The 115343-nt window shown below is 44.8% G+C and carries 101 protein-coding genes and 2 tRNA genes (2 of these 103 only partly in view); 71 read left to right on the top strand and 32 right to left on the bottom strand.

Annotation, left to right across the window (positions count from 1 at the left end; all coding sequences use genetic code 11):
* Positions 1-967, top strand: the 3' portion of a protein-coding gene (locus tag E5260_RS12245) for a peptide ABC transporter substrate-binding protein (RefSeq protein WP_003641039.1). Its footprint begins 686 nt before the window's first position; only the last 967 of its 1653 coding nucleotides appear in the window; its start codon lies beyond the left edge, outside the window; the stop codon is at positions 965-967.
* A 211-nt stretch (positions 968-1178) separates the two neighbouring features.
* Here E5260_RS12245 and E5260_RS12240 read toward each other — a convergent pair whose 3' ends face one another.
* The 3 genes from E5260_RS12240 to E5260_RS12230 all read right to left on the bottom strand — a co-directional run bounded on the left by E5260_RS12240 (position 1179) and on the right by E5260_RS12230 (position 3792).
* Positions 1179-2153, bottom strand: coding sequence for a 2-hydroxyacid dehydrogenase family protein (locus E5260_RS12240; protein ID WP_003641040.1), 975 nt, complete (start codon positions 2151-2153; stop codon positions 1179-1181).
* Between the two features lie 158 nt (positions 2154-2311).
* Positions 2312-2902 (bottom strand): ATP-dependent Clp endopeptidase proteolytic subunit ClpP, encoded by a 591-nt coding sequence (clpP, locus tag E5260_RS12235; protein WP_003641041.1) that lies wholly within the window; start codon positions 2900-2902, stop codon positions 2312-2314.
* Positions 2903-3720: 818 nt separating this feature from the next.
* A tRNA-Arg gene (locus E5260_RS12230) sits at positions 3721-3792 on the bottom strand.
* Between the two features lie 82 nt (positions 3793-3874).
* On the opposite strand from E5260_RS12230, the gene rpoN reads away from it, so the two are divergent.
* The 15 genes from rpoN to E5260_RS12155 all read left to right on the top strand — a co-directional run bounded on the left by rpoN (position 3875) and on the right by E5260_RS12155 (position 28685).
* A complete protein-coding gene (rpoN, locus tag E5260_RS12225) occupies positions 3875-5212 on the top strand; it encodes an RNA polymerase factor sigma-54 (protein WP_003641042.1) in 1338 nt (445 codons plus the stop codon).
* 216 nt (positions 5213-5428) lie between these two features.
* Positions 5429-6460, top strand: coding sequence for a sugar-binding transcriptional regulator (locus E5260_RS12220; protein ID WP_003641043.1), 1032 nt, complete (start codon positions 5429-5431; stop codon positions 6458-6460).
* A 66-nt stretch (positions 6461-6526) separates the two neighbouring features.
* Positions 6527-7549 carry a type I glyceraldehyde-3-phosphate dehydrogenase gene (gap, locus tag E5260_RS12215; RefSeq protein ID WP_003643974.1) on the top strand — a complete coding sequence of 341 codons (1023 nt, stop codon included), beginning with the start codon at positions 6527-6529 and terminating at the stop codon, positions 7547-7549.
* Between the two features lie 120 nt (positions 7550-7669).
* Positions 7670-8872 (top strand): phosphoglycerate kinase, encoded by a 1203-nt coding sequence (locus E5260_RS12210; RefSeq protein ID WP_003641045.1) that lies wholly within the window; start codon positions 7670-7672, stop codon positions 8870-8872.
* Positions 8873-8898: 26 nt separating this feature from the next.
* Positions 8899-9657: a triose-phosphate isomerase gene (tpiA, locus tag E5260_RS12205; protein WP_003643975.1), complete on the top strand. Its 759-nt coding sequence runs from the start codon at positions 8899-8901 to the stop codon at positions 9655-9657.
* A gap of 81 nt (positions 9658-9738) precedes the next feature.
* Entirely contained in the window at positions 9739-11067 is a 1329-nt protein-coding gene (gene eno / locus E5260_RS12200) for a phosphopyruvate hydratase (protein WP_003641047.1), read from the top strand.
* A gap of 147 nt (positions 11068-11214) precedes the next feature.
* Positions 11215-12090: a phosphotransferase family protein gene (locus tag E5260_RS12195; RefSeq protein WP_003641048.1), complete on the top strand. Its 876-nt coding sequence runs from the start codon at positions 11215-11217 to the stop codon at positions 12088-12090.
* A gap of 16 nt (positions 12091-12106) precedes the next feature.
* On the top strand, positions 12107-13660 hold the full coding sequence (locus E5260_RS12190; RefSeq protein ID WP_003641049.1) for a ClC family H(+)/Cl(-) exchange transporter: 1554 nt from the start codon (positions 12107-12109) through the stop codon (positions 13658-13660).
* Positions 13661-13759: 99 nt separating this feature from the next.
* The gene (gene secG, locus E5260_RS12185; RefSeq protein WP_003641050.1) at positions 13760-13996 is read left to right on the top strand and encodes a preprotein translocase subunit SecG; all 237 of its coding nucleotides are present in this window, start codon (positions 13760-13762) and stop codon (positions 13994-13996) included.
* Positions 13997-14044: 48 nt separating this feature from the next.
* Positions 14045-14794, top strand: a complete 750-nt coding sequence (locus E5260_RS12180; protein ID WP_003641051.1) for an alpha/beta hydrolase — start codon at positions 14045-14047, stop codon at positions 14792-14794.
* 8 nt (positions 14795-14802) lie between these two features.
* Positions 14803-17217, top strand: coding sequence for a ribonuclease R (gene rnr, locus E5260_RS12175; protein ID WP_003641052.1), 2415 nt, complete (start codon positions 14803-14805; stop codon positions 17215-17217).
* 25 nt (positions 17218-17242) lie between these two features.
* Positions 17243-17713, top strand: a complete 471-nt coding sequence (gene smpB / locus E5260_RS12170) for an SsrA-binding protein SmpB (protein ID WP_003641053.1) — start codon at positions 17243-17245, stop codon at positions 17711-17713.
* Positions 17714-18172: 459 nt separating this feature from the next.
* Positions 18173-26119, top strand: coding sequence for a bacterial Ig-like domain-containing protein (locus E5260_RS12165; protein ID WP_003641054.1), 7947 nt, complete (start codon positions 18173-18175; stop codon positions 26117-26119).
* A 392-nt stretch (positions 26120-26511) separates the two neighbouring features.
* Positions 26512-27948 (top strand): amino acid ABC transporter substrate-binding protein/permease, encoded by a 1437-nt coding sequence (locus tag E5260_RS12160; RefSeq protein WP_003643977.1) that lies wholly within the window; start codon positions 26512-26514, stop codon positions 27946-27948.
* Between the two features lie 2 nt (positions 27949-27950).
* Positions 27951-28685 (top strand): amino acid ABC transporter ATP-binding protein, encoded by a 735-nt coding sequence (locus tag E5260_RS12155; protein WP_003641056.1) that lies wholly within the window; start codon positions 27951-27953, stop codon positions 28683-28685.
* A 273-nt stretch (positions 28686-28958) separates the two neighbouring features.
* Here the strand turns inward: E5260_RS12155 and E5260_RS12150 are convergent, their stop codons facing one another.
* Both E5260_RS12150 and E5260_RS12145 read right to left on the bottom strand, forming a co-directional pair.
* Positions 28959-29522, bottom strand: a complete 564-nt coding sequence (locus tag E5260_RS12150; RefSeq protein WP_003641057.1) for an LURP-one-related/scramblase family protein — start codon at positions 29520-29522, stop codon at positions 28959-28961.
* 23 nt (positions 29523-29545) lie between these two features.
* On the bottom strand, positions 29546-30415 hold the full coding sequence (locus E5260_RS12145) for a Cof-type HAD-IIB family hydrolase (RefSeq protein WP_003641058.1): 870 nt from the start codon (positions 30413-30415) through the stop codon (positions 29546-29548).
* A 115-nt stretch (positions 30416-30530) separates the two neighbouring features.
* Between E5260_RS12145 and E5260_RS12140 the strand changes: the two genes are divergently transcribed.
* The 4 genes from E5260_RS12140 to E5260_RS12125 all read left to right on the top strand — a co-directional run bounded on the left by E5260_RS12140 (position 30531) and on the right by E5260_RS12125 (position 33316).
* Positions 30531-31223 carry a uracil-DNA glycosylase gene (locus tag E5260_RS12140; RefSeq protein ID WP_015825217.1) on the top strand — a complete coding sequence of 231 codons (693 nt, stop codon included), beginning with the start codon at positions 30531-30533 and terminating at the stop codon, positions 31221-31223.
* Positions 31224-31246: 23 nt separating this feature from the next.
* Positions 31247-32224, top strand: a complete 978-nt coding sequence (gene pta / locus E5260_RS12135) for a phosphate acetyltransferase (RefSeq protein ID WP_003641060.1) — start codon at positions 31247-31249, stop codon at positions 32222-32224.
* Positions 32225-32333: 109 nt separating this feature from the next.
* Entirely contained in the window at positions 32334-32795 is a 462-nt protein-coding gene (gene tsaE, locus E5260_RS12130) for a tRNA (adenosine(37)-N6)-threonylcarbamoyltransferase complex ATPase subunit type 1 TsaE (protein WP_003643982.1), read from the top strand.
* 5 nt (positions 32796-32800) lie between these two features.
* The gene (locus tag E5260_RS12125; RefSeq protein ID WP_003641062.1) at positions 32801-33316 is read left to right on the top strand and encodes a GNAT family N-acetyltransferase; all 516 of its coding nucleotides are present in this window, start codon (positions 32801-32803) and stop codon (positions 33314-33316) included.
* 223 nt (positions 33317-33539) lie between these two features.
* On the opposite strand, the gene E5260_RS12120 is transcribed toward E5260_RS12125, so the two are convergent.
* Both E5260_RS12120 and E5260_RS12115 read right to left on the bottom strand, forming a co-directional pair.
* On the bottom strand, positions 33540-34076 hold the full coding sequence (locus E5260_RS12120; RefSeq protein WP_003645814.1) for a 3'-5' exonuclease: 537 nt from the start codon (positions 34074-34076) through the stop codon (positions 33540-33542).
* Between the two features lie 62 nt (positions 34077-34138).
* A complete protein-coding gene (locus E5260_RS12115) occupies positions 34139-34903 on the bottom strand; it encodes an exodeoxyribonuclease III (protein WP_024971412.1) in 765 nt (254 codons plus the stop codon).
* Between the two features lie 321 nt (positions 34904-35224).
* Between E5260_RS12115 and E5260_RS12110 the strand changes: the two genes are divergently transcribed.
* From E5260_RS12110 to E5260_RS12095, 4 genes are all read left to right on the top strand, one after another.
* Positions 35225-36127, top strand: coding sequence for a Gfo/Idh/MocA family protein (locus tag E5260_RS12110; RefSeq protein WP_003641066.1), 903 nt, complete (start codon positions 35225-35227; stop codon positions 36125-36127).
* Positions 36128-36298: 171 nt separating this feature from the next.
* Positions 36299-37207, top strand: coding sequence for a UDP-N-acetylmuramate dehydrogenase (gene murB, locus E5260_RS12105; RefSeq protein WP_003641067.1), 909 nt, complete (start codon positions 36299-36301; stop codon positions 37205-37207).
* Positions 37208-37240: 33 nt separating this feature from the next.
* Entirely contained in the window at positions 37241-39370 is a 2130-nt protein-coding gene (locus E5260_RS12100) for a cation:proton antiporter (RefSeq protein ID WP_003641068.1), read from the top strand.
* 138 nt (positions 39371-39508) lie between these two features.
* Positions 39509-40021, top strand: coding sequence for a MarR family transcriptional regulator (locus tag E5260_RS12095; protein WP_003641069.1), 513 nt, complete (start codon positions 39509-39511; stop codon positions 40019-40021).
* Positions 40022-40096: 75 nt separating this feature from the next.
* Here the strand turns inward: E5260_RS12095 and E5260_RS12090 are convergent, their stop codons facing one another.
* Positions 40097-40762: a DUF1361 domain-containing protein gene (locus E5260_RS12090; RefSeq protein WP_003641070.1), complete on the bottom strand. Its 666-nt coding sequence runs from the start codon at positions 40760-40762 to the stop codon at positions 40097-40099.
* Between the two features lie 184 nt (positions 40763-40946).
* On the opposite strand from E5260_RS12090, the gene cdaA reads away from it, so the two are divergent.
* The 6 genes from cdaA to E5260_RS12060 all read left to right on the top strand — a co-directional run bounded on the left by cdaA (position 40947) and on the right by E5260_RS12060 (position 48316).
* Entirely contained in the window at positions 40947-41789 is an 843-nt protein-coding gene (gene cdaA, locus E5260_RS12085) for a diadenylate cyclase CdaA (protein WP_003643987.1), read from the top strand.
* Positions 41786-42763 carry a CdaR family protein gene (locus E5260_RS12080; RefSeq protein WP_003641072.1) on the top strand — a complete coding sequence of 326 codons (978 nt, stop codon included), beginning with the start codon at positions 41786-41788 and terminating at the stop codon, positions 42761-42763. Before cdaA ends, E5260_RS12080 begins: the two co-directional genes overlap by 4 nt.
* Positions 42764-42794: 31 nt before the next feature.
* Positions 42795-44150, top strand: a complete 1356-nt coding sequence (glmM, locus tag E5260_RS12075; RefSeq protein WP_003641073.1) for a phosphoglucosamine mutase — start codon at positions 42795-42797, stop codon at positions 44148-44150.
* A gap of 537 nt (positions 44151-44687) precedes the next feature.
* On the top strand, positions 44688-46505 hold the full coding sequence (gene glmS / locus E5260_RS12070; RefSeq protein ID WP_003641075.1) for a glutamine--fructose-6-phosphate transaminase (isomerizing): 1818 nt from the start codon (positions 44688-44690) through the stop codon (positions 46503-46505).
* Positions 46506-46704: 199 nt separating this feature from the next.
* Complete coding sequence (locus tag E5260_RS12065; protein WP_022637901.1) at positions 46705-47370, top strand: EAL domain-containing protein; 666 nt, start codon at positions 46705-46707, stop codon at positions 47368-47370.
* Positions 47371-47500: 130 nt separating this feature from the next.
* The gene (locus tag E5260_RS12060; RefSeq protein WP_003645808.1) at positions 47501-48316 is read left to right on the top strand and encodes a Cof-type HAD-IIB family hydrolase; all 816 of its coding nucleotides are present in this window, start codon (positions 47501-47503) and stop codon (positions 48314-48316) included.
* A 77-nt stretch (positions 48317-48393) separates the two neighbouring features.
* Here E5260_RS12060 and E5260_RS12055 read toward each other — a convergent pair whose 3' ends face one another.
* Both E5260_RS12055 and E5260_RS12050 read right to left on the bottom strand, forming a co-directional pair.
* Complete coding sequence (locus E5260_RS12055; RefSeq protein ID WP_024971449.1) at positions 48394-48981, bottom strand: TetR/AcrR family transcriptional regulator; 588 nt, start codon at positions 48979-48981, stop codon at positions 48394-48396.
* Positions 48982-49315: 334 nt separating this feature from the next.
* The gene (locus E5260_RS12050; protein ID WP_003641079.1) at positions 49316-50365 is read right to left on the bottom strand and encodes an aldose epimerase family protein; all 1050 of its coding nucleotides are present in this window, start codon (positions 50363-50365) and stop codon (positions 49316-49318) included.
* Positions 50366-51070: 705 nt separating this feature from the next.
* Here E5260_RS12050 and E5260_RS12045 point away from each other — a divergent pair.
* The 5 genes from E5260_RS12045 to E5260_RS12025 all read left to right on the top strand — a co-directional run bounded on the left by E5260_RS12045 (position 51071) and on the right by E5260_RS12025 (position 54296).
* A complete protein-coding gene (locus E5260_RS12045) occupies positions 51071-51379 on the top strand; it encodes a hypothetical protein (RefSeq protein ID WP_011101169.1) in 309 nt (102 codons plus the stop codon).
* 245 nt (positions 51380-51624) lie between these two features.
* Positions 51625-52050: a hypothetical protein gene (locus E5260_RS12040; RefSeq protein ID WP_003641081.1), complete on the top strand. Its 426-nt coding sequence runs from the start codon at positions 51625-51627 to the stop codon at positions 52048-52050.
* The gene (locus E5260_RS12035) at positions 52051-52803 is read left to right on the top strand and encodes a nitroreductase family protein (RefSeq protein WP_003641082.1); all 753 of its coding nucleotides are present in this window, start codon (positions 52051-52053) and stop codon (positions 52801-52803) included.
* Between the two features lie 251 nt (positions 52804-53054).
* Positions 53055-53903, top strand: a complete 849-nt coding sequence (locus E5260_RS12030) for an MFS transporter (protein WP_225867866.1) — start codon at positions 53055-53057, stop codon at positions 53901-53903.
* 12 nt (positions 53904-53915) lie between these two features.
* Complete coding sequence (locus tag E5260_RS12025; RefSeq protein ID WP_011101173.1) at positions 53916-54296, top strand: MFS transporter; 381 nt, start codon at positions 53916-53918, stop codon at positions 54294-54296.
* A gap of 1037 nt (positions 54297-55333) precedes the next feature.
* On the opposite strand, the gene glpK is transcribed toward E5260_RS12025, so the two are convergent.
* Positions 55334-56860, bottom strand: coding sequence for a glycerol kinase GlpK (gene glpK, locus E5260_RS12020; RefSeq protein WP_003641088.1), 1527 nt, complete (start codon positions 56858-56860; stop codon positions 55334-55336).
* A 304-nt stretch (positions 56861-57164) separates the two neighbouring features.
* On the opposite strand from glpK, the gene E5260_RS12015 reads away from it, so the two are divergent.
* The 4 genes from E5260_RS12015 to E5260_RS12000 all read left to right on the top strand — a co-directional run bounded on the left by E5260_RS12015 (position 57165) and on the right by E5260_RS12000 (position 59261).
* Positions 57165-57947, top strand: a complete 783-nt coding sequence (locus tag E5260_RS12015) for a hypothetical protein (protein ID WP_021355846.1) — start codon at positions 57165-57167, stop codon at positions 57945-57947.
* Positions 57948-58044: 97 nt separating this feature from the next.
* Positions 58045-58116, top strand: a tRNA-Asn gene (locus E5260_RS12010).
* Between the two features lie 224 nt (positions 58117-58340).
* Positions 58341-58763: a Spx/MgsR family RNA polymerase-binding regulatory protein gene (locus E5260_RS12005; RefSeq protein WP_003641090.1), complete on the top strand. Its 423-nt coding sequence runs from the start codon at positions 58341-58343 to the stop codon at positions 58761-58763.
* Positions 58764-59030: 267 nt separating this feature from the next.
* Positions 59031-59261 carry a hypothetical protein gene (locus E5260_RS12000; RefSeq protein WP_003643998.1) on the top strand — a complete coding sequence of 77 codons (231 nt, stop codon included), beginning with the start codon at positions 59031-59033 and terminating at the stop codon, positions 59259-59261.
* A 167-nt stretch (positions 59262-59428) separates the two neighbouring features.
* On the opposite strand, the gene E5260_RS11995 is transcribed toward E5260_RS12000, so the two are convergent.
* The 6 genes from E5260_RS11995 to E5260_RS11970 form a co-directional block, all read right to left on the bottom strand.
* Positions 59429-59941, bottom strand: coding sequence for a VanZ family protein (locus E5260_RS11995; protein WP_003641092.1), 513 nt, complete (start codon positions 59939-59941; stop codon positions 59429-59431).
* A gap of 115 nt (positions 59942-60056) precedes the next feature.
* Positions 60057-61490, bottom strand: coding sequence for a DHA2 family efflux MFS transporter permease subunit (locus E5260_RS11990; protein WP_003641093.1), 1434 nt, complete (start codon positions 61488-61490; stop codon positions 60057-60059).
* A gap of 169 nt (positions 61491-61659) precedes the next feature.
* Positions 61660-62613 (bottom strand): exopolyphosphatase, encoded by a 954-nt coding sequence (ppx, locus tag E5260_RS11985; protein ID WP_003641094.1) that lies wholly within the window; start codon positions 62611-62613, stop codon positions 61660-61662.
* Positions 62614-62615: 2 nt separating this feature from the next.
* Positions 62616-64772 carry an RNA degradosome polyphosphate kinase gene (locus tag E5260_RS11980; protein ID WP_003641095.1) on the bottom strand — a complete coding sequence of 719 codons (2157 nt, stop codon included), beginning with the start codon at positions 64770-64772 and terminating at the stop codon, positions 62616-62618.
* Positions 64773-66302 carry a Ppx/GppA phosphatase family protein gene (locus tag E5260_RS11975; protein ID WP_003641096.1) on the bottom strand — a complete coding sequence of 510 codons (1530 nt, stop codon included), beginning with the start codon at positions 66300-66302 and terminating at the stop codon, positions 64773-64775.
* A gap of 324 nt (positions 66303-66626) precedes the next feature.
* Positions 66627-67436 carry a LicD family protein gene (locus E5260_RS11970; RefSeq protein ID WP_003641097.1) on the bottom strand — a complete coding sequence of 270 codons (810 nt, stop codon included), beginning with the start codon at positions 67434-67436 and terminating at the stop codon, positions 66627-66629.
* A 168-nt stretch (positions 67437-67604) separates the two neighbouring features.
* Here E5260_RS11970 and E5260_RS11965 point away from each other — a divergent pair, with 168 nt between their 5' ends.
* On the top strand, positions 67605-68078 hold the full coding sequence (locus E5260_RS11965; protein WP_003644000.1) for a MarR family winged helix-turn-helix transcriptional regulator: 474 nt from the start codon (positions 67605-67607) through the stop codon (positions 68076-68078).
* 214 nt (positions 68079-68292) lie between these two features.
* Here the strand turns inward: E5260_RS11965 and E5260_RS11960 are convergent, their stop codons facing one another.
* Complete coding sequence (locus tag E5260_RS11960; RefSeq protein WP_003641099.1) at positions 68293-68454, bottom strand: hypothetical protein; 162 nt, start codon at positions 68452-68454, stop codon at positions 68293-68295.
* A 279-nt stretch (positions 68455-68733) separates the two neighbouring features.
* Here E5260_RS11960 and E5260_RS11955 point away from each other — a divergent pair, with 279 nt between their 5' ends.
* The 4 genes from E5260_RS11955 to E5260_RS11940 all read left to right on the top strand — a co-directional run bounded on the left by E5260_RS11955 (position 68734) and on the right by E5260_RS11940 (position 75481).
* Positions 68734-70041 carry an NCS2 family permease gene (locus tag E5260_RS11955; RefSeq protein WP_003644001.1) on the top strand — a complete coding sequence of 436 codons (1308 nt, stop codon included), beginning with the start codon at positions 68734-68736 and terminating at the stop codon, positions 70039-70041.
* Between the two features lie 619 nt (positions 70042-70660).
* A complete protein-coding gene (gene spxB, locus E5260_RS11950) occupies positions 70661-72400 on the top strand; it encodes a pyruvate oxidase (RefSeq protein ID WP_003641101.1) in 1740 nt (579 codons plus the stop codon).
* A 140-nt stretch (positions 72401-72540) separates the two neighbouring features.
* A complete protein-coding gene (locus E5260_RS11945; protein ID WP_003644002.1) occupies positions 72541-73389 on the top strand; it encodes an FAD synthetase family protein in 849 nt (282 codons plus the stop codon).
* 331 nt (positions 73390-73720) lie between these two features.
* Positions 73721-75481: a thiamine pyrophosphate-binding protein gene (locus E5260_RS11940; RefSeq protein ID WP_003641103.1), complete on the top strand. Its 1761-nt coding sequence runs from the start codon at positions 73721-73723 to the stop codon at positions 75479-75481.
* A gap of 121 nt (positions 75482-75602) precedes the next feature.
* Here the strand turns inward: E5260_RS11940 and E5260_RS11935 are convergent, their stop codons facing one another.
* Positions 75603-76511: a proline-specific peptidase family protein gene (locus E5260_RS11935; protein ID WP_003644004.1), complete on the bottom strand. Its 909-nt coding sequence runs from the start codon at positions 76509-76511 to the stop codon at positions 75603-75605.
* Between the two features lie 454 nt (positions 76512-76965).
* Here E5260_RS11935 and E5260_RS11930 point away from each other — a divergent pair, with 454 nt between their 5' ends.
* Together E5260_RS11930 and E5260_RS11925 are read left to right on the top strand one after the other, a co-directional pair.
* On the top strand, positions 76966-77955 hold the full coding sequence (locus tag E5260_RS11930; RefSeq protein WP_003644005.1) for a biotin--[acetyl-CoA-carboxylase] ligase: 990 nt from the start codon (positions 76966-76968) through the stop codon (positions 77953-77955).
* Positions 77956-78376: 421 nt separating this feature from the next.
* Positions 78377-80359, top strand: coding sequence for an acyltransferase family protein (locus tag E5260_RS11925; RefSeq protein WP_024002947.1), 1983 nt, complete (start codon positions 78377-78379; stop codon positions 80357-80359).
* A 164-nt stretch (positions 80360-80523) separates the two neighbouring features.
* Here E5260_RS11925 and E5260_RS11920 read toward each other — a convergent pair whose 3' ends face one another.
* Positions 80524-82965: a Xaa-Pro dipeptidyl-peptidase gene (locus tag E5260_RS11920; RefSeq protein WP_022637908.1), complete on the bottom strand. Its 2442-nt coding sequence runs from the start codon at positions 82963-82965 to the stop codon at positions 80524-80526.
* A 119-nt stretch (positions 82966-83084) separates the two neighbouring features.
* Between E5260_RS11920 and E5260_RS11915 the strand changes: the two genes are divergently transcribed.
* A complete protein-coding gene (locus E5260_RS11915) occupies positions 83085-83504 on the top strand; it encodes an OsmC family protein (RefSeq protein WP_003641108.1) in 420 nt (139 codons plus the stop codon).
* A 117-nt stretch (positions 83505-83621) separates the two neighbouring features.
* On the opposite strand, the gene E5260_RS11910 is transcribed toward E5260_RS11915, so the two are convergent.
* Both E5260_RS11910 and E5260_RS11905 read right to left on the bottom strand, forming a co-directional pair.
* The gene (locus E5260_RS11910) at positions 83622-83924 is read right to left on the bottom strand and encodes a hypothetical protein (protein WP_003641109.1); all 303 of its coding nucleotides are present in this window, start codon (positions 83922-83924) and stop codon (positions 83622-83624) included.
* Positions 83925-84074: 150 nt separating this feature from the next.
* Positions 84075-85472, bottom strand: coding sequence for an amino acid permease (locus E5260_RS11905; RefSeq protein ID WP_003641110.1), 1398 nt, complete (start codon positions 85470-85472; stop codon positions 84075-84077).
* Between the two features lie 505 nt (positions 85473-85977).
* On the opposite strand from E5260_RS11905, the gene E5260_RS11900 reads away from it, so the two are divergent.
* From E5260_RS11900 to E5260_RS11890, 3 genes are all read left to right on the top strand, one after another.
* On the top strand, positions 85978-86451 hold the full coding sequence (locus tag E5260_RS11900; RefSeq protein WP_003641111.1) for an AP2 domain-containing protein: 474 nt from the start codon (positions 85978-85980) through the stop codon (positions 86449-86451).
* A gap of 363 nt (positions 86452-86814) precedes the next feature.
* Entirely contained in the window at positions 86815-87633 is an 819-nt protein-coding gene (locus E5260_RS11895; protein ID WP_003641112.1) for a PfkB family carbohydrate kinase, read from the top strand.
* A 53-nt stretch (positions 87634-87686) separates the two neighbouring features.
* On the top strand, positions 87687-88106 hold the full coding sequence (locus E5260_RS11890; protein ID WP_003641113.1) for a bis(5'-nucleosyl)-tetraphosphatase: 420 nt from the start codon (positions 87687-87689) through the stop codon (positions 88104-88106).
* A 76-nt stretch (positions 88107-88182) separates the two neighbouring features.
* On the opposite strand, the gene E5260_RS11885 is transcribed toward E5260_RS11890, so the two are convergent.
* A complete protein-coding gene (locus E5260_RS11885; protein WP_003641114.1) occupies positions 88183-88332 on the bottom strand; it encodes a hypothetical protein in 150 nt (49 codons plus the stop codon).
* 150 nt (positions 88333-88482) lie between these two features.
* Here E5260_RS11885 and E5260_RS11880 point away from each other — a divergent pair, with 150 nt between their 5' ends.
* The 4 genes from E5260_RS11880 to E5260_RS11865 all read left to right on the top strand — a co-directional run bounded on the left by E5260_RS11880 (position 88483) and on the right by E5260_RS11865 (position 91091).
* A complete protein-coding gene (locus tag E5260_RS11880) occupies positions 88483-89064 on the top strand; it encodes a guanylate kinase (protein ID WP_003641115.1) in 582 nt (193 codons plus the stop codon).
* 110 nt (positions 89065-89174) lie between these two features.
* The gene (locus E5260_RS11875; protein ID WP_003641116.1) at positions 89175-89618 is read left to right on the top strand and encodes a Fur family transcriptional regulator; all 444 of its coding nucleotides are present in this window, start codon (positions 89175-89177) and stop codon (positions 89616-89618) included.
* Positions 89619-89759: 141 nt separating this feature from the next.
* Positions 89760-90269, top strand: a complete 510-nt coding sequence (locus tag E5260_RS11870; RefSeq protein WP_003641117.1) for a hypothetical protein — start codon at positions 89760-89762, stop codon at positions 90267-90269.
* 3 nt (positions 90270-90272) lie between these two features.
* Positions 90273-91091, top strand: coding sequence for a DUF6681 family protein (locus E5260_RS11865; protein ID WP_003641118.1), 819 nt, complete (start codon positions 90273-90275; stop codon positions 91089-91091).
* 295 nt (positions 91092-91386) lie between these two features.
* On the opposite strand, the gene E5260_RS11860 is transcribed toward E5260_RS11865, so the two are convergent.
* The gene (locus tag E5260_RS11860; RefSeq protein ID WP_003641119.1) at positions 91387-92013 is read right to left on the bottom strand and encodes an HAD family hydrolase; all 627 of its coding nucleotides are present in this window, start codon (positions 92011-92013) and stop codon (positions 91387-91389) included.
* Positions 92014-92418: 405 nt separating this feature from the next.
* Between E5260_RS11860 and E5260_RS11855 the strand changes: the two genes are divergently transcribed.
* Complete coding sequence (locus E5260_RS11855; protein WP_025015639.1) at positions 92419-93609, top strand: aminotransferase class I/II-fold pyridoxal phosphate-dependent enzyme; 1191 nt, start codon at positions 92419-92421, stop codon at positions 93607-93609.
* Positions 93610-93611: 2 nt separating this feature from the next.
* On the top strand, positions 93612-94604 hold the full coding sequence (locus E5260_RS11850) for a D-2-hydroxyacid dehydrogenase (protein ID WP_003641121.1): 993 nt from the start codon (positions 93612-93614) through the stop codon (positions 94602-94604).
* A gap of 233 nt (positions 94605-94837) precedes the next feature.
* Here E5260_RS11850 and E5260_RS11845 read toward each other — a convergent pair whose 3' ends face one another.
* Positions 94838-95089, bottom strand: a complete 252-nt coding sequence (locus E5260_RS11845) for a hypothetical protein (RefSeq protein ID WP_003641122.1) — start codon at positions 95087-95089, stop codon at positions 94838-94840.
* Positions 95090-95621: 532 nt separating this feature from the next.
* On the opposite strand from E5260_RS11845, the gene E5260_RS11840 reads away from it, so the two are divergent.
* The 8 genes from E5260_RS11840 (at position 95622) to E5260_RS11805 (ending at position 102398) form a co-directional block, all read left to right on the top strand.
* Positions 95622-96362, top strand: coding sequence for an amino acid ABC transporter ATP-binding protein (locus E5260_RS11840; RefSeq protein ID WP_003641125.1), 741 nt, complete (start codon positions 95622-95624; stop codon positions 96360-96362).
* Between the two features lie 20 nt (positions 96363-96382).
* Entirely contained in the window at positions 96383-97219 is an 837-nt protein-coding gene (locus E5260_RS11835; RefSeq protein WP_003641126.1) for a transporter substrate-binding domain-containing protein, read from the top strand.
* Positions 97219-97860: an amino acid ABC transporter permease gene (locus tag E5260_RS11830; RefSeq protein WP_003641127.1), complete on the top strand. Its 642-nt coding sequence runs from the start codon at positions 97219-97221 to the stop codon at positions 97858-97860. The genes E5260_RS11835 and E5260_RS11830 overlap by 1 nt, the downstream gene beginning before the upstream one ends.
* Before the next feature lie 16 nt (positions 97861-97876).
* Complete coding sequence (locus tag E5260_RS11825; RefSeq protein ID WP_003641128.1) at positions 97877-98530, top strand: amino acid ABC transporter permease; 654 nt, start codon at positions 97877-97879, stop codon at positions 98528-98530.
* A gap of 264 nt (positions 98531-98794) precedes the next feature.
* Positions 98795-99286: a PTS sugar transporter subunit IIA gene (locus E5260_RS11820; protein WP_003641129.1), complete on the top strand. Its 492-nt coding sequence runs from the start codon at positions 98795-98797 to the stop codon at positions 99284-99286.
* A gap of 25 nt (positions 99287-99311) precedes the next feature.
* Entirely contained in the window at positions 99312-100154 is an 843-nt protein-coding gene (locus E5260_RS11815) for a PRD domain-containing protein (protein ID WP_003641130.1), read from the top strand.
* A gap of 27 nt (positions 100155-100181) precedes the next feature.
* Positions 100182-101633 (top strand): PTS transporter subunit EIIC, encoded by a 1452-nt coding sequence (locus E5260_RS11810; RefSeq protein ID WP_003641131.1) that lies wholly within the window; start codon positions 100182-100184, stop codon positions 101631-101633.
* 6 nt (positions 101634-101639) lie between these two features.
* Complete coding sequence (locus E5260_RS11805; RefSeq protein ID WP_003641132.1) at positions 101640-102398, top strand: ChbG/HpnK family deacetylase; 759 nt, start codon at positions 101640-101642, stop codon at positions 102396-102398.
* Positions 102399-102532: 134 nt separating this feature from the next.
* Here E5260_RS11805 and E5260_RS11800 read toward each other — a convergent pair whose 3' ends face one another.
* Both E5260_RS11800 and E5260_RS11795 read right to left on the bottom strand, forming a co-directional pair.
* Positions 102533-103864, bottom strand: a complete 1332-nt coding sequence (locus E5260_RS11800) for an APC family permease (RefSeq protein ID WP_003641133.1) — start codon at positions 103862-103864, stop codon at positions 102533-102535.
* 270 nt (positions 103865-104134) lie between these two features.
* Positions 104135-104575 carry a MarR family winged helix-turn-helix transcriptional regulator gene (locus E5260_RS11795; protein WP_003641135.1) on the bottom strand — a complete coding sequence of 147 codons (441 nt, stop codon included), beginning with the start codon at positions 104573-104575 and terminating at the stop codon, positions 104135-104137.
* Between the two features lie 280 nt (positions 104576-104855).
* Here E5260_RS11795 and E5260_RS11790 point away from each other — a divergent pair, with 280 nt between their 5' ends.
* From E5260_RS11790 to E5260_RS11780, 3 genes are all read left to right on the top strand, one after another.
* Positions 104856-105734, top strand: a complete 879-nt coding sequence (locus tag E5260_RS11790; protein WP_003641136.1) for a TSUP family transporter — start codon at positions 104856-104858, stop codon at positions 105732-105734.
* Between the two features lie 135 nt (positions 105735-105869).
* The gene (locus E5260_RS11785; protein ID WP_011101190.1) at positions 105870-106310 is read left to right on the top strand and encodes a MarR family winged helix-turn-helix transcriptional regulator; all 441 of its coding nucleotides are present in this window, start codon (positions 105870-105872) and stop codon (positions 106308-106310) included.
* Positions 106310-107464 (top strand): MFS transporter, encoded by a 1155-nt coding sequence (locus E5260_RS11780; RefSeq protein WP_003641138.1) that lies wholly within the window; start codon positions 106310-106312, stop codon positions 107462-107464. The genes E5260_RS11785 and E5260_RS11780 overlap by 1 nt, the downstream gene beginning before the upstream one ends.
* Before the next feature lie 119 nt (positions 107465-107583).
* On the opposite strand, the gene E5260_RS11775 is transcribed toward E5260_RS11780, so the two are convergent.
* Positions 107584-108270, bottom strand: a complete 687-nt coding sequence (locus E5260_RS11775) for a sulfite exporter TauE/SafE family protein (protein WP_232351346.1) — start codon at positions 108268-108270, stop codon at positions 107584-107586.
* Between the two features lie 159 nt (positions 108271-108429).
* On the opposite strand from E5260_RS11775, the gene E5260_RS11770 reads away from it, so the two are divergent.
* Positions 108430-108990 carry a TetR/AcrR family transcriptional regulator gene (locus E5260_RS11770; protein WP_003641140.1) on the top strand — a complete coding sequence of 187 codons (561 nt, stop codon included), beginning with the start codon at positions 108430-108432 and terminating at the stop codon, positions 108988-108990.
* A gap of 111 nt (positions 108991-109101) precedes the next feature.
* Here E5260_RS11770 and hflX read toward each other — a convergent pair whose 3' ends face one another.
* A complete protein-coding gene (gene hflX / locus E5260_RS11765) occupies positions 109102-110397 on the bottom strand; it encodes a GTPase HflX (RefSeq protein WP_003641141.1) in 1296 nt (431 codons plus the stop codon).
* Between the two features lie 88 nt (positions 110398-110485).
* Here hflX and E5260_RS11760 point away from each other — a divergent pair, with 88 nt between their 5' ends.
* The 3 genes from E5260_RS11760 (at position 110486) to E5260_RS11750 (ending at position 111884) form a co-directional block, all read left to right on the top strand.
* Positions 110486-110923: an NUDIX hydrolase gene (locus E5260_RS11760; RefSeq protein WP_022637915.1), complete on the top strand. Its 438-nt coding sequence runs from the start codon at positions 110486-110488 to the stop codon at positions 110921-110923.
* Between the two features lie 141 nt (positions 110924-111064).
* Positions 111065-111379: a DMT family transporter gene (locus E5260_RS11755; RefSeq protein WP_003641143.1), complete on the top strand. Its 315-nt coding sequence runs from the start codon at positions 111065-111067 to the stop codon at positions 111377-111379.
* Between the two features lie 304 nt (positions 111380-111683).
* Positions 111684-111884, top strand: coding sequence for a hypothetical protein (locus tag E5260_RS11750; RefSeq protein WP_003641144.1), 201 nt, complete (start codon positions 111684-111686; stop codon positions 111882-111884).
* Positions 111885-112200: 316 nt separating this feature from the next.
* Here E5260_RS11750 and E5260_RS11745 read toward each other — a convergent pair whose 3' ends face one another.
* The 3 genes from E5260_RS11745 to E5260_RS11735 all read right to left on the bottom strand — a co-directional run.
* Positions 112201-112878 carry a histidine phosphatase family protein gene (locus E5260_RS11745; RefSeq protein WP_003641145.1) on the bottom strand — a complete coding sequence of 226 codons (678 nt, stop codon included), beginning with the start codon at positions 112876-112878 and terminating at the stop codon, positions 112201-112203.
* Positions 112879-112892: 14 nt separating this feature from the next.
* On the bottom strand, positions 112893-113549 hold the full coding sequence (locus E5260_RS11740) for a histidine phosphatase family protein (protein ID WP_003641146.1): 657 nt from the start codon (positions 113547-113549) through the stop codon (positions 112893-112895).
* Between the two features lie 70 nt (positions 113550-113619).
* A protein-coding gene (locus tag E5260_RS11735) for a cation:proton antiporter family protein (RefSeq protein WP_003641147.1) crosses the window boundary here: on the bottom strand, positions 113620-115343 show its 3' portion. 133 nt of this gene lie beyond the right edge of the window; 1724 of the gene's 1857 nt are visible here — the last part of the coding sequence; its start codon lies beyond the right edge, outside the window; the stop codon is at positions 113620-113622.

The raw sequence follows: 115343 nt of genomic DNA, 5'->3' as shown, positions 1-115343 counted from the left end.
AAATAATCAGTACTGGGATAAGAAAGCTGTCCACCTACAAAAGATCAACTACACGGTCAATGAGAGTACTACGACAACATTGAACTTGTTCCAAGAAAAGAAACTTGATCTAACGCAATTAGCGAGTGAACAAGTTAAGAATATGAAGAGCAGTTCTGACTATACCACGTACCCTTATTCTATCACCGCGTTTCTGGTTTATAATTTCCAAGACAGTAATGCGACAATCAAAAAGGCGCTCAATAACGCTAAGATTCGTCAAGCAATTTCATTGTCGATCAATCGCAAGACGTTAGTAAAGAATGTGATTGGTGACGCATCAACGGTCTCAAAGACGTTTGTTCCTCAGGATTTAGTTAAAGACGCTAAAACTGGTAAGGATTTTGCAGATGAATCAACGGTTAAGAATTCAACGTCATATAACAAAGCGCTGGCACAAAAGTTATGGAAACAAGGCCTTAAGGAAACGGGAATTAAGAAATTGTCCATTCAGTTATTAGCTTCTAATGACGAACCTAATAAGCCGATTTCACAATACTTGAAATCAGCATTAGAAAAGAATCTCGATGGTTTGACGGTCAACTTATCCAACATTCCATCAAAGGTAGCTTCAAGTCGTGCTCAAAGTGGTGATTTTGACCTTTATCTCAGTGGTTGGGGTGCTGATTTCAACGACCCAATCTCGCACTTGCAAATTATGACTAATAATAGTGGTTATAATTACGGAAAATATAACAGCAGCACGTACAATGCGTTGGTTAACAAGGCCCAAAACCAGGATGCTAATGATACTAGTGCTCGTTGGCAAGATATGATCAACGCTGAGAAGACGATCATGAAGGACCAAGGAATTACGCCATTGTATCAGACGGTATACTCTTATTTACAAAATCCAAAGGTAAAGGGTATTATTCATAATACTGCTGGGACACAGTGGAATTATAAGTATGCTTATATTGCCAAATAATTAACTGATTGAGGGACGTTCATGGTAACTGGTCGTTTAGCTGTTACCTTAGTAGGAGCGCCAGGTCCATACGTTGCCTTGATCAAAACAAAATAGCGGTCCATTTCGACTTGTCAGAGTGTCTTGACGAATCGAAGTGGACCGCTTATTTATTTCGACGAATGGTTCTACAGTGCTTGAGTTGTCACGCAAGACAACTACACTGATTGGTCTATGCTGGTGTTACGTCGTTAACCACGTACTTGATTGGCTGATGTTGGGCCATCGCAATCACATTCTCCGCGACAATGGTAGCCATGCCATCGCGAGCTTCGACCGTTGCGTTGCCAAGATGAGGTGTCAAAATGACGTTGTTCATCGTGGCCAAACCAGGTGTGACTTGCGGTTCATGTTCGTAGACGTCGAGTGCAGCGCCAGCAATTTGATGTTGTTGCAGCGCCGTCACAAGTGCTTGCTCGTCGACAATTGGCCCCCGTGCGGCGTTGATGAGGAGCGCCGTGGACTTCATTTTGCTAAAAGCAGCGTTATCGATTAGATGGGTTGTTTGTGTGGTAAGCGGCAGGTGTAAAGTGACGATGTCGGCATGCTGTAAAAGTTCATCCTGGGAGACAAAGGTTGCGCCAAGTTGCGTTTCACGGCTAATCGGTAGGCGGTGGTGTTGGCTGTATAAGATGGGCATGTCAAAGGCGTGTAATCGTTTGGCAACGGCTTGACCAATTTGGCCAAGGCCTAAGATGCCGAGTGTCTTGCCTTGTAAGTTGTGGCCGAGAAAGAACAGTGGCGCCCAACCGTTAAAGCCGCTAGTTCGCATTAAGTGATCGCCTTCCACGATACGATGCGCTAGGCTGATAATCAAACCGACCGTTGATTCAGCGGTTGCGACCGCCGAAACGTTTGGCGTGTTCGTGACTGGAATCTGGCGCTTAGCTGCTGCCGCGATATCGATGTTATTAGTGCCAGCACCAAAATTAGCAATCAGTTTAAGGTGTGGGGCGTGGTCTAAGACATCTTGATCTACTTGAGTTGAGAGTGGGGTAATCAAAAAGTCGGCATCAGCGACTCGACGGATGAGTTCCGCGTGACTGATCAGGTTATCGCCGGTATAAGTATCAATGACTAACTGACTTTGTAAAAGTAACGTATTAGCTTGGGCTGGAAGCTGACCAGCAATAAAGACTTTTGTCATTATAGAGACTCCTTTTTACTTTTAAGTTCAAGGACAAGTAATATTGTCCGGGTAGTAATCCCTGCTTATGTGCAGTATGGGCTATTGCAAAACGAATGACAAGAAAACGAGCAAAAAAACTGGGCCAACGTCTAGTTAGCCCAGTCAAAGATATTAGCTTATTTTAATTTGTTGTTTTCCATAATATCATCGATCAAACCGTAGTCTTTAGCCTCTTGTGCGCTTAAGTAGTTATCACGTTCAGTATCATGGTTCAACTTTTCAACGGATTGTCCCGAGTTGTCAGCTAAAATCTGGTTGATCTTTTTACGAGTCTTCAAGATTTCTTCCGCAACAATTTCAATTTCCGTTTGTTGACCTTGAGCACCACCAGATGGTTGGTGAATCAAGATTTCAGAGTTAGGTAAAGCAAAACGCTTGCCCTTAGTACCAGATGAAGCTAAGACGCTAGCCATGGAAGCAGCCATCCCCATAACGATGGTTTGAACATCAGATTTGATGAAGTTCATCGTATCGTAGATTGCTAAGCCGGCAGTAACGACACCACCTGGTGAGTTGATATAGAGATAGATGTCCTTACCTGAATCTTGGGCATCCAAGAAGAGTAGTTGGGCAATAATGGCGTTTGCCATGTTATCTTCAATGGGACCGGATAACATAATGATACGGTCCTTTAATAGTCGTGAATAGATGTCATAAGCACGTTCGCCACGTGATGACTGTTCAATAACTGTAGGAACTGGATACATGATTTGTTAGCCTCCTAAGGTTGCATTATTTGATTAGCTGATTGCTAATATAAATGTAGTTTACCGCTAAGGTCAGTGAAGGTCAAAAGAAAAACCTCAAAAACAGAATTCCGTTTATGCAGTTAACGTGGTATACTTAGGTTTCTATCATAATACGGCTTGAGATTGGGTGAACCCAATCTCTTTTTTTCGACGATTTTAGTTAGTAGGCCTTGGATTAAGTGTTGCGTCTACCTTGGCTTGAAAACGATGTTCTCTTATAATAATGATTCAAGATTAAGCAGTAATGAACTTGCATATTCAGCACTAATGTGGTGATTTAAAAGTAGTCGACCCGCATAATTTTATTATCGCGATAGTAGGTGAATCAATTTACTGATAGTGACCCACAACGATGAGTCTAATAGAAGTTGGAAATTCGCACGTGAGCCGACATATTAAACGACTTGACCTTGTTGCTGGACTCAAGTTGCTCGCAACGAATTAATCAGTATCGGATGCATGAATGAAATTTACCATGATTAAAACGATTCTATAATATAATAACAATTGTAGTAATTATTATTTGAATAGTGTAAGTTTAGCTGTTATTAAATCTACTAAACGACTACACTGGTATATGGTTTACTTGAACTGATTACTTTTTGATTATTTTTACTTGGACGAGCGGGTATAGGTACTATTACTGACCCCGAAAGGATATTACTTGTTGTTTGGTTTAAATTAAGTTACCATATGGAGATGTGACTGGTATAGTCCAGTAGTTGTCACTTAAATAAATGCACAAAAAAAGCTGAGAATCATTTCTCAGCTACTGATGCGCCCGGAGGGAATCGAACCCCCATCTCAAGAACCGGAATCTTACGTGCTATCCATTACACCACGGGCGCCTAAACAACATATTATATTCTAGCGAATAATGGATAAAAACACAAGGGTTTTACATAAAAATTTATTCAGGGAGGTATTTTTATGGCACTGGGACCAGGATTTCGCCAGCAACAGCGGCAATCACAGAAGTTAGCGATGACCCAGCGACTACAACAATCCATTCAGATGTTGCAGTTTAATGTGGAAGAACTAAGAGATTTTCTAACGCAAAAAGCATTAGAAAACCCATTGATCGATGTGGATACAAATTGGAATAATAATCACGCCAGTTTGAACGCAGCCAAAAATGTAACCACTAAGGCGGATTTCATTGAGCGTGTGTCGACCTCTAATCAGCATTCGTTATTTGAATACTTGTTGGATCAGATTCACCTAACGATGCGTGATACCCATTTGCGTCAGATTGTCCTTTATTTAATTGAGTACGTTGACGTGAATGGTTATTTGCGGATTGATGAGAGGCAGGTTCGGCAAGAAACTAAGGCAACGCCAATTGAGTTGTTGGATGCAATTACCTTATTACAACAACTTGATCCGCCGGGTGTTGGGGCCCGGAGCTTGCAAGAAGCGCTGATGTTGCAGACAGAAAATGATGACCATGCACCGAACTTAGCCTATATTGTCTTAGAAGAAAGTTTTGACGAGCTGGTTAATCGACAATGGGACTTGTTGGCTAAGAAGTATCAGGTGACGCTTGCGGACATTTCAAGTATTTATGATTATGTGCGAACACTAACACCCGTACCCGGTGCGGCAATCGGGCAGGAGACGACCGGGTACATCTTTCCCGATTTAGTGGTGACGAATCAGGGAGGCCAGCTGGCATTGCGAACCGCATCCATGGCTCAACCGGTGGTTAAATTCCGCAGTCGGTATTATCAGCAGATGGGGCAGCATGATGATCAGGAAGTTACGGAATATTTGAAAGAAAAGAAAAGTGAGTATGACTGGATTGCTAACAGTTTGCAGCAACGCGAGGCAACCATTTTTCGAGTGGGAACGGCCATTATCGAGCGTCAAGCAGACTTCTTCTTGGAAAAAACGACGGATTTACGGCCACTATTGTTACGAGATGTTGCCCAACAGTTAAAAGTGCATGAATCAACAATCAGTCGAAGTATTAATGGAAAGTACATTCAAACGGACTTCGGTATGTTTGAACTTAAACGTTTCTTTACCAAAGCGGTCAGTAAACGTCCCACTGGTGGCAAAATCGTTTCGGCCGACAGTGTTCAACACCGAATTGTGACCTTGATCGAACAGGAAAATAAAGAAAAACCGCTTTCAGACCAAAAAATTGTTCAGATTCTTAATGCGGAAAATGTCGAACTTTCTCGGCGGACAGTGGCGAAATATCGCGAAAATCTTAATATTCCGTCGTCATCAAGGCGAAAACAATACTTGAGAACCGAACGATAATTTAACGCGCCATTTGGACCAGTCGGTTATAAGTTTAATTGGGGTTTCATTTGCAACCACCTTATGAACCTGTTATAATTCATGTTGTGGTAAGAGAGGTATGCAACATTGATTTCTTAGTGAATTTGCGTTGTGTGCTTTGTTTTTTGAAGTCTTTGGGTCGCTTTTCGACATAGCTGGACCAGACCCGTCCCACTAGAGAGCAGGTTGGATGCCATGCATTCAGATATTCAATGGATTGAGGCAATTGCCCCAGATATGGTTGACATGCTGAGTCGTCGTTACTTAGTATTAAGAACCATTAATTGGATGGCCCCAGTTGGACGTCGGCTATTAGCTCAGACGTTAGGTGTTAGCGAACGGACGTTACGGACCGAAACGGATACATTGCGGAAGCTAGATTTGATCATGACAAACAAATCGGGCATGCAAGTTACCCAGCAAGGTCAAGACGTGTTAGTAGGCCTAAGTCATTTTATGGATGAGCTAATGGGCATTCGCCAGAAAGAACGACAGTTGGCGCAATACTTTAATATTAAGCGTTGCATCATCGTTTCTGGTGATTCCGATCGACAGTTGAAAGTTATTGGGACCATGGGCGAAGAAGTGAACCAGCTATTACAGCAATTATTGCCGGAAGGGCGTAATATTATTGCTGTTATGGGTGGGCATACCATGGAACATGTGGCAAGTCACTTAACTAATAAATTAGGTGATAAACGTGATTTGTTATTTGTTCCGGCGCGTGGTGGTGTTGGTGAATCGGTTGCGATTCAAGCAAATACCATCGCGTCACAAATGGCACAACATACTGGCGGTAAGTTCCGCTCGTTGTTTGTACCAGAACAGGTCAGTGAACGAACGTATGAACCACTCCTCAAAGAACCAAGTATTCAAGAGGTGCTGGCGATTATCGGGCAAGCTAACGTGGTCGTGCATAGTATCGGTGAAGCCATTTCAATGGCCCATCGCCGGAATATGTCTGAGGATCAGATCAAGGTGTTACGCAGTCGTGAAGCGATTGGTGAAGCCTTTGGTTACTTCTTTGATAAGAAGGGTAACGTGGTCTACCGAATTCCACGGATTGGTTTGCAAATCGGAGAACTGGCCCATCGGGAGATTATACTCGCCATTGCGGGTGGGGCTTCAAAAGCCACCGCAATTGCCGCGTATATGAAGAACATTGCACCTAAACAGACGTGTTTGATCACGGATGAGGGTGCGGCTAACTTGATTTTAAAAAAGTAATCTTCTATAGTGAAGTTGCTTTTTAAAATAAAACTATTTTTATTTCCACAAGGAGGAAATTCTAGTATGTCTGTAAAAATTGGTATTAATGGTTTCGGACGTATCGGTCGTTTAGCATTCCGTCGTATCTTAGAACTTGGTGAAAAGTCAAGTGATATCGAAGTTGTTGCTATTAACGATTTAACTTCACCTGCATTGTTGGCTCATCTTTTGAAGTATGACTCAACTCATGGTACTTTGAACGCTGACGTTTCAGCAACCGACGATTCAATCGTTGTTAACGGTAAGAACTACCGTGTTTATGCTGAACCACAAGCACAAAATATTCCTTGGGTTAAGAACGACGGTGTTGACTTCGTTCTCGAATGTACTGGTTTCTACACTTCAAAGGCTAAGTCACAAGCTCACTTGGACGCTGGTGCAAAGCGTGTCTTGATTTCTGCTCCTGCTGGCTCAGACTTGAAGACCATCGTTTACAACGTTAACGATGACATCTTGACTGCAGATGACCGTATCGTTTCTGCTGGTTCATGTACTACTAACTGCCTTGCACCATTAGCATTCTTTGAAAACAAAGAATTCGGTATCAAGGTTGGTACTATGACTACTATCCATGCTTACACTTCAACTCAAATGTTACTTGACGGCCCTGTACGTGGTGGTAACTTCCGTGCTGCCCGTGCTGCCGGTGTAAACACTATTCCTCATTCAACTGGTGCTGCTAAGGCTCTTGGCTTAGTTATCCCAGAATTGAACGGTAAATTACAAGGCCATGCACAACGTGTTGGTGTTGTTGATGGTTCATTAACTGAATTAGTTGCTATCTTAGACAAGAAAGTTACTGCTGACGAAGTTAACGCCGCAATCAAGAAGCATACTGAAGGTAACGAATCATTTGGTTACAACGATGACGAAATCGTTTCATCTGATGTTATCGGTACTACTTTCGGTTCAATCTTCGATCCTACTCAAACAGAAGTTACTTCTGATGGTGACAACCAATTAGTTAAGACTGTTGCTTGGTACGATAACGAATACGGCTTCACTTGCCAAATGGTACGTACTTTATTGAAGTTCGCCACTCTCTAATATTTGATTAGATAGTTAAGAACTTTAAAACCGCATATGGTTTTGACGGCGGGGGGAGGCAAAACTCCTCTTGCCGTTTTTTTAATTTCAGCAGTCACGAATTCTAGGAGGATTTTAACATTGGCTAAATTAATCGTTTCAGATTTAGATGTTAAAGATAAAAAAGTTTTAATTCGTGTCGACTTTAATGTTCCAATTAAAGACGGCAAAATTGGTGACGACAACCGGATCGTCGCTGCCTTACCAACGATCAAATACGTGATTGAACATGATGGCAAAGCCATCTTATTCTCACATTTAGGTCGGATTAAGAGCGAAGACGACAAGAAGGGCTTAAGCTTACGTCCTGTTGCAGAACGTCTTTCAAACTTATTAAACAAGCCTGTTACCTTCGTACCTGTTACTGAAGGCGAACAACTTGAAACTGCCATCAACAACATGAACGACGGTGACGTCTTAGTTGTTGAAAACACTCGTTTTGAAGACGTTGTTAACGGCGAACAAGTTAAACGCGAATCTGGTAACGATCCTGAATTAGGCAAGTACTGGGCTTCACTTGGTGATGTCTACGTCAACGATGCTTTCGGGACTGCTCACCGGAGCCATGCTTCTAACGTTGGGATTGCTTCAAACATGGATCAAGTTGCCGCTGGTTTCTTAATGGAAAAGGAAATCAAGTTCTTAGGTGACGCGGTTGACAATCCTAAGCACCCATTCGTTGCTATCTTAGGTGGTGCCAAGGTTTCTGATAAGATCGGTGTTATCGATCACTTAATCAGCAAAGCTGACAAGATCATCATCGGTGGTGGGATGACTTATACGTTCTATGCTGCTAAAGGCATGGGCATTGGTAACTCACTTGTTGAAAAAGACAAGATTGAATTGGCTAAGTCAATCATCGAAAAAGCTGGCGACAAGTTAGTCTTACCTAGCGACTCAATCGTTGCTGAAAAGTTTGATAACGATGTTCCTAGCAAGGTTGTTGAAGGTTCAATTCCTGATGGCTACATGGCCTTAGATATTGGTCCTAAGTCAATCGAAGAATTCGAAGATGTTTTACGCGACGCTAAGACCGTTGTTTGGAACGGACCAATGGGTGTCTTCGAAATGAGCAACTACGCCAAGGGTACGCTTGAAATTGGTAAGTTCTTAGGAACCTTATCAGACGCAACGACCATCGTTGGTGGTGGGGACTCAACTGCCGCTGTTAAGCAACTTGGCGTTGGCGACAAGTTAACCCACATTTCTACTGGTGGCGGTGCTTCACTTGAATACCTTGAAGGTAAGGAATTACCTGGTATTGCTGCTATTTCTGAAAAATAATCTGTTCTCCGAAAGGAAGGTTTATCGTGCGTACACCTATTATTGCCGGTAACTGGAAAATGAACAAAACAGCTAGCGAAGCTTTAGCTTTCGTTAATGCTGTTAAGGATCAATTACCAGATCCATCAAAAGTTGAATCAGTCGTTGCTGCCCCAGCCCTTTTCTTACAGGAAATGGTTGAAGCTGCCAAGGGTTCTGATTTAAAGATTGCTGCTGAAAATGCTTATTTTGAAGATGCTGGGGCATTTACTGGTGAAACTTCACCAGCTGCCTTAGCTGACTTAGGCGTTGATTACGTTGTTATTGGTCATTCAGAACGTCGCGGTTATTTCCACGAAACTGACGAAGACATTAACAAAAAGGCACACGCTATCTTCAAGAACGGCATGAAGCCAATCATTTGCTGTGGCGAATCATTAGAACAACGTGAAGCCGGCGAAGCAGAATCATGGGTTTCAGGCCAAATCAAGGCTGCTTTGAAAGACTTATCAGCTGACCAAGTAAGTTCATTGGTTATTGCCTACGAACCAATCTGGGCCATCGGTACTGGTAAGACTGCTACGAGTGACCAAGCTGAAGAAATTTGTGCGGTTGTTCGTAAGACTGTTGCTGACCTTTACTCACAAGAAGTTGCTGATAAAGTTCGGATTCAATACGGTGGTAGTGTTAAACCAGCCAACGTTAACGAATTAATGGGCAAAGATGATATCGACGGTGGTTTAGTCGGTGGTGCTTCATTACAACCTGATTCATTCTTGGAACTTGTTAATTATCAAAATAACTAATAATAGTTATTGCAAGTTGATTGACAAACTTCTACAATAAGTGTGAAACAAATAACAAGCCAATTTTAAGGAGAGAAATTAATGTCTATTATTACAGATATTTATGCTCGCGAAGTCTTAGACTCACGTGGTAACCCAACTGTTGAAGTTGAACTTTATACTGAAAGTGGCGCATTTGGCCGCGGTATCGTTCCTTCAGGTGCCTCAACTGGTGAACATGAAGCCGTTGAATTACGTGACGGTGACAAGAGCCGTTTCATGGGCAAGGGTGTTACTAAAGCCGTTGACAATGTTAACAAGTTAATTGCTAAGGAAATTGTTGGTTACGATGTAACTGACCAACGTGCCATTGACCAAGCTATGATCAAGTTAGATGGTACTCCTAACAAAGCTAAGTTAGGCGCTAACGCTATCTTAGGTGTTTCCATTGCCGCTGCACGTGCTGCTGCTGACGAACTTGAAATGCCTTTATACAACTACCTTGGCGGATTCAACGCTCACGTTTTACCAACACCAATGATGAACGTTATCAATGGTGGGGCCCACGCCAACAACGACGTTGACTTCCAAGAATTCATGATCATGCCTGTTGGCGCTTCTTCAGTTAAAGAAGCTATCCGGATGGGTTCAGAAACTTTCCACAACTTGAAAGCGATCTTGAACGAACGCGGTTACTCAACTGCCGTTGGTGACGAAGGTGGTTTTGCGCCTGACTTGAAGAACAACGAAGAACCATTCGAAATCTTAGTTGAAGCTATCGAACGTGCCGGTTACAAGCCTGGTAAGGATATTGCCATTGCCTTTGACTGTGCCGCTTCAGAATTCTACAACGAAGAAACTGGCAAGTACGACTTAAAGGGTGAAGGCGAAAATGGTCAATCATTTACTGCCGAAGAATTCGTTGACTTACTTGACAGCATTGTTGACAAGTACCCAATCGTTTCTATCGAAGATCCTTTGGATGAAAACAACTGGGAAGACTGGCAAATGGCAACTACCAAGCTTGGTAAGAAAGTTCAAATCGTTGGTGACGACTTATTCGTTACGAACACGGACTACCTTGCAAAGGGTATCAAGATGGGCGTTGCTAACTCAATCTTAATCAAGGTTAACCAAATTGGTACTTTAACTGAAACTGTTGAAGCTATCGAAATGGCTAAAGAAGCTGGCTACACTGCCATCGTTTCTCACCGTTCTGGTGAAACTGAAGACACGACCATTGCTGACTTAGTTGTCGCAATGAACGCTGGCCAAATCAAGACTGGTTCAATGAGCCGTACTGAACGGATTGCTAAATACAATCAATTAATGCGGATCGAAGACCAACTTGAAAGCACTTCAGAATACAAAGGTATCCACGGTTTCTACAACTTAGACGAAGCTGCACGGAACACCATTACTAGCAAGTAATTTGAAGTTCTAATGAAAACGTCGTTCCGATGGGACGGCGTTTTTATTATACATAATTTAAGGAACATCTGTTTGAGTTTAGGGTCTAGGGACGGACGAGTCGTGGTAGAATAGAAACATGCGTATTTTGAGTAAGGAGCGAGCAGAATGGATGACTTTCAGCAACAAATTAATGAGTGGTCTGATTGGCAAGGACTGCAACTGAATGCCGGTGCTTTTGAACCGGTGATTCAAAAAATTTATGCCAGTGAAAATGAGCCTTATAAAACGCCAGAACCCGTTGCGGATAAGTTGGCCGCCCGCTTTACGGTCGGACCCACCCAAATCGCGATTTTTCCACCCAGTGAGGTTATCCCCCAAACTCGGGCCTATTATCAGGCGGAACGTTTTGGACTGACCCGGATGGCTCGATTGAGCTTGGGTGCTCCGCGTCTATTGCATGCGGGCTTCATTTTTGATAAGTACCAGTTCTACTACGTGATTTATCAGCCACTACAAGGTCTGACGCTAACTGAATTTTGCGCAACGGCTAAGCCCCTTGCTAAGTCAACACTGGGGCGCCAGATTGGGACGATGTTGACGCGACTTAATACTGAAGTTCCTGCATTTGGGCCAACCGCTGCCCAATCAACCGAGTGGGATACACTGGGCCCCGACTTTGTTGCCGAGCGTACGGCCTGGCTACAAGTACACACCGTAACGCCTAATCAATTTGTTCATGGCAATCTAGTGGGTGGGAATTTAATTGTGACTAGTGGTGAATTAGGTTTACAGCGATTCAGTGCCGCCCATCAAGCTGCAAAACAAACGGAATTAGTCCCGCTAATTTTGCAAGCATTTAATGATGATACTGACTTATTGGCTGGATTTAAGGAAACTTATCAAACTGACGACTTAGAAAAGGATCTGTTATTAGGTTTGTTATTACGCGTAGATGGACCACAGCAGATTCAGGCATTACATCCTGGAGCGCCCGTGACGTTAGCGGCCGTCCAGCAAGTGATTGCACAACGATTATCATGATTAAGAGGGGGAACTCATGGTGGCACAGCGGCCGCACATTGCAAAACAACATTTTGACTTTACACGGTTCAGCTCGATTGGCCGGGCATTAATTGTCGGTGTGATTGCTGGGATCGTGGTTAGTATTTTTCGTTTCAGCATCGAGCAGGGACTGAGGTTCGTTCAATGGGTGTACGCACAAATTCATACAAATTGGCTACTGCTCTTTCCATGGATAGGCTTGTCTGTGGCTGTGGCGTTCTTTGTGGGTTGGTTAGTTAAGAATGAACCGAATATTAAAGGGTCTGGCATTCCACAAGTTGAGGGTCAATTAGCTGGCGAGCTTGATTATAGTTGGTGGTCAGTGCTCTGGCGCAAGTTTGTCGGTGGTATTCTGGGCATTGGTTCTGGACTGTTTCTCGGCCGCGAAGGCCCCTCGATTCAATTGGGAGCTACGATTGGTCAGGGTGTCGCGTCGAAACTCAAACAGACGGGATCAGATCGACGCTCCTTGATTGCCGGTGGTGCAGCAGCTGGCCTTTCAGCGGCCTTCAACGCACCGATTGCCAGTACGTTATTTGTTCTGGAAGAGGTTTATCATAATTTTTCACCAATCATTTGGACCACCGCATTAGTTAGTGCGATGGCCAGTAATTTTATTTCGCTCAATTTTTTTGGCCTTGTACCAGTATTACACATTCCGTACGGCCATAACCTTCCGTTGAGTCAATATGGCAATCTGATTGGGCTCGGGATTTTTCTCGGTATTTTCGGTTATCTATATCAAAACGTGACGCTGACGATGCCAAATTGGTATGCCAAGTTGCGGTTGCCCAGTTGGTTGGATGGCTTGGTGCCATTTTTACTGGTGATTCCGATTGGATTAATTTGGCCGCAGCTATTAGGAGGCGGCAATGCTGTTATTTTGAATTTGGCCGCAGTAACGCCAGCGTTACTCGCCTTGTTAGGAATTTTCGTGTTACGGTTTACCTTTTCTACCATTTCATATGGATCTGGTTTGCCGGGGGGCATCTTCTTGCCAATCTTGTCACTGGGCGCCATCTTAGGTGCAATCTATGCCCAGTTCATGGTTGCCGTTGGTTGGATGCCGACGAACTTGATTCCGAACTTTATTATTTTTGCAATGGCTGGATACTTTGCCGGCATTGGTAAAGCACCGTTTACCGCAATTTTATTGATTACTGAAATGGTCGGGACACTACACCACTTGATGCCATTAGCAGTCGTTTCGATGACGGCCTACTTAGTCGTGGATCTCTTAGGCGGCGCTCCGATTTATGAGGCTTTGCTAGAGAAGTTAATTCAGCCGCGGTTACCGGAACATAGCGGTATCCAGGATCGGTTAGAATTGCCGATCTTTGAAGGCTCTAAGTTAGAGGGCCATCAAGTTCGTGATTTTAAATGGCCAGCAGAGTCATTATTGATTGCTATTCGCCGCGGGGAGCGTCAAGTGATCCCGCATGGCGACACCTTGATGCGGGCTGGTGATACCTTAATTATCTTGACTGACCGGGATAACCGTGCGTGGGTGCGCCATCAAATCGCACATTTAACGGTCGCGACGCCCTGAGCACTAAACAAAGCAACGAATTGTTCAGGATACTGGAAAAATAAGGCAAAATATGTTAAATTGTTATAGACATAGCGGAGGCTTTAGGAGGCACATTTCTTGTATAATTTATTGTTAACGTTAATACTGGTTGTTTCCGTTTTGATTATCATTGCGGTGATGATGCAACCATCCAAAACTAATGATGCCATGTCTTCATTAACCGGTGGTGCTGATGACTTGTTTGCCAAGCAGAAGCCCCGCGGTTTTGAAGCGTTCATGCAGAAGGTAACCGTGGTATTAGGAATCGCATTCTTTATCCTGGCGTTAGCTCTAGCATGGTACTCATCGAAGTAATTGACCGTCCTCCTGTGATTTCAGGAGGCTTTTTTTTAAGGTGGTGTAATGATGCTGAAACAACCGGAACCGTTTTTCTTTGAACATGGCCAACATGCCGTCATTTTATTGCACGCCTATGCGGGAAGTGCCAATGATGTGCGGATGTTAGCACGAGCATTAGAACGGGAAGATTATACAGTTTATGGCCCCCAATTCAGTGGACACGCGACTGATGATCCACGAGATATTCTCGCACAGACGCCGGCGCAATGGTGGCAAGATACGCAACAAGCAATATCATTTATGCGGCAAAAAGGCTATACTAAAATTAGTATCTTTGGCTTATCATTAGGTGGTATTTTTGCGACGGCGGCCTTGGAGCGTGATCCTCAGTTGCTAGGTGGTGGCACGTTTAGTTCACCACTATTTGCTGGTAATCGTAGTGACGTTGCTGAAATGTTTATCACGCTGAGTCACCATCAACTGGCGCACAGTCAATTTTCAATTGCCGAGCGTGAACAGATCTTAATGACGTTGCCGGAACTGGTTCAGCGGCAATTGCAGGCAGTCAATACCTTTACTACGACAGAGGTTACGAGTCACCTCAGCGCTGTGACCCAACCTTTCTTCATTGGTCAGGGTGGGCAAGATGAATTAATTGATGCGACGGTGGCGCGACAATTACGTGATCAATTACCACAAGTACCAGTTGATTTTCATTGGTATGCTGATGCTGGACACGTGATTACCGTCAACAGTGCGCATCACCAATTGGAACAAGATGTTTTAACATATTTAAAAACTATTTATAAATGAGGTAAATAATGTCAGAAGCAAACTTACAAGAACAAATCCTGACTTTTTTGCAAGCTCATCCCGATCGCACGTATAGTGTTGAACAACTAACGGATGAATTGCATTTTACAGGCGCAACGGCGTTTACTTTTCTAGTAAAGGAACTTGCGAATATGGAACGTAAAAAATTAGTTAGTACCGATGATCATGATCATTTCAAGCTGGTCCAGGAAACGAAGACTGTTGAAGGTTCATTTCATGGTAATGACAAGGGCTTTGGTTTCGTTCGTTACGATCCCGATTTGCCTGATATTTACATTAATCCGGACAACACGCAGTTTGCCATTACCGGTGACGATGTTGCGGTTGAAATCATTCGACCAGCCCGTCCCGGTTCCGACCGCGGCCCTGAAGGTAAAATTGTCAGCATCGTTAAACGGAACTATACCCAGATTGTCGGTGCGTATACACCAAGTACGGATGAAGACGGGATTATTGGTTCTGTGGAAATTAAGGATAAGAAATTATCCAAATATCAGTTATTAATCACTGATCAGGGCTTACACCCCACTGAGGGGGAAGTCATCATTGCTGAAGTGGCTGCTTATCCTGACGCTCAGCATCCAACGCGGATGATTGGGATTGCCAAGCAGGTCATTGGGAGTGTTGATGATCCTGGGATGGACGTCTTACAAGTGGTCTACCAACACGACGTCCCATCAGTGTTTCCAGAAGAAGTGACGGATGAAGCCAACCGGATTCCGGATTACGTGACTGATGAAGAAAAAGTTGGTCGGGTCGACATTACGGACCAGCCATTAGTAACGATTGATGGCGCCGAATCTAAAGACTTGGATGACGCGGTTGTTGCTTGGCGCTTGCCAAATGGGAACTTCCATCTAGGCGTTCACATTGCGGATGTTAGCCATTATGTCACCGAGAACTCTGAGTTAGACCGGGAAGCATTCAAACGTGGGACGTCAGTTTACTTAACTGACCGTGTGATTCCAATGTTGCCACGGCGGCTATCAAACGGGATTTGTTCCTTAAATCCTGATGTTGAACGATTAGCCATGAGTTGTGAGATGGAGATTGATCAAACGGGGGAAATCGTTAACCATAAGATTTTCCAAAGTGTGATTCGGTCACACGCCCGGATGACTTATGACGCTGTTAATCAGATTCTCGAAGCCCATGACCCCAAGACTCGTGAAAAGTACGCGGACTTGGTCGACATGTTTGATACGATGGGCGACTTACACCGTATCTTGTACAAGCATCGGCGGCATCGTGGTGCGATCGATTTTGATGATAACGAAGCTAAAATTATCGTTGACGAAGCCGGTCATCCAATTGACATTCAATTACGGGTACGTGGCTTAGCTGAACGAATGATCGAAAGTTTCATGTTGGCAGCCAACGAAACGGTTGCAAAAAACTATAGTCAACTTAAGGTACCGTTTATCTACCGGGTACATGAAACGCCTGATAGTGACCGGATGCTTAGTTTCTTTGAATTCGTCACTAACTTTGGTGTCAGTGTCAAGGGGAGTTCTAAGGATGTTAAGCCGAAGATGCTTCAAGACGTTTTGAAGAAGGTTGCTGGTAAGCCCGAAGAAGCCATGGTCTCAGTCATGATGCTGCGGAGCATGAAGCAGGCCCGATACGCTGACCAGTCGCTTGGTCACTTTGGGTTGGCGGCACCGTATTATACTCACTTTACGTCACCAATTCGGCGGTATCCAGATATGATGGTTCATCGTTTGATTCGCCATTATGCTGAAAACGGCACTGGTGAAGAAGCCCGGGCACGTTATCGGGATAACCTACCAAATATTGCGGAAACGACTTCTGATCATGAACGGCGGGGGATTGATACTGAACGCGACGTTGATTCGATGAAGAAGGCTGAATATATGGCTGATCACGTTGGTGAGACGTTTGAAGCCGTTGTTGATTCCGTTATGAAATTCGGTCTGTTTGTTGAACTAGAAAATACCGTTGAAGGCTTAGTTCATATCAGTACGATGGACGACGACTACTACGAATACGTTGAAAAACAATTAGCGTTGGTTGGCCGTAAGACGAAACGGACATTTAGAATCGGCCAGCCCGTCAAAGTTCAACTAATGCGGGTCGATAAGGATCAACGAGAAGTCGACTTTAAGTTATTGAATCCTGAAGAAGCGCCAAAGACTGATTTATTGCCAAAGCGGGAACATCATGATAACTATCGTGGTAATAACCGGCGTGGTGGCAATAACGGTAACTACCGGCGAAATGGGAACAATAATAACCGGAATAACGACCATCGTGGTGGCAACAACAATAACCATCGTAATGGCAATAGCAATGGTCGCCGGAACAATAATAATCATAATAGCAACAATAATAATCATAGTACTAACAACAATCGGCGGTCATCAACTGATCGTCGGCGTTAATTTTTAAGTAAGGGGATGTGCGGCAATGGCCAAACAACACGGTAAGCACCCAGATACCGCCCTCGCTCAAAATCGGAAAGCACGCCATGACTACGCTGTTGAGGAAACCTATGAAGCTGGCATTGCGCTGACGGGGACGGAAATCAAATCCGTTCGCGATCGGCGGGTCAACTTAAAGGATGGTTTCGTTCAAGTTCGCAACGGTGAAGCCTGGATGCAAAACGTTCACATTAGTCCGTTTAAAGAGGGTAACCGTTATAACGTTGACCCGTTGCGGTCCCGGAAACTTTTGTTGCACAAGAAAGAAATCAGTAAGCTAGGTGCAGCAACGATGACTAAGGGTGTGACGATTATTCCACTTAAGATGTATCTCAAGCATGGATTTGCGAAAGTCTTAATTGGAGTCGCTCACGGGAAACGGGAATACGACAAACGGCAAGATATCAAGAAACGCGAACAACAGCGTCAAATCGACCGGGTTATGAAACATTACTAGGCATCGATTACGTTAGCGTTGCATCGCTGCACCATACAACGAGTATGGCAGCGTCATAAAAAGGTCTTCCAAGAATTAATTCGATTCTTGGAAGACCTTTTTTAGTATGTGTTGTTGGTGGTTCTGTGCCGTGGACGGACGACGGCAAGCATATATTTTATATGTACTGATGTAGTGCTCACTGTTATAAATGTTCTAGATACTAGCAAAATAGTTATCAGGCTATAAATATTTTGCGAAAGGTCGGGTACAAGCACTTGCGACTTAGTCGGTAATTATGTTAGCATATAATTGTATTGATAGTTAAACGCGTTATTTATTAATTGATTCAATAAATATAATTGATGCTAAACTTTGGAGAATGTTATTATTCTGATATTAATCAGATTTAGTATAACTCAAATTGATAATAAGTTAATTTTGATATGATTTATTGCATGGATTCTTGGGGGGACATGTATGAATAGATTTATAACGAGCAAGCAGCATTATAAAATGTATAAAAAGGGACGTTTCTGGGTATTTGCTGGTATTACCGTGGCTACCTTTACTCTGAATCCACTGATAAGTCGAGCAGATACGGAAACGACGACCGCAGCCACCGCAGCTACGACCACTGCTGGGGCATCCTCATCATCCAACTCACAGGTTTTAAGGACTACTACGACTAGTACAACAGGGGCAACGACTCAGTCTAGTGCGACGGCGATTAATGCGGCAACAACAAATACTAGTGCTCAAAAAAAACAGGCGGTTAGTGGCACCACTACTGACTCAAAGACTGAACAACCGGTTACGGCAGTAGGAGAAAATGAAAACGCAACCAGTAATCTCAGTACCTCTGATTCGGCATCAGCAAGCAGTCAGGCTAAAACTGGTTCTGGCGACAGTTTGGACCAAACGTCAAACAGCTCAGTAAGTGTCGCATCGAGTTCACAGAAAGTCACAACACAAAATTCTGATTATCAAAATGATCAAGGAACGGGCTCTGAGAGTGGCATTCAATCTAATGTGACGGACACGGTGGTGGCTGATGAATCACTACAAACTAATCGTTCAAGTGTCGCATCGCCAAGTACTAGCACAATGGCCAGTATTAGTGACTCAGACTCGAAAGATTCTAATGAAACTGAAAAAGTTGTGGATTCAGAAACTAGTCCGATAGCTGTAACTGCCACAACTAATACAATTACGACGACTAACGATAAAGTCCAGTTAAATCGGGCACTATTAGCGCGAGCCGCCACACCCGCAACTGTTGTCTCAACTGGGACTCTGGGAACAAGTGCCTGGCAGTACACAGATGATGGTGTGTTGACGATTCATGCTGGTGATTGGACCGGAGTGGGTGATGTCAGCGACGTACCGGGGGATTTTGGCAGTGAGTTAACGAAAGTAGTGATTGATGGTCCAATTAATGCGGGGACTGATACTAGTTATATGTTCCGGTATAATCCAAATTTGGCCAGTATTGATGGCCTTGAAAATCTGGATACTTCGAAAGTCACTGACTTTTCAATGATGTTTATGGGAACTAAGATTGCTGACTTTTCAGGATTAGCGCATTGGAATGTCAGTTCTGGTACGTCCTTTGACTCTATGTTCGCCAGTGACTCGCGAGTTCAATCTTATGATTTAAGTCAGTGGCAGTTGAATACGGTTCAACCAGTGAGCTTAAAAAGAATGTTTTCATTTAACACGGCCTTGATCAGTATTGTTCTAAGTACTTGGAATGTGCGGATGGTCACGGATATAGATGGGTTATTCAATGGAGATAAGAGTTTAACAACGGCGGATTTACATGGCTGGAACTTGTTGAATGTTACAGCGTTGTCATCGATGTTTTTAAATGATACCAATCTCACTGATCTTGATATAACGGGCTGGCAGACGGGCAGTACGTTAACTAGTACTAAGTTTATGTTTGAGGGAACCCCTGGATTAAAGGCAATCAACATTGCGAGTTTGGACATGTCTAACTTTGCAGCAGTCACTGAAGCTGATATGAATAAGGAACCTGCAGATCATGATATGTTTTTGAATCAAGATAGTAGCGGGAATCCGTTGCCCATGAACCTAAACGCATTAACGGTTGGGTCAAAAACATATTTAGTCGGTAGTTCATTGCCAGACATTCCAACTGGAACTGGCTATACCGGTAAATGGGTCAATCAAGCTGATGCCACCCAGACGTATACGTCGAGTGAGTTAATGGCTTTGTATAATGGCGTCGATAATCCAGCCGATACAATCACTTGGGTCTGGGAAACTAGCCCATCCTATGCTGATTTCACGTCCAAGAATGTAACCGGATTAATTGCCGGGCCGAAGACGACGTGGCGAGTTGCCGATAGTGTTGCAACATTAAAAGATGTGAATGGGACTGATATTTATGCGACCGCTGACACAGTCGTCAAAGTGATTAGCGTGAACGGCGATACTGCTGTAACGACGGTCGACACTCAAACTACCGGTACCTATCAAGTTGACTTGCAGTATACGGATGCGTATGGCAAAGTATGGCAGCAAACTAGTACGGTTGCGGTAGCGGTAAATCAAGGCAAACTAGTTGGTAAACCGTTGACGATCAAAATGGGTGCTAAGCCAACGTATACGATTAATGATTTAATCGACACGGATAACTCCCGCAATGCGGCCGGCGATAAGCTAAGTGCCGACGAACTCGCGACGGCTACGGTTACAGGCTTGGATACGAGTAAAGCTGGCACACAAACGGTTACACTGGCGTATACGGATGATGCTACTGGCATGGTTCACACGACAACCACTACGGTGACGATGGTCGCAACTAAGGCCGACTTAACAATGCGTAATAGTACCATCATTAAAGGACCCAAAAACTCGAGTTGGGACTACCGCCAGTATGTTACGAGTGTCACTGATTTTGATGGGAATCCGGTTAGTTTAGACGGACTTAACATTGTGGTTGATCAGCAACCTGATTTAACGCAGATTGGGTCGCAAACTGTCACACTCACGTATACGGATACGTTGGGCAATGTCATCAGCGTCCCAACTCAAGTAACAGTCGTTGCTTCTCGGGCACAAGTTACAACCAAGGCGCCGTTAACGATTTGGCCCAGTGAGGTTGCTCAATTAAAAGTCGCCGATTTGGTGACAATCACGGCTGCCAACGGGAACCCCGTCGATACTAGCACCGACCTAACAGATGTCACAATGAGTTCAATTGACACGAGCAAGGGTGGCGCGCAGACCGTTACTATTACTTATACGGATGAAGCTGGCAATCTAGTGACAGCTTATGCCAAAGTAACGGTTGACCAATCAGATTTGAAGACCAAGCTAACGAATCCAATTGCGGGGCCTAAAGCTAAATGGGACTATCTAGCTGGTTTGGAATGGGTCAAGGATGCAAATGGAAAGTTGCTTGATAATCTCGCAACCGCTGATATTAAAGTCGTTACTGAACCTGATTTAAGTGTTGCGATGGTCGGCCATGACCAAACGGTGACACTCAGTTATACGGATGAGTTGGGCAAAGAACACTTAGTCACTGCGGTTGTCAACACGGTGGCTTCGAAGGCGAAGATTACGGCTGTCAGCGACCAGATCATCATACCTGATGAAGCCAAAAAGCTGACGGCAACCGACCTGGTCAGTGAGTTAATTGATGCGGCGGGAAATAAAGCCACGAATTTTGACGATGTGACGATGAGTGGTTTTGATGCTAAAGCTATCGGGCCACAAACTGTGACACTGATGTATACGGATGCGTATGGTAACCAAACGACTGATTCGACGACAGTCACCGTGGATTTCGCCACAATCACTGGTCAAGCGACACACCCAATTGCCGGTCCAACCGCGACTTGGGATTACCGTGACAGCGTCACTCAAGTTATCGATGCCAACGGAAAGATAATTGATGTCGGCGATGCTGACATTACAGCCATGACGCCGGATTTAACTCCGGCAAAGGTGGGCAAGCCTCAGACGGTTACGTTGACCTATACTGACAGTCTGGGTAAAGTTCACACAACCGACGTGATTGTAACGACGACGCTTTCAGAGGCGAAGATCACGGCTGTTGCTGACCAGATTATCATACCTGATGAAGCCAAAAAGCTGACGGCAACTGACCTGGTCAGCGAGTTAATTGATGCGGCGGGAAACAAAATCACGAATTTTGATGGTGTGACGATGAGTGGTTTTGATGCTAAAGCTATCGGGCCACAAACCGTGACACTGACGTATTCGGATGCGTATGGTAACCAAACAACTGATTCGACGACTGTAACCGTGGATTCCGCAACGCTAACGCTTCAGAATCACACTCAAGTGGCAGGACCTAAGGCGACTTGGAATTATGCTGATAACATCAAAGCCATCACTGATTCTAAGGGGCAGTCGCTAACATTAAGCGATGCCAAGATTACGGTCGTGCAACGTCCAGATTTAAGTGTGGCTGGAACTTATAAAATTGTACTTGAATATACTGATGATTTAGGGCAAGCGCACACAGAGACTGCCGATGTTGAAGTGACGGCTTCAAAAGCGGCCATTACTGCCGTTTCTAAGCAGGTGATTTTGGCAGAAAAAGCGACCATGGTAACTGCGTCGTCACTAGTGTCGACACTGTACGATGCGGATGGCGTTCAAATTTATAATTTTGATGATGTGACGATGAGTGGCTTTAATGCTAAAGCTATCGGACCACAAACAGTAACGTTAGCGTATACGGACGCGTATGGCAATCAAACGACTGTTTCGACGACTGTAACCGTGGATTTCGCAACGCTAACGCTTCAAAATCACACTCAAGTGGCGGGATCTAAGGCGACTTGGAACTATGCTGATAACATCAAAGCCGTCACTGATTCTAAGGGACAATCGCTAACATTAAGCAATGCTAAGATTACGGTCGTTCAACATCCAGATTTAAGTGTGGCTGGTACGTATCCAATCGTGATTGAATATACCGATGATTTAGGACAAGTACACACAAAGACTGCCAATGTCGAAGCCACGGCTTCAAAAGCGTCCATTACTGCCGTTTCCAAGCAAGTAATTTTAGCGGAAAACGCGAACATGGTAACTGCGTCGTCGCTAGTGTCGGCACTGTACGATGTGGATGGCTTTCAAATTCATAATTTTGATGATGTGACGATGAGCGGTTTTGATGCTCAAGCTATCGGGCCACAAACCGTGACGTTAACGTATACAGACGCGTATGGCAATCAGATGACTGATTCGACGACTGTGATCGTGGATTTAGCCACAATCACTGGTCAAGCGACGCATCCAATTGCCGGTCCAGCGGCGACTTGGGATTATCGTGACAGTGTCACTCAAGTTATCGATGCCAACGGAAAGACAATTGATGTCGATACTGCTGACATTACAGCCACAACGCCTAATTTAACTCTGGCAAAGGCTGGCAAGCCACAGACGGTCATGTTGACCTATACTGACAGTCTGGGTAAGGTCCACACGACCGACGTGATTGTAACGACGACGCTTTCAAAGGCGAAGATTACGGCTGTTGCTGACCAGGTTATTTGGCCTGATCAAGCTAAACAACTGACGGCAACGGACTTAGTTGATCGTTTATACGATGCTGAAGGCCATCTGATTACAAATTACGACAATGTCGAAATGAGTGTGCTGGATTCCAAGTTAGCGGGGCAGCAACGTTTGACGTTGACTTACACGGATGTTGCGGGTAATCAATCCGTCGCGTATGCCAATGTGACAGTCGACCAGGCAAAGCTAGTGACAAAACCAAGTACGGTAATTGCCGGCCCGACGGCAACGTGGAGTTACGAAGCCGGTATTAGTCAGCTGACGAATGCAGCTGGGCAACTTATTACCGTCCAACCGGGGACAATTAAAGTGTTGAACAGGCCAGATCTGAATGTTGATTCAGTCGGGCAACAACAGCTGATCACACTGATTTATACGGATGAGCTCGGGAAATCCCAGTCGGTCACGGCAATGGTGACAGCTGAGGCCTCACAAGCTACGTTAACGGCCAAGAAAGCAGTTATCCTGCAACCGGATGCCGCGGCAAAACTAACGGCTAATGACCTTGTAACGAGCTTAACGGACGCCTCTGGACAAGCGGTGACTGATTATCAAATCGTTCAGATGTCTAAGCTAGACGCGACTCGGCCAGGTGTTCAACCCGTCTCATTAACTTATACGGATGCGGCTGGTAACGAAGTAAGTACCGTTGTAAAAGTAACGGTTGATCAGGCCAAGATGGAGAGTCAGAACCGGACTCAAATCTGGGGACCAAGTATGACTTGGGATTATCGGCAACAATTGGCAACTGTTACGGATTCGCAAGGGCATCAGTTGAATCCTGATCAAGCTAAAATTACGGTCATAACCGGCCCGCAACTGACGGCTAAAATGATCGATAAGCCGCAAACGGTCACCTTGATGTACACGGATGATCTGCAACAGACGCATACTGTGTCAGCCACTTTGACCTTAACGGCATCACAGGCGGCACTCGTGCCACGTCCGGCACAGATTGTATGGGCCAAAGATGCGGGGCAACTGACGCCAGCCAACTTTTTGCAAACGATTACCGGCGCGGATGGCACTCAAGTGTCGTCTTTGACCAATGTCAAGATGAGTGCGGTCGATGCCAGCCAGCCTGGTGCCCAAACGGTGACTCTAACGTATACCGATGATTACGGCAACGAGGTGACAACAACTGCCCAAGTGACGGTTGATCAAGCCGCCTTAACGACCCAAACCGCTCGACCGGTTGCCGGGCCGACTGCCCATTGGGATTATCAGACGAACTTTAAAACCGTGACGAATGCTGCCGGTGAAGTGATTAATGTCGGTGATGCCAATCTTAAAGTCTTGACAGGCCCGGACTTGAGTACAGCCATGGTGGGGCGGCCTCAAGTCGTTACGTTCAGTTACACTGATGAATTAGGATTGACCCAAACCACCACGGCGGAGGTCACAACAGTCGCCTCACGGGCGCACATGACGACTAGTGCTGATCAGGTGATCTGGCCTGCAGTTGTCGGAAAATTAACGGTTGCGGATCTAGTCACTGGTTTAACGGACGCTTGGGGCCAGACTAGTCAAAATTATCAAAGTGTTACGATGACGACCATCAATGCTCAACAGGCTGGGAAACAACAAGTCACCCTGACATATACTGATGAGGTGGGCAACGTAAAAACTGCGACTACGACGGTGACAGTCGACCAAGCAGCATTAACGACTCAGCCACAAACGGTCATCGCGGGTCCGACTGCCAAGTGGGATTATCATCAGGGTATTGGAACGATTACTGATGGTATGGGCCAGCCGATTGCGGTCAATAATGCCGCTATTACAGTCGTGGCGATGCCAGACTTAACGGTTGCCCATATTGGGCAGCCACAAACTGTGCAACTGGTTTACACGGACTCGCTGGGACAACAACAAACGGCGTTGGTCCAAGTGACAACCGTTGCCACGCAGGCTAAAATCAGTACGCGGCCAGTTACCGTGATTGCCGGCCCTAAGACGACCTGGTCACTGAATGATAGTGTTGACTGGTCAACGAGTTTGGCAGCGGATGGCACGTTGCTGACAGCGGCGCAGCGCCAGCGGGTGACTGTAGATGGTACCTTGAACTTACGGCGGGCCAGCAATTACCCACTGACACTAAGTTACATGGACCGTGCGGGTAATTTGATTACTGTCACGACGAGCATCAATGTATTGGCTAGTCAGGCCCAGCTACAAGTGCGTGATAGTCAGTTGACCGTTGGAAACGCTTGGACTGCTCAGGATAATTTTGAACGTGCAACCGATGCCCAGGGCCAAGCACTGACATTAGCCGATATCGCGGTCGATGGTACGGTCAACACGCAACGCGCTGGCCAGTACACGTTGACTTACCACTATACTGATGTTGCCGGTAATCAGTTAACTAAAACGGCTGTGGTGACCGTTGTCTTGCCGGAAGATGATCACATTAACACGACCGACCCTGACAACAATGATCATGGTGAGACGACTAACCCTGACAACAATGATCATGCAGGTATCGCTGATCCTAGTGAAACACCGAAGCCGAGTGAGCGACCTAACGATTCGGATGGTCATACCGTCGACTGGGGCGTTGATGATCGGATTACGACAAAGCAACAACCGGCCGCGGCTACTCGTGCACAGACTAAGGTCAAGACGACCGCTGAGCCAGCTCTACCGGCCAACAATGAGCATACTAGCGCAGCCAAAGCAGCAGCGACACCTGTGACACGAGTAACTGACACGACTGCTGACACACTGCCACAGACGGGCGAGCGCGACCGCTCAGCACAACAAGGCGCGGTAGTACTCGGATTAACGGGATTATTAGGGTTAATGGGATTAGGACGTCGGCGGCATACGCATGAGGATTAAGCGTACGATTGGCGTGTTAAGTTCATCGATTAGCTAAAATTGATAGCGATTTCTTGCAACGGACCGATTCATTTTGAATTGGTCCGTTTTGTTAACTGCTGCTGTTTGGACTTAACGGCTGGTTGCGCGGGTTGATGAATCTAGTGTCAAGTATTCAGTTAAGCAGTGATTAATGCTTGAACAAAATTTTAAAACATAAAAAGGGGGTACTTTCATCAGAATCTTTGCTAGAAATGACTATTTACTTTATTTTATTAAGTAAACAGCTGATGATAGCGACATCATTAAAGCTAAATTAAAAAAGTATAAAAAATTGAATTGGTCGCGAGACATGAATTATGTTATATTTTATGACATACCGTTCCGGTAAACTATTTGAGGAGGTCTCGTCGATGAGAAAGTGGCAAGTTGCAGTTGTCATGTTGTTAGCAGCGTTGGGAAGCTGGTTTGCGATTGGTACCCAGGCCCAGGCTAAGACGTATACGATTGCGACGGATACAACCTTTGCGCCGTTCGAATTTCAGGTCAAGGGTGGTAAGTATAAGGGAATTGATATCGATATTTTGAAGGCAATTGCCAAAAAAGAAAATTTCAATTATAAATTAAAAGCGCTTAGTTTCGGTGCCGCTGTTCAGCAGCTTAGTGCGAACCAAGTTGATGGGGTAATTGCCGGAATGAATATTACGGCTGAACGGAAGCAGACGTTTGATTTTTCAGACGCTTACTATACTTCCGGGGTGGTCATGGCTGTGGCTAAAGATAGCAAGGTCAAAACGTTTAAAGATTTGAAAGGTAAGACCGTGGCCCTTAAAACGGGGACAGCTGGTGCAACCTATGCGAAGTCGATTCAGAGCAAGTACGGCTTCAAAATCAAGTATTTCAATGACTCGAATAACATGTATAACGATGTTAAGGTCGGCAACTCGGCTGCTTGTTTTGAAGACTATCCCGTGATGTCATACGGAATCAAGAATGGCATCGCGTTGAAGATTGTTTCCAAGCAACACGAGGCCGGCGACTATGGTTTCGCAGTTAAAAAAGGTAAAAACGCGGAACTGTTAAAGAAATTTAACGCGGGTCTCAAAGCGATTAAAGCGGATGGTACTTACAAAAAGATCATTAACAAGTACTTGAAGTCTAGTGAAGCATCCTTAACGGGTGAAGACGCAAGCAGTCGGACCTTTATTGGCTTGTTCACCCAAAACTTGGATACGATTGGCTCAGGGTTATGGATGACCTTGGAATTAACGGTTATTTCAATTATTTTAGCGACGATCCTCGGACTGATTCTTGGGGTCTTAGGCGTTATGCCGGGTAAACTTGGTCCGGCCATCTCCAGTACGATTATTTATATTTTCCGTGGGATGCCATTGATGGTGTTGGCCTTCTTTATTTACATTGGGTTCCCAGACCTGATTGGGCACGGCTTTAAGATTCCCGCGTTCGTTGCTGGGATGATTACGTTGATGCTTAACGAAGGGGCCTATACCGGAGCCTTTGTTAAGGGGGGCTTTGCCGCGGTCGACGATGGTCAAATGGAGGCGGCCCGTTCACTCGGGTTGCCATACTGGACGGCTATGCGCAAGGTTATTATGCCCCAAGGAATTCGAATCATGATTCCGTCGTTCATTAACCAATTTATTATCACGCTGAAGGATACGTCAATTCTATCCGTTATTGGGATCGTTGAATTAACCCAAACTGGGACGTTGATTATTGCCCGGAACTTCGAAGGCTTTAAGATTTGGTTAATGATTGCGATTATTTATCTGATTATCATTACGTTATTAACATGGTTATCTAACTGGGTTCAAAGGAGGATTAACTAAGCATGGCGAAAGTAATTGTCAAAGATTTGCATAAAAGCTACGGCGATAACGAAGTCTTGAAAGGGTTAAACCTTGAAGTTCAAGATAACGAAGTAGTCTGCATGATTGGACCATCTGGTTCTGGTAAGAGTACGTTTTTACGCTGCTTAAATGACTTGGAAGTTCCAACACAAGGGCAAGTTGTCATTAGCGGTTACGATCTTTCTGACAAGGGGACTAACATTAATTTGGTCCGTGAAAATATTGGGATGGTGTTCCAACACTTTAACTTATTTCCACACCTATCAGTGTTACAAAATATTACCTTAGCACCGACTCAACTCAAAAAGGAAAGTCAACAGGAAGCTGAGAAAACGGCGCGTGACTTACTTGCTACGGTCGGCTTGTCCGATAAGGCGGATGCCATGCCTAAGTCCTTGTCTGGTGGGCAAAAGCAGCGGGTGGCCATCGCTCGAGCGCTAGCCATGCATCCGAAAATCATGTTGTTTGATGAACCAACTTCAGCACTGGATCCCGAAATGGTCGGGGATGTGTTGGATGTTATGAAGAAATTAGCCGCAGATGGTATGACGATGATTGTGGTCACGCACGAAATGGGCTTTGCCAAGGAAGTGGCCGACCGGGTCGTCTTTATGGCGGATGGGTTGATTCAAGAAACGGGGAAGCCTGAGGATGTATTCGAACACCCACAAAGTCCCCGGTTACAAGATTTCTTACAAAAAGTGATCAACGTTTAAGTATCGGCTGGTCATAATAAAATAACCCGTAAAATAGGCGCGCTAAGAATTGGTTTAATTCTTGGCGCGCCTATTCTGTAGTAACGTGCTTGCATAGCAGATGAAGCGGTGTTGCTCTGAGGACGATTAACTAGTGAATACCGTGATATGGGCAACTTGATCGGCACGTCAACTTTGATAGGGTGTTAAGCTGGCAAACTAGTTATGCCAACTTAACTAAAAACAACGGTCATCCCGAAACAGGGGTGGCCGTTGTTTTATGGCTAGTTCTATTTAGTGTTGGGGCACCTTATTACGGGGTGTCAATGTATAATTACTTTCACCAAAGCTAACATTGAGTCCCTTTTTCGCAACTGGTGTCCGCGCGCGGTTGGTCGGCTTTTGCCAGTGATCCAGGATCGCCGCAATGCAAATACACAGTGGTTCTGTGGATTGATCAGTAATTGCTAATTCAAATGCTTCACCGTTAGTGGTGACAACTGGTCGCATCGTCATGATTAATTCAGTACCATGATAAACGCGGTAGTTTTCGGCACTCAAGCTTCCCATGATAATCCAGCGAAGCTTGCGAACATAGAGCATTTCATGCCAGAAGCCCAGCGTTTTACTAATAGAACCGACGTTTTGACGGTTATAGTATAAATCGAATTTTGGCAACAATCCGAGGGTTGTTTGTCGAATTTCGGCAAGTAGCTCACCTTGGATCGCGTATAAACTGAGCGCGTCTTGGCGCCGCCCCCACCGACCAACTAAGAGATAGTGAGATTGGTTGTGCGCATCGCGAACAATCCGGGCACCTTGGGCGAAGCTATTGCGGCTGAAATATAATTTACGCATCTTCAACCTCCGTTTTCCGGAAACTATTGTTTGGCAAGCACTTCTAAGATTGCTTTGCCGACACCATCGTTGACATTTGTATCAGTGATATAGCGGGCCAGCTGTTTGACTTCGGGACTGGCATTACCCATAGCGTAACTTACGCCAGCTAATTCGAGCATGGAGACGTCATTATTATTATCACCAATCGCCATGACATCGCTCATTGGGGTATTCAGCATATTCGCATAGCGCTCGACTGCAATCCCTTTTTGCGCATTAATATTATTGATTTCGATATTTGATGCGGATGAAGATGTGATTTTGAGGGACGAATGTTTTGCCAGAATTTCATCACTAAGGGGTTTTAGCTTAGCGGGCCCTTCTTCGCTGAAAGCGATAATCTTCATGACATGCTTAGTTGGATCATCCAATAACTCGTTATAGTTGTCCACGTAATTGATGTCCATAAGTTCTAAGCGGGCTGACGCGAGCGATACCGCAATTTTGAACGTTGTATCTGGATTCAGGTTAGTTAGGAGATGTGCAATTTGTTCGATTCGCTTGGCTTTACTGTTAGAGTAAATACCATCGTTGCCTACGACTTCAAAATAGTAACCTTGTGAGGTTAGCGTGTGAAAAACGGTGCGGGCCACGCTATTGGTTATGGGCACCATGTCGAGCATTTTGCCAGAAGCGTCGTATACTTCGGCACCGTTTAACGTAATCAAAGGTGCCGTGATGCCTTGAGCGGCCAGTAGTGGCTGAGCTTCAGAAAATCGGCGGCCGGTGGAGACGATAAAGTGCACGCCTTGCTGTTGTGCTTGACGGATGGCATTAGCGTTAAAATCGGAAACGACCATTTCATTGTTGAGTAACGTTCCGTCCATATCAGAGGCGATAATCGAAATCATGTTGTCACATCCTTAGTTGTTTTAATAATTACATTCTAACATGTTTACGTCTGAATACAGAATTATTATCATTAGTGGTTTTGGTTATGATACAATAAAACGAGAGGTGTTAAGGATGAAAGCGTTTATTCACACGGACTGGTGGGACGTCTTAAAACCAGAGTTTGAGAAGCCGTATTACCACCAATTACACGAATTTTTGAAAAATGAATACCGAACGAAAAATATTCACCCAGATATGTATAATATTTTTCAGGCCTTTGAATGGACGCCATTTGCTGACACGAAGGTCGTTATTTTAGGTCAGGATCCGTATCATGGTCCTGGTCAGGCACACGGACTGAGTTTTTCAGTGTTACCGGGCGTGGCAGTGCCCCCATCACTAGTCAATATCTATAAAGAATTGCAAAATGATGTTGGGTGTACGCCCGTCAACCACGGTTACTTGGAAAGTTGGGCCAAGCAGGGAGTCTTGTTATTGAACTCCGTGCTGACTGTTCAAAATGGTGTGGCCTTTTCACACGCTGGTAAGGGCTGGGAACGACTTACGGACGTTGCCATTCAGCGTTTATCGGAACGATCGACGCCGGTTGTCTTTATCTTGTGGGGTAAGGCGGCTCGGTCCAAGATTAAGCTGATTGATACCCAGACGAATGTCGTGCTACAAGCACCTCATCCGAGTCCGCTTTCAGCTTATCGCGGATTCTTTGGGTCCAAACCATTTTCAAAAACGAACATTGCGTTAACATCCTTCGGCGAACAGCCAATCAATTGGCAGTTACCAGAGCACGTCAATCTTGAGCATTAATTAATTTATTGGAGGGTTATCACATGGATTTATTTGAGTCATTAGCACAAAAAATTACTGGTAAAGATCAAACAATTGTTTTCCCTGAAGGAACTGAACCCCGAATTGTCGGTGCGGCAGCGCGATTAGCTGCAGACGGCTTGGTTAAGCCGATTGTTTTAGGTGCAACGGACAAAGTTCAGGCTGTGGCTAACGATTTGAATGCGGATTTAACAGGCGTTCAAGTCCTTGATCCTGCGACATACCCGGCTGAAGATAAGCAAGCAATGCTTGATGCCCTCGTTGAACGGCGGAAAGGTAAGAATACGCCAGAACAAGCGGCTAAAATGCTGGAAGATGAAAACTACTTTGGCACGATGCTCGTTTATATGGGCAAAGCGGATGGGATGGTTTCAGGTGCAATCCATCCAACTGGTGATACGGTACGGCCAGCGTTACAAATTATTAAGACCAAGCCCGGTTCACACCGAATCTCGGGTGCATTTATCATGCAAAAGGGTGAGGAACGCTACGTCTTTGCTGACTGTGCCATCAATATTGATCCCGATGCCGATACGTTAGCGGAAATTGCCACTCAGAGTGCGGCTACTGCTAAGGTCTTCGATATTGACCCGAAAGTTGCGATGCTCAGCTTCTCAACTAAGGGTTCGGCTAAGGGTGAAATGGTCACTAAAGTGCAAGAAGCAACGGCCAAGGCGCAAGCTGCTGAACCGGAATTGGCTATCGATGGTGAACTTCAATTTGACGCGGCCTTCGTTGAAAAAGTTGGTTTGCAAAAGGCTCCTGGTTCCAAAGTAGCTGGTCATGCCAATGTCTTTGTATTTCCAGAGCTTCAGTCTGGTAATATTGGCTATAAGATTGCGCAACGATTTGGTCATTTTGAAGCGGTGGGTCCTGTCTTGCAAGGCCTGAACAAGCCGGTCTCCGACTTGTCACGTGGATGCAGTGAAGAAGACGTTTATAAGGTTGCGATTATTACAGCAGCCCAAGGATTAGCTTAAACGGTCACTTAGTTTGTTAAACGAGGGAAACTTCAGAGCTTGTACTTTGAAGTTTCCTTCGTTTTTTCTATAATAAGAACAGTTAATTTGGATGAGGAGTTGGAAGAATATGGAATCAATCACGGTAACGTCGCCGGAAGCAACCATGGCAATCGGGGCCAAACTTGGCCAATTAGTGCAACCTGGTGATTTAATCTTACTAGATGGTGATTTAGGTGCTGGTAAGACAACTTTTACAAAGGGGTTAGCAAAAAGCCTGGGCATTCCTAATAACGTTAAGAGTCCGACTTTTACGCTCATCCGGGAATATCGTCAGGGGCGACTACCGCTCTATCATATGGATGTTTACCGCTTGGAAGATGGCGGTGCGGAAGATTTAGGCTTAGATGAATACTTTGATGGTGATGGCGTTAGTGTTGTGGAATGGTCACAGTTTATTGCCGACCTCTTACCGACGACTTACTTGCGAATTGCAATTAGCCGGGACACTGATGCCGATGACCAGCGGGTAATAACCTTCAAGCCCATTGGTGAACACTATCAACGACTGGTTGATCAATTGAAGGAGTGACAACCATGGCAGAAGAAGTTGTTGATGTACGGCCTGCTGAAGTCGCGGATGCAGCACAATTATTAGCGCTACTAGCTCAGCTTGGACGTGAAAGTAATACTTTCACTGTTGATGAAGGCATTGAGGATTTGAGTGAAACGGATGAACAGGCGCAAATTGAGCGTATCAATGGCACAACGACCAACATTATTTTCGTTGCGACATTAGATTCACGGTTGATTGGTGTGAGCACCGTGCAAGCTAGTACGGATTTTAGTGCGGCGCAAGGTGAAGTTGGCGTAGCGGTACTTAAAGAATTTTGGGGCATGGGTCTGGGGACTGCTTTGATTGAGGAAGTCTTAGATTGGGCGCGTAACTATAGCTCATTGGAACGCCTCGTGTTGACGGTCCAGTTACGAAATGTGCGTGCCGTGAAGCTGTACCAGCATCTTGGGTTCGAAAATTGTACGGCAACGAGCTATGATGTCGTTGACCCAACCGGCAAACGGGTTCCAGCTATTGATATGGGAATCTGGGTTTGAAATCCGGGATTCGCTGAACTGACGGCAAACAGGTTCTGATAGTAGATGGGCCGGAATTTAAGCGTTGACGAACCAGGTCTAACCGGCGACGGCTTGTGAATGATTGGCTCATCTCCCAGTCGGTTGGGGGAATTGATAAGCTGTCTACGAGTATTGATAATCGGTAGCGATGCGTAAACAAAAAAGTCCAGCATCTTATTGCTGGACTTGCATAAATTTAATTTTAACCCTGAACGCGAACGAAAGGTTTGAGTTGCTCAGTTCCAAAAGCTTGCGCTTCGGTGAGTAAAATGTTGGCGCAAGCTAGGCTGTCATCTAGTGCATTATGATGATGCTGCAGGTCGATATCCAGTGCTTGACAGACTGTATCCAGCTTGTGATTAGGCAATTCTGGATAGAACCGTTGACTGGTCTTGACGGTATCCATGGATAGGTACTCCGGCGCGCTGATGCCGTAGTGGGCAAGCGTATTGCGTAACACACCAATATCAAAAGGCGCGTTGTGCGCAATTACGAGGCGGTCGCGTTGGAAGAATGGTGCAATGTGTTGCCAAACGTCTGGAAACTTGGGCGCGTCTGCGACATCTGCTTCATGAATCCCATGAATTTGGACGTTCCGCCAGAAAAAATCGCTCTCTGGTTTGATGAGTGTGTAAAATTCATCGCTGATTTGGTTATTACGGACAACCGTTAGCGCCAGTGAACAAGCACTGTCGCGTTTCGCGTTCGCCGTTTCAAAGTCCATTGCGACAAAGTTCAAAGTTGCCACCACCGTTTCTAAAGAATAGGATTATCGTACAAAGAATCTCGTTAATTTTCAAGTTAATGGTTCGGAAGGATAATATCGAGTTCCACTGGACAGTGATCGGAACCAAAAATTTCATTATGAATGCGGGCGTTTAGGAGCTGACTGTCTAATTGCTGTGACGTAATAAAGTAGTCAATTCGCCAACCAGAATTGTTGTCACGTGCATGCCCACGATAACTCCACCATGAGTAAATGTCGGTTTGGTCAGGATAGAAATGCCGGAATGTGTCGGTATAGCCCGCTGCAAGGAGGCGGTCAAACTTGGTCCGTTCTTCGTCAGTGAAGCCGGCACTATGGTGATTGCTACGCCAGTTCTTCAAGTCGATGTTTTCGTGGGCCACGTTAAGATCACCACAAAAGATCAACGGCTTGTTGGCACTCAAACTGTTAATATATGTGAGAAAAGCATCTTCCCACTGTTGCCGATAGTCGAGACGTTTTAATTCACCGCCTGAATTAGGAGTGTAACACGTCAAGACGTAGTAGTCCGCATATTCAAGGGTGATGACGCGACCTTCGTCATCGAATTCTGGTACACCGATACCATAAGTTACATTGAGCGGCTCGTGTTTGGTAAAAATCGCCGTACCCGAATAACCCTTGCGCTCGGCATAGTTCCAGTATTGATAATAACCTGGGAAGTCCAGTTCAATTTGGCCCGCCTGTAATTTCGTTTCTTGTACACAGAAAAAGTCGGCATCGAGCTCATTAAAAGTCATGACAAAGCCGTGTTTGACAGCAGCACGCAGTCCATTAACGTTCCAAGAGATAAGTTTCACGTGAGTTTCAGACCTTTCAAGTAATTTACTCATATTGTAACACGGCAGCCACTGGTTATTTTAATGACAATTGAATCAGTGCGCCGTGATTAAAGCCAGACACGGCGGATAGATGTGCGATAGGGTGACAAAGCATGCTGGTGTCTTTGGTTGGCCTAGTTTCAGCGCGTCCGAGCGGGTATCTTTGGCTTTCAGTGATGGCACGTTTTTCCAGCTAACAATCACTGGCATGAATTGGACGCTGAATGATTTAAATCAGTGTGCCACGGAGCAATCAGTAGTAGCTAAAAGAAGATTGATGATAAAATTGGAGGAATATCGATGTTAAAAATTGGGGTCATTGGTTTAGGTAACATTGCTCAAAAGGCGTATTTACCCGTCATGGCGGCGATGCAAGACCAGTATGAATTTCATCTAACGACGCGTAATCCGGAAAAACGAGCACAACTAGCGACGATGTATGGGTTTCAACACACCCATGCGACCCTTGAGGAATTAATGGCAGTTAAACCGGCGGCCGTATTTGTGCATACTCCCACGGACACGCATGCAGCAATCATCAAGCAGTTGTTATTAGCTGGGATTCACGTTTATGTCGATAAGCCAGTCGCGACTGATCTTCAGGTGGTCCAAAGTTTGTATGATTTGGCTGCGGCGCGGCACCTGTTATTGACTTGTGGGTTTAATCGGCGTTTTGCTCCTTTTAATCAGCAATTGAAGGCATTGCCTGACAAACGGATGTTAGTGGCTGAAAAAGTTCGCGAAGTGGGTAGTCAAGATCCTGAAACGGCGGTTTTCGACCTGATGATCCACATGGTCGATACGGGGCTATTCTTGTTAGATGAACCACTTGAACACACTAGTGGTCGGTTGACGACGACGGCAACTGGCGCGTTGGCGCAAGGCTATTTGACGGTGCAGACGGCTCATGAGCAATTAGAAGTTATCACGAATATGTACGGTGGGGTCAATCTGGAACAAGTGACAGTCCAAACGACGGGGCAACGTGCGTCTGTGACTGATTTAAGTACTAAAACCGTGATGACGACGGCAACAACTACCACGACGGCTTTTCCGGATTGGACACCGACATTGGAAAAGCGAGGATTTGCACCGCTGATCCGTGCTTTTCTGACGGCGGTAACAACGCACGGGCCTAATCCAGTCGACCCAACTGGCGCAATTACCAGTCACGCGGTGTGCCGTCATTTATTAAGTGATTAAAAAGTGCTAAAATTAACTGATAGGCTTACAAATTTCAACCTGATTATATCGTTTCAATAGCGTTTCAATGCTGCGGTGCTTGATACGTCGGCCTAAATTAAAAACGCTATGCGGTTAAAGTGATTATTAACGTAAGTGAATTAAATCGAAACACGAAAGGAACTTTTCACCATGACCAAAGATGTCTTGGCCACTTTTCCAGCCATCGAAATTAAAAAAAATGAATCACTAAGTCATTATACGAATACTAAAACAGGCGGTCCCGCCGATTACGTTGCGTTTCCAAAGTCAATCAGCGAAACGAAAGCTCTGATTACGTTTGCCAATGAGCAAAATTTACCACTAACCGTGATTGGTAATGCCAGTAATTTGATTGTCAAAGATGGTGGTATCCGTGGATTAACGATCATTCTCACCCGCATGAAGCAAATTCATGCGAGTGGCACCAAAGTTGTTGCTGAAGCGGGTGCCGCAATTATTGCGACGACTAAGGTTGCTTGTGGGGCTAGCTTGACTGGTCTCGAATTCGCAGCTGGGATTCCCGGTAGTGTCGGGGGTGCGATTTTCATGAATGCCGGTGCGTACGGCGGCGAAATGAGTGAAGTTGTTGAAACGGTGACGGTTTTGACGCCAGCGGGTCAGCTTAAAACCCTGGATCATGACGAATTAGATTTTGGCTATCGCCACAGTACGATCCAGGACTATGATGATATTGTCGTATCGGTGACGTTTGGTCTCAAGCCAGGTAATCAGACTAAGATTCAAGCGCGGATGGACGAATTGAATACGTTGCGAGCAGCCAAACAACCGTTGGAATGGCCATCATGCGGGAGTGTTTTTAAGCGACCAACTGGGTATTTTACTGGTAAACTGATTCATGATGCTGGCTTACAGGGCCATCGAATCGGTGGTGCTGAAGTTTCTAAGAAACACGCGGGTTTTATTATCAATGTCGATCACGCTACAGCGACCGATTATATGGATATGATTCACTACGTCCAGAAAGTTGTATTTGAACGGTTTGGCGTCCATCTTCAGACGGAAGTCCGGATCATTGGTGAAGACGTCGTTCAAGGTTAGTTATGTCAATTTAACAAAGGGGGCAACCACTAGATGCCGATTATCGAATTAGTGATTTTACTGGCATGTTTAGTGCTGCTGTCGAATGTATTGAGCCACTATCTAGTCGCAATCCCGGTCAGTTTAATTCAAGTCGGGCTGGGTCTGGGAGTGGCTTTATTATTAAATGTACAGGTAAAATTGCAAACGGATTGGTTTATGCTCGTCTTTATTGCGCCCATGCTGTACAACGATGGCAGAGAATTTCCAAAACAGGAATTATGGGAACTACGCGGGGCAATTTTTGCGAATGCAATCGTCCTCGTCTTTATTACCACCATTCTCGGTGGCTTTTTGATTCACGTATTGATCCCAACGATTCCGCTCGCTGTTGGAATCGCGTTGGCGGCCATTTTATCGCCAACTGATCCGATTGCCGTGCAGTCGATCTCGGAAGGGGTCAAGTTACCTAAAGAAATTTTGCACTTGGTCAGTGGCGAAAGCCTGATTAATGATGCGAGTGGGTTAATTGGGTTCAAATATGCGTTAGCAGCAGCGGTTACCGGTACGTTTGTACTCGGTGAAGCTGTTGGGGATTTCTTCTATATTAGTCTGGTCGGTTTGGCCGTTGGGCTGGCGCTGATCACGATCATTCAACTCATTCGGGACGTGTTACGACGAGAGGGTATCAACGATATCGTGTTCAACGTGGTGTTACAGATTCTCACGCCGTTTGCAATTTATTTCATTGCTGAAGAATGGTTCCACGCGTCCGGTGTTGTCGCCGTTGTTGCGGCCGGGGTATTATCGCACTTGCAAAATTCACATGAAAGTGAAGATGCGCCGGAATTACGATTAGTGACGGAACGGGTCTGGAACGTGGTTGTTTACTTATTGAATGGGATCGTCTTCCTGATTCTTGGTATTGAATTGCCGGCAGCAACGCAAGCAACCATTAAAGGCGCGCATACAAATACGTTTCATGCGGTCTTTGACGTTTTAATCGTCTGGGGGATTTTGTTACTGATTCGGGTTGCTTGGACATACGCTTACATGTTGTTCAACTGGTTACGACATCACAAGAAGGCCAAACCTAGTCTCAGAATTGCAGCATTGTCCGGTTTATCAGGTGTGCGGGGGGCCATTACGATGGCTGGGGTCTTCACGATTCCAACCGTGGTGGCCTCGGGCAAAGCCTTTCCGGAACGTGCGCTCGTACTGTTCATTGCGGCTGGAGTCATCATTGTAAGTTTAGTTGCTGCTGCGGCTATTTTGCCATTGATGGCGGCCAAATCACTCCCCTTTGTTACTCGGGGATCCAGTCCGGATGAAGACGACGCGGTCTTGGCAGACGGAACGGATGACGGTGATGATAGCAGTGGGCAATTACCACAGTTAACATACAAGCAAGCCCGCATTTATATCTTACAGTTAGCGATTCAAAATATTGAAGAACATCGGCGGCCAGCTAACCAACGTGCGGCCTATGATTTGATCCTGGACCAGCAGTTTCAGATTCGGCGTCTAGAAGTGGCGTCGCAGACTGCGGATGAGTTGGCGCCGATGCTGACAGATGAATTGGAACTTCGCTTAGTGGCACTGAATGGTGAACGGGCAGCAGTTAGAGAAATGATTGCCAATAAACAAACTAGTAAGTTAGCTGGACAGGTCTACTTGCGGCGTGTCGATCGGCGCGAACAACGTTTCTTACAGGCGACACATCGACAGGGGCTTCCGACACTGCGCTCATTACGGTTGTTGTTGACGCGTGCAATGCAAGGGATTCGACTATGGTTAGCACCTGGCGATAGCGAAGAATTACGAGTGGCGTTATTGGATATTCAGCGTGAAGCTTCTAAAGCTGCTATTAAAGCGTTGTCGCAGTATCTCAAACGGGCCAACGTTGATGAGCAACAGTTTGATCGCCAGGCTCTGTATCACTTGATCGTTCATTACCGGAATCGCATCGAGAATGCGAAAAATGATCACACGTTATCACGTGATGATTATGAACAACAGCTGCATGGACTACGCATCAAGAGTCTTGGTGCCGAACGTGCGGGTGTACAGCATTTGTTAGAGAGTGGACAAATTAGTTTACGCACCGCGGCAAAGTTACGGCAGTTCATTAATTACTCGGAGAACTTATTGATGCTCAATGATATTGAGGCCGATGAAGATTAGTTAACTTTTTAGATTGTAAATCAGTAGTTCTAGGTTATAATGATGTTAGAGTAGTATTGACGGTGAATGGTTAGGTTTGCAAATTAATCATTACTTAAGCGGACGAATAAGGGCAGCCTTACAGGGGGAAACATCATTATGACAGAATCAGAAATTCATGAACGCTTCGTGGACACTTATATGCATATTTTAAAATATGTCGGGGACTTCGTTTCAGTGCCGACCCGGCCGTATAAGATAACGTTTGAGGCCTACACGGTTATGCGGATGATTGCAACAAGTGAGGAGCCGCTGACGTTGGTCAAGATTGCGAAAGAGCAGCGGGTTTCACGGAGTGCGATTGCACGTCAAATCAACGTGTTATTAGATTTGAAGTACATTGAACAAACCACGAATACGCATGATCGCCGAATCAAGTACTTATCGTTAACACCTGCTGGTCATAAAGTGGAACAGGAAATCACCACGGCTTCCGAGGAACGTTTTCATCAATGGGTCCAAGTCTATGGTGAAAAACGGGCAAGCGATACGTTGCGTTATATCAACGATGCGGAACAAAAGGCTACCGAACTGGGTTTCAGTGGCTTCAGTGGGTTGCATGATAAGCGGGGGCGGCATACCGAATATAGTGATCCTAAGACGAAGAATTAGCTAATATTTAGTTAATAATAAGAAACACCGTTTGAACCGATTATCAAATCAGTTCAAACGGTGTTTTTGATTACGCTAGGACTTATCCGGTGTTTGATGAGGAACCGTTGGCATCGTGAATCGCCAAGCCGCGTAGATGAGGAGTTGAAGTAACCACATCATCAAGACAAAAGCGAGCATCTTTAGCGACCACATTTCAACTAATTGTTTCACAATGTACTGTGGCGTAATTAGTAAGTAGATGGAGTGCAGTCGGAGGAATCGGCCAACGTAGACACCGACACTAGCAAATAGGAAGAGTGCGGCACAGATGATACCACAACTAGCAGGGAGTCGCTGGAAGTGTAAACGTTGGGTCAGTTGCTGGGCAATTCGGTCAACGCCCCAGGTACCAATGATTGTAGACACCATCATTGGCCCAACCAAGTAAGCGAAATCCCGCCACATCGGTAAGTCGAAGCGCAAGAGACCGTTGATGCCATACGGCTTCAATAGGCTGAGGTGGAATAAATCAGTCATTAAGTACGGTGCATTCGGATAGAAAAGCAACCAAATGACCGCAATCAGCCAAAATAATAGCGGGCTACGTCGGGGTGTCAGCCAAAAACTCAGCTCGATCGGGACATAAGCCAAAATTGAATTAAGTAATAGAAAATGGAACGCGCCGTGCAAGTCGACTGCTGCGAAGATGAAAAATCCCCAGAATGTGAGTCGCACAAACCACCGCTGTAACTTAGTCATTTAGTCACTTCCCTTCTGGTACTAATTCTAACAGAAATATTAATCAAGCAATATTAAATAACATCAAGCTTAATATTTATTCAAAATCTAGCTAAAAAGCGCAGGCTCTGCTGAAATCGCACCGCGAGAACCGGGTTGCCGTGCTATAATGTGAAAGTAAATGATTTTCATGAGGAGGAGACTAATGACTTTCAATTGGAGCGGTTTGTTGACCTTACAAAACTTTGTCCGACTCCTTGACATTCTTGCGGTATGGTTTGTCATTTATGAGCTGATTGTGTTGCTAAGGGGCACTAAAGCCGTACAACTGTTTCGCGGGATCGTTGTCATTGCGATTATTAAAGCTGTGAGTGTTTTGATTGGTCTGGACACGGTATCGTGGATTATGGACCAAATTATTAACTGGGCAGTCATTGCAATGGTTATTATATTCCAGCCCGAAATTCGGCGAGGATTGGAGCATTTAGGGCGTGGCTCCATGTTTGCGCGTGGTAAGCGTCAGAATGAAGATGAAGAGCGGATGATTGCCGAACTGGATAAGGCCATCCAATATATGGCTAAACGGCGAATTGGCGCTTTAATGTCGATTAAGATGGACACGGGTCTTGAGGATTATATCGAGACTGGGATCGCATTAGATGCTGATATCACCGGCGAATTATTAATTAATATCTTTATTCCAAATACGCCGTTACATGACGGTGCCGTTATTATTCAAGATAATCAAATCAAGGTTGCGGCGGCGTACTTGCCATTATCTGAAAGCAATCTGATTCCTAAAGAGTTAGGAACTCGGCACCGTGCCGCGGTCGGAATCAGTGAGGTAACGGATGCCCTCACCATCGTTATTTCGGAAGAAACCGGTGAAGTGTCGATTACTAAGGACAATGAGCTGATGCGGGGGATGACGCGTGAAAATTACTTACGGTATTTCCGCCAAGTCTTACTAACGCCTGAGGATTCAACCAAGCAAAACGCGCTTCAAAATTGGTTTGGACGAGTTTTCGGAGGAGGTCCCCGAAAATGAAAAAATTTATGAATAGCAATTGGTCAATGCGGCTACTAGCACTGCTGTGTGCGTTGGTGCTCTTCGCCTACGTTAATTCGTTAAAGACAACGCATAACGCCAGTATTTTGACGAATAGTTCATCGAAAACGACATTGACATCTAACCGTAAAGTGACCATTAGCGCGCCCTTAGAACTGAACGTGAATAGTACGAAATATTTTGTAACGGGCTATCCCGAAAATATTAAAGTTACGATCGAAGGGCCGTCTGCTTTAGTCACAACTACGGCTAACACGCAGAATTTTAAAGTTTATGCTAATTTATCTAAGTTGGCAGTTGGGCGGCACAGTGTCAAAGTCGAAGTCGATGGCTTGAATAAAGAATTGAGTTATGGACTTAGTCAAAAGTACATTCATGTTAATATTCAACCACGACGAACGGCTACTTATAAGGTCAGCGCAGACTTCAATAAAGCCAACGTAGCAGATGGTTATGAAGTTGGATCGGCACGGCTCGGAACATCATCTGTCAAAGTTACGGGCGCCGTCAGCGAAGTTAGCAAAGTCGCGAAAGTCGTTGCGGTCGTTAATACCAACAAGAATTTAGAGAAATCCGTGAACCAGCAGGCTATCATTGAAGCATTAGATGCCAACGGTCAAAATTTGAACGTTGTCTTGACGCCTTCGACCACGTCGGTGTATATTCCCATTACGCAGGCGACAACGACGAAAGATGTGCCAATCGATTTGAAAGCCAGTGGCAAGACCGCGGCGGACACCAGTTATTCATTCTCATCTGACACGAAGTCAGTGACGGTTACTGGCACGAAGGCGGCATTGGCGAAGTTGAAGTCTTTGCCAGTCAATGTTGATGTGACGAATGTTGATTCAACCACGACTAAGACGGTCGATGTTTCGACTAGCGATGAGGATGGGATCTCGTCAGTTAGCCCAACGTCGGTCAAAGTAAAAATTACAGTTAAAAATGATTAATCATGACACTTTTGAAATGAGGTAAATTATAATGAAATATTTTGGTACTGATGGTGTTCGGGGAATTGCAAATTCAGGCTTAACACCTGAAATGGCTTTTCGTTTAGGTCGTGCTGGTGGCTACGTATTGACGGAACATGCGGAAAACAAGAGTACGCAACCACGCGTTTTAGTTGCACGCGATACCCGGATTTCGGGCCAAATGCTGGAAGAAGCCTTGATTGCCGGCTTGCTTTCAGCCGGAATTGAAGTTTTACGTCTCGGTGTAATTACGACGCCAGGAGTGGCCTACTTAGTACGGATCCAAGATGCTGACGCGGGTGTCATGATCTCGGCTTCTCACAATCCAGTTGAAGATAACGGGATCAAGTTCTTCGGTGGCGACGGCTTCAAGTTGTCTGATGCCAAGGAAGAAGAAATCGAAGAATTACTGGATCAAACGAAAGACACTTTACCACGGCCAGCAGCGGAAGGTCTGGGGACAGTTGCTGATTTTCCAGAGGGTAATCTTAAATATTCACAATTCTTGGAACAAACGATTCCAGATGACTTAAGCGGCATTCATTTGGCTGTCGATGGTGCCAATGGTTCTACCAGTAACTTAGTTTCCCGGATCTTTGCGGATTTGAACGTGGAATTTGATACGATGGCTACGGCACCAGATGGATTGAACATCAACAAAGGGGTCGGCTCAACGCATCCCGAAGCATTATCTAAATTCGTCGTTGAAAAAGGCGCTCAAGTTGGTTTAGCCTTTGATGGGGACGGTGATCGTTGTATCGCAGTCGATGAACTTGGAAACATTATTGACGGTGACAAGATTATGTACATCTGTGGAAAATTCCTCAGTGAACGAGGCAAGTTGAAGCAGGATACAGTCGTCACAACGGTCATGAGTAACCTGGGCTTATACAAGGCCTTAGAAGCAGCTGGTTTGCACAGCAAGCAGACCCAAGTTGGTGACCGCTACGTTGTCGAAGAGATGTTGAAGGACGGCTATAACCTTGGTGGTGAACAATCTGGTCACGTGGTCTTCTTAGACTTTAATACGACGGGTGATGGCATGTTGACTGGAATTCAGTTATTGCACGTCATGAAGGAAACGGGTAAGAAGCTTTCTGAATTAGCCGCCGAAGTGACGACTTACCCACAAAAGTTAGTGAATGTTAAGGTTCAAGACAAGAAAGCCGCTTTGAACAATGATAAGATCAAGGCAGTTATCAAGGACGTTGAAGATGAAATGGCCGGTGATGGTCGCGTCTTGGTACGGCCTTCTGGAACCCAAGATTTATTGCGGGTCATGGCAGAAGCGAAGACCGACGAACTGGTTAGCGCTTATGTAGATCGGATCGTCGATGTGGTCAAAGCTGAAGTTGGCATTGAATAATTAAGTGATCAGACCGATCATCAAAAAAGTCGTTACTCTTAGAGTTGCGACTTTTTTGTTGCCATGAAACGCACGGTCATTGCTAAATGCGGTTGGCGCGGTGGCAACGCGGTTAACTGGCGACTGTCAGGAGACCCAGTGCCTCCCAAACCAATTTGACCGCAAAAAAGTTACAAAAAATTCGAAAATTCGTGATGCCCTTGATTTATAAGCGTTTGAGATTGGTATACACGCTAACTAACACGTATACCAATATAATATATTGTTGACTTTTATTACATGTAACGGTAAAGTTAACTTGTTTCTAGGAAATATACCAATCGGAGGTTAGACTAGACCAATTGTTAATTGGTTAAAGCGGAATAGCGCCAGGACTTTAGAATCTAAAGTTGACGAGGATGACGTTTATCGATAATCGACGGGTGACGTCAGGGACTGCACTCTACAGGTCAATTACAAAAACCGACTGTGAGGTTGGTGACAGATATATTGACCACGCAGCTAGAAACAATTCAAACAGTAAAGGAAGATTAATTTATGTGTGGAATTGTTGGTGTAACGGGTAAAGATAGTGCAGTATCAATCTTATTGAACGGATTGGAAAAGTTGGAATACCGGGGCTATGATTCAGCTGGTATCTATGTCAATGATCAAGATGGTCATGACTATTTAGTTAAGGAAAAGGGTCGGATCGATGACTTACGTAAAGAAGTAGGCGAAGCTGTTCATGGTTCGACCGGGATTGGGCATACTCGCTGGGCGACTCACGGTGAACCGAGTGTTGCCAATGCGCATCCTCAAGTTTCTGCGGATGGCCGCTTCTACTTAGTTCACAATGGCGTGATCGAAAACTTTGAAGACTTAAAACAGACTTATTTAAGTGACGTGACTTTTAAGTCTCAAACAGATACAGAAGTCATTGTTCAATTAGTCGATCGGTTTGTCACCAAGGAAGGCTTGAGTACGTTGGCCGCTTTCCGTAAGACGTTAGGGCTACTCGGCCATTCTTCATATGGGTTCTTACTGATGGATAAGGAAGATCCTGACACCTTATACGTCGCAAAGAATAAGAGTCCATTATTAATTGGGGTCGGCGAAGGCTTTAACGTGGTCTGCTCAGATAGTTTAGCGATGTTAGACCAAACGAAAGATTTCTTGGAATTACATGATGGCGAAATCGTGGTCGTTAAACCTGATGAAATTAAAATCACGAACCAGGCCGGTGAACCAGTTGAACGGAAGCCATTCCATGTCGACATTGACGCAGCTCAAGCTGACAAGGGAACTTATCCATTCTACATGTTAAAAGAAATCGATGAACAACCGAATGTGATGCGGAAGCTGTCCCAAGTTTATCTTAATGATGCGGGTGATCCAATCATCAATGATGACTTGTTAACAGCTCTTAAAGCAGCCGATCGACTATACATTGTGGCTGCTGGGACTAGTTATCATGCTGGTCTGGTTGGTGCAAAGTTATTTGAATCGTTGGCTAACGTGCCAACTGAAGTGCACGTTTCTTCAGAATTTGCATACAACCAACCATTATTATCAGCACATCCATTCTTCATCTTCTTGACCCAGTCTGGTGAAACTGCTGATAGTCGTGAAGTGTTATTGAATGTGAACGATCAACATTTCCCAAGCTTGACCATCACGAACGTGCCAAACTCAACGCTATCGCGCGAAGCAACGTACACGTTGTTATTGCATGCCGGCCCAGAAATTGCGGTTGCTTCAACCAAAGCCTATACCGCACAGATTGCCTTACAAGCCATCTTAGCTAAGGCGTTAGGTGTGGCCGTTGACCAACCAGCTGCAACAGCTTTCGACGTAAAACAGCAGTTGGCGTTAGTCGCTAATGGGATGCAAAGCTTAGTTGATGAAAAGGCTACTTTTGAAAAGATTGCTAAGAGTGCCTTATTGAATACGCCAAACGCCTTTTATATTGGTCGGGGACTGGATTACGCCGTCTCATTAGAAACGGCCTTGAAACTCAAGGAAATCTCTTACGTTCAAGCTGAAGGTTTCGCATCTGGTGAATTAAAGCACGGTACGATTGCTTTGATTGAAAAGGATACCCCAGTGATTGGGATTATTACGCAAAAGAATACCGCTGGGTTGACCCGCTCCAACTTACAAGAAGTTGCTGCACGGGGAGCTAAGACAGTTACTATCGTCACCGATAGTTTAGCTAAAGATGGTGACACGGTTATCTTGCCAACGGTTGATGAACGATTAACGGCTTTGCTTAGTGTTGTTCCTGGTCAGTTATTGGCCTACTATACGAGCTTAAACAAGGGCTTAGATGTGGACAAACCACGGAACCTTGCCAAGAGTGTGACCGTTGAATAATTTAAAGTAAGTGTGTGGGCACCAAGAAACGTCACCGTTCGATTACGGTGGCGTTTTTTGATTGCCCACAAAGCTTTTGCATAATTTTTAACTGCTGATATTCATAAGGCTATTGTGAAAGTTGACGATCTTTTGGTATGATAAAGTAAGCGGTTGCGATAACACAACTAAATAATTAGACTATTGGGGATGAATGGTCATGCTGAAATATAAATATTTTGCACAGCCAATTAATAACCTTGGAACCAACCGAACAATCTTGTATGAGTTATTATTACGACAGTGGGATGAGAGGCAACAAACTTGGCGAATACCAGCGACCTTTGAAATAGCGCCAACAGAATTGATTCAATTGCTGGATTGCGCTATTCAAGAATTAAATAACCATCATGTTTCCATCAATTTAACGGCGCGTCAGTTTGCTAATCCTGACTTTCAAGTTGCAATTAGTCACTATGTGCAGACGCATTTGTTACCACGAGAACTAACTGTTGAGCTAGTTGCGACACCTGAGCTAAGTGAGTTACAGCAATTAAGTGTTGGGTACCGGGCAGCTGGTATATTACTTGCTTTTGATGATGTTGGTTCTGATAACCTATTCCAACAGATCAAAATGATGTTGCCATATGTGAATACGGTTAAATTCGCGTTACAAAATATGCGACCGCTGGGGACCCCAACTACGGATGCAATTGTTTCGACGCTCAAATTTTGGTTTGATAAGGCGGAGGAACAGCAAATGCTATTTACCTTTGAAGGCATTGAATCAGCGGCTGATGTTCAACTGGCTAATCATCTAGGCATTACGCGAGGGCAAGGATATTATTTTGCCAAACCGCAACTACCCGCGACATTTATGGCATGACAATAGTGGTATGCTACAATAGTATTCGTAGCAATGTAACTGAGTGTCATGTTGATGTTTAATCGGCTGAATCACATGACGAGACGAGGCCGATTTTGTTAGTAAATGATAAAAGATGGGGTGGCTACTTGTGGCAATCAATTTAATTGCAACTGACTTGAATGGAACATTATTGCATCAAGATCAGCGTTTTGACAAAGAACGGTTTAAACGGGTTTTGGCGCAGTTACGGGCGATAAACGTTTCCCTAGTACTTTCGTCCGGTAACCAATATGCCCATCTTAGACAGTTATTTAAAGATGTTATGGCGGATAATCTTATCGTTGTTGCTGAAAATGGGGCGTCGATTTATGCCCAAGACCGCTTGATCTTTGATGGTAGTCTTTCAGCAGACCAGCAACGAAAGTTTGTGACTGTTGATCGTTACCAGCCACTATTCAAAGACGCATACGTAATCTTAGTTGGTAGCCATGGGTCGTATACTGAGTTAGGAGCACCTGATAAGTTAGTAGCGATGGCCCGTCAGTTTTATGATCATTTACACTTGGTTGCGGATCTGGCCACTGTTGATGATACCGTTAAAAAAATCAGTATCTCAACGTCACCGGACCAGGCTGCTGATCTGGTGGCACGAGCTAATGATTATTTTGATGGCGAGTTACGTGCGCATGATAGTGGGTATGGCGTCGTAGATTTGGTTGATCAGCGGGTCGGAAAATTACCAGCAATTCAATTCTTGGCGACTAAACTTGGGTTAACTGCAGCTAATGTGATGGCCTTCGGTGATGGGGCGAATGATGTCCCATTATTGCGATATGCAGCGCACAGTTATGCGATGTGCAACGCACCGGCGGACATTCAAGCCGCAGCAAAACACGTGACGGCCCTGGATAATGAACATGATGGGGTATTAGCAACCATTGAACAAGAGTTGTTAAATAATTAAAAGCCTATAACTAGTCAGTAAAAAGCTGAGCTATCGAATGAACATCGTTATTCGATAGCTCAGCTTTTTGGGTCCTATTAAAGTGATTGATTAGGGTAGAAGAATTGATGAATGCCATAAGTGTTGAGCGAAACTAAACGCTGCTTTAGTTCAGCCAAAGTTAGTCCTAAATCACCATTAAAATAGAGCCGGAAAAAGGTTAAATTGTTGTGGATCAAAAAGCTTGAACAGACCTTAGCATCGATTGCAGATAAATGATAGTTTGTTTGAATCGTCGTTGTAAGCCCTGCTACCACGGCAGCGTGGATTTTCCGAGACAAAAAACTGTAATCATCATTCAACAAAATGACTCGGTGAAAAGCTTCAGATTGGCGAAAATAGGTCACTAAGCGATCAAAGATTAAGCCGGGTTGGCTAATGTTTTTCTTGAAACCTTGCGGGTCAATGAGTGCTAGAATCTTATCAGCACCTTCTTGAACGAACGTTTCCGCTAAATCGTCAATGGAATCGAAATGTAAATAGAAAGTTTTGCGGTTGATATTAGCGACACTTGTGAGCTCCTTAACAGTAATATCACGATAGCGCGGATACTTTAAAGCAAGCGTCCGAAAAGCCTCTTTCAGCGCAGTCTGGGTGCGCTGAACACGTAAGTCAGTAGCTGGCATAATCTGATTCTCCTTATTAATTACATTTGATGGGGTGGTCATTATTAAACCGCCGCTAAATGTACTAGTCGTTAAGCCACATGTGGGTATTATTATCATAATAGCACTTATTTTGATAGTTAACTCGTCCTGAGTCATGACAGATTAACTCGCGCAACGTGCATAATAGCATATGCGCCTAGTAGGTAAATGGTAATGAGGCCATGTCCGTCGACTAAAATGGGTTAGGAGATTTTCGTTCAGTCAATGGTATGGTGTAACGCATTATTAGTGAGTCAAAAAAGCTCCCAGTAGTTTGCATTCTGGGAGGTCAATTTGAATCATTCTTGAGTGGTTAGACGTCGTAAATATTAGAAAAACGATAGGCCGTTTGGTAGGTTACAGGAATATTAGGTTCGATAATGATACTGCCAAATTCCTTGTGGTGAATAGCATCCGGTAATTTTTGTGCTTGCAGGGAAAGACCAAGTTGAGAACGCATCGGTTTACCGCCATTGAGTCGATAACGATCATCACGGTAATTAGTTGCACTGGAAACCACGACTGCCGGAGCGTTCGTTCGCATCGTGACTTTGCGTCCACTGATGCGATCTAGTAATTCTACTTGTGGATATGGGGTGTCGTTTAAGACGAAGCCGTGATGGAGCCCGCCCTTGATGTTAGCAACCTGGGGTCCAACCTCGACTGGGTCACGAAAATCAAATGGGGTGTCGGTGACCCATGGCAACTTACCAGTTGGAATACCGTGTTTGTTTAACGCGGCGTACTCGTCTGCATTGATTTTAAGAACATGGTGGTCAATGAGGCGTTCCGCATCCCCACTTAGATTGAAGTAGGTATGGTTGCTGGGGTTGAATAAGGTTGTTTTATCACTTTTACCAGTGTAGCTAATAGTAAATTTACCGTCGTTATCTAATACGAAATTAGCCGTGATCGTCATTGTCCCGGGATAGCCGTTCTCACCGTCCAAGGTAATATATTGCATGACGAGTCCAACTTGATCACTAGTGTGCAGTTTACGTTCTAAAAACCATGGTTCAAATGAAATTTGAGGCATATTACCACCGTTTAGATGATTTTCGCCCGCATTTTGAGTTAAGTCATACTGCCGCCACCGGGCATTTTTGATGATCCCCGCAACCCGAGCGATGGTTGCACCGAAAAAAGATTGATAGGTGATGTAGTCGGCGCCGTCGTCAAATCCCAAGACAATATTTGCAAAATTACCATCTTTATCATGGGTTTTGATCGCGGTGACTGTGGCGCCCCAGTCCATAATAGTGACGCTCATATGATGATTGTTCACTAATGTATAATAATTAATCCCGTTTTCCTGATGCTCGATTATTTTCATAATGCCCTCACTCCCATAGCTGCCTGACATGTTACCGCCTACTTTTAGTATATTTCATTCTTAAAGGGAATGCGAATAATAACCCAGCAAGTGTTAATGCGAGAGTGACAGGGTTAGTTGCTAGTGAAGTCAATTTAAATAACCAGTGTAAATAATTATAATTGATTGTTGATAATAATTAAAATTATCTAGGTTGAGAAGTTTGTTTTAAATCTTGGTAATTGTGAATGGTACCAATCTATTAAATAAGGTGAATTAATTAACTTTGTGCAAGTAAAGACGGCAATTTAGTGGCGAACATGGCTGGCTGAGGGTGTTAGAAAAAGATTAATGAGTAAATAGAAATAATTTATCTATTTATTTTGACTAACTGTTGACAACGCTTACAATATCGCTTATTCTTAGTTTGTAAGGTATTTAATTACCTTCTAATCAATTCTCTTTCTCTCTTATGCCGACCACTATCTGCTTGGATAGTGGTTTTTTGAGTGAAATTAGCGAATTGATGGCGGACCAGATGAAGATAAGGCTCTCTTGTAATTTTTGAAGATTGATGTTTACTCAGAAAAAGGAGTGCTCGGCTGATGGTAGCATTTTGGGGCTGACTGAGTTAGTTTAGTGTTCATCAAGTACAGGTGATTAGGCATACCAAGCCTGATCACCTGGCAATTACTGGTCAGTTTTGACACGACTGCCAACCCCGCTTATACTAAAATGTGAAGTGAGGGATTGCAGTTGAAAAACCATGAAGTATTAGACTTAATTCAAGAAATAACACGTAATGATGGGACCTCATACATGGAGATCGGAAACATGTTGATGAATGGCCGCGCTGAGTTAGCAGCTGAACGTGGTTTTATTAAGCAAGTGCGGATATTACAACTAAACATTCCGCATTCCACGCATGTTGCCAAGTATGAGCAATATATTAATGAAACATTTACGATTCCCGATGAAACGATGGATCATTGGGAAGAATGGACAAAAACACCTGACATGCAAGCTGAGGTCGATCTGATTTTGAAAGAAAATCATATTGGCTAAAAGCTGTTAGCCAAAGTCTAGCGCAGGAGTGTGAGTTTATCAAACGGCGGTTGTTTTTTAGTAGGCGTTGGCTCAAAAGTTGAACTTTCAGAATGTCAATTCTCTAAGCTCAGCTTTTTTGTTTGGATCATGTAATTGACTGATTGTGGTGATTTAATTGCGGGTGCGTGGTGGGGGAAAATAACTTACAAACGCTAGTATCAGTGTTATTATCAATAAGCATGTTTAAGGAGGCTCGTTATTAAATGAAGAATGGGGCATTGCTACAATTTATTCAAAGTCATTTCCAGACCCGTTTTCGTTTTCGTAACGCGTTTGAGACCCAATTGACTGTTCAGATTTTAAGTCGATTAATTGGCGAACATCCGGAAAGTTTGTTATTGACTCGGCGAGATGTTGAAGCGTTGGCAGGCTGCTCATTGGACGCGCCGGCACTACAGCGAGAATATTTTCCGCAGCGTGCGATGACACTGTTAGAAACGGCGTTAGATGAGCTGGTTACGTTAAGTGTTATCATACACCAGGATCAGGGCAGGACCCGTTATCCCTTATTTCGGAGCGTACAGCTTGATCAAGTGTGTCAACGAATTGTGTTTAACTTGAACCTGGACGTGTTGCCACAATTAACGGACTGGTCACGGGAATTACAACAAGAACAGGAGCGATTTTAAGTGACAAAGAGTGTGATTGAAACCTTACAGGACCATCGAACGCGGCGACAATTTACCACTGAACCAATTAGTGATGCGCAATTCGCGCAAATCATCACAACGGCACAACAAATGCCGACTAGCCAATATTTACAGGCATACAGTTTGATTGAGATCACTCAGCCTGCACTACGGCAACAATTGGCCACGATTACGACGATGCCAACGGTTGGTGAAAACGGCCGTTTATTAGTTGTGGTTGCGGACCAACACCGCAACGTCAAGCTAGCACCGGGCGCAACGACGCGTCGGGCACTGAGTGAATTTGACCGCTTTGCTGGTAGTATTGAAGATGCCACGCTGATTACAGCGGCGATGGTGATGGTCGCTGAAAGCATGGGTCTTGGTAGCGTTGTACTTGGATCAATTAACAACGACACGCAGGCGGTGATTGACGCACTGCACTTGCCGGACTTGACGTTACCCGTCTTTGGGTTGCAGTTAGGGCACCCAGCGGATGTTCCTGAAAAGAAACCTCGATTAGGGTTGCCCGCTGTGTTGTTTCAAGATACCTATGCTGAGCCTGCGAGTTATCAGGCGGAGTTGGACCGGTTTGATGGCGTTTTGAATCAGTATTATCAACATCGGAGTAGTCACGCCTGTACGGAACACTTAGCGCACATGACGCAGGAAGCGACCCACTCAGCGGCCAAACGGCGAGAGTTTTTGACAATCGCTAGGCAGCAGGGCTTTTTGCCGGAATTAGACCAATAATCGTTACCATAACACTAATAATTAGAATGGCTGAACGAAAAATAACCGTTAATGTAACGCTCCCATGTCGCTATTAGCTGACATGGGAGATTTTTTGGTACCTGGGAGGACGAATCTTAACATTAAAATAAGATTAAATATTGTTATTTTTACTAATTATAATATAATTAATTCTGAGACGATGTTTACTAAGCAGGCCCGGGCTGCGTTGCAGATTCGAGTGAAAGCTGAGTCGATCCTTATTCTGATGTGTGATAGTAACATTGTTGCAAGGCTTGAAAGGGGCGGATAATGTGATCAATGCCAACTTCAGAAAACTCGTCTTAGGGCGAGCAGTGGGTAACGCTGGTGACAGCATCTACATGATTGCCATGAACTGGTTCATTCTCCAATTGACCAACAGTGCGTTGTGGATCGGCATCATGAATGTGGCTATTGTTTTACCGGGCGTGTTGTTGTTTCTGTTTGGTGACAGTATCGACCGACATTCTAAACGCCGATTATTAGTCGCGGTTGAATTTTCACAGTTAGTGATCGTGGTCATGCTAATTGGATTAGTTGCGTTACATATTAAGTTGCCAGGTATCTATGTCGGGCTGGTATTCGTCGCGGCCCTTTTTGGATCACTAGCTTATCCGATTCAAGATACATTAGTACCGCTGCTCGTTGAGCCAGACCAGCTAGTTCAAGCACAAGCGGACATGTCAATTGCCTACAAGGGAACGGATTACGTGTTCAACGCGCTGTCTGGATTTTTGATCAGCCTCTGCTCAGTGCTCGGTGTTTTAATCATGGATGCAGCCACGTTTGTCGTTACCGTTGCCACTTTTAGGCGGATCAAACTCGCTGAACCCCGTCAGCAACACACGCGGGAAAAGTCCTTGTATCTCAACCAGATTTTGGTTGGTTTCAAAATTATCAGCACTGATCCGCTGCTGCGTTTATTGACGTTTGCGAGCGTCGTCATGAATTTCTTCTTTGGCGGTTTGAATACGTACGTCGTTTTATTTGGGCGGCATTTCGGTGACTCGATCTACTACGGTATTTTGGAGTCGATGTCAGCCGTTGGAATATTATTAGGGATGACGGTAGTCTACTGACAGTTAAAAAAGTTGACCGTTCGGCAGTCTTACCTCATCGGCAACTTTGGGCGCGCGTTATTCATGATCTTGACAGTAGTGTCGTACAACCAGTTCTGGCTGTTTGCCATCATTTACTTACTGAGCTTTGTCTTTCAAGGACTGACGCAAGTATTTGAGACACCGATGATTCAAGCGATGGTCGGTTCAGACCAACTCGGGAAGGTAATGACCTGCTTTTATACGCTGGTTTCCGTGACCTTACCGCTGGGTTCGCTAGCGTTTTCTTTCCTAGCTGACCGCTTTGATTTACGGCTATTCTTATTACTATTTGCCCTCTTTTATGCCGGCATATTCCTGCTATTTCTAGCCAGTCACGCCTTCAAAAAAGTAGACGAACTACAATTATCATAAACCCCACGCGATATTCATTAATCTGTCATCAATCATGATTAAAACGTGCCAAGTTTTTAAGTTCAAAAGCAACCAGCTTAGACCCGCTGGAAAAAGTTCAGGTTAGCGTAAACTTGCTTAGTTAGTGTGTCCTATGCCGACTTCCAGGCATTTCTGCCAATTGCCGGAACGTGGTGGGCACAGATTTAAGCCGAAGCCCACGTCTTAAATACTGGCCTTTCACTAACCAAGCACAAGACGCTTGCTAAGTGAAATTTCACCACTGGGCATTGTCAGAAACGCCTTCCAGTCGGGACAGTGTTCGAATGGCAGACGGAGATGTACCCAACTTTTATTGGACTCATCATTGTTCTTCATAAACAGTAATTTTGTCGAGCAACTGTCAGGCAGAAAATGACATTGTGATAGCTTACTATTTCGGAATCACCATAGTAGTAATCGAACGTTTCAACAAAGTGGTTAGGGTAACCCTAACGTCTCGTTTAAAGTTCCTGTATCAAAATAGTCAACGATAAATTGTGCTAAGTTAAGTGGCCGTTCATCAGCCATTCGAGCGGCTTCCCGAAACGTGTTCGGTGCCACTAAAGCCTGTGCTTGCTACGCCAACGGACTAATGCCAAAACCGCATTAATCCGTTGGCTAGGCAATGCTCGGCTTCAACTCGTGGCCCCGCACACTCTTGAGACTGGAGGGACTGGGTGACAATGCTCAGTAGCCAAATTATTCTTAGTCGGAAGTGATTTCCTTCCGGCTTAGAATAAGACTCGTATTTGAGATGACGCGGGTTGGGCGTTAGCTCAAATCGATGTCGGCTTACGTTACAGCAATTGTCACCCAGCCCCGGAGGTCGGAATAGGACGATCATTGCTGACGAACAGAAATCCACCTAATCGGCACGTTTTAATCATGAAAAGCAACAAACACAGTGCGGATTATCGGATAGATAAGAATGGCAGTGATGGATTCAAGGAAAATAGTGCTGAACTAAAAACGTCGTGACTGACTTCAGTCGCGGCGTTTTTGACTAGAAATTTAGTTTAGTTGGTACTTGATTGGGCGTCGATTGGGGTGTGCTTGAATAGTTGGGCTGCTTTGACGGCGGCTTGCCAGCCTTGGTAAAGGTTCGCACGTTGGGGCGCGGCCATTCGGGGTTGGAAGACATTGCCGGTTTGGTGGATTGATTTGAGTTCGTCCAAATCTTGCCAGTATCCCACGGCTAGGCCGGCTAAGAATGCAGCACCGAGTGCGGTCGTTTCGAGGTCAGCGGCCCGGATGATCTTGACGTTTGAGATGTCGGCTTGAAATTGCATCAGCCAGTTGTTGCGGGCTGCCCCGCCGTCGACCATGAGTGTGGGCATGGTGATGTTGGCGTCGTTTTTCATCGTATCAATGACGTCGCGGGACTGGTAGGCCAGTGACTGTAGTGTGGCTTTAACAAAATCAGCCCGGGTGGTCCCGCGGGTTAAGCCAAAGACGGCTCCACGGGTCTCGGAATCCCAGTAAGGTGCGCCCAATCCGGTAAAGGCGGGAACTACGTAAACTTCGTTGTGATTATGGGACTGTTGAGCAAGACTTTCGGATTCTGGTGCTGATTCGATCAGTTGCATGCCATCGCGTAACCATTGCAGGGCCGAACCCGCTACGAAGATGGAGCCTTCAAGCGCGTAATTGATGTTGCCATCAAGCCCGTAAGCGATGGTCGTTAAAAGGTTGTGGTCGGATAATTGCGGTTGCTCGCCCAGATTCATGACGGTAAAGGCACCGGTTCCATAAGTATTTTTGACCATGCCAGGTTCAAAGGCCATCTGACCAAATAGTGCGGCTTGTTGGTCGGCGGCCATCCCGCTGATTGGAATTTGGCTACCATAAAGCAAGTAGTCCTTAGTCGTGCCATAGATCTCAGAGTTGGACCGTACTTCTGGGAGCATCGCAGCAGGAATGTTCAGTAGGTTCAGAATCGTTTGGTCCCATTGTAAGTCGTGAATGTTGAATAACATGGTGCGACTGGCGTTGGTGTAGTCGGTGACGTGGGTCTCGCCACCAGTCAATTTCCAGACGAGCCAAGTATCAATAGTCCCGAAAAGAAGTTCGCCGCGTTCCGCGCGCTTTTGGGCACCATCAACGTGGTCTAAGATCCAGCGAATTTTCGTTGCTGAGAAGTAGGCGTCGGTCACTAGGCCGGTGTGCCGGTGAATCAGATCGCCCATACCATCAGCGATGAGTTGCTCAGCTAACGGTGCAGTTTGCCGGGACTGCCAAACAATGGCGTTATAAATGGGTAGACCGGTTTGCTTGTCCCAGACAACGGTAGTCTCACGTTGATTGGTGATCCCGATGGCTTCGATTTGATTAGGTTTAATATTAGCGTCAATTAAGACGTTAGCGATCGTTGAGGAAACCGCGTTCCAGATTTCAGTAGCGTCGTGTTCGACCCACCCCGGTTGCGGAAAGTATTGTGGAAACTCCTTTTGGGCGTCGGCAACTTTTTGACCGGCGTGATTAAAAATAATGGTGCGGGTACTCGTGGTCCCCTCGTCAATGGCCATGATATATTTGGCTGACATAACTTGTTCCTCCGAAGATTGTAATCAATAACATCATCTTTGATGCTAGCATGGATAGTTGGACTTGTGAATAAATATAAAAAACTTAATATATAAACTGGCATCCCATGAAGTATCGAGAATTAATCATCGTACCCATACCAATTCGCTGAAATAAGGAAAGGGTTACCATGCTTGTTTTGATAATATTACTTTTGTACAACGGTTAGTAACGGCGTTGAACTAAGATTAATGAATATTTGAAATGTAGACCAATCGGCATATAATGGGGACTCAAATCGGTGTGAAATGGAGGATTCCTAGTATGCAAAAACGACGCTTTTTTCTTAAAGGCTCTGCTGCCGAGGTTGCTTGGCTCAATCGGCAGGCGGCGTGGGGCTATCAATTGACGGCGATTCACGGTCTGAGTTATCAGTTTAAAGAAGTCCCACAAGCACGCCAGCTGATTGCCGAATACATGCCACAGACGACGTTACAAGTTATGACGACGGTCTTCCAACCACTTACTAGTTATACGTTTCATGATGATATGGCGGTGGTTTATTCAACTGTGGCCCCTAAACAACGAGTGGTCAACAATGATCAACAATACCGCTTAGCAGTGTATCGACATGCTCGCGATGTCGCCTTGAACTGGCTCAATGGCTGGGTATTGGTAGTCTGGCTCATGATGAGTGCGACGATTGTGATTAGCTCGCAATTGCAAGCAACGCCACTATTAACCCGGTTGTTATTACTTGGGTTGGCACTTGGTGCGGGGGTGATGGTGGCAGGTATTATCGTTGGTGTTCGGACAGCGATTCGTTGTCACCGGGAAGTGTGTCGCTTGATCCGTATCACAGGAGACGATCACGAGACGTGGAAGCCGACTTTTCACGTGTTGTTTAAGCATCAACACGCCGCTCCCGATACGACTTGCTGGGATGATTTAGGTAGCTGGCAACTGGCACTGCATAATCAGCGTGGGGATTACTACTTTGAGTTAAAAACGACATTGAGTGAATTAGAAATCACTAATACACTGGCACAACGCTTTTCAAAACAGGACTTTTCCGTGGTATCGTGGTTAGGTTTGTACGTTGTTTGAGGTGGATATCATATTAATTATGTGAATTTAGTGTGACTTTTTTTTAAAAGGACTTGTTTTTTATCATAAAAGCGTGTATAAATACAGACATAATCATTGCCCGGTAGTTCAGCGGTAGAATAATTGACTGTTAATCAAGAGGTCGCTGGTTCGATCCCAGCCCGGGCAGTTGGTCATGTTTAGTTAAGTAGCGGTATCTCGTGAGGTACCGCTTTTGTCGGCACAAGTACAGAATAGCGCTGGCATTTGATGGGTAATTGGCTGGCAGAACTTTAGAAATAATTAACTAAAAAAGTTCTGACAAACCTTGACTATTCTTGACTAAAACCGTATACTTACTATATTAAAGTAAGTGGTGTAAAGTCACTTGCTGAAACTTAGGAGGAATTCATCGTGACAGTAAACTTATATTATTCAACGTCCAGCAAGTCTAGTCGTAGTGCACGAGCATGGTTAGTTGAGAATAACATTCCATTTAATGAACGCGACATTATTGCTAATCCTCTGGATCGCGATGAATTGAAACAAATCCTCCGGCTCACTGAAAATGGCTTCGAGGACATCGTTTCAACGCGTTCTAAGGCTTTCAAAGCATTACACATTGATTTGTCGGACTTAGGCTTCAATCAGTTATTGGACCTATTAGTTGAAAAACCACAATTACTCAAGCGGCCAATCATTTATGATGGTCGGCGGTTACAAATCGGTTATAACGAAGAGGACATTCGGGCATTTTTGCCACGTTCGGTACGTAAGTCTGAATTACGTGAAATTCAACAAAAACTTTATGACGATGATCAACAAGCAGTTGGTTAATCGGATTTAGCGTTTGAGACGAAAGCGGCCCATCAAGAATTGTGTTGATATTCTTGATGGGGCGTTTTTTTGTCGAAAGAACAATATCAGCCAGCCACCAGGGCGCGTTAGGTTGCGTGTCTTCTTAACAGCGTATCGCAGTGTAGGGCGTTATTTTACTTGCCGATTACCGCCCGTTACCTTTGCTGAGTAAGCAGATTCCTTGGTATAATCAGTTGGTTTGTGTACAATGTAAAAAGGCTTAAAGGAAACGGAGATTTTAACATAATGAGTGAACAAGACCAGGCTGCCTGGGCGATCCAGGCACTCGCCGCTTTGAAGACGGCTGATAATCAAGTTGTTGTGGAGAGTATCATTAAGGTCATCGATGACCAACAGGCTGAGATTGAGAGTCTACGGGGTTCAATGGAAGGCCAATTATGGAGTCCAACTAGCTGGCATCAAGATCAGCAAGCGCAACGTGCCGCGCATGAGGACAAGTCCACAACTAACCATTAAAATTGAGAAGACGCCACAAAAGACGGTTGTTAGACTATTATTGGTCTAACAACCGTCTTTTTGTCACTGCGTTTGTGAATTTAAGTTGAGCGCCATGCCGTGATTTACGGCGCAGTCGAGCATTAAGCAGCCAGCAAGGGGGTGCAAGCTTCAGGATACAGTTGTGATCAGTAATCCGTGACGCTTGTCTTGCGGTGCTGGGCCACAAATTGGAAGGTAGCTGCCACGAGTCCGCCAATCAGGATACCCGTTGCGTTGGCAATGACGTCGTTGATATCGCTACTGCGATTGATCAGCCAATGTTGTGACATGAAATATTGCAGACTTTCAATGCTGGCACCCACTAACAAGCCCGTTAATCCGAGGCCCAATAGTGGGTAGTGATGAAAGTGGCGTTTAATTCCCCAGCCTAAGGGAATCGTCAGAATGATATTTTCGATAAAGCCCAGCCCGTGAAGATACAACCGTGATAGGTTCACTTGGCCGACACCAGCTGGCATCACGTAGATGGCAGTTCCGTCGAATGACAGCGGGGTAAACAAAATCACACTAAGGCCAAATAAGTAACCTAAGCCGAGTAGCTGCCGCGTCCGGGCTTGTGGCTGGCGAACGTGGACAAGAATCACCAAACAACTTAGTGTTGCAACTATTAAAATAATTCTGAACGGTTCCCAACGCATGCACACCACTCCTCGGTTTGGATTAACTGTATCTTACCGTAAACTCAGTGGTCAGAAGTAAAGAAGACGTGAAGCTTAATGAAGCCTTTAACGGCTTAACCAAATCCCAAGTAAATCAGTGGTTAGATGACCGTGATTGATGTTGGTCGTCAGCCATATTCGCAATTGGTTTCGTAGTCAGCGCTAAAGCAGCTACAATCATAATGATAATTAGACTGAACCAGAGTGCGATCTGGGTGCCGAGGGTGGTTTGCATCGTACTCGAAGCACTCGGTGCCATGCGGGTGCCCAATGTAATCAAGACGGCCATAATGGCGGTACCGAGCGAACCAGAATACTGTTGTAGGGTGTTGAAAAGCGCGTTGCCATCGCCCATTAGTTGGGGCGGCAATTGTTGTAAACCATACGTCAGGGCATTGTTAAATAAGCAACTGAACCCAATTTGAAAGCCAACAAATAAGCCAATGATCAAGCCGACCGAGAGATGCTGGGCTAACCCTGCGAGACTTAGTGTTGCCAACAGTAAAAAGCCACTACCAATTTGGAATGGTCGCCGAATGCCGCGACGGTCCATCAATTTACCAGCCAAAGGTGATAGTATTGCTGAACATAAGCTTCCTGCTAATAGCATTAAGCCCGACACTAACGCATTTTTACCCAAAGCGAGTTGTGCAAAATTAGGGAGCAGAAAGGTCAGTCCAATCTGAATGAATTGAATGAAGAAGTAAATGAGAAGCGCCCGGGTAAAGTCACCCTGTTGGAAGACGGCCAGGTTGATTAGTGGGTGCGTGGTTCGGGTTGCCGAACGGGTAAAAGTCAGTACGGCGAGTACCGCTAATAACAGTGGTAACCAGACGAATACTAAGCTTAAGCCATGTGTACTAAGGTTATTGACGCTAAAAATCAGCAGGATGAGTGCCGCGACGACTAGCCCGAATTGGCATAAGGGGAACGGACGTGACCGTGGTGCCTGCGTTTGGCGAATAGTTTTGGCCGTTATCAGCCAAGCAATCAGACCAAACGGTAGGGTAATGCCGAAAATTAAGCGCCAGGATAATAGTTGTGTCACTAAGCCGCCATATGTTGGTCCGAGTGAAGGGGCCAATGCGATCAACATTCCAGCGGTCCCCGTAAAACGACCCTGAGCAGTGAAAGGGACCAGGGTCATGATTTGCGCAAATACTAATGGTAATGCCAATCCAGTTCCGATGGCTTGAATGATTCGACCGAATAGTAGTAACCAGAGCTGTGGCGCGACTGTACATAATAAACCGCCAAGAACGAAACCAGCCCCGCCAACGTTAATAATTGTCCGCCAACGGAAGCGTTGTTGAATAAACGCCGTAATAACCATGGTAGCGGCTACGGCGAGTAAATAGGCAGTGGTGACCCATTGAACCGTTGCTAGAGTGGTGTGGAATTGGTGCATCAAGGTCGGAAAGGTAACGTTCATTGATGTTTCAACTAAAATACCGCAAAAAGCCAGACTGGCGGTGCCAAAAATTGCAACCTTCGTTTGGGTTGGGATGACAGGTGTTGTTGTAGACAAAATAAAACCTCCATTGATCAAGGCCAGCTCGTTTCGTATGTGAAACGACGCTTTTCTTGACCAACGGAGATTCCGTTGTAAAGATATACAAGCATCAAAGACGACCTTGATGAATTTATTAATGTTTTAATCCTAGCATACTACTGATAAAAATGTCAGTCCGATTTTTTTATTCGCTGACTTTAGCGCTTTGTTCAGCTAAAGCAGTCAGGTGCTCGAATAGGATGCCTTCACGCAGTCCATTTTGAGAGAAAATCATCCGGTCAGAATCTAAAAAGCGCATCAGACTAATGGCAGGAATCATCCCACCAACAATAATATCAGCCCGGTCCTTTGCTAATCCAGGAATAGCCGCGCGACCAGCTGCATCCTGGCTAATGACAGTATTGAATGTGTCATAGATGGCGTTGTCACGTAGCCGATAACCGTGAATATCTTCAAAGTTGAGGATATTGCATTTGCGCCGGTTAATTTTGGCTAACGTTCGGTTGCTACCACCCAAACAGACGAGTGGTAAGTTGAGACCGTTTCGCAACCACCAGACGCTATTAAAAATTTTATCAACGAAAGTCATCGTTTTAAATAATTGACTAGCGGTAACTTGGTCGTTGAGGCCGAACTTTTCGGATAAACTGACCGCGCCGATTGGCAGACTGATTAGGTCCTTGGCTTGGCCGTTTACGATAAGGACGAGTTCGCAGCTACCGCCACCAGTATCGACCATGACGCAGTTAGTCGTTGGAAGCGTATTGACTACCCCTAAGTAATCGTAATAGGCCTCGGTTGTTCCAGGAATCACTTCGATATCTAGGCCAACATCATTTTTAACGCGTTTGAGAAATTTCTTTTGGTTGCTGGCCTTTCGCGTTGCGGCGGTCGCCACGGCCTTGATAGTTAAGTTAGGTAAGTCTTTGTAGACGGCAGCAAATGACTTTAGCGCTGCAATCGTGCGGTCAATGGCCTCGGCTTGAAGGGTCGGCGTATCCGTGGCGTTTTCATTCTCGGATAAACGCACCATTTCCTTGAGTCGGTGAGTGACCGCATAACTACCGTCTTCCTGAATCTGTGTAATTGTCATTCGACATGAATTGGAACCTAAGTCAATGACCGCAAAGTTTTCCATCGCTAATCATCCTCTCTATCAAGATCTGAAGCATCCGGCTCATTCTTGGGACTCATCATCGGAATGAACTGGTGCGCGTTGCTAGTGGGCGTAGTATCGCCGTGATCAGCCTTGACTGCTTGCTCGGCTTCGCGAATGAATTCGGCCTGGGAGTCCAAAACCTCTAAGCCGCGCCCATCCACACGGGCGTACGTATTATCTGGTTGCAAAATGCGCGTTTTGACCGTGTCAGCCCACATTGTTTCAAAAATTGTCATCGCACGGTGACTGATTTCAGGTTGGAGTAGTGGGAACAATAATTCGACCCGGCGATTTAGGTTACGGGTCATCATATCCGCACTGGATAAGTAAATTTGTGGTTCACCGTCGTTGCTAAAGTAGTATATACGACTGTGCTCCAGAAGGCGACCAATGATCGAGTGGACCTCGATGTTATCCGAGATACCTTTGATGCCTGTTCGTAAACAACAAATTCCCCGAATGATCAGTTGGATCTTAACACCGGCGTGAGAAGCTTCGTAGAGTTTACTAATAATCTGCGGATCGGATAATGAGTTCATCTTCATTTTGACAACTGCGGGCTGACCAGCTTTGGCAATGGCAATCTCATCGTCTAGCTTTTCGTTGATAAAGTCGCGGATGCCATCTGGTGAGATGTGCAATTTGTGGAAATACGGTGGTTCAGAATAGCCAGATAACATGTTAAAGATGTTGGAAGCATCGATTCCCATGTCTGTATCAGCGGTGAAGAGCCCCATGTCCGTGTAGAAATGGGCGGTGACATCGTTATAATTCCCAGTTCCCATGTGCATGTAGCGCTTGATACCTTCGTTTTCTCGCCGAACAACGAGGGCAAGCTTACAGTGTGTCTTAAGCCCGATCAGACCGTAGATCACGTGACAACCCATTTCTTCAAGCTTTTTCGCCCAGTGAACGTTATTTTCTTCATCAAAACGGGCCTTAACTTCAACGAGAACGGTTACTTGTTTGCCGTTTTGGGCAGCCTGCCCGAGATACTTGATAATCGGTGAATCAGCTGATACGCGATACAGCGTCATCTTAATGGCTAACACGTCCTCATCTTCTGCAGCTTCATGGATAAAGTCCACAACGGGTTTGAAATCATCGTACGGATATTGCATTAAAATGTCGTGATCCTTGATAAGATCAAAGATGGATCGTTCGCGGTACTTCGCGGGATAGTAGGCGTGGTATTTTGGATAATTCAAGTCTTCGTGGCCCTGCACAGCTTTCACCAGCTTGGATAAGAAGGTCAAGTTGAGGGGACCGTTGATGACGTATAACGCACTTTCGTTAATCCCAAGGGCTTTAGCGAGTCGCGTACGTTGATGTTTGCTCATACTCTTTTCGACTTCTAAGCGCATGACCTTACCGCGTTCACGCATCTTTAATTGTTTTTGAACTTCCTTTAATAAGTCCGAGGTATCCTCTTCGGCGACATCTAAGTCCAAATCCCGCATGACGCGGTAACAGCTCGTTTCCTTGACCGTGTAGTTGATAAATAGTGAGCCGACAAAGGCTTTGATAATTTCCTCAATCAGAATAAACTGGTTCGGTGCGCCTGGCAAAACGACCACGCGAGGAAAGACGTCCGGCACTTGAACGGTGGCAAACTTGCGGTCCTTCTTATCCCCATTTTTATAAATCCGTAAGGCGATGTTGAGTGTATTATTCCCAATGAACGGGAATGGGCGTGAAGAGTCGTCTGCCATCGGTGTTAAAGCCGGGTACAGCTCATCATCAAAGTAGTTCTTAACAAAGGCGTGTTGTTCCTCGTTTAGATCAGCCATCGACAAGAGATGAATCGCGTGCTGTTCCAGCAATGGCAAAAGCGAGCGGTTTAATGTATTGTATTGACGCTTGACCATCTCGTGGGCTTTATCACTGATTGCACTGACTTGATCAGCAGCGGTCAGTCCCGCGGGATCCGGTTTAGTGTAATTGACTGACATCAATTTACGTAATGATGCGACCCGGACCGTGAAGAATTCGTCAAGATTACTCTGTGTGATCCCGAGAAAACGGACACGTTCTAGCAAGGGGTTATCCTTATCACGTGCTTCATCAAGGACACGATAGTTAAAATCAAGCCAGCTGAGTTCACGGTTTGTATAATAACTTTCTTTATAATAATTCATTTAACGTACCCCCCGTAGTTTAATCACTGGTGTTAAACCAAAGACTTCTTTAAAGAATTCCGCTTTTTGTGCGAATACCCAATTTTCTAAGAAGAGGTCATCATGAGCAAAGCAAGTAATGATGACCCGTGGATTGCGAATTGAAACGGAAATTTTATCAATTTTTTGTTTGCGACCGTCATCCAAAGCGTCCGCAATTCTCAAGATGGCGGATAGTTTGGAGACTAATAAGCGTTGTTCGACTTGTAAGTGTCCAAAATGGCGAATGTCTTTTGATGGTGTTTGCGCGCTATGGTAGCGTGAAATCAGGGCGACCATTCGTTTTTCGGTATCGGTTAATCCCATGAGTTCAGTGGCCTGCAAGATATAGTCCGAATGTAAGTAATGTTGGTGTGGATCGATATAACTCCCAACGTCGTGCACGATAGCCGCTACTTGTAAGAGTAGCCGCTCCCGTTTACCTAAGTGGTGTAGCGGTTTGAGCTGGTCGAATAGGTGCAATGAGAATTTGGTAACCAAATCGCGATGTTTGGGTTCAACGTTGTACCGGTCCGCAATGTTCTTAGCTGCTGTTACGATTTGATCATTAAAGTTATATTTCTTATAGCCCAACTTAATGGCTTCTTGAATAATTAACCCATCCAGCACGGTCACGTTGCCAAGCCAGATTTTCTCAGCATTAGTGAGTTGTAGTAACTCGTTAATAAGTAGTAATTCGGGCACGATTAGGCGCACGTCTTCTTCATCAACTTCGTATTTATCCATTAAATACTGGTCAGAAGCGTTCAACACGTCCTCATATAAAGCTTGAAAATCTGCTTTGCTGAGTTCCTCCACGCCAGCTTTTGATTGTTGTTGGCGAAAGAGGGTGGCAAACGGCGCGACGCCGAGCATGACGACGTTACTAGGTTGATCTCTTCGCCCGGGCAAGAAGCGGCCAAAGTCAACGATTTGACTCGAAATATAATCATCCAAAACTTCGACATAGTTAGGCACGCTCGATTGCAAGTCTTCAAGAACTTCCGCGATTCGAACTGGTCCTAAACGGAGACTACGGGAGAAGACAAAGTTACTCTGATCGTAGTGCGAAATACCGACACTACCAGAGTTGATTCCTAATAAGTAGGTCGGCTTCGTGATCATTTGCTTGAATCGTGGAAAGTGTACCGCAACTGCGACTGAACGCAGGTAGGTTTCCTGACTACTAGATAACCAGTCGATCTTGAGCCCAGTCCGGACAAGTAATTGGTCTTGAATATAGTCGGCATTGTTAGCGGATGACAAGGACCACGACCCCCATAAATGGTAGTCCTTAACGCCGTAATCGTTCATGATCTGAACAAAACCACTCAGTGCCTGTGCGGCTTGTTCCACTGAATCATAATCGATCGTATGCTGATCATAAATATCCTCACCAAGTGAAACGTCGGAACGAACTCGTTCTACTTGGCGTAATGTGCGTAAATTGACAATCGACAATTCAATACTCTGAACGTTAATCATCATAATTCCAAATAATTTTGCTGCCATGGCGATCCCCCATTTTTATGATTTCCTGACCCCCAATAAGGTTAAAGTCATGTATTTAATTTAAGTTTAACACAGGTTGGGGTTAGTTAAATTAGTATTTTAGTAGTGAAACAGTTAGCGATTACTTTTAGTTTTTATACGAAAGTTAAGCGTAATTAAGGCCATCATTAACTTTGTATGAATCTTACTAGTTAGGTGGTTGATGTGATGATTACCCCGGTTTCAGCGGTAGCGAACGCTAACCTAACTTGGCACGTTTGATCCAAGATACCAAAAAGGCGTGGCTCAGCCGTAACGAGTATGCCTGAACCACGCTAGTTGATATTATAAGATTTCGTGATTATCGATAATTAGTTTGTTCAGATGTTTTTCAACTCGTTTATCAGCTGGTGGCAGCTGCATGTAATCACCATACATCCGGGTCAAAATGGTGTCATACGCACTGGGAATCTTCACTTGGATATCTTCGAATGGAACGGTCGTTAGCTCGGTCAATTCCTGATAGGTCATAATTTCCTTTTCGTAATCGTATTGAGACGCCAGATTTTTGTAAGTTCGGGAGTCTGACTGCTCGTACAGGCGCATGTATTCCTCACGTTCCAGCTTATAGCGATTGACTTCAGCTAATTGCTGAGGTGTGTGTTTCGTAATCAAGTTACGCAGTGGTGTTTTGACAAAGCGGTAATTCAATTTGAGCAGGATCGCAGCGTCTGCTAATTTGTAATGTAACATCTGTGAACGACGTAAGGCTTCGTCATCTGGAATCTTATCAAACGGAAAGATGTCAACGAACACGCCTTTAAACGCATTATTGACGTTGTTGCGTTCTTCAATGTAAGTATTTACGTCTAATAGCTTCATATAACTGAGTGCATAGTCCGGATCTGAGGCACCGGTTTGTAGGAAAAATTTGTTTGGATCAAGATGGTGGTTGGCGACGGCGATAAAGCGCTGGTAGTCATGACGGCGCATTCCAATGTCGATGTCATCGTCCCACGGAATAAATCCGTGATGACGAATAGCACCGAGTAAAGAACCACCGATCAAAAAGTAATCGATATTTTCAGCCTCACAGATTGCGATGACGGTACGCATCAAGCGCAATTCAACTTGATGTAAGGGTGTCAGGGGCATGGTCTCGTCTCCTTTTTACGTAAGCGTTTCAACTACTTTCATCATACACTTTGTTGCACAAAATTGTTAGGGAGGATGCTTAACGTTGGAATTTACGGGTAATTTCATGCAAAACAGTTAAAGGCGTGTTATATTTGGTCAAAAGTTAATGAAGTGATGGTGATCGCGATGAACAGTGACGAATTAAGCAAACTTCTCAATGATTATTTTGAAGCATATCAAAATACAACCAAAATTATGATGGACTTAGTGGCTTGGCCTTTAAGTCAAAATAAACTGTCATTTGAACAATTTTTAATATTGCGGCGCATTGCCACGACTGATGAAGTGACACTCAATGATATTGCAATTCAGCGACAAGTAACGCGAAGCGCGATTTCACGGCAAGTCAAATCATTGTTAATGCAACACTATGTTTTTCAGGTGCCAGATCCGCGTGATCGGCGGCGGCTCTACTTACATTTAACAGAACGGGGACAACAAGTCGAACGGATTGTCGACCAAGCCATTACCCAGCACTTTGATCACTGGGTCAACCAGTTGGGCGCACCACAGATTGATCAAGTGCTCAAGATGATGGGGACCTTTAGCCAGCAGGTCACGGACCTCGGTGAGCCACAGTCACACCCCGTTCTACACTAGGATGTACATGGGACTAACCACTAAATTAGTATTGATGAGCAACTATTTTGGTCGCTAGTCAAAAACAGACTTCTTAGGAATTGTCACAATTCTTAAGAAGTCTGTTTTGTTACGAATACCCATTGAATAAAAACACTTGTACTAAAGTAGGGTCGTTTCATAGAAAGTAAGCACTCAAATGGGCGTACTTGCTTCACTGTGATACGTGTAGCGCTCAATGCTTGAAGAAGTTATGGTAAACCCCTTCGCAAGCTTCAAGAAACATCCCAATAGCCATTAAGTACATGGCTAACATGTTCTGCATTGTGAAGACCAAGTAGAGTAGGACGGCGTAGAGGATTAAAAAGAAGATTGCCGTAATTTTGGAACCAGCCATTTAAATCACACCTTTGTATGGAGAATCGTGACGCGTTGTTTGCCTGAGGGTCGTGAGGACCAAGAGCGGTTTTAAGGCAATGAACACGCTTTATCAATTTCATTCTACCGCAGGCTCATTAAAATTGAAAATCGCAATTAAATAGATTCAAAATTATTTAGCGTTCGGTTATTGCTTTTAAATAAACAAAATGATACGATTAAATACGTTAAAAGAACGCTAAAACACGAACGTTTACAATTGTGCAATTGTAATTTAGGCGAATATTTGGAGGGAATCATGAATAAAATTGCGGCATATTTTAATTTTTCAGAATTGAAAACGTCAATGCGAACCGAAGTGCTGGCTGGCTTGACCACGTTTGTTTCGATGGCATACATCCTATTTGTTAATCCGAGCGTCCTCGGGGCTTCGGGGATGGATAAGGGCGCCGTCTTCACCGCGACGGCCTTAGCGTCAGCGTTAGGCTGTTTATTGATGGGGTTAGTTGCTAAGTACCCGATAGCAATTGCACCAGGATTAGGCGTTAACGCGTTCTTTACTTATTCCGTAGTTATCGGAATGGGCATTAAATGGCAAACTGCTCTGGCTGGGGTGTTCGTTGCAGCCGTGATTTTTATCTTGATTACGATTTTTAAGCTCCGGGAAATGATTATTGATGCGATTCCGCGGGATATGAAGTTAGCAATTTCGGCGGGGATCGGGTTCTTCATTGCTTTTATTGGTCTTCATGGTGGTGGCTTAATTGTTGCCAACAAATCAACGGTTGTTGGTCTGGGATCATTGACAGTTGGAACGACCTGGTTAACTATTTTTGGATTGATCGTCACGTTGATTTTGATGAGTCGCAAAGTTCCCGGTGGGATTTTTATCGGGATGGTTTTAACCTCCATTTTAGGGCTAGCAACTGGCTTGATTAAGATGCCATCCACAATTGTTTCGGCAGCACCTTCGTTGAAACCAACGTTTGGTGTGGCGCTTGGTCATATTGGTGATATTAATTCGTTACAATTGATTATTGTTGTTTTGACGTTCTTATTAGTGACATTCTTCGATACGGCCGGAACGCTAGTTGGATTGGCAGAACAGGCTGGATTCATGAAAAATAATAAAATGCCGCGGGTTGGTAAAGCGTTGATGGCCGATTCAACTTCGATGTTAGTTGGGTCAGTGTTGGGAACCTCACCAACTTCAGCTTATGTTGAATCTTCGGCCGGAATTGCGGTCGGTGGTCGCTCTGGGATGAGTGCAGTTGTTACAGGTGCGCTATTCATTCTTGGATTATTTTTCTCACCGTTATTAAACGTCGTGACGGATCAAGTTACTGCACCTGCATTGATTATTGTGGGTGTGTTGATGGCAGAATCTTTAAAACAGATCAGTTGGGAACGGTTTGAAATTGCCGTACCCGCATTTCTAACTGTTATCGGGATGCCGTTGACTTATAGTATTTCTGATGGGATTGCTTTAGGCTTCATTGCATACGTCATTACGATGGTCGCAACTAAGCATGCCAAGGAAGTTCATCCATTAATGTACGTGCTGTTCTTCATCTTCATTATCTTCTTGTGGATATTAAATGTCTGACAGTTAAAGGTGGTCAGCTCGACGTTATTGGCTAGTTACAGATAATTTAAATGACTTAATTCTAAACGGACTACTGACGCACATGACGTTGGTAGTCTTTTTTTTGACGCGAAATAGGCTAAAACTTGATGAGCGTCAAGTTGGTTTGCTTTGGAGGTGACTATACTAGAGTCATTCAAGTGATAGAAGGGGGAGGTGAAGCAATCAGAAAGTTAGGATAAACATTGAAATGTAAGCGCCGTCATCAAAAACTATCTTGAAACTAGCTCATGAGCAGTCAATCGGCCGAGATTTGCTAAGCGGGGCAAGCGTAACGAGTGGGGATGTACCCGTACCAATTCGATTTAATAAGACAAATACACAATTAGTACGGTGGTTAAGGTGGTATACCGGTGTCGAAAATAATACAAAATATAAAAATACAAAAAAATACGTTTTTTTTTAAAAAATTAAAAACGCTCCAAAGCCCGTCGTTAACGCTTGTAAACCATAGAAAGTTTCGCAAAATTTCTAATGATAGATAAAATCTATCGATAAAAGCGTTTACATTTTAAAAAATCGTGATTACAATAAAGTCGTAAAGTTGATAATTAAAATATATCAGAGGAGGACATTACTAATGGCTAAAATTAGTGGTTCAGATGCCGTATTAAAAGTAATTCAGAAGTGGGGCGTAAAACATATTTATGGTTTGCCCGGTGGGTCGTTCGATTCAACGATGAACGCCATCTATAATCAACGGGAAACGTTGAAGTACATCCAAGTACGTCACGAAGAAGCTGGTGCGATTGCCGCTTCCGCTGATTATAAGCTAACTGGAAAGATCGGCGTCTGCTTTGGTTCCGCTGGCCCTGGTGCTGTCCACTTACTGAACGGATTGTACGATGCTAAGGAAGATGGTATTCCAATGTTAGCAATCGTTGCACAAGTTCCTACTAAGCGGATGAACATGGACTTCTTCCAAGCAATGAATGAAGAACCGATTTTTGACGATGTGGCTGTTTGGAATCGGACTGCGATGACTGCTGAGAGTTTACCGATGATGACTGATGAAGCCATTCGTCAAGCGTATGCCCACAATGGTGTAGCTGTCTTAACGATCCCTAAGGACTTTGGTTGGGCTGAAATTGAAGACAACTTTGAAACGAACGCTAGCGTGCACACTGTTAACTATCCTGCACCAACCGCTGAATCAGTTGCTGATGCGGTTAAATTAATCAAAGCTGCTAAGTCACCAATGATTTACTTTGGCGTTGGCGCTAAGGACGCGGCTGAAGAATTAAAAGCTGCTTCTGAAAAGTTTAAGATGCCACTTGTCTCTTCAGTATTAGCGAAGGGGATCATTGAAGACGATTATCCCGCTTACTTAGGTTCCACGGGACGAGTCGCACCTAAGCCGGGTGCCGAGATTGGCTTTAGTACGGATCTAATCCTCTGGGTCGGTAACAATGTCCCATTTAGTATCTTCTTATTTAATAAGAAGGCTAAGGTCATTCAAATCGATATTGATAGTGAAAAATTTGGTAAGCGCCACCATACGAACGTTGCTATTCAGGCGGATGCGAAAAAAGCTTTAGCGGCGATCAATGCAGCTGGTGAAGCGCGCGATGATTCAGCCTTTTATGACGCTGCGGTTGCTGATAAAAAGAACTGGGACAAATGGCAAGCCAGCTTCAACGATAGCACTGAATCACCAGTTCGCCCCGAACCAATCTTTGATGTCTTGAACCAAGAAGCTAGTGACAAAGCTGTTTGGGCTATCGATGTCGGCAATGTTAATATTAACTTTGAACGCTTGATCCGAATGCACGATGACCAGAAATGGGCAACTTCTGGGATTTATGCAACAATGGGCTTTGGGGTTCCTGCTGCACTGGCTGCTAAAGTCAACTACCCAGATCGGGACGTCTACAGTTTGAGCGGTGACGGCGCTTTCGCAATGCTGTCAGAAGAAATCTTGGCACAAGTTAAGTATAACTTGCACATTATCAACATTGTCTTCAGTAATGAGACCTTAGGCTTTATTGAAGCTGAACAGACTGATGATAGCCATCAACCACTCTCTGGTGTCGATTTGCCAGATACTGATTGGGCCAAGGTTGGCGAAGGCTATGGTGCCGTTGGTTATACCGTTCGGACCAAGGCTGAATTCAAGCAAGCCCTTGAAGACGCTAAGAAGACGGATAAGCCAGTTGTCATTGATGTGAAGTTAACGCATGCAATGCCATTTACAACGGAACATATGTATCTCGATGACGCATGGCAAGATAAAGACAAGATTGCTGAATTTGTCAAGAAGTATGATGCTCAAGCGTTGAAGCCGTTCAGCTACTTCTTAAAACAAGCTCAAACAAACTAATTTGGATAGATAATTAACGAAAGAGGACGCGATTATCGCGGCTCTTTTGGTACATAGTATTAAGTGTCGCTTGCCATTGTGGCGGTGACAACATACCAAGCTGTAGAGAACACTACGTGAACGTTCGGGAGGTCGCACAGATGCAAGTAATCAATTTAGATGCCCATCGATTAAAGATGCTGGCACCACAACCGCCACTGGTATTAGCTTTAGGTTTCTTTGATGGTGTGCATCAGGGCCACCAACGCGTGATTCAAACAGCGAAACGAATTGCGAAGCAGCGTGATTTACCACTCGCTGTGATGACGTTCAATCGACACGCGTCACAACTGTTTAAGTCCCAGACCACTTTTCGGTATCTGAATACCGTCGCGCAAAAAAGCCAACATATGGCGGCGCTACAGGTGGACCGACTATATATTACGGATTTTAACCACCAATTTGCTGGCTTGACACCGACTGCGTTTATTAAGGATTACCTTGTCGGGTTGAATGCGCAAGTCGTTGTGGCGGGGTTTGACTATACGTTCGGGCAGGGTGGCGCAAATGGGATGCGCGAACTCGCGGAATTGGGCGCCCCGTACTTTGAAACGGTCACGGTGGATCGCTTGGCTAATCAGCAGCTTAAAGTCAGTTCTACTCGGATCCGGGGGCTGATTGCTCGGGGGCAGATTGAACAAGCTAATGATTTATTGGGGTACACTTACGCGACACAGGCGACATTCGATCCGTTGACTAGAACGATCCAACTTGCAAATCGGCAACAGCAGTTACCAGCGGCCGGTGATTATCGTTGTTGGTTAGTTAGCGCTAATTATCGACAGGCAGTCATTCTGCGAGTCACCACGACATTAAAAATTATTTCGCCATACCAGTTGCCACCGGAAACCACGGTATTAGATGTGGACGTTCAGTGGCAGCAGCGTGCTTTGCAAGTGGTCAGTTCTGTCTCAGCCCAGCATCAACAATCACAATATAGTAAAGCTTAATGTAGACCACCCTGATCTGTTTGATGGGGTGGTTTTTGATTGTCGTTAAGTCGGTAAGTTATTCGTGCTAGACCGTTAGCGATATTTGATAAAACTGAGTATCGGGTGTGTGCTTGATCCTATTTTTCTAGTCCATAGATAGTTTCACATGAAATAATCGGATAAACACAAAATTGGCGCTGAATGGTGCCCCGTTTTGTGTACTTGTAATTTCACTTACGAAAAGTAAGCATATTAATTGCATTTATAATTGAAAGCGATTTATAATACGTTTGTTAAATGAATTGAACCAAGCAGACAAATTGGTTCTAAGTCGAAGGGATGAATAGTGATGACAAAGATGATTGCAGGACAAGCTTTAGTTAAGGTTTTAGAGGCGTGGGGTGTGGACCACATCTACGGGATTCCCGGCGGTTCAATCAATCATACCGTTGAAGGTTTGTACCTTGAAAAGGCCGATATTGATTATATTCAAGTACGGCATGAAGAAGTGGGGGCCTTAGCAGCCTCGGCAGATGCCAAGTTTACGGGCAAAATCGGCGTTTCATTTGGTTCTGCGGGTCCTGGTGCAACGCACTTATTCAACGGTTTGTATGATGCCAAGATGGATCACGTTCCTGTATTAGCACTTGTCGGACAGGTACCACAAGCGACGATGAACACGAATTACTTCCAAGAAATGGATGAGACCCCAATGTTTAGTGACGTGGCGGTATATAACCGCACTGTCACGACGGCCGGACAATTACCATATGTCATTAACCAAGCGATTCGTGAAGCATACCGGCAAAAGGGACCGGCAGTCGTTATCATTCCTGAAAATCTCTCAGCGGAAGAAATCGATTATCAGCCGGTATCGACGCCTAACACCGTTTCAGATACGTTTGAACAACGGGTCGATCCTCAGGCCATTACGGCAACGTTAAAGATGCTAAAAGCAGCTAAGCATCCATTAGTTTACGCTGGTCGGGGTCTTCTTGGTGCTAAGGCAGACCTGGTCAAGTTTAGTGAACAATTCAATATTCCAGTCATGAATACGGTCCCGGCGACGGGGGTTATTCCAACGAGCCACCCGAATGCAATTGGCACGTTTGGCCGGTTGGGTTCCAAATCGGGGTTCGAAGCACTCCAACACGCTGATTTGATTTTGTTCCTGGGATCTGAATTTCCATTTGCTAGTTTTTGGCCTAAGGGGATTAAGATTATTCAGGTCAACAATAACAGTTTTGATATCGGCAAGATGGTCCCAATCGATTACGCCGTCATCAGTGACGCCCAAGCTTATTTGCAAGCGATGATTGCAACTGGCGAAACGTTACCTGAAACAGCGTGGTTAACGACTAACCGGCAAAATAAACGTAATTGGGATAAGTGGCTCCAACAATTGGCTGCTGACGACCATGATGGACTAGCGCCGGAAGCGGTCATGCACAAAGTTGCTAGTATGGTCGGCCCTCGTGATACCTACGGGGTCGACACCGGTAACGTCTCCGAATGGGCTGTCCGGGGGCTCCCAATGGATCAGGAGCAACGCTTTGCCTTATCTGGCCTCTTCGCAACCATGGGATTTGGACTACCTGCTGGGATGGCTGGTGCCTTAAGTGTTCCAGACAGCCAAGCGTGGAGTTTCTCAGGCGATGGTGGCTTTGCGATGGTAGCGCCAGATATTATCACGGAAGCACGTTACGGCTTGCCCGTTATTAACGTGATTTTCAGTAATCAACGGTTTGGTTTCATCTATCGTGAGCAAGTTGATACGAAGCAACACTTGTATGGTGTTGATCTAACGGATGCCGACTGGGCCAAAGTTGCAGATGGCCTTGGTGGGATTGGTTTTACTGTTCAAAATAATCAAGAGGTCGAAACCGTCTTTGACCAAATCAAGGCGCTCCAAGCGAAGGGCAACAAGCGGCCAATCGTTGTGAACGCGGTCATCAAGAATGATGATCCAATTGGCACAGCTTACATGCCACTAGATCCTGAATTATATGGTCAAGCAGAAGTTGACGCTTATGCCAAAGCCAACCACATTGATATTAAGGAACAGCCATCATTAGGCGCCGTACTACGAGCACAGGGTGATCAGCTATAGTTAAAGCCTGAAGGGCTAGTTAGACCACTGGGCAAAGCTTCAGTTAACCTAATATTATTAAAAAGCCGCCAGTATCGGGTATGACCTGATACTGGCGGCTTCTTAATTGTTCAGTTAGGATTTATTTTTGATTAAAGCTGCCATCTTCCACGTCACGAATGAATTGTTTCAAATGGTCAAAGTAGACGGGGGCGTTGTCGATCATGTGGTGATGACCACCATTTGGCGTCGTTACTAAGCGTGAGTTAGGAATATCACGAGCCATGCGGCGGGCCGAAGCTAATGGCATTGTTTCGTGTTCACCGAAAGTTAACAGGGTCGGCACTTTAATGTTGTGAATCTGATCGCGAATATCCCATTCCTTTAACTTCCCAGTGATAACGAATTCATTATCCCCTTGAAAGGCGTTGTATACAGGAGTGGCAGTGGTGTTGATCAAATGGCGAATTGAAGTGGGTTGTTTGCGGTCAACATAGCCAGCGTTCAGAACGTCCACGTACTTCTGATATTGGGGATCATTCCAGTTGCCTTCCGCTTCCTTTTGCTTCATGTAAGCAACAGCGTCAGCCGGTAGGGCTTCTTCACGACACTTGTTAACGTTGACAACGTATTCCTCAATGTTATCGACCATACTTGAAATAATGGCGCCTTTTAAGTGTTGACCATACTTGAGCGCGTACATCATTGTGAGGGCACCGCCCCAAGACTGACCAATCAAGTAGAAGTTATCGAGTCCTAGTTTTTGTCGGACTTCTTCAACTTCATCTAAGAAGTAGTCGTAGGTGAGATATTTCTTAGCAATTTCAGGATCTGAGTAGTCGGGTTGATCCGAATACCAGGATCCTAATTGGTCGTACATTGAAACTTGGACGCCTAAATCTGCCAGTTCCTCACCAAAGTTTTCCCAATATTCGTGATTGCCACCAGGGCCACCGTGTAGACATAATAATTGAATGTCGCCTTTGCCCTGAGTATTCGTCCATAAATGGTAGCCATTATCCAGCGTGATGATTGTCGTTCCTTGTTTCAAATGATCACCTAATTTCTTCATATTTTAATTGTTATCTTACCACTGTTAACTAAGCAGGGTCAAAGAGACTAGGCAATCATAAAGAATTGCATTAAGTAGATAATTGGTAAGGTCGTGTTCACTAATTAACTGAATCAGTACGTTAACGTCATAGTAGCTGAGTATGGGAGGGGACTTCGGTCGAAACGATATAAAAATAATAATTAGAACGGGCCGTTTAGTTTGAATTTGGTTTATACTAGTTATTATGCTGGTCGGTACGACTGATAGACCAAGTTTCAGTCGTATTGTGACCGATTGTACACAATTGATTTGACAAGCGGTTACATTTTCAGCGATAATAAGTAAACTGCTCAGCACAGAAAGATGTAATATTACATTCTTTAAATTCAATTGCGGTTAGTTAACCAATATGAAATAATGGGTTAACTAATTAGAGATGGGTGAGATTGATATGGCAAATCAAGTCGCAGTTTTACGCTTGTTAATCCAAGCGGCGCCCGCGTACTGTTCGGGTGACTGGTTGGCACAACGACTTGCAATCAGTCGAACGGCTATTTGGAAATTAGTGCAAGGATTGCAAGCGGCGGGCCATACTATTGAGAGCCGGCATGGGCGAGGTTATCGGTATGTGGCCAATAATCAATTGAGTGCGCCGGTGATTGAATACGCGCTTACAGCGTTACCACCGTTTGATTTGACCGTGCTACCAACGGTTGATTCAACGAATGCCTATTTACGGCGGTTAGTCACGCAGACGCCTTTAGCACTTCCGAAAATCGTGGTTGCGGATACGCAAACTGCTGGTTACGGTCGGTCGGGGCGGGCATTTTATTCGCCAGCACAGACTGGAATTTACATGAGCATTGGGTTACCACTCAGTGACCAGAAGGCGTTAGACGCTGGTTTGTTGACAACGAGTACTGCGGTAGTCGTTGCTCAGACGCTGCAACAGCTGTTTGCGGTTGACGTTTCATTAAAGTGGGTCAATGATGTGTTAGTCAATCATCACAAGGTGGTTGGTATCTTATCAGAAGGCATCACTAGTCTCGAAACGGGGCAAATTTCAGCAGTCATTATTGGAATTGGCATTAACTTAACAACGACAGCTTTTCCAGCGCTACTAGCGCACAAAGCGGGCGCAGTCGTTGCCAATCCAAATGGTGTGACGCGCAATCAAGTGATTTGTGAGCTACTGCGGCGCTTTTTCAATAGCTATGGGACTTATCGTAGTGGGACTTTCATGGACGCTTATCGGAAACTCTCCATGGTGATCGATCAACAGGTCGAGTTGAAGAGCGGAACGCAAAAGTATCGTGGAGTTGTCACGGATATTGATGCACACGGGGCGTTAGTCGTCAAATTAGAGACTGGTCAGAGTCGTCATTTTAGTTCTGGTGAGATTACTAAGGTGAACCTCTTGTCCGGTGGTTATCATGGCTAGCAAGTTTGTAAAATCAATTTATCAAGTTACCGAACGAATCGCGTCAATCTTTTAAAATGATTTCTGATTCAATGTTTTACTGGTTCATACTGTTGTATAGTAGAAGTTAGTCACAAGTAGTGCTAATCAATTTCAATTTGATTAATTGAGCTGTTTGGTACGTCGAATCAACCTTAAATTGTTGATAACATAGGAATGATAACGGATGGATTAATAGACTCACGTTTGATTTATTTATATTGTAATTAAGTTCGGGGTTATATGTGTTTAATCAGCATAATGAATAAAGTGGTTAATAAAAATAATTAATGAAGTTTAAATAATGCTGGTCAATGCGGTCATTTACATATTATAGTAAAGGTACCGAAGCACTGGTGGGTTAGTTAATATTTGTAGAGACAATTCAAGGGGTAATAGGAATATGAATGAAAATTTGCGGAGCGTAAATATGAGCCGAACAATGAGTCGGATGAATCGACACCGGATGAATCCAAGACGTTATATCACCGGATTTGATGGTATCCGGACATTGGCGGTGCTGGGTGTCATCATCTATCACTTGATGCCGGCCTCACTACAAGGAGGTTACTTGGGAGTTCCGATCTTCTTCGTCGTTTCAGGTTATTTGATTACGGATATTTTATTACAAGATATTTTGAGTCGGGGGCATGTCCGGATATGGCGGTTTCTCGGACACCGGATGCGGCGGCTATATCCAGCATTCGTGACGATGTTGTTAGGGACAACAGCCTACATTACGCTGTTTCAACGGTCATTATTGACGAACATTCGGGCTACTGTATTAACGAATTTAGTCTACGTCTATAATTGGTTTGAAATCAATCACGGTCAAAGTTATTTTGACCGTTTCAATGGTGAATCACCGTTCACTCATTTATGGTCGCTCTCAATTGAAGGACAATATTACTTATTCTGGCCATTAGTGATTGGTATCTTGATGGTCATCTTCAAGAAGCGTTCACGGGTCTTCTGGTTTATGATGATTGCTGCGGGTATTTCAGCGATAACCATGGCAATGTTGTATGATCCAGCGAATACGAATCGGGTGTACTACGGAACTGATACGCGGATGTTTGCAATCTTGTTAGGTTCTGGCCTTGCGTTTATCTGGCCATCACGGGAATTATCGGCGGACATTGCTAATGTTAATCGAGTGACACTGGATATCTTAGGCGGTGCTTCGCTAATTGCAATTATTTGGATGTTTTTCCAGATGTCCGGTCAATCTGATTTCACTTATCGTGGCGGTATGTTACTATTCACAGTCCTATCAACAGTGTTAGTTGCAACGGTGGCCCACCCGGCTAGTCATCTCAATCGCGTCTTGACGAATCCGGTGTTTAAGTACGTTGGGCAACGTAGTTATGGGATCTATCTCTACCAGTTCCCAGTGATGATTTTCTACGAAACTAAAGTTAAAAACATTGGTGATCATTTACTCCTCAATAGTTTGATTGAAGTTGCCTTAATTTTGATCGTGACGGAATTGAGTTATCGGTTTATTGAAAATCCAATGCGGCACTATGATTACAGTCGGTTATTGGTCGACTTCAAAGATTTCCTCCGCAAACCGAAGTTTAACCGCGTGACCACTGCGATTGTCGCTTTGACCACGGTCTTATTCGTTATTACGGCGGTTGGTTTCGTTCAACAGCCAAGTAAAGCGGAAGCTAACAAGAAGACTGAATTACAAAAGACGATTGCAGCTAACTCTAAAGCGGCTGATAAGAAGAATGCGGCGGCGCTCAAACGGCAAAAAGCTGCCCAGGCAGCGGCTGCTTCAAGCAAGAAGGTTGCGACTGAAAAGATGCAGACCAAGCAGGCTGAAGCGAAGTTGAACTCGAAGCAGAAGCAGGTGGAAAAGGAATACGATTTGAAGCCACAAGTTGTTCTAGCGATGGCCAATACGGATCTGACAGCCATTGGGGATTCGGTGTTACTGGATGTTTCTTCCGATCTTCAAGATGTTATCCCGGGTACGGTGGTTCAAGGTCGCGTTGGTCGTCAAGTGACGGAAGTTCCTGGAATCATTAATTCGCTGAAGTCGCAAGGGCAATTAGCCCATAACGTCCTATTGAACATTGGGACTAACGGGACAATTACGGATGATCAAGCTGAACAAGTCGTTAAACTGATTGGTAAGGATCGTCAGATTTTCTGGGTAACGGCCCACGTCCCAACACAGAGTTGGCAAAATCAGGTCAATGCTCAAATTGCCAAGACTGCTAAGAAGCATGCGAACGTGCATGTTATCGATTGGCATGGTCGTGCGCAGAATCAAAGTGGTTGGTTTGCAGATGACAATGTTCATCCAAATACGACTGGTAATCGCCAGTTAACGAATTTGATTGCGAACCGCATTGCCGAAGTTAATAACAATTAAAGATGAGTTCCAGCTTACGTTGATGGTAAGCTGGAACTTTTTTTGGCTAGTTCAGGACAGGTGGTGGTGTCCGACCTGGTCATGATAAGTGGCTGTTTAAGTTGAAGGTACACAAAAGGCCCACCAGTTAACGGTTGTGTGGTTAGTTGGTAGGCCATAATTAGTTAGTCTGTTATTTTTTTCATTGGGACGTGTAAGCGAATATCGTTCAAGTTAAGTGAGTACTGTAGGTCTTGATTGCCACGAATCGTCATCTTCATATCAGTTGCGTAAATGACTAGTCCGAGTTGATGCCCCTTCAGCAAGTGGTGGAACAGCGGTTGGAGATCCACAGAAAAGTCATAAAAGACATTTGGCTGAATCGCTTCTGCGTGCCATGGGTGGTGGCGGTTCTGTAAGTTAAGATGCCCCTTAGTAATCATCTTGAACGGCGTCTCACCCGCTAACTTGAAGTCCTTCAAATCATCTTCGCGCCAGTGGTAACCTAGATCAAGCGCTTTTGCAGCCAGCATTTGTGGGCTGACAGTCAAACGGCGCGCGGCCCCGAAGTCAATCAGCATAAAGCTCAACATGCCGAAATTCTTATTAACGGCGACAGAGCCCGCAACGTGCGGAATACCCACTAATAATTGATCCTCAGGTGCCTGCCAAGACTTGAACAAGAGGCGGTAATCATAGAGCGGATTTAACTTATCCTCTTGCAAGAGGTCGCGCTGCCAACTATCCAAATGATGCTTATAGTGGTCGAATAATTTGTCAGGCAATTTATCAGTAAAATGAGCGGCGCGTTGGTCAACTGTATGGTCAGCAGGAACTAATTCTTTGTACTGAACCTTAAAATCTAAAGCGTCGGTTGTGTCTTGCCACCAATTGTCATAGCCGTGCCAAGTTTGGGCTTGCGTGTTGTCTTGTACCAAGACGTTAGGCAAGAGTGTCTCCGCATGATTATCTAAACCATATAATTTATGGCTTAGCCACAAGTTCATCATGTCGGTGAAATCGAGCGATTGTAAGTTATTGATATAAATATGTTGTCCCTGGTGCAAAATGAGCTTTTTAGTAACGGGAACTGCCTGTAATTTATCCCATAAATTAGCTACGTTGCGGGGCTTAACGTTCCAGTCGTTGAGCCCGTGAACCATGATGATGTCCGCCTTAATTTTGTCAACGTTCTTGAGATAATTGCGTTCATCCCAGAAACGGTTATAGTTACCGCTTGCTCGGTCTTGGTCGGCAGTCAGTTCTGCCAGTTTCTGATCAAACGCGGGTTGGATCTGGTGAGCGTCACCGGCTTTTAAGCTTCGTGAGAAGACCTCAGCGGCGAGAACATCGGTGTCTTCGCCCTGGAACGTATCGGGAGCGACAACCAGGCCATTATCTCGATAATAGTCGTACCAGCTTGAGATGGCGGCCTCGGAAATAATCGTCTTAAGGCCAGCCACGCCCGTCGTAGCAGCGGCAGTTGCGAGGGTACCGAGGTAAGACCGGCCAGTCATAGCAACGGCGCCGTTGCACCACCAAGCTTTGATAGCGATATTGCCATCACGATTGGTGAAGGCTTGGCGTTTGCCAGTCAACCATTCAATAATTGCAACTGTTGAGGTCGTTTCATCAACGTCACCGGTAGGGGCTAGCCCATCCGAGTCGATCGAACCGATTCCAGCTGCATAGACGACAGCAAAACCGCGCGCTAGAAAGTAATCATTGAGCGTGTAGGACTTTTCTCGGCTGAAAGTCTCCTCTGCTGTATCGGTCGTCGTGGTCGCGGTTCGAGCGGCTGGTAGTTGCGCCGTTGTTGGCTGGAACTCAACATCCGCATAGGTATTTTCGTCCGGTTCCTTTGCAGTCAGGGGAACGTCTACGTTGTGCATTTGAGCATCGCCAGCTTGGTCGTTGATGCCCTGATTATAAGGACTAGCGGTATAGAGAACGGGAACTTTTAAGCCGGTTTCGGTCTCAGCTGGCCGAAGGATTTCAACTTTGAGCAGGTCCCGTTGGCCGTCGTGGTCAGTATCTAAAGGCGCTTCAACGTAGACGACGTCACGAATGAGCGCGTTGGTATCAAAGACGGCTTGGGCCTTACCATTGAAGAAGAGTGGCTTTTGATCGTTAGGTAATTGGTAAAATGGTACAAAGTAACCCCGGGTCGTGAGTGATTCAATCAAGGTTTGTCCATTATTCCCACGTGTATTTAATAATAGGTACCAAGCATAATAGAGGGCTTCACGATCAAAGGCGCTATCACCGACCATTGGCAAGTGAATATCGCGCATCGCCAGCAATGGATCGGCCAATTCAAAATCTTGACCAGGTAGAAAACCCAGTAGCTGAAGTCCCACGTTATAAAAGACTTGATTGTTTACGATAGTTGCATCGGCGAGCCATTCTGATAAAGTGTGCTGGCTGGTTGCCATGATGTTATTAAACTTGTGGGTCAAGCCGCTTGCCGTGTGAACTTCTGGTAAGCTTTTAGCCAGCAATGCCTGGTAGACGGCTGGAACAGTCGTCAGGGCGTCCATATCAGGCGTAATAAAATGAATTTTTGTAAGTTCGGCAATCGCGGTTTCCGAATCAGTCGGGACGATTGCAAATTGATTATTTTTCATAAGTAAATTCCCCATTAAGTATTATTAGAAATATTATACCGCTAATTAGTCGAGAACCAATGCTTCTTACTGACAAGTTTATAATGTTGTGGTAGGTTAATTGCAAAGTGAACTATCGAATGGAGGAACTAAGATTGAGTGATTTTCCAATTTTATATACGACCCAAGCAGTTAATGAAGACGGCATCGAAGGACACGCCTATATTCCCAATGGTCTTGAGGTGGCCGTATCTAGTCCACTTAAGGCGGTGCCGGGCTCGAATCCGGAACAATTAATCGGATTGGCGCTCAGTACATGCCTTAACGCGACGCTGGAGGCAATCGAAAAGGAGCACGGCCAGACACATCAGAGCAAAGTCGTGACTACGGTGAAGATGTCGCGTGACCGTTTTGGGTACCAATTTTTCCTAGATGCTCGGGTCACGATTCCGGAAGTGGATGCTGAAACGGCAGCACGGTGGCTCGCGATTGCGGAAACGCGTTGTCCCGTTGCCAAGCTCGTTGGGCCATCAGCCAACGTGACGATTCAATTGGCTTAACCGTTGTGATATGGCCGCAGTAATCATTAATCGTAGTTTGTAAAAATGTCAGGGGATTGATTAAAACGTGGTTCGAGTTGGCAGCGATTAAAACTGCCAATTCGAACCACGTTGGTGTTAATGATGACTGCGAATTTGCTTGAAAAGTTGGCGTAAGCTTGGGTGCTGACAGTGATGATTAGTAACCGCTGACTGAACTTTATCGACCTGTTGTAGGGCAAGTTGCTTCGTTTTTTCGCGTTCGATTTTGAGCTGCTTGCTTAGTGCTCGCGATTTCCAAAAGCCGTTGATGCCGACGACAACTGGAATAATGTGTAATAAGGTTGTGGCGGGAATGAGCCAGGGATGCTTACTGAATAGTTGAACGACCTGGGTATGATGCTCATGAAGGTCGTCATGGATCGTTTTAGGTGTTAACATGATTAAACCACGCTCCTTAATTAAGTATCATTATCATACCTTAAAATGTAATCGTTGTCATCGTTAGCTGGCTGACAATAGTTAAAGCGCCCATCTCAAGTTGATTGATCACTTGAGATGGGCGCTTTTAGTTAGTACAAATCTAGATTGTTACTCATCAGCTTTATTCATGCGACTATGCCGAATGCCATAGCCAAAGTAAATGATGAGACCAAGGAGGAACCAGACTAGGGATGCCAGCCAAGTTTCCATGGATAGCTGGGTCATCATGAACAGGCACAGCAAGCCAGAAATAATTGGGAGAACCGGGTAAAGTGGCACGCGGAAGCCCTTGATCGCGTTGAGCTTGGGATTACGCCGTAGTAGCAAAATTCCAAAAGAAACGAAGGCGAAGGCAATTAATGTCCCGATATTAACCAAGTTTGCCAATTGGTCTAACGGAATGAGACCAGCAAGAATTGAAATCACGATTGTAACCGTCAACATGGCGTTTTTAGGGGCGTGGTGCTTATCGATTTTACCTAAGAAACGTGGGAGTAAGCCGTCACGGCCGATTGAATATAATAGCCGTGAGCTACTGTAGATCATCGTAACCATCATTGTGAACATGCCGGCGAGGGCACCAATCGAGATAATACCGGCAACGAAGTTTTGATGGACGAGTTGTAAAGCGAACGCCACTGCATCGTCAACGTTCAACTGTTTGTACGAAACCATCCCGGTCAGCACTCCTGAAACGAGAATGTAGAAGATGGTACAGATGACTAGGGTCCCAATGATTCCAATTGGCATGTTGCGCTTGGCATTTTTAACTTCGGCTGCCGACGAAGACACAGCATCAAACCCTAAGTAAGCGAAGAAGACGACCGCGGCGCCCTTGAGAATTCCCGTCCCACCAAATGGGGCAAAGGGTGTCCAGTTACTTGGTTTAACATAAAATGAACCGACTAATAAGAACAATACAATGATTGCTAATTTTACGACCACAATAATATTGTTTAATCGAATCGACGTTTTTAGGCCGGTATCGATAATCCAAGCAATCAGACAGACAATCAGAATTGCGATCACGTTGATATAGGTCCCGTGGGCGGGGTCAAACGAACCGGTGATGGCTTTCGGTAACTTGAGGCCAAAACCAGCAATGAATGAATTAAAGTACGCGGCCCACCCAACGGCAACGGTCGCAACGGCTAGGACGTATTCGAGTACCAGAGCCCAACCAATGATCCAACCAATCATTTCGCCATAGACAATGTTTCCGTATGAATACGCGGAACCGGCGATTGGGAGCACCGAAGCAAACTCGGCGTAACACATTGCGGCGACGGCACACACAATGGCAGCCAAAACGAAAGATAAAATAATCCCGGGTCCCGCTTTTGTTGCGGCAACCGTTCCGGGTAGGATGAAAATCCCGGTCCCAATGACGGCACCAATCCCAAGTGCAATCAGATCGACTGCGGAGAGGGTTCGTTCAAAATGACTATCTTTTTGTAAATAGCGCTCCAAATCTTCTTTTTGGAAAATGCGCTGGAAAATCCCCATAACATGGACCACCTTTTTGGTTATTTGTAACAGTTAGTTGTCATTATCGACAAATCGTCATGTCAATATGATACCGTGGTTGATTATTAAAAGTCAATTAGAATCAGCCTTTTATTATTAATAACTCAATGGGATACGGAGCAAGATAGCTGGTTAATCATCATAGAAGCTGGTGACATTGCGACTGTCGAGGCAATGTTCGTGCTGACAATAGATTTGATGACGATAACGCGTAACCAGTCATGGTGGGGATTTAAAAAGCGTTGTGATGGCCGAATTACTAGTCATCACTTAAGCCGGCGGTAACGGTGCTAAGCTGAAGAGAAACGGGTCTGAATATGCGGTTGGGTAGCTGTTACTATTGTTATTTATAAGTTGATACTTTGTTATAACGAACGGTAGTCAAAGAATACACACGGATAATACATTAAACTGTTAATTGGATTCGCCAAAGCTTATAATATTGTTATCAATAGAAATTTAATTTTAGAATGGTGGGATTAGGATGGGAGCGGCGATTGATATTACCGGTCAGCACTTCGGACGCTTAATAGCTGTTCACCGAGCGGGCCGGGCCAAGAATGGTAATGCGCTCTGGTTTTGTCAGTGTCAGTGTGGCCGGACGTGCGTGGTGGATTCCTACGTTTTGCGGCACGGCAAGACGCGTAGTTGTGGCTGTCTAGCCGTGGAACAGAGTCGGCAAAATATTTTTAATAATCCGCAAGCAGTTTCGCATATGGGGGACCCGCGCAATTTGAAGATTCGTGATCACCATACAGATGTGAGTTCAATCAAGAAGTCGAAGCGTAACACGAGTGGGGTCGTGGGCGTGAGCTATGACAAACAGTCAGGTTCCTGGGTTGCGCACTTCTACTACAAAGGAACGTACATATTAAACAAACATTTTGCGCATTTTGAAGATGCGGTTCGGGCCCGGCACGCTATGGAACAGCAATATTTAACGTCATCTGATAACTGAAACTGTCGGATGCCCACGTTAGGATTCACTAGCAAATTGTAGGCTAGCTAATATTGTGGATAATATTTGAAGGAACTGAAGTCGGTTAAGTGTCGAAGGGCTTCGACGTAATGTGTGCTTAGTCTGATGAGGATGGATGATAAATTTTAATGAGTTGAACAACGGGACTGGCAATCCGCTGCTCAACTTTTTGAGTCGGCACTAATCAAGCTTAATGATGACAATACCGTTGCGGTTTGCAGTGAGGAGTAATCAATGCTTATTTGAGTGGTTGATTTAACCTTTCTTTTGAAGCGAAGAGGTTACAGTCAGTCGGAGTTCTGATAGAATAAGCATTACACGAGATAAGAGGGGGTAGCAAGATTGTCAACAATGTTAGTGGCGGAAGATTTATCCGCAGTCGGTGGAATCTCACTTAGTTCAGCGTTGCCCGTATTAACGGCGATGCAGTATGACGTGGCAGCACTGCCGACCAGCTTATTATCGACACATACTAGCGGGTACGGGACACCAGCCGTTGTCGACTTATCGACGTGGCTGCCGCAGGTCTTTGCGCATTGGACCCGTGCACAACTGCATTTTGATCAAGCCCTGATCGGCTACGTTGGTTCGGTCGCACTGTGCCAACAAATAACTACTTACTTAGAACAACAAACGCTGTCGCTATTAGTTGTTGACCCAGTACTCGGCGATCTCGGTCAACTCTATCAGGGCTTTGATCAGGACTATGTCGCGGCAATGCGTCAGCTTATTCAACAGGCGGATGTGATTTTGCCAAACACGACGGAGGCCGCATTGCTAACGGGAGCGCCCTATCAAGTGACGCCAGATTTAGAAGTTATTTTGCCAGCACTGCAAGCACAGTTGAAAACTGGTGCCCACGCAGTCATTACGGATGTCCAACGTGCTGATCAGATTGGCTGTGCCTGGTTGGATGAAGCTGGGCACGTGCAATACTGTGGTGCGCGACGTTTGCCGGGGCATTATAATGGTACCGGTGATACTTTAGCTGCTGTAATCGCGGGACTGTTGGGCCGGGGTTACCCGTTAGCACCAACGCTGGCGCGCGCTAATCAGTGGTTGAATATGGCGGTAGCAGAAACGATTGCACAAAATCGAACGGATGACCGGCAAGGGGTCGCACTGGGGGACTTGCTCCAGGCAATTTTAGCCCTCAATTGATGATGGAACATGTTATACTAGAGCATAATTCATAATTAGGAAGGTGCGACTTCATGAGTACAGAAGTAGCTAGTGGTGCGGTCGTCTATCAACAAAAAGATGGTCATCCCGCTTATTTATTATTACAGAGTGCGACCAGTGATTTTTGGGGCTTTCCGAAGGGGCACGTTGAAGGCAATGAAACGTTAGCTGAGGCGGCGCGACGTGAAATCCGTGAGGAAACTCAAATTGAAGCGACACTCGATACCAATTTTAAGGCGTATACCGAATATGACTTACCGAATGGTAATTTGAAGCAAGTCACACTGTTTGTCAGTGAAGTCCCAAGTGGTGTCGTAGTGACGCGGCAGCAAGTTGAAATCAGTGCAATTGGCTGGTTTGATTATGCTGCTGCCCGTGAACGATTGACTTACGATAATTTAAAGCAAATGTTAGATCAGGCTAACACCTACATTGAGCAGCATCTACAATAATACTGACTGTAAAAAAATTACTGGTGCCGTCGCATAAACGGTACCAGTAATTTTTAAACAATATTTTTAGATTGGCTTAGGCCTGGGTTTGTAAGTTTGCAACTGCATCTTCGATTGTTACGCCTTCAGCGAACAATTCTGGATGAAGTTTGTCAGTTGCGACAAACATTTGGCGTTGCGTATCTAAGACAATGCTGAACCAGCTATTTGTTTTTTGAAATTGCATATGACAAAACTCCCTTCTGAAAATTGTTGGTTTGCTACGAGATGCGTGAATCATCTATTTGAACCTTATAGGTACGTTACTATACTCGGTTTACCGAGCTAACGCAAATGAAAAGCTTTACATGAATTAAAAAATGGAGGTTTATCAACTTTGACAACGAAACGGATCTTTGTGATCACGGGACCAACGGGGAGTGGTAAGACCACTGTCAGTCATTACTTGCGGTCACAATACCAAATTCCTCAGGTGATTACTCATACGACCCGGGCTCCCCGGGAAGGTGAAGTCAGTGGGCGCGACTATTATTTTGAAACTCCGGCGAGTTTTGTCACGAAACATTATTTAGAACACGTGACCTATAGTGGTAATCAATACGGTTCTTCACGAGAAGGACTAGCGGCAGCCTGGGAACGGTCACCACTGATTAGTATCGTCTTAGATACGGCGGGGGCTATTACCTATGCGCGGGAGTTGGGCGAACAAGCGGTGGTGATTTATCTCGAGGTTGCTGATCAAGAGGCGCTAATTCAGCGTTTGACCAAGCGAGGAGATCTTCCTAGCCGGATAAAAAAGCGAGTTGCTAGTGATGAGTATTTGCGGGACCAGGCTTTGCCAGTAGGATTAGTGGGGCATGCACATGTTATCGTGAATGATGATTGGCAGGCGACGCGGCGCCAACTAGATGAGCTGGTCACTGAATATTGTCAGCATGATGTTGTGACGAAAGATTAGCGCTGACGTATAGACGGTCAACGTAATTCACTTTTACACTTGAGTATGCTAAACTAAATAGTAATGATTATGATTTAGTGAAGTCCTGGTCAGTAGGAGGCAGCAACATTATGGAAACACCAATTGAACAAGCCGTCGCAATTTTACGTCGCAATCAGTTTAAAATTACGAAGCAACGGCAGGCATTATTAGATTATCTGGTGACCTATCAGGACCACTATGTGGCAATTTCGGCCGTTGATGAGCACATGCGGACCTTATTTGCAGGAATGAGTCACAATACCATTTATCGCAATATTAAAGAGTTTGAAACGTTAGGATTATTGGAATTGAAGGCCCAGGCTAATCAAACCCTGGTTAAATATCAATGTGATTTCAAGCATCAACACCATCACCATTTTGTTTGTTCAAACTGTGGTAAGGTGACGGAACTGCAAGCGTGTCCGTTAGACGAGTATGAAGCACAATTACCGGGTTGTACGATTACGGGTCACCGCATCGAGATTTACGGTCTATGTGCCAATTGCACGAAAAAGCAGGCAATTAATAGCTGACGGGGAGTCGGCTTTTTTGTTGGCCTTGTTTGAGTAAAGAGTTTCTTAATTTGTGATAGAATTAGTGCATTCCGAACACGAGCATGGTTTAATTATAGATTAGAAAGAATAACGGCAAAGCCTCAGAAGGGAATGACATCGATGGCTTATCGAACACCACCATTTATTTCACCATTTGCAATTGTTTCAATTGTCCTTGCACTGGGGGCAACTAACGTGGTCGTTAATAAGACAACCCATACTGTCAATGGCGCCAAGGCCACTAGCAGTGTGGTCAAAAGTTCATCAGCTAGTTCCGCAAGTCTGAAAAAGAAAGCGGCTGATGATAGTAGCGATGAGAATAAATCCAAAGACAAATCCAGTTCAGATACATCTAATGATGAACAGAATAGTAGTTCCAGTAGTAGTACTGACGAGAATGATACGGACAGCAGCAGTGCTAATAAGACCAGTAGTTCATCAAGTTCAGCTGATGATACGAGTTCTAGTGCCACTAATAGTAGTACGACTGATAACAATAGTTCAACGACTGATACGAGTGACGATGATGAAAGCTCTGCTGCTGAGTCATCAAGTACGACCGCGTCAAGCTCGACAACGACAACGTCACAGTCGACAACGGATACCACTACTAGCGACGGGGGCGAATAACGAATGTTTAGTATTTTAGATATGATCAACCACGCCTTGGGTTACGTTAATGTCAATGTGAAGATTAAGAACCAAATCTATATCGGCATTGGAATTGCGGGTAATTTATACCTCGGTTATGTGGCAATTCGCTTGATGCAGAATGGCGCGTGGTTACGGGGCATCTTATATATGCTCGTTTTCTTGGCGCTGATTTATTTCATTACGTTAAACGTCATTTATTATTTTACTAATAAAACTGCGAAGTATGACTTATCACCACGTATTGAAAAATTGTTGGGTGGTAAGCCTAAAGAAGCGTTAGCAGCTGAAAAACAAGCACAACAAAGTCAGCAACAACCATACATTCCTGCGAACGGTATTTTTGATGGGCAGGAATTGTTGCCCGCCACGGTGAAGACTTCACGTGCTGAACAGGAGAATGTGCATCAAATCGTTGATCAACTACAAGCGGCGAACATTGTCCGATTAGATTACGGTGGCTTAACTGATGATGCCATCATTCAGCAGGCGCAGGCAACGGGTGAACCCGTTTATGCGATTGGGCAAGGCATTCAAATTCCTTTTTCGCAGTTAAAGTTGGAGAATCACCGGCTAGTTATTTACGCCGGAATCAATCAGATGGACCAATCCCCGGTTGGGCATATTACTAAGGTCGGCTTGACCGATGTTCATGATGCGCATGAGGATTATAAGTTGTACTTGGCCTCCACGGTAATCACAGGTGGTATGAGCAAGATTGCGGGCCGAACGTCGGCTATCGAGCAACCGGGCGATTACCAGGTAACCGCGCAGGTTGCGTATGAGGGAAGAGAAGATTAAGAGTGCTTCCAAAGGCGGTTAGTTTGTGAGCATTAACGGTAAAACGGTGATCATCCTGGTTTTGGATGATGACCGTTTTATTGTTAAGCGGAGCAAACTGCCTTTGGAAGCACGTTTCGACTATAAAGCGTGAACAGGGTTAAGCGGAACTGACTGTGTCTTTTAGCACGTTTCGGCAAGCGGGAGTTAAGCGGAGCAAACTGCCTTTGGAAGCACGTTTCGGTAGCCAAATTGAATCTAAACACAAAACAACCGTTTTGAGCAGTGGCTCGAAACGGTTGTTTTGTCGGTATGGCTATTTAAAAAGCGCTAAAATGTCTAATGGTTTTTGGAAGCGGTGGGCCACTTTTTGATGGTCGGCGTTAGGGTCCATTCCCCAGACTGCCAGTCCAAAATCAACGTTAGCGGCCTGGGCAGTTTGTTCGTCACTGACGGAATCCCCGATGAAGAGTGCGTTTTGTGGCGCAACGTTGACTTTTTCGAGGGCTGTGAGTAGGGGGAGGGGATCTGGTTTGCGCTTAGGCGTATCGTCCGCACTGATTGTGACAGCCATCCGCATCATGAATGGATACGAGCGCATCCCACTTTCTAATTCGTTTCGTCGTTGGGAAGTCACGATTCCAAGTCTTAGTTCAGACGGCAACTGTTCAAAGAGGCTGGTAATGCCTGGATAAAGTTCAATCTGATCATAATGGCTGGCCATGACATCTTCGTATTGGGCCTGAAAGTGGTCAAACTCACTGGCTGCAATCCCCAATTCAGTCATTGCTTGTTCAGCGGCCATGGGAAAAGTCTTCTGCGCTTGGGCAGGACTAAATGGTTTGCCATAAGTAGCAAGTACCTCACGCATAACCGTCGTGTAAGCTGGTTGGCTATTAGTCAGCGTGCCGTCAATATCAAACATTAATGCTTGGTAAGTCATATAATCGTTCCTTCCAAAGTAGATTTAACTCCAGTATAGCAAATTCGTCCTTGACAGTGGTTAGGACAACCATTATAGTTAGATTAACAATTGATGAGGAGCTAATGATATGTCATTACCGTTAAATTCATTAAAATCTAGAACTAGCTTTTACTTTTGGTATTTTCGCTAGTGTTTGTGCCGGCTGCAGAGGTGCAAACACGAATCCGATGTTTGCATCGATGCGGTTGCCAAGAGTATTTTGTGATTTGACGGCGCCCATGGATGTTTGAAAATTCCAAGGGTGGCTAATAAGTTTGTTTCTGCGTGGTGGCGCACCCTTTGGAATTTCAAGGGGTGCGCTTTTTTGACCCTAGTCCAGTCCGCTTCCACCAACAAGATCAGCCAAACTTGGGAGGAATCTTTATGTCAATTAATTCAGAAACACTTGTTAACCATATGAATCATGAAATTGCGGCGATTCAGCCGTCTGATATTTTGGCGTTCAACGCTGAAATCGCAAATATTCCGGGTATCGTGCGTTTGACCCTCGGTGAACCGGATTTTAATACACCTGAGCACGTGAAACAAGCTGCAATCGAAAGCATTGAAGCGGATGAAAGCCACTATGCACCCTCGAACGGAACGTTGGCCTTGCGGACGGCTGCCGCTGAATTCTTGGCCGCTAAGTATGATGTCCATTATGATCCTGCTAGCGAAGTGATTATCACAGCTGGTGCGACCGGGGGCATTTATACAGCGTTGACTTCAATCCTTAATCCTGGGGATGAGGTCCTGATTCCAACCCCAATTTTTCCATTGTACATCGCAATCGTTAAATTATCTGGGGCAACACCAGTCTTCATGGATACCTCGGACAATGGCTTCGTGTTATCGCCTGACCAGTTACAAACGACGTTAGCAGCCCACCCCAAGACGAAAGCGGTGGTCCTTAACTTTCCTTCAAATCCAACCGGTGTGACTTACCGGCATGATGATCTGAAAGCCCTGGCCGCAGTGTTAGCTAATCAACCAATTTTTGTTTTGTCTGATGAAATTTATAGCGAATTGACGTATGGTGAGCCTCATGAATCGATTGCAAATTACTTACCAACACAAACTATTTTGCTTAACGGCGTCTCAAAGTCGCACGCGATGACGGGCTGGCGAATCGGCATCATGTGTGCGCCGAAAGCTATCACAGCACAACTGGGTAAGATTCACCAATTCACAGTGACTTCAACGACGACCAATGCTCAAGCAGCTGCGACGGAAGCATTGAAAAATGGGTTAGATGATGCCCAAGTAATGAAACGTGAGTACCAAGAACGGCGCGATTATTTGTATGATGCACTTAATGACCTTGGGTTCCAATCAGCTAAGCCAGAAGGGGCCTTCTATCTCTTCAGTAAGATTCCAGCCGGGTTGCCACAAAATAGTATGGCTTTTTGCCGTGAACTAGCCCATGAAGCACGTGTCGCTCTGATTCCAGGTAGCTCATTCGGCCCGGGTGGTGAAGGCTATGTTCGAATTAGTTATGCCGCTTCGATGGCCGATCTTAAGACGGCGGTCACGCGGCTCAGGACGTACGTTGCCAGCAAGAAGCAGGGGGCTTAAAGATGAAAATTTTAATGTATAGTGTTCGCGATGATGAACAGGATGCGATTCAAGCGTGGGCTGCGGCTCATCAAATTCAAGTAGATACGAATGATCTGGAATTCCATCCAGAAACTGCCGACCTGGTCAAGGGTTATGACGGCTTGGTCATTCAGCAACGCAGTCCAATTGGTGGTGATGCTAGCTTATACCAATCATTAGCTGCGGCCGGGTTAAAACAACTAACGAGCCGTACGGCTGGTGTGGATACAATCGATATTCCGGCAGCCAAGGCGGCTGGTCTTGTGGTCACGAACGTCCCAGCCTATTCGCCTAATTCAGTTGCTGAGATGTCGGTGGCACAAACCATGCGCTTGATTCGCAACTTGGAAATGTTTGATCAACGAATCAGCCAACAGAATTTTCAGTGGGCGGGACTGCAAGCACGAGAAATTCGATCATTAACCGTTGGTATTATTGGTGCGGGTCGTATTGGTGGCACGGCCGCTCGACTTTTCCACGGGTTAGGTGCCAAGGTGATTGCCTATGACGTGGTACGCCATCCTGAACTCGAAGACGTTTTAACCTACGTTGACACTAAGGAAGACCTATTGCGGCAGGCGGATGTCGTTGATTTACACGTGGATTTGAATGAGACCTCTGCGGGGTTGATCGATGCGGCGGCCCTGAAGTTAATGAAGACGGATGCCTACATTATCAACGCCTCACGCGGACCAGTGATTGTCACCGATGATCTTGTGGCAGCGTTAAAGGCCGGTGAAATCGCCGGTTGTGCACTTGATACGGTTGAGGGTGAAAATGCGTTATTTAATCAAAATCATCAGGGTGAGGTGCTTCAAGATACCAACGTGGCACAATTAATGCAGATGCCCAACGTCATCATCACGCCACACGTGGGTTTCTATACGAATCTAGCGGTCAAAAATATGGTCGATATTAGCCTAGATGACGTCTTAGCAATTCTGAATGGTGAAACGACGGCCCACGCCTTTTAATGATGGCGTCAGTCGCTACTACCAGTATGGCTGTAGGAGACGGTGGCTGGTCAAAGTGCCCCACCGGTTAACTTGTTCGGCGACTCGCTGTTCGATAACTAGCTTATAGCGGGACTAATTTGGTGGTGCGTCCGCGACTGGGCTTCAGGTGTACTGGCAATGAAATAAGCCTTCCAAGCATATTGCTTGGAGGGCTTATTTGTCTCTTGAGTCGGCTGACTGGTCGTGACTAACTAGCTAGTAGATTCGGCTAACCAGCCATTATCTAATAACTGGTGATAGTGCTTACCGATTGGCACCCACAGTTTAGCTTGCAGAATGCTACGGAGCTCATCCCAGAAGAGTGGATCGCGTTGTTCATTGGTGGATAAATTCAATTTTAAGTAGGCCCCCGTCTCAGTCTTGGCAATCACAAAGGGATAAAAGACTTTGATAATCTGGGCCGCTATAATGTTAGTCATGTTAGCTGCTTGGTCAAGTAACATATTATCGTCTCCCGTTACAATGCAGATGATTAATTTCTTAATAGTTCTAGGTTAGCAGTGATTATTAAAGAAATGATTGCGGAAGCGTTAACAATTTTTAAAGTTCAGTTAGTTAAAACCACTAATTGTGAAAATTATGCGCCGGACGCTTCGGTGGCTTTCAGTAGTGGTATGATTAAAAGCGGGTTAAGTTTAGTTGTTAGAATAATATAAATTTTATTGAAATCATTGTCTAAAAATTATTCGGCCGTGGCAGTTCCAAAAAGAAAGGCGAATTATTATTGGCTTTTCACGAATAATGTTCAATATTGGAGCTGTTATTCAGCTATTTTAACTGAAAACAGTGTAGCTGTTTCTCACTATTTTATGGATATCGAACAATATTTAGCTACTTTTTGACAAAATTACTAATTATGTATTAAACTATTTAAATAGCATTAACGAAGAATAAGGATTTCTTAACTCTAATTATTAATGCAATAATTCTAGACCGTCAGTCAACAGGCTGATAGAGAAAGCGAAGGTGACTGCAATGTCAATGATCGAATTTCACGACGTCGAAAAGTATTATGGTGATTTTCACGCCCTCAAAAATATTAATTTAACGATTAATGAAGGTGAAAAAGTTGTTTTGATCGGACCATCTGGCTCAGGTAAGAGTACCTTGATTCGAACCGTTAACGGTTTGGAACGTGTCCAGTCAGGTCAATTGTTAGTCAATGGGTTTGATTTAGCCGACCGCAAAACGGATATGAATAAAATTCGCAAAAACGTTGGGATGGTGTTCCAACACTTTAATTTGTACGCTAACAAGACGGTGCTTGAAAATATCATGATTGCTCCCCGGTTAGTCTTGAAACGGCCGGAAGATGAGAATAAAAAATTAGCGATGGACTTATTAGATAGTGTCGGTCTGGCTGACAAGGCCAATAGCTTACCGAGCCAATTATCTGGTGGGCAATCACAACGAATCGCGATTGCACGTTCTTTAGCTATGAAGCCGAAGTGTCTCTTGTTTGATGAACCCACCTCAGCACTAGATCCCGAAATGATCGATGATGTGTTGAACGTGATGAAGAGTGTTGCCGAAGACTCCAGTATGACCATGTTAGTTGTGACCCACGAAATGGGCTTTGCTCGTGAAGTGGCCGATCGGGTTATTTTCATGGCTGATGGGGAAATCTTAGAAGATGATGCTAAAGAAAAGTTCTTTGATGGTCAGCCGTCTAATGAACGGGCCCGTCAATTCTTGAGTAAAATTATTACACACTAATTTGTAGGGGAGGACCACGAATGAAGAAGCTGAAACGACTAATTGGCGCACTCGGCATGCTTGCCATGCTAGTGGTGGTCTTAACCGCTTGCGGTTCACGGCAATCATTAGCAAAACAGGATGTTTTGACCAATGATAAAGCTAGTAAGACGATTACGTGGGGTGTTAAAGCTGATACGAAATTATTTGGGTTGATGGACGTTAAAGATAATCAAATCAAGGGGTTTGACGCCGACATTGCGACGGCATTAACAAAGCGGGTGCTCGGTAAGAATGCTACCGCCAAGTTTGTCCAAGTAACGAGTCAAACGCGGATTCCATTGTTGAAGAATGGGAACATTGATGCCATTATCGCCACGATGACTATCACGCCGGAACGTGAAAAACAGGTTGATTTTACGAATTCATACTTTGATGCGGGGCAATCACTGTTGGTTAAAAAGGGCAGTGCCATTAAATCAGTTAAGGATTTGAATAAGTCGGGCACCAAGGTCCTTGGTGTGACCGGTGCAAACTCCGTTGAGAACATTAAGAAAGCAGCGCCTAAGGCTAAGGTGTTGGAATTATCCGACTATGCTCAGGCAATGACGGCGTTGAAATCTGGTCAGGGGGTCGCGTTGACTACTGATAACGGGATTCTTTACGGGATGGCGTCGCAAAACCCAGGGTACGAAGTGGTTGGGGGTACCTTCACGAAAGAACCATACGGGATCGCTGTTAATAAGGGTCAGGAACCGTTAAAAAAGGCTCTGAATAAAGCGCTCAAAGAAATTGAAGCGGACGGGACGTACAACCGCATCTTGAAGAAGTGGTTTGGTAACGTGGCCGGCTTCGACTATAAGGAGGCGTCACGCTAATGGAATACATTCTAACGCACTATTGGTCAGAGCTGATTCAAGGACTCGGATATACGTTGTTATCCAGTGTGATTGCTTTGGTATTCAGTACGATCATCGGAACAATGTTTGCTATCTTTGAAGTTTTGCCAAGTCGTACGATGCGCATCATTGGTCGAGTTTATATTGAAATTTTCCGGAACATTCCATTGTTAGTTATTGCGATGTTCTTCTACGTGATCATTCCAATGTATGTTGCCAAGATTGATGGTTTTACCGCGGGGACAATTGGGCTAACAATCTATACCTCGTCATTCATTGCGGAAACGGTTCGGGCCGGAATTCAATCTGTTGATCCTGGACAAATGGAAGGCGCCCGTGCTAATGGGATGACGTACTGGCAGGCAATGAGTAAAATTGTCTTACCACAGGCATTTAAAATCATCATTCCACCGTTGGGCAACCAGTTTATTAATCTGGTGAAGAACTCTTCTGTCCTAGCTTTCGTGGCTGGGTTCGACTTGATGTACCAAGCAAATTCAATTGCGTCACTATCGCTTGATACGATCAATAGCTACGTGGTCGTAGGGGTCTTTTACTTAATCATTACGTTGCCACTGAGTTATTACATGCGGCACTTAGAGAAAAAATTAGCAAACTAGAAGGGGGCGACGATTCATGCAAAACTTTATTCAAGCGTATTCGTGGATAAATATCCGGTTCTTGCTCGAAGGACTCTGGGTAACGGTGGAAGTGTCCGTCGTTTCCATCATTGCCAGTTTTATTATCGGTTCAGTCCTAGGGGTGCTTCGGTACGTCAAGATTAAATATTTATCGGCAGTGGTTGGGTTTGTTGTTGACATTATTCGAAACTTGCCATTGATCTTAATTATCTTCTTTACTTACTTTGGCTTGCCACACTTGGGATTCAAGCCTGGTATCATTTTCGCAGCCATCCTCGCTATGACGATTTTTGAATCGGCCATGTTAGCCGAAATCATTCGTTCAGGGATTTTGGCGGTTGATTACGGTCAGATGGAAGGCGCCCGGGCTAACGGGATGAGCTATGTACAAGCGTTATGGCACATTGTCTTTCCACAAGCAATCAAGAAGACGATCCCAACGATTGTGAGTCAATTTATCTCACTGATTAAGGATACGTCGCTGGCAACCATTATTGTCTTACCTGAATTATTAAACCATGCGCAAATTATTTATGGTCAGAACTCAGCGTATATTTTACCGATGTTCTTAATGATCGCAGTCATGTACTTCATTATTTGTTACGCCTTGTCAATTCTGTCACGTGTGTTGGATAAGAAGTTAGCGTAATTAAACTGGTGGGATGATGGCTGAAATTCCTTAATGAAAAGACCAAACAAGCAATAATGCTTTGTTTGGCCTTTTTTATAAAAAATATTTAAATGTCTTGCAAAAAATAGAAGGCGTGATAATATAGTTAATGAAAACGTTTTCTGTAAAACTGAAATTAAGGATTGTAACTCATACTCTTTGAGGCATTACCTTTTACTTGTTGAAATATACGGGTGAAGTGGGTGCCTCAAGGAGTTTTTTTGTATTGAAGGAGGTTCAGTGATGTTTGGAATTAAAAGAAAGAAAGTTGATGTCTTCGAGGTGGTTACACCAATTGAAGGTATTTATATACCGATCACGGCCGTTATGGATGAAGTGTTTGCAAAGAAAATGATGGGTGATGGATTTGCTATTAGGCCGAGTGAGGACACTAATCAAGTTGTGGCACCGATTAGTGGGAAAATCGTTGCATTACCTGAAAGTAAACACGCTATTGGCATCATGGATGAGACTAGGGGCGTGTCTGTATTGGTTCACATTGGCCTAGATACAGTTGGCTTAAATGGTAGAGGCTTTACGGCACACGTCAAATTAAATCAAGAAGTTAAAGCAGGGACCCTATTAGTGACGCTCGATCGCCAAACGATGGCGACCGCGGGATTAGATATGACCACCATAGTTGTCTTTACAGAAGGTTATACGGGCGAAGTGCCACTTGGCAGTAAGCTTCATCAACAATTAGCAGCCGGCACACCAGTTTTAAAGCAAGCATAAACTATGTAAAGGAGTGCGAATTAAAATGCGGGTGGTGAAGAAAATTAATAACAACGTGGTCGTTTGTCTTGATCAACATGGTGAAGAATTGGTCGCCTTTGGTAAGGGACTAGGATTTCAAAAAGTCCCGTATGAGCTTACTGATATGACTAAAGTGACGATGACATTTTATAAATTAAACTATCAATATTATCAATTACTAAAAGAAATACCCACTGAAATCTTTGATTTGAGTGCGGCAATTGTTGAGCGAGCGCAGGCACTAATTCCAAGAATTTTGAATCCAAATATGATTTTTAGCTTAGCTGATCATATTAACTTTGCAATAACGCGACTAACCCATTATAAAAGCGCCCAGTTACCATTTTCATATGATGTGGAGCAATTATACCCACAAGAAACGGATGTTGGGTATTACGCCGTCAGGTTAATTAATCGACGGCTAAATATTCAATTACCAGTTTCCGAGGTCACAGCAATTGCCATGCATTTTGTCAATTCTCAGACTAATGATTTAGCGACCAATTCAAGTGTAAATAGCGACGATGAAATGATAAAAATCATCACAAAAATTATTGAACAAGAATATGAGCTTAGAATCAATCAAACCGAATTCACATACAACCGGTTTGTCATGCATTTACGGTATTACATTAAACGGATGAAGAAACATGAGCAAATTTCTGAAAATGATAATTCTAAATTATTTAATACGATGAGGCATGATGAGCCTGAAATTTACTTGGTAGCAAAGCGAATTGCAGACTACGTTGATAGTCAACTTGATACTAATAGTAATGATGATGAACTTTTCTACCTAATGATATATGTTAAAAGGATCGTTAATAAAATGAATACTCAAGCGTAACCGTTAATTAATGGAGGTGTATGCGACATGAAAAATAAGGATAAACAGTATGAAAAAGTGGCGAATGGTGTACTGGAAGCAGTTGGTGGTAGTGCGAATATTTCTTCGGTGACACATTGTATGACCCGATTACGTTTTAATTTGAAGGATGAAAGTATTCCTAATGATGGTGAGGTACAGAATATTCCAGGTGTGATTGGTGTCAATCGCGCTGGTGGCCAGTATCAAATCATTATTGGACAAGCAGTTAGCAAAGTTTATGATGCGTTACTTACGGTGGGAAATTTAACTAGAAACGCGCCAATTAATGAAGATTTAGATAATCGACCTAAAGAAAAGTTAACGTTTAAGTCTGCGGGAAATATGATTCTAAATAAATTGGCTGGATGTTTAACACCATTGATTCCGATGTTGATTGCTGCATCAATGTTTAAAATGTTTGCGGCCATTTTAGGACCAAGTATGTTCAATATTCTTGGTACTAAAACATCGTTGTATCAGTTATTTACGTTGGTTGGTGATGCTGGATTCTACTTTTTTCCAATCATCTTAGGATATACAGCTGCTAAGCAATTTAATACGTCACGGATTATTTCAATGTTTTTAGGTGCAATTTTGATTGATCCTAATTTAATTAAAATTGTGACTGCTGGAAAGGCATTTAATATCTTCGGTATCGCAATGCCATTAGTTAATTATTCAAGTACGGTCATTCCAATTATTTTGTCGGTTTGGGTAATGTCGTATATTGAACGGTTCTTTAAGCGTTATGTACCAGAGTCAATTAGTACGATTGTTATCCCAACGTTGACGATTGCAATCATGTTGCCGATTTCGTTATGTATTTTAGGCCCAGCGGGAAACTTTATCGGCAATTACATTTGTACAGGAATATTAGCTTTTGGGAAATTAGGTGGCTTGCCAACGATTATCGCGGTTGGAGTGGTTGGTGCCTTATGGGAAATCTTGGTTATGACCGGGATGCATCTCTTAATGCTTACGACGATGATGATGATTTTTGCGCAATCGGGTCATGAAAACTTTGTCACACTTGGCGCAGTTGCCGCTAGTATGTCGGTCGCGGGCATGTGTTTGGGTGCGGCCTTACGAATTAAGGACCAAGATCAAAAGACACTTGCTTGGGGTTATTTAATCGCTAGTATTATCGGAGGTGTGACTGAACCAGGATTATATGGACTAGCAATTCGTTATAAACGACCGTTTATTGGCATGATGATTGGTGGATTTTGCGGTGGCTTATATGCTGGCCTGACAACAGTTACAGCTTATGTCATGGTACCTGTTGCAAACTTTTTATCTTTAACTGCGTATGTTGGCGGGCAAACATCTAATGTGATTAACGGTGTGGTTAGTGGCGTGATTGCGTTTGTAGCAGCTGCTATTGCAACTTATGCGATTGGTGTTGAAGCCAATACAAACAAACAGGGGACTAAAGAATTTAAACTAGTGGAGGCTTAAAAGCTAATGGAAAGAAAAGTAATCGTTCGAGCTGATGATTTAGGTTATTCCGATGCAGTTAATGTTGGGATTGCACGAACAGTTCACAACGGGTTAATTAATAATGTGGGTGTTATGGTCAATATGCCAACGACGATGTCAGGATTAGCCATGATTAAAGATGCAGGGGTTTGCTTAGGGTTGCATACTGTTATATCTGCTGGCCGGCCATTAACAAATCCAAAATTGATTCCGAGCATCACTAATCCAGATGGTACCTTTCGTCATTCCTCGGATTATCGGGCGGCTATTCATGATTTTGTCGATCTTAATGAAGTTGTTTTGGAAATCGAAGCGCAATATCAAAAATTTGTAGCGTTAGTTGGTCGCCAGCCTGATTATTTTGAGGGTCATGCGGTAGTTAGTGATAACTTTGTTAAGGGATTGGAAATTGTGGGTGAACGTCATCGCTTAAATCTTTTACGCTTTGCAGCAGGCCCAGATAGTCCGAGTGTGCTATTTAAGGGAAAAGTATTACATGTTTTTATGGAAAGTATGGGCAAAAACTATAACCCTTATGAAACGTTGAAACGTGCGGCACTAGCCCAATATAATGACGGCTATGCTATGATGGTTTGTCATCCTGGCTATTTGGATGACTACTTATTACAACATTCAAGCCTGACAGTTCCCCGGACGCAAGAAGTCGCAATGTTAACAGATTCTCAAATGCAGGAATGGTTAGAACGACAGCAGATCAAATTAATCAAATATAGTGAGGTTTAGTTACTAAGCGTTAAGGTAATCGGTAAGCAAATTAAATCACTTATTTCAATGCGCGTTGAAAAGCATAAAAAGAGCGTTGCTACTGAAAATATCTTCAGTAACAACGCTCTTTTACAAGTTATCAAGAATTTAAATTAAGCATTTTGATTTTGCTGCTGCTTCCAATAATAGATTGGGAACCCAACGGCCACGATAACCAAGGAAATCAGTACACCCGATAAGTCTGAGCCAATTTCACTGATAATCACGAACAGCGCGCCCAGAATCGCAATCAGCGGTGTGATCGGAAATCCAGGTGTCGAGAATGGTCGCTCAGAAGCTGGACGTCGTTTTCTTAAAATAAAGACACCAACGAAGGTTGCCACGTAGAAGCAGTAGACCGTGAAGATACAGAGGTCCGATAAGCGATCTGGATTGAAGAACAGGATCATAATACTAGCATAAACGAGAATGGCAATGGTTGCGGCGATCGGCTCGTGTGATTTTTTGTGCAAGTAACTGAGTTGTTTAGCGAATGGCAACTGATTCTGAGCAGCCATGGCGTACACGATGCGGGGGAAGGTCATAATCTTGCCGTTTAAACAGCCCACCATCGAGATGATAATCCCAATGTTCAGTAGGCGCCCGCCAATTGTGCCAAACGCCGCTTGGGCAAAGTACAGCGTCGTTTGTTGCCCGAGTTTGTGGATCGTTGCCGCGGGTACGAAGTGGAGAATCCCATAGCTGACTAAGGTATACGCAATCAAGACCATTGAAATCCCTAAAATAATGGCTTGTGGTAATAACTTCTGCGGGTTCTTGATTTCGCCACCCAAGTTAGCGACTAAGATCCAGCCATCATAGGCAAAAAGTGTTGCGAGGACGGCAACCCCGAAACTACCCGTTGATTGGGTAATTGTATGTAAAGACTGTCCCAGCGCATTCTGATTACCATAGAAGAGTCCAAAAATAATAATAGCCGCAATCGGTAATAATTTGCCCAACGTGGTCGCAATTTGAAATGCGGCGCCCCAACGGTTTTCGAACATGTTGAGGATTCCAATCAGGACGATGACGCCAATCGAGAGTGGCGCCTGCCAACCCGCCCGCAGGTTGAAGAAACCAACTAGTAATATACCAAGGTAAGCGCTAATTGAAGCGATGATAGCGGGACCGTAGACGGCGATTTGCATCCAACCAGAGAGAAAGCCCCACAATTTACCATAGATTTGTTCCATGTAGACATAGAGCCCGCCCGTATGCGGCATTTGGGCACCGACCTCGGCGATTGTTAAGCCCGCGGTCAACGTAATCAGTCCACCTAGTAACCAGGCGAGTAACGCAGCGCTCGGTGAGCCCGCACTATCAAGGACTGATGATTGCTTGAAGAAGATTCCTGACCCAATAACCGTACCAACGACGAGTGAAAGTGCTGACCAAAAACCGAGTGAACGGTTCAGGGTCGTTGCTTGCTTTGTTTCCTGCATTAACCTGAAATCCTCCCTTGAAACAACCAAATTCTAAATGATTGCACTTAGCATACCAGAGATTAATGGTGATGACAATCAAATATCGTTGGTTGTGGCCGGCTTTTTGCCCAAAATCCGAACTAATAACGATATTTTAATAATAAAGTTCGACAAGGCTCAAAATGATCAGTGTTATTCGGTTGGTGATTCGAGTTTCGACAAAATAGGATTGGGCGGCGTGGTGGCTTTAAATTAATTTATTTATCTTCCTAATATTAGCAGGGTTATTTAACGGGTCAGGTTAGTCATTAACTTAGTCATTAATTGAGTTAGTTGTGCCCACTCGGATTGATTGAGACCACCCTTAGCAGTCAATAAATCCGGCAAATCATTTAAAGCAAGTCGTGTTGCGGTTCCTTGAGGTGTCAGAGTGAGCAAGATGCTCCGTTCATCTTGGGGATTCCGATGACGTGTAATTAAACCAGCTTGGGTCATTCGCTGTAGCACGGGCGTCAGCGTTCCCGTACTTAAATTTAGCTGGGTGCTCAACGTTTTGACCGTGACAGCGCGCGGCGGTGTCGCATAGAGTGCGACTAGAACCAAGTATTGTGGATAAGTGAGTCGGTGTGCTGTCAAAGTTGGTTGGTAGAGGCGTTGAATAGCATGGACTGTTGTGTAGGTTGAAAAACAGACGTGGTCTTCAAGGGGGCGAATTGTGGTTGTCTTCATGATAATTACCGCCTTTCATGCGATGAGTATTAAGTATTAAGTGCGGAGACGTTCTAATAATGATTGTGCACAATCGATTGACTGGATTATAGCACATTCTGACAATCTGTGGGCATAGTTGCCCTAGTGCCGGTGGGATCTTATGGTCTGGTGGTCACGTTCAGTATGCAAACTGATGATTGTGGGTACCACTTGCAGTGACGTCATGGTAATAATTTTTGGTTCCTTCCTAAAAATACAGTATAATGCTACGAGTAGGTAAGAGAGTGGGGTTAGATTGATGGTAATTGCAATTGTGGTGTTGTTGATGCTGCTCAGCATCGGCTTATTTGGGTTGCTGTTAGCCGGTGCCAGACGGCAAGCAGCGCCATTTTTTGACCACAGTTTTGGTTTCGGCATGGTTATCGGGGCCGTGACGGATTTTCTTGACACACTTGGTATCGGAAGTTTCGTCGTGTCCACGGCAATTTTTCAAGCGAGCCATTATTTAAAGGATGAACGTAAGCTACCTGGAACTTTGAACACGATGCATGCGATTCCGACCGCGTTTGAGGCGTTTTTCTTTGTTACAGCAGTTGCGGTCGAGCCAGTGACACTGATTAGTTTAGTTTTAGCAGCAACGCTCGGCGCATTACTGGGTAGTGAAGTCATGACGAAGCTTAATCAGCGGTGGATTCAGTTAATCATGGCCGGTGCGTTAGTCATCACTGCTTTACTGATGGCAGCGAAGTTATTAGGTTGGATCAGTTTGCTGGGAGTTGCTAATCAGGCGACGGGGCTATCCGGTTGGAAATTATTGGTCGGCATTGGTGGCAACTTTATCCTAGGGTTACTGATGTCAGCCGGAGTCGGACTGTACGCACCGTGTATGGTAATGGTGTATTTTCTGGGATTGACCCCGATTGCCGCCTTCCCAATTATGATGCTGTCGTGCGCATTGTTGATGCCGATTTCGGCAGTGAATTTTATTCGCCATGACCGCGTCGATTATCGCGGCTTATTCGGCATTATTTTAGGCGGTATTATTGGCGTGGTGGTGGCAGCGACCTTAGTTAAGTCACTGTCCTTAACAGCCCTGAGTTGGTTGATCGTCTTAGTGAGCTGTTGGACGGCCTTTTCGTTATGGCGTGCCGCGCAACGCCGGAAAAATGTGTTATAGTCAACGGTATGAGTGGTTAGGCTAACCAAGCCTAGCCACTTTTTGTCGTTGTTTAAAATGATCTTCAGGCTGCTAGAAAAAATAGCGGTCGCTGGTTGACAATTTATACAGCTGGCTGTATAAATGAAAGGGCAGGTGATTAAGATGAATCATGATGAAATGGTGGCGCGGCAAGTTCTGATTTTAGCTCGTCAAATCAAGCGGCGTCGCAACCAACATTTGCGGACGGTGGGGTTAACGACTGAGCAAGCGGATGCACTGACCTTTTTTACGGATCAGCCAGGTCGCACGGTAACCGCGTTTAAGACGTACCAGGAAATCACCCATCAGACGGCCAGGATGATCGTGCAACGCTTGCAGACGCGCGGATATGTCCAATTAGTGGTCAGTCCAACGGATGCGCGTGCCAAGCAAGTGGTAGTGACCCCGAGTGGGCGTGCTAAACGCGAGCAGCTCCGTCAACATGGCTGGCAGACGAGTGCGCAAATGTTTGCCCATTTGGATGCCGAACAACAACAGGTATTTTTAGATTTGTTACGGCAAGTTAATCAGAATTTAGAAAGTGATGAGAATTGATGAAGACGCGTTTATATACGCCGGATGTAAAGTTAGTGTTAATGGCTAGTTTCTTCTTTTTAATGAGTCCAATGTTAATCAATCCCGTGATTGCAGGATTTGCGCACGGTATTGGCGCTAGTAGTGTGCTTGCCGGTACGATTGCCGGGTTAACGAATTTGACATCGCTAGTGCTCCGGCCACTTGCTGGGAATTTAACCGACCGGGTCTCTAAGTACCGTTTGACCTTCGTGGGGGGCTGTTTGTTGCTACTAGCTAGTTTAGGTTATAGTTTGACAACCAACGTGACGTTAATCATGTTATTGCGAATTTTGAATGGGTTGGGATATACCTTGTGTTCAGTTTGCATGGCAACCTGGATGGCTAGTTTATTGCCACCCGATCGAATTGGCTCTGGAATGGGCATTTATGGGCTAGCGAATGCGCTTGGAATGGCGTGCGGGCCGGCAATCAGTGTCTTCTTGTATCAACATTACAGTTACCAGAGTGTTTTTTGGTTAGCAGCGGGCTGTAGTTTACTGCTCATCATCATGATTCAATTCGTCGGTGATCATGGTGAACCAATTGTGACGCCTCAAACGGCTACGACTAAGCACCATATTCGCATCGTACAACCACGAGTAATCCCCGTGGCCTTGATTTTGCTTTTATTTTCATTACCATATTTTTCCACCCAAACCTATATTGTCAGCTACGTCGCTGCACGGCATTTTCATGTGGCAGCGGGGGTATTTTTCCCGGTGTACGCGGGTATTTTATTAGTATTGCGAATTATTCTCCGCGATTGGTTCGACCGGGTGCCATTTAAACGGTTCATCTGGTTATGCTTAATTTTTAATCTATTAGGATTGATTGGCTTAACTGACATGAACAATTGGGCGATGCTACTGCTGGGTGCAGCAGGACTGGCTGCCGGATACGGTTTGATGTTTTCAATTTGCCAAGCTAAAGCATTGATGCTCGTGCCGAAAGCTGATCATGGGCTAGCCAATAGTACGTTTTATATTGGTGTTGATCTCGGAATGTCACTTGGCCCCATCATTGGCGGGCTGATTAGCAGTCAATTACCAATGGCGTGGTTTTATCCCGTGATGATGGTGACGCTGCCATTGATTATCGTTGTTTACCTAGTCAGTCGTCGGCAGTTAGCTTAGCCACCAACATGCTGGAGAAGGTTGTTCTTGGTATACACATGATTATGAATTTTTTCAGTAGGGGATATCAAAAAGTCACTTCAAGTTTACGACTGCCTGAAGTGACTTTTTATCTGCCTTTATATAAACATTTTGATGCCAAAATAAATAATAATAAGACCAAGAAATGGCGTTAATACGCGGTTGACCTTATCTAAATTTAAATGGCGAATCACGAGTGGTGTAATGATTGCGCCGATAATTGCGCCAATCATGAGGACCAATCCTGATTGCCAAGCAAAAGTACTAGTAAAGAGATGGCCGATTAAACTGATTGTGGACATAACAGTTAACACATAGGTGGCAGTACCAGCGGCTTCAACGGCCGTTAGCCCAAGAATTGCTAACCCGGCAGCCGTGGTCGCACCACCGCTTAAGCCGCCAATGCCGACCATCAATCCACTTAAAAGGCCAAAGAAGGCAGCTTGCCAAGGTTGGTGACCGGCTGTAGTTTGTTTAGAATGGTGCACATACTTGATTAGTACCATCGCACCCATAATCAAAAAAATTGTCCCGACAATCCAGTTATACAGTTGTTGGGGAATAAATTGTGCGCTGAATGTCCCGACGATGATACCGGGAACGGCCGCAATGATCATTTGATTGCCAATCTTGAAATTGACATTTTTGATTTTCAACTGTGTTATAAAACCAAAGAATAAGGCTGGTAAGGCGACGATTAGGGAGGTTGGTACGGCTACCGCGGTTGCAAGGCCTACTTGACTGGTTAAGACACCTAGGTATAGGGCAGCACCTCCGCCACCAATCAGACTAACGAAGATGCCGATTAGTAATCCGGATAAAAAGACAAACGTAGTGAATTCCCCCTTAGATTGTATAATTATACCTTAAACGGAGTACACTCCGTTTGTCAAGTGATGCGTAAAAGTGTATGGTGAACTTAAGTAAATAGGAGGGTGTGTCGAATGCGAAAGGATGCACAAATTAACCAACAGAAAATTTTGACTGCTGCGCGACAACTCTTTGCCGCGCGTTCAATCGAAACCGTTAGTATGAAAGATATTGCGACGGCCGCTGGTATCGGTCCCGGAACGTTGTATCGTCACTATGCCCATAAAAGTACACTATGTTTGGCATTGGTAACGGACCGAGTCGCAACTTTTATTAAAACCAATCAAGTCTACTTGACCACGACCTCGGTAGGTGCAGCGGCACGTTTTGATCATGTTATTGGGGAATATTTAGCGATTCGTGAGCACAACATGGCGTTATTAATGAATGTCGAGGCCGGTGAACCTGGTCGCCGTCAATTTTATCAGAGCGAACTTTATCAACAATTATGTGACCTATTAACGCAACTGGTTCGTGATTTGAAGCCAACGCTTTCGAAACCGGCATGTGAGTTTCAAGCTGATATGTTAATTGCCATGCTGAAGGGGACTAGTTATGCTTTTCAACGTCAATGGCGAGGACGGTCGCAGTCCGAACTATTGGCGCAATTGCACGCGTTAATGGTGACTGAATGATGTTCACTATTGGCACTAGTGGTTTGGCGATTAACAGAGTGGGTTGATTGTTAAATCAAAAAAGATGGTTCTAGGCGGTTAATCCTAGAGCCATCTTTTTGAATGAGTCGTTTAAGCAGGTGTCACCACGTATTTTTCATAACGTTGGGCATCGACAGTGTTGAGTTCGACTGTTAATTGGGTGCCATCAGCTAAGTAATCCGTTTTGAGAATGTTGGCGTGGTCATTCAAGTAAGCCACTACTTCACCATCATTGAACGGGATTAATAACGTTGTTGTCACGTAATTCTTAAAGACTTTGGCTTTGATCATACTGGTCAAAGCTTGTAGTGAGGCCTCATCACGCGCCGTATAGATGAGTTGATCATCTTGCTGGTTCGGGTAGTCGGCTTCGGTTAAATCAGCTTTATTGAAGGCATAAATCATAGGAACATCGTGCACACCGATTTCTTTGAGCGTCTTTTCAGTGGTCGCCATCATTTCCTTGTAATGGGGATCGGCGTAGTCGATGACTTGAATGAGTAAGTCAGCATTGGCAGCTTCGGCTAGCGTTGAACGGAAGGCGTTGATCAAGTTATGCGGCAAGTCGCTGACAAACCCGACTGTATCACTGAGCAGTAACTGCTTATTGTCAGGGAAGGTTAACTGACGAATACTTGTATCTAACGTTGCGAAAAGCATGTCTTTTTCGAAGACTTGCTTATCTTCACCCTTACCGAACAGTTTCACTAAACCATTCATAGTCGTTGATTTACCAGCGTTGGTATAACCGACTAAAGCGACGTTGGGGAGCCCAGCTTTATCGCGTTGTGAACGTCGCACTACTTCGTCTTTATTGAGTTCCTTAAGTTCGTGCTTCGCGTGACTGATCCGGTCTTGAATTGTCCGGCGATTTAATTCCAGTTGCGTTTCACCAGCACCACGGTTGGTAAAGCCCCCGCCACCACCAGCAGCGGCCCCAGCCTGTTGGTCAAGGCGATTGGAGATACTCGTTCGTAATCGGGGAAGTTGGTATTGTAATTGGGCAATCTTAACTTGCAATTTGGCTTCCTTGCTCCGCGCACGGTTACCAAAAATTTCTAAGATCAGACCAGTACGGTCGATGATCTGAATGTCCGTTTGTTCCTCTAAGTTACGCACCTGACTAGGGGTCAGATCCGCGTTGATGACCATAATGTGCAAATCGTTGGCGGCTGCGACTTCTTTGATTTCGACAACTTTACCTTTGCCGAAGAAGGTGGCCGGGTTGGGTTTTTCCAATCCTTGGTCAATTCGCAGGGCCGCGTGCATATTATTGGCTGCAACGAGCGCTTCTAGCTCGGACATGGCGTAGTCGTAATTGGCGACCGTTTTAGACATGCCGGCAATGATGACTTCTTGTACTTTTTGAGCGTTGGTTTCAGACATACACTCACTCCTAACGTGTTATGATTGCATTAAGTATAACATGTCTAATCAAAATATTACGACTTCGGGTATTAGGGAGGAATCAAAAATGGGTTACGTGCTTGATTTGCGGCGGCAAGTTGGTTACCAACCGCTAGTAGTGGCCGGTGCGGCTTTAATGGCCCAAAATTCGATTGGCAAAATTGTCTTGATTTATCGAACCGATAACCACTGTTGGGGCTTGCCAGCTGGATCGACTGAACCGGGAGAGACGGTCCAGCAAACGGCGCGACGGGAATTGAAAGAAGAGACTGGGCTGACGGTGGGTGAGTTAACGCTGATCGATGTCTATAGTGGGCCCAAGATGCACTATCAGTATCCTAACGGGGACATTATTGACAGTGTCACCACGTTATATCGCGCCAATACAACGGGTGGTGAATTGATTCAAGCCACCGATGAGACGAGTACTGCGGCTTTCTTTGCTTTAGATGCTTTGCCGACACCGTTGACCCCACTGACAAAGTGGATGCTTTGCGGTGAGTAAGCTTGACCATGCAGATGAGGTTTGCTATAGTGGACTGAAATATTAAGATGAATTGTCACCGGACAACGTTAACCCAACTTCCTTAGGTCATTGTGGAAGTTGGGTGGACGTTGTCCTTTTTATTTTGAGGAGGAATTGATAATGACGTGGATTTATTTAATTATTGCTGGATTATTTGAAGTGGTATGGGCTACGATGATGAAATTAAGTAATGGGTTCAGTCACTTTGGCTATGCTGCGGCCACAGTAGTTGGCATGGTCTTGAGTTTTGGCTTCTTAGCATTAGCAACCAAACACTTACCGTTGAGTATTGCATATCCAATTTGGACCGGTATCGGTGCGGTCGGTGCGATAATTGTTGGCCTGGTTTTCTTCAAAGATACAATTGCACCCATCACGTGGATCTTCATTGCAATGCTGGTCATTGGCATTATTGGTATCAAAGTCACGAGTTAGGATTGGGGGGGGTTAGTGGGTTTGTGATTCATCAGTGAAGCCCCAACAGCTTTTCAATATTTTTATAAAAGAATGACCACAAGCATGAAAGCGGTGTTATAATAACTTTAGAAGTTAAATGAATATTTGGGTTATTCTTAGACTTCTTCCGACCTGAGATAGACGCACTGTTGCCAAGACTTTACAAAATTTTCTTGTTACACCCGGTCAACGCACTACCTCTCGGAGGGGTTTCTTAATTTCGTCAGTAATTCTGTGTATAGTCTTGGTTGAGTACAACAAATAGTGAAAGAAGTGACGTCTGATGATGATGTATCCGTATCTGAATTTAGGCCCCAGAGATGGCGTCTTGATAATTGCAGCTGCTATTATGTTAGCTTTAACGGTAGTTTTTAATTGGTCAGTCTGGGAACTTTTGTTTGCTGTTGTGGCAGTCGTAATTGCGTTCTTAGCAGGAAGCATGAAACCGTCTAAGAAGAACGTGCTTGCTTTTTTGAAAAAATAGTTTGAATTGGGGTAGCATACCTGAATTCTTCAAACACGTCTTTAACCAGCAAAGTTTAAGGACATCATTGATAAGATAGCCGAGTTGGTTCTCTGTCAATTGATGTTGCGAATAGTGCTACGGGTGCTTAGTCAAACAATGGCAAGCACCTTTTTCAATTCGAATTGTTCAATAGCCCATGATTAAAATACAAATAAAGATATCTGTCGCCAGTAATCACGTATTTAGTTAATTACCAACAACAGTTATTTCAGAGCCAATATAAAAACGCTCGCGACCAGTCAGTGGTTGCGAGCGTTTTGTTTGATGAGCAAAATTATAAGTGTTGATTGACTTTCACGTCAGCTAAGTCTTGCGCATAATCGACGACGCGAATTTGATCGCCATTGATGTCGATGCGAGTGACGCTCCCGTTTTTGGGGCCGTTCGTGATGTCGATTTCAGGAGCAAAATGTGCGACCATACTGCGGATTGTCGTGCCGTGGGTAACCACGAGGACTTTTTGATGGTGATCGTGGTGAGCTTTCAAGTAGTCAAAGCCCTGGTTGATCCGTTCCCAGTACATCGAGTTGTCTTCAGCTTCATGCCAAGGGTCGATTTCACGCATCAAGTCGCGAGTCTGATCGATAGGCACGTGTTCAAGAAGTTCGTGCATGCTGGTGACCCCGTATTGGCGGCCAACTAGTGACCAGGTCTGACTTGAATCGTCACCTTCGAAATAACCATAGAAAACTTCACGAAAGTTCATCAGTGTTTTAAAGGGCTGGGCGGTAGCACCCGCCGCTTGTCGAATGAGCTGAGCGGTGTCGATTGCCCGCTTAGAATCACTGCTGTAGTAGTAGTCAAAAGCCGTGTTCGCTAGTGCTTGACCGACCTTGGTTGCGGTGGCTTGTCCGTATTCAGTTAACGGCGAGTCAGACCAGCCTTGCATGCGATTATATAAGTTGAAAAAAGTCTGTCCGTGTCGAACAAAGTAAATTGAAAATTGAGCCATGTGTTTCTCCTTATTTAGTCGAGATGGTCTTTGCGGCCAAAGTAGTCTAACGTCACATCGTTGTCGCTAATTGTGAATTTCGTGACGCTCCCATTTTGGGGCCGTGCTGGTGAGGTCAGTGCGGCAAAACGAGCAGCAATACTGTAAATCGTATTGCCGTGGCTGACGACCAAAACTTTGTCCCCGTCGTGATGGTGAGCACGTAACGTATCGAGACCGCCATTGACCCGTTGCCAGAATTCGGCGTTATTTTCGGCGCGATGGAACGGGTCAGCTTCTTTACAGAAATCTTTGGCTTTTTCGATGCCGTATTGTTCAATAATTGCGGACAAACTAGGTGCTTGATGGGGCGCACCAACCATGAACCAGGTCTGCGACGTGTCATCACCTTCAAAATAGCCATAAAAGGCTTCACGGAAGGCGGCCATTGGTTGAACCGTCAAATCGGTATTGCCACTGGCAGGAAGAATTAATTCTGCGGTGCGCATTGCCCGCGTCATGTCACTGGCGTAAACGGCATCGAAATCAATACCGTTGAGCATTTTACCTGCATTGCGAGCGTCCTGTTCGCCGACAGCTGTGAGGGGGGAATCACACCAGCCCTGCATTCGGCGGTACTTGTTAAAGTAAGTTTGACCATGACGAATCATGTAAACGGAAAAAGTTGCCATTATTTACTCCTCTACTTGGTGTTCAAAACTAAGCCATAATGTGTTTAGTTTACCATAAAATGCACTGCGATTAATTAGCAGTTGCTAAGGCTTGTCGAATCTGAGCGGCCGTTTGCTTATTCCCGGTAAAGATTAAGCGGTCACCGTACATAATCGTCGTATTTCCATTGGGCGCGATCAGTTTCCGATTACGGATGACTTGACTAATGGTAATATCCTGAGCAAACTGTAAGTTCTTAATTTGAACATCAGTATAGAGATGGTTGAGGACCCGGACTTCGTAGATGCTGTTTTCAGTATCATTGAGCAATAGCAAGGTTGACGGTGATTCAATTAAGGCGCGCAGTAAAGTAATGTTGGCCTCTGGTGTATTGTAGACTTCGACGCCTAGCTCTCGGAGTTCATCTTCATGTTCGTTGAGCACATTGCGGTCTTCAAACCGAACGATGATCCGCCGTACACCGTATGCTTTGGCGGCTTTAGCAAGCTCGTAGTTACGTTCGGCATCAATATGGCCGAGTACCAAAATATCCGTGTCAAAGACGCCGTGATCCTGTAAGTCCTGGGCTGTGAAGTTTTCCATTAAGGTCACTGGCACTTGCGCGTGGTAGGTTTGATAATTCTCAGGATGATTCGTGTACATTGACACGTCGTACCAGCCTTTTCGTAGCTGTTGTGCAACGGGTACGGTGCTTAAGTTAGCGCCGATAAAGTGGACCGCTGTTTTGACCAGGTCTTCTTTTTCAGCTGAATAAAACTTGTTAAAAATCAGGGGTGAGATGACACAAGTGAGTAGCGCTGCGAGTAAGAAAGCGCCGGACTGGTCACTAGTAATTGTCTTCATTGACTTGGCAACTCGAAGAACGGCTAATACCATTGTCATTGTCGTTGCAGTCAGCGCGGTACCGGCTAAAGCATTGGCTTGCTTGAACCGTAACTTTAGGACCCAGTAGCCGCCAATCTTGGCAACCATGTATGCTAAGAAAAATAGTGGAATTAATAGTAAGGTTTTGCCACTTGTTAATAAGGTCCGTAAGTTCAAATCGACGCCAGTCGTAATGAAGAAAATCGGGATGAAGAAGCCGTAACCAATAGCATCCAAGCGTTCGCGGGTCGTTTCACTAGGGTTCAAGAGTTTCAAGACGATTCCGGCCACAAAAGCGCCCAGGATGTTTTCAGCACCGACGGATTCGGCCACCGTGACCATCGTTACAATCAAGAAGAAGGCTAACCGAATATCTAGTTGTGTCGTCGATTTGTTAATATTTTGATAGAAGCGGAAGAATGGTTTGAACCGTAAGAGTAATAGTGCGGCAACGGCTAAAATGAGTAATAGTAACCAGAGACTTTGTGAGTTACTGCCGTAGACGGATGCATAGAGCGTCAGTCCCATCATCGGTACAAGTTCACCAAAGACCGAGATGAGCAGAATCGTTTGTCCGAAAGCCTTACTAAGCAATTCCTGTTCTTTTAAAGCTGCAATTACAATACCAAGTGAAATCGTGCCAAATAAAATCGCGGCAAGCCAGAAATCACTGAAGAGGCCGCTGACTTTAAAAGCAGCGGCGAGTAACAGCGATAGAACAATAATTGTGCTGTAGGCGTACACCGAAAGTCGAACTGGCGAATATTTCGGTGTGTTGACCGCGTTTTTTTGTTCTAAAGGTGTTAATGCCGTGCGCCGCTTCTTAAATAGGCTAAAGTCAATTTCAAGTCCACTTAAGAACAGCAGGACGATGACGCCAATCGTTGAGAGTTGTGAGATAAGGTCAGAGGTGTTCACAAAGTTAAACA

The sequence above is a fragment of the Lactiplantibacillus plantarum genome (assembly GCF_014131735.1).
In the GTDB taxonomy this organism is placed as follows: domain Bacteria; phylum Bacillota; class Bacilli; order Lactobacillales; family Lactobacillaceae; genus Lactiplantibacillus; species Lactiplantibacillus plantarum.
The sequence above is the reverse complement of the archived record's forward strand: the minus strand, read 5'-3'. Positions and strand labels throughout refer to the sequence as shown.

Coding starts and splice junctions, on each gene's coding strand:
- murB (WP_003641067.1), top strand. CDS start 36,299: ATGACCAAAGATGTCTTGGCCACTTTTCCAGCCATCGAAATTAAAAAA.
- rnr (WP_003641052.1), top strand. CDS start 14,803: ATGTCAGAAGCAAACTTACAAGAACAAATCCTGACTTTTTTGCAAGCT.
- E5260_RS11860 (WP_003641119.1), bottom strand. CDS start 92,013: ATGACTTACCAAGCATTAATGTTTGATATTGACGGCACGCTGACTAAT.
- E5260_RS12015 (WP_021355846.1), top strand. CDS start 57,165: ATGCAAAAACGACGCTTTTTTCTTAAAGGCTCTGCTGCCGAGGTTGCT.
- smpB (WP_003641053.1), top strand. CDS start 17,243: ATGGCCAAACAACACGGTAAGCACCCAGATACCGCCCTCGCTCAAAAT.
- E5260_RS11930 (WP_003644005.1), top strand. CDS start 76,966: ATGGCAAATCAAGTCGCAGTTTTACGCTTGTTAATCCAAGCGGCGCCC.
- E5260_RS12240 (WP_003641040.1), bottom strand. CDS start 2,153: ATGACAAAAGTCTTTATTGCTGGTCAGCTTCCAGCCCAAGCTAATACG.
- E5260_RS12195 (WP_003641048.1), top strand. CDS start 11,215: ATGGATGACTTTCAGCAACAAATTAATGAGTGGTCTGATTGGCAAGGA.
- E5260_RS11920 (WP_022637908.1), bottom strand. CDS start 82,965: ATGAAAAATAATCAATTTGCAATCGTCCCGACTGATTCGGAAACCGCG.
- E5260_RS11840 (WP_003641125.1), top strand. CDS start 95,622: ATGTCAATGATCGAATTTCACGACGTCGAAAAGTATTATGGTGATTTT.
- E5260_RS12220 (WP_003641043.1), top strand. CDS start 5,429: ATGCATTCAGATATTCAATGGATTGAGGCAATTGCCCCAGATATGGTT.
- E5260_RS12140 (WP_015825217.1), top strand. CDS start 30,531: ATGAAAGCGTTTATTCACACGGACTGGTGGGACGTCTTAAAACCAGAG.
- E5260_RS12110 (WP_003641066.1), top strand. CDS start 35,225: ATGTTAAAAATTGGGGTCATTGGTTTAGGTAACATTGCTCAAAAGGCG.
- E5260_RS11940 (WP_003641103.1), top strand. CDS start 73,721: ATGACAAAGATGATTGCAGGACAAGCTTTAGTTAAGGTTTTAGAGGCG.
- E5260_RS12165 (WP_003641054.1), top strand. CDS start 18,173: ATGAATAGATTTATAACGAGCAAGCAGCATTATAAAATGTATAAAAAG.
- E5260_RS11955 (WP_003644001.1), top strand. CDS start 68,734: ATGAATAAAATTGCGGCATATTTTAATTTTTCAGAATTGAAAACGTCA.
- glmM (WP_003641073.1), top strand. CDS start 42,795: ATGAAATATTTTGGTACTGATGGTGTTCGGGGAATTGCAAATTCAGGC.
- clpP (WP_003641041.1), bottom strand. CDS start 2,902: ATGTATCCAGTTCCTACAGTTATTGAACAGTCATCACGTGGCGAACGT.
- E5260_RS12090 (WP_003641070.1), bottom strand. CDS start 40,762: ATGACTAAGTTACAGCGGTGGTTTGTGCGACTCACATTCTGGGGATTT.
- E5260_RS12100 (WP_003641068.1), top strand. CDS start 37,241: ATGCCGATTATCGAATTAGTGATTTTACTGGCATGTTTAGTGCTGCTG.
- pta (WP_003641060.1), top strand. CDS start 31,247: ATGGATTTATTTGAGTCATTAGCACAAAAAATTACTGGTAAAGATCAA.
- E5260_RS12145 (WP_003641058.1), bottom strand. CDS start 30,415: ATGATTTCGATTATCGCCTCTGATATGGACGGAACGTTACTCAACAAT.
- E5260_RS11980 (WP_003641095.1), bottom strand. CDS start 64,772: ATGAATTATTATAAAGAAAGTTATTATACAAACCGTGAACTCAGCTGG.
- E5260_RS12095 (WP_003641069.1), top strand. CDS start 39,509: ATGACAGAATCAGAAATTCATGAACGCTTCGTGGACACTTATATGCAT.
- E5260_RS11800 (WP_003641133.1), bottom strand. CDS start 103,864: ATGCAGGAAACAAAGCAAGCAACGACCCTGAACCGTTCACTCGGTTTT.
- E5260_RS11890 (WP_003641113.1), top strand. CDS start 87,687: ATGAGTACAGAAGTAGCTAGTGGTGCGGTCGTCTATCAACAAAAAGAT.
- E5260_RS11790 (WP_003641136.1), top strand. CDS start 104,856: ATGGTAATTGCAATTGTGGTGTTGTTGATGCTGCTCAGCATCGGCTTA.
- E5260_RS12000 (WP_003643998.1), top strand. CDS start 59,031: ATGAGTGAACAAGACCAGGCTGCCTGGGCGATCCAGGCACTCGCCGCT.
- gap (WP_003643974.1), top strand. CDS start 6,527: ATGTCTGTAAAAATTGGTATTAATGGTTTCGGACGTATCGGTCGTTTA.
- glpK (WP_003641088.1), bottom strand. CDS start 56,860: ATGTCAGCCAAATATATCATGGCCATTGACGAGGGGACCACGAGTACC.
- E5260_RS12080 (WP_003641072.1), top strand. CDS start 41,786: ATGAAAAAATTTATGAATAGCAATTGGTCAATGCGGCTACTAGCACTG.
- E5260_RS12180 (WP_003641051.1), top strand. CDS start 14,045: ATGATGCTGAAACAACCGGAACCGTTTTTCTTTGAACATGGCCAACAT.
- E5260_RS11745 (WP_003641145.1), bottom strand. CDS start 112,878: ATGGCTCAATTTTCAATTTACTTTGTTCGACACGGACAGACTTTTTTC.
- glmS (WP_003641075.1), top strand. CDS start 44,688: ATGTGTGGAATTGTTGGTGTAACGGGTAAAGATAGTGCAGTATCAATC.
- E5260_RS11795 (WP_003641135.1), bottom strand. CDS start 104,575: ATGAAGACAACCACAATTCGCCCCCTTGAAGACCACGTCTGTTTTTCA.
- rpoN (WP_003641042.1), top strand. CDS start 3,875: ATGGCACTGGGACCAGGATTTCGCCAGCAACAGCGGCAATCACAGAAG.
- spxB (WP_003641101.1), top strand. CDS start 70,661: ATGGCTAAAATTAGTGGTTCAGATGCCGTATTAAAAGTAATTCAGAAG.
- E5260_RS11960 (WP_003641099.1), bottom strand. CDS start 68,454: ATGGCTGGTTCCAAAATTACGGCAATCTTCTTTTTAATCCTCTACGCC.
- E5260_RS12160 (WP_003643977.1), top strand. CDS start 26,512: ATGAGAAAGTGGCAAGTTGCAGTTGTCATGTTGTTAGCAGCGTTGGGA.
- E5260_RS11780 (WP_003641138.1), top strand. CDS start 106,310: ATGAAGACGCGTTTATATACGCCGGATGTAAAGTTAGTGTTAATGGCT.
- E5260_RS12040 (WP_003641081.1), top strand. CDS start 51,625: ATGAAGAATGGGGCATTGCTACAATTTATTCAAAGTCATTTCCAGACC.
- E5260_RS11945 (WP_003644002.1), top strand. CDS start 72,541: ATGCAAGTAATCAATTTAGATGCCCATCGATTAAAGATGCTGGCACCA.
- E5260_RS11805 (WP_003641132.1), top strand. CDS start 101,640: ATGGAAAGAAAAGTAATCGTTCGAGCTGATGATTTAGGTTATTCCGAT.
- E5260_RS11845 (WP_003641122.1), bottom strand. CDS start 95,089: ATGTTACTTGACCAAGCAGCTAACATGACTAACATTATAGCGGCCCAG.
- E5260_RS11970 (WP_003641097.1), bottom strand. CDS start 67,436: ATGCCCCTGACACCCTTACATCAAGTTGAATTGCGCTTGATGCGTACC.
- E5260_RS11810 (WP_003641131.1), top strand. CDS start 100,182: ATGAAAAATAAGGATAAACAGTATGAAAAAGTGGCGAATGGTGTACTG.
- cdaA (WP_003643987.1), top strand. CDS start 40,947: ATGACTTTCAATTGGAGCGGTTTGTTGACCTTACAAAACTTTGTCCGA.
- E5260_RS11830 (WP_003641127.1), top strand. CDS start 97,219: ATGGAATACATTCTAACGCACTATTGGTCAGAGCTGATTCAAGGACTC.
- E5260_RS11885 (WP_003641114.1), bottom strand. CDS start 88,332: ATGCAATTTCAAAAAACAAATAGCTGGTTCAGCATTGTCTTAGATACG.
- eno (WP_003641047.1), top strand. CDS start 9,739: ATGTCTATTATTACAGATATTTATGCTCGCGAAGTCTTAGACTCACGT.
- E5260_RS11965 (WP_003644000.1), top strand. CDS start 67,605: ATGAACAGTGACGAATTAAGCAAACTTCTCAATGATTATTTTGAAGCA.
- E5260_RS11755 (WP_003641143.1), top strand. CDS start 111,065: ATGACGTGGATTTATTTAATTATTGCTGGATTATTTGAAGTGGTATGG.
- tsaE (WP_003643982.1), top strand. CDS start 32,334: ATGGAATCAATCACGGTAACGTCGCCGGAAGCAACCATGGCAATCGGG.
- E5260_RS11825 (WP_003641128.1), top strand. CDS start 97,877: ATGCAAAACTTTATTCAAGCGTATTCGTGGATAAATATCCGGTTCTTG.
- E5260_RS11760 (WP_022637915.1), top strand. CDS start 110,486: ATGGGTTACGTGCTTGATTTGCGGCGGCAAGTTGGTTACCAACCGCTA.
- hflX (WP_003641141.1), bottom strand. CDS start 110,397: ATGTCTGAAACCAACGCTCAAAAAGTACAAGAAGTCATCATTGCCGGC.
- E5260_RS11740 (WP_003641146.1), bottom strand. CDS start 113,549: ATGGCAACTTTTTCCGTTTACATGATTCGTCATGGTCAAACTTACTTT.
- E5260_RS11855 (WP_025015639.1), top strand. CDS start 92,419: ATGTCAATTAATTCAGAAACACTTGTTAACCATATGAATCATGAAATT.
- ppx (WP_003641094.1), bottom strand. CDS start 62,613: ATGGAAAACTTTGCGGTCATTGACTTAGGTTCCAATTCATGTCGAATG.
- E5260_RS11835 (WP_003641126.1), top strand. CDS start 96,383: ATGAAGAAGCTGAAACGACTAATTGGCGCACTCGGCATGCTTGCCATG.
- E5260_RS12155 (WP_003641056.1), top strand. CDS start 27,951: ATGGCGAAAGTAATTGTCAAAGATTTGCATAAAAGCTACGGCGATAAC.
- E5260_RS11905 (WP_003641110.1), bottom strand. CDS start 85,472: ATGGGGATTTTCCAGCGCATTTTCCAAAAAGAAGATTTGGAGCGCTAT.
- E5260_RS11820 (WP_003641129.1), top strand. CDS start 98,795: ATGTTTGGAATTAAAAGAAAGAAAGTTGATGTCTTCGAGGTGGTTACA.
- E5260_RS11750 (WP_003641144.1), top strand. CDS start 111,684: ATGATGATGTATCCGTATCTGAATTTAGGCCCCAGAGATGGCGTCTTG.
- E5260_RS11865 (WP_003641118.1), top strand. CDS start 90,273: ATGTTTAGTATTTTAGATATGATCAACCACGCCTTGGGTTACGTTAAT.
- E5260_RS11850 (WP_003641121.1), top strand. CDS start 93,612: ATGAAAATTTTAATGTATAGTGTTCGCGATGATGAACAGGATGCGATT.
- E5260_RS11910 (WP_003641109.1), bottom strand. CDS start 83,924: ATGTTAACACCTAAAACGATCCATGACGACCTTCATGAGCATCATACC.
- E5260_RS11995 (WP_003641092.1), bottom strand. CDS start 59,941: ATGCGTTGGGAACCGTTCAGAATTATTTTAATAGTTGCAACACTAAGT.
- E5260_RS11900 (WP_003641111.1), top strand. CDS start 85,978: ATGGGAGCGGCGATTGATATTACCGGTCAGCACTTCGGACGCTTAATA.
- E5260_RS11770 (WP_003641140.1), top strand. CDS start 108,430: ATGCGAAAGGATGCACAAATTAACCAACAGAAAATTTTGACTGCTGCG.
- E5260_RS11975 (WP_003641096.1), bottom strand. CDS start 66,302: ATGGCAGCAAAATTATTTGGAATTATGATGATTAACGTTCAGAGTATT.
- E5260_RS12055 (WP_024971449.1), bottom strand. CDS start 48,981: ATGCCAGCTACTGACTTACGTGTTCAGCGCACCCAGACTGCGCTGAAA.
- E5260_RS11815 (WP_003641130.1), top strand. CDS start 99,312: ATGCGGGTGGTGAAGAAAATTAATAACAACGTGGTCGTTTGTCTTGAT.
- E5260_RS12150 (WP_003641057.1), bottom strand. CDS start 29,522: ATGCGTAAATTATATTTCAGCCGCAATAGCTTCGCCCAAGGTGCCCGG.
- E5260_RS11875 (WP_003641116.1), top strand. CDS start 89,175: ATGGAAACACCAATTGAACAAGCCGTCGCAATTTTACGTCGCAATCAG.
- E5260_RS12065 (WP_022637901.1), top strand. CDS start 46,705: ATGCTGAAATATAAATATTTTGCACAGCCAATTAATAACCTTGGAACC.
- E5260_RS12050 (WP_003641079.1), bottom strand. CDS start 50,365: ATGTCAGGCAGCTATGGGAGTGAGGGCATTATGAAAATAATCGAGCAT.
- E5260_RS11915 (WP_003641108.1), top strand. CDS start 83,085: ATGGAGGAACTAAGATTGAGTGATTTTCCAATTTTATATACGACCCAA.
- E5260_RS11925 (WP_024002947.1), top strand. CDS start 78,377: ATGAATGAAAATTTGCGGAGCGTAAATATGAGCCGAACAATGAGTCGG.
- E5260_RS12190 (WP_003641049.1), top strand. CDS start 12,107: ATGGTGGCACAGCGGCCGCACATTGCAAAACAACATTTTGACTTTACA.
- E5260_RS12125 (WP_003641062.1), top strand. CDS start 32,801: ATGGCAGAAGAAGTTGTTGATGTACGGCCTGCTGAAGTCGCGGATGCA.
- E5260_RS11870 (WP_003641117.1), top strand. CDS start 89,760: ATGGCTTATCGAACACCACCATTTATTTCACCATTTGCAATTGTTTCA.